The organism is Methylocapsa palsarum (assembly GCF_900114285.1).
Classification (GTDB): domain Bacteria; phylum Pseudomonadota; class Alphaproteobacteria; order Rhizobiales; family Beijerinckiaceae; genus Methylocapsa; species Methylocapsa palsarum.
Genome location: NZ_FOSN01000008.1, coordinates 1 through 114,131, shown reverse-complemented (window position 1 = coordinate 114,131; position 114,131 = coordinate 1). Strand labels below are relative to the sequence as shown.

106 protein-coding genes and 2 tRNA genes (1 of these 108 running past the window's edge) are annotated in these 114,131 nt (G+C 61.6%); 64 read left to right on the top strand and 44 right to left on the bottom strand.

Annotated features, from left to right (window positions below; genetic code table 11):
* Both BM177_RS10690 and BM177_RS10685 read left to right on the top strand, forming a co-directional pair.
* A protein-coding gene (locus tag BM177_RS10690) for a DODA-type extradiol aromatic ring-opening family dioxygenase (protein ID WP_091682040.1) crosses the window boundary here: on the top strand, positions 1–380 show its final stretch. 409 nt of this gene lie to the left of the window's left edge; 380 of the gene's 789 nt are visible here — the last part of the coding sequence; the start codon falls outside the window, past its left edge; its stop codon occupies positions 378–380.
* Entirely contained in the window at positions 377–2,146 is a 1,770-nt protein-coding gene (locus tag BM177_RS10685; protein WP_091682037.1) for an NAD+ synthase, read from the top strand. Before BM177_RS10690 ends, BM177_RS10685 begins: the two co-directional genes overlap by 4 nt.
* A 281-nt stretch (positions 2,147–2,427) precedes the next feature.
* Here BM177_RS10685 and chrA read toward each other — a convergent pair whose 3' ends face one another.
* Complete coding sequence (gene chrA / locus BM177_RS10680; protein WP_091682034.1) at positions 2,428–3,822, bottom strand: chromate efflux transporter; 1,395 nt, start codon at positions 3,820–3,822, stop codon at positions 2,428–2,430.
* Positions 3,823–4,200: 378 nt separating this feature from the next.
* Here chrA and BM177_RS10675 point away from each other — a divergent pair, with 378 nt between their 5' ends.
* Positions 4,201–5,571 carry a glutamate--tRNA ligase gene (locus BM177_RS10675; protein ID WP_091682240.1) on the top strand — a complete coding sequence of 457 codons (1,371 nt, stop codon included), beginning with the start codon at positions 4,201–4,203 and terminating at the stop codon, positions 5,569–5,571.
* On the opposite strand, the gene BM177_RS10670 is transcribed toward BM177_RS10675, so the two are convergent.
* On the bottom strand, positions 5,534–6,691 hold the full coding sequence (locus tag BM177_RS10670) for a DUF2865 domain-containing protein (protein WP_175492570.1): 1,158 nt from the start codon (positions 6,689–6,691) through the stop codon (positions 5,534–5,536). The genes BM177_RS10675 and BM177_RS10670 overlap by 38 nt on opposite strands.
* A gap of 184 nt (positions 6,692–6,875) precedes the next feature.
* On the opposite strand from BM177_RS10670, the gene BM177_RS10665 reads away from it, so the two are divergent.
* Positions 6,876–7,424, top strand: a complete 549-nt coding sequence (locus tag BM177_RS10665; protein ID WP_091682239.1) for a CreA family protein — start codon at positions 6,876–6,878, stop codon at positions 7,422–7,424.
* A gap of 149 nt (positions 7,425–7,573) precedes the next feature.
* Here BM177_RS10665 and BM177_RS10660 read toward each other — a convergent pair whose 3' ends face one another.
* Positions 7,574–7,969: a hypothetical protein gene (locus BM177_RS10660; RefSeq protein ID WP_091682029.1), complete on the bottom strand. Its 396-nt coding sequence runs from the start codon at positions 7,967–7,969 to the stop codon at positions 7,574–7,576.
* A 379-nt stretch (positions 7,970–8,348) separates the two neighbouring features.
* Here BM177_RS10660 and cysS point away from each other — a divergent pair, with 379 nt between their 5' ends.
* Genes cysS through cimA form a run of 3 tightly spaced genes read left to right on the top strand, consistent with a single transcriptional unit; the run spans position 8,349 to position 11,820 of the window.
* Positions 8,349–9,713, top strand: a complete 1,365-nt coding sequence (gene cysS, locus BM177_RS10655) for a cysteine--tRNA ligase (RefSeq protein ID WP_091682027.1) — start codon at positions 8,349–8,351, stop codon at positions 9,711–9,713.
* Positions 9,695–10,228 carry a GNAT family N-acetyltransferase gene (locus tag BM177_RS10650; protein ID WP_244532255.1) on the top strand — a complete coding sequence of 178 codons (534 nt, stop codon included), beginning with the start codon at positions 9,695–9,697 and terminating at the stop codon, positions 10,226–10,228. The genes cysS and BM177_RS10650 overlap by 19 nt, the downstream gene beginning before the upstream one ends.
* Entirely contained in the window at positions 10,225–11,820 is a 1,596-nt protein-coding gene (gene cimA, locus BM177_RS10645) for a citramalate synthase (protein ID WP_091682025.1), read from the top strand. Before BM177_RS10650 ends, cimA begins: the two co-directional genes overlap by 4 nt.
* A gap of 7 nt (positions 11,821–11,827) precedes the next feature.
* Here cimA and BM177_RS10640 read toward each other — a convergent pair whose 3' ends face one another.
* From BM177_RS10640 to BM177_RS10630, 3 genes are all read right to left on the bottom strand, one after another.
* A complete protein-coding gene (locus BM177_RS10640) occupies positions 11,828–12,844 on the bottom strand; it encodes an energy transducer TonB family protein (protein WP_175492569.1) in 1,017 nt (338 codons plus the stop codon).
* A 112-nt stretch (positions 12,845–12,956) separates the two neighbouring features.
* Positions 12,957–13,592, bottom strand: a complete 636-nt coding sequence (locus BM177_RS10635; protein ID WP_175492568.1) for an LOG family protein — start codon at positions 13,590–13,592, stop codon at positions 12,957–12,959.
* 135 nt (positions 13,593–13,727) lie between these two features.
* Positions 13,728–14,741: an Lnb N-terminal periplasmic domain-containing protein gene (locus tag BM177_RS10630; RefSeq protein WP_175492567.1), complete on the bottom strand. Its 1,014-nt coding sequence runs from the start codon at positions 14,739–14,741 to the stop codon at positions 13,728–13,730.
* Positions 14,742–15,022: 281 nt separating this feature from the next.
* Between BM177_RS10630 and BM177_RS10625 the strand changes: the two genes are divergently transcribed.
* The 7 genes from BM177_RS10625 to trpB all read left to right on the top strand — a co-directional run bounded on the left by BM177_RS10625 (position 15,023) and on the right by trpB (position 21,831).
* Positions 15,023–17,008: an ABCB family ABC transporter ATP-binding protein/permease gene (locus BM177_RS10625; RefSeq protein ID WP_091682019.1), complete on the top strand. Its 1,986-nt coding sequence runs from the start codon at positions 15,023–15,025 to the stop codon at positions 17,006–17,008.
* A gap of 165 nt (positions 17,009–17,173) precedes the next feature.
* Entirely contained in the window at positions 17,174–17,872 is a 699-nt protein-coding gene (locus BM177_RS10620) for a phosphatidylserine decarboxylase (RefSeq protein ID WP_091682235.1), read from the top strand.
* A 146-nt stretch (positions 17,873–18,018) separates the two neighbouring features.
* Positions 18,019–18,993 (top strand): signal peptide peptidase SppA, encoded by a 975-nt coding sequence (gene sppA, locus BM177_RS10615; protein ID WP_091682017.1) that lies wholly within the window; start codon positions 18,019–18,021, stop codon positions 18,991–18,993.
* A gap of 55 nt (positions 18,994–19,048) precedes the next feature.
* Positions 19,049–19,339 (top strand): integration host factor subunit beta, encoded by a 291-nt coding sequence (gene ihfB / locus BM177_RS10610; protein WP_091682015.1) that lies wholly within the window; start codon positions 19,049–19,051, stop codon positions 19,337–19,339.
* Between the two features lie 99 nt (positions 19,340–19,438).
* On the top strand, positions 19,439–19,747 hold the full coding sequence (locus tag BM177_RS10605) for a LapA family protein (RefSeq protein WP_091682013.1): 309 nt from the start codon (positions 19,439–19,441) through the stop codon (positions 19,745–19,747).
* Between the two features lie 57 nt (positions 19,748–19,804).
* Positions 19,805–20,509 (top strand): phosphoribosylanthranilate isomerase, encoded by a 705-nt coding sequence (locus BM177_RS10600; RefSeq protein WP_091682011.1) that lies wholly within the window; start codon positions 19,805–19,807, stop codon positions 20,507–20,509.
* A gap of 11 nt (positions 20,510–20,520) precedes the next feature.
* Positions 20,521–21,831, top strand: a complete 1,311-nt coding sequence (gene trpB, locus BM177_RS10595; RefSeq protein ID WP_091682009.1) for a tryptophan synthase subunit beta — start codon at positions 20,521–20,523, stop codon at positions 21,829–21,831.
* 154 nt (positions 21,832–21,985) lie between these two features.
* Here the strand turns inward: trpB and BM177_RS10590 are convergent, their stop codons facing one another.
* Positions 21,986–23,209 carry a PQQ-dependent sugar dehydrogenase gene (locus BM177_RS10590; protein WP_091682234.1) on the bottom strand — a complete coding sequence of 408 codons (1,224 nt, stop codon included), beginning with the start codon at positions 23,207–23,209 and terminating at the stop codon, positions 21,986–21,988.
* A gap of 171 nt (positions 23,210–23,380) precedes the next feature.
* Positions 23,381–24,391 carry a biotin synthase BioB gene (gene bioB, locus BM177_RS10585; protein WP_091682006.1) on the bottom strand — a complete coding sequence of 337 codons (1,011 nt, stop codon included), beginning with the start codon at positions 24,389–24,391 and terminating at the stop codon, positions 23,381–23,383.
* A gap of 194 nt (positions 24,392–24,585) precedes the next feature.
* On the opposite strand from bioB, the gene BM177_RS10580 reads away from it, so the two are divergent.
* The gene (locus tag BM177_RS10580) at positions 24,586–25,305 is read left to right on the top strand and encodes an EI24 domain-containing protein (protein ID WP_091682003.1); all 720 of its coding nucleotides are present in this window, start codon (positions 24,586–24,588) and stop codon (positions 25,303–25,305) included.
* Here BM177_RS10580 and BM177_RS10575 read toward each other — a convergent pair.
* Positions 25,285–26,292, bottom strand: coding sequence for a complex I NDUFA9 subunit family protein (locus BM177_RS10575; protein ID WP_091682000.1), 1,008 nt, complete (start codon positions 26,290–26,292; stop codon positions 25,285–25,287). The two genes, BM177_RS10580 and BM177_RS10575, sit on opposite strands and share 21 nt — an antisense overlap.
* Before the next feature lie 202 nt (positions 26,293–26,494).
* Between BM177_RS10575 and BM177_RS10570 the strand changes: the two genes are divergently transcribed.
* From BM177_RS10570 to BM177_RS10525, 10 genes are all read left to right on the top strand, one after another.
* A tRNA-Leu gene (locus BM177_RS10570) sits at positions 26,495–26,579 on the top strand.
* A gap of 111 nt (positions 26,580–26,690) precedes the next feature.
* On the top strand, positions 26,691–27,956 hold the full coding sequence (locus BM177_RS10565; protein WP_342028901.1) for a tyrosine-type recombinase/integrase: 1,266 nt from the start codon (positions 26,691–26,693) through the stop codon (positions 27,954–27,956).
* Positions 27,956–28,759 carry a P-loop NTPase family protein gene (locus tag BM177_RS10560; RefSeq protein WP_091681996.1) on the top strand — a complete coding sequence of 268 codons (804 nt, stop codon included), beginning with the start codon at positions 27,956–27,958 and terminating at the stop codon, positions 28,757–28,759. The genes BM177_RS10565 and BM177_RS10560 overlap by 1 nt, the downstream gene beginning before the upstream one ends.
* A gap of 100 nt (positions 28,760–28,859) precedes the next feature.
* Positions 28,860–29,036, top strand: a complete 177-nt coding sequence (locus BM177_RS21010) for a helix-turn-helix domain-containing protein (RefSeq protein WP_091682233.1) — start codon at positions 28,860–28,862, stop codon at positions 29,034–29,036.
* A 10-nt stretch (positions 29,037–29,046) separates the two neighbouring features.
* Positions 29,047–29,529 (top strand): helix-turn-helix domain-containing protein, encoded by a 483-nt coding sequence (locus BM177_RS21135; protein WP_091681994.1) that lies wholly within the window; start codon positions 29,047–29,049, stop codon positions 29,527–29,529.
* Positions 29,526–30,623 carry a tyrosine-type recombinase/integrase gene (locus tag BM177_RS10545; RefSeq protein WP_091681992.1) on the top strand — a complete coding sequence of 366 codons (1,098 nt, stop codon included), beginning with the start codon at positions 29,526–29,528 and terminating at the stop codon, positions 30,621–30,623. Before BM177_RS21135 ends, BM177_RS10545 begins: the two co-directional genes overlap by 4 nt.
* Before the next feature lie 271 nt (positions 30,624–30,894).
* Positions 30,895–33,906 carry a type I restriction endonuclease subunit R gene (locus tag BM177_RS10540; protein WP_091681990.1) on the top strand — a complete coding sequence of 1,004 codons (3,012 nt, stop codon included), beginning with the start codon at positions 30,895–30,897 and terminating at the stop codon, positions 33,904–33,906.
* Entirely contained in the window at positions 33,896–35,212 is a 1,317-nt protein-coding gene (locus tag BM177_RS10535) for a restriction endonuclease subunit S (RefSeq protein WP_091681988.1), read from the top strand. Before BM177_RS10540 ends, BM177_RS10535 begins: the two co-directional genes overlap by 11 nt.
* Positions 35,209–36,417 carry an AAA family ATPase gene (locus tag BM177_RS10530; protein ID WP_091681986.1) on the top strand — a complete coding sequence of 403 codons (1,209 nt, stop codon included), beginning with the start codon at positions 35,209–35,211 and terminating at the stop codon, positions 36,415–36,417. Before BM177_RS10535 ends, BM177_RS10530 begins: the two co-directional genes overlap by 4 nt.
* Positions 36,414–38,036, top strand: a complete 1,623-nt coding sequence (locus BM177_RS10525; RefSeq protein WP_091681984.1) for a type I restriction-modification system subunit M — start codon at positions 36,414–36,416, stop codon at positions 38,034–38,036. The genes BM177_RS10530 and BM177_RS10525 overlap by 4 nt, the downstream gene beginning before the upstream one ends.
* 287 nt (positions 38,037–38,323) lie before the next feature.
* Here the strand turns inward: BM177_RS10525 and BM177_RS10520 are convergent, their stop codons facing one another.
* A complete protein-coding gene (locus BM177_RS10520) occupies positions 38,324–38,932 on the bottom strand; it encodes a hypothetical protein (protein WP_210185903.1) in 609 nt (202 codons plus the stop codon).
* 177 nt (positions 38,933–39,109) lie between these two features.
* Complete coding sequence (locus BM177_RS10515; RefSeq protein WP_091682231.1) at positions 39,110–39,526, bottom strand: DUF1236 domain-containing protein; 417 nt, start codon at positions 39,524–39,526, stop codon at positions 39,110–39,112.
* Between the two features lie 237 nt (positions 39,527–39,763).
* Here BM177_RS10515 and BM177_RS10510 point away from each other — a divergent pair, with 237 nt between their 5' ends.
* The 7 genes from BM177_RS10510 to ptsN all read left to right on the top strand — a co-directional run bounded on the left by BM177_RS10510 (position 39,764) and on the right by ptsN (position 46,066).
* Positions 39,764–40,381, top strand: coding sequence for a ribonuclease D (locus tag BM177_RS10510; RefSeq protein ID WP_091681982.1), 618 nt, complete (start codon positions 39,764–39,766; stop codon positions 40,379–40,381).
* A 144-nt stretch (positions 40,382–40,525) separates the two neighbouring features.
* Entirely contained in the window at positions 40,526–41,305 is a 780-nt protein-coding gene (gene lptC, locus BM177_RS10505; protein ID WP_091681979.1) for an LPS export ABC transporter periplasmic protein LptC, read from the top strand.
* Complete coding sequence (locus tag BM177_RS10500; RefSeq protein ID WP_091681976.1) at positions 41,302–41,910, top strand: LptA/OstA family protein; 609 nt, start codon at positions 41,302–41,304, stop codon at positions 41,908–41,910. The genes lptC and BM177_RS10500 overlap by 4 nt, the downstream gene beginning before the upstream one ends.
* Positions 41,911–42,200: 290 nt before the next feature.
* Positions 42,201–42,983 (top strand): LPS export ABC transporter ATP-binding protein, encoded by a 783-nt coding sequence (lptB, locus tag BM177_RS10495; protein WP_091682229.1) that lies wholly within the window; start codon positions 42,201–42,203, stop codon positions 42,981–42,983.
* A gap of 171 nt (positions 42,984–43,154) precedes the next feature.
* Positions 43,155–44,714, top strand: a complete 1,560-nt coding sequence (gene rpoN, locus BM177_RS10490) for an RNA polymerase factor sigma-54 (RefSeq protein WP_091681974.1) — start codon at positions 43,155–43,157, stop codon at positions 44,712–44,714.
* A 173-nt stretch (positions 44,715–44,887) separates the two neighbouring features.
* Positions 44,888–45,517, top strand: coding sequence for a ribosome hibernation-promoting factor, HPF/YfiA family (gene hpf, locus BM177_RS10485; RefSeq protein WP_091681972.1), 630 nt, complete (start codon positions 44,888–44,890; stop codon positions 45,515–45,517).
* Positions 45,518–45,601: 84 nt separating this feature from the next.
* Entirely contained in the window at positions 45,602–46,066 is a 465-nt protein-coding gene (gene ptsN, locus BM177_RS10480; protein ID WP_091682227.1) for a PTS IIA-like nitrogen regulatory protein PtsN, read from the top strand.
* Between the two features lie 13 nt (positions 46,067–46,079).
* On the opposite strand, the gene BM177_RS10475 is transcribed toward ptsN, so the two are convergent.
* Positions 46,080–47,078, bottom strand: coding sequence for a glucokinase (locus BM177_RS10475; RefSeq protein WP_091681970.1), 999 nt, complete (start codon positions 47,076–47,078; stop codon positions 46,080–46,082).
* Positions 47,079–47,253: 175 nt separating this feature from the next.
* Here BM177_RS10475 and BM177_RS10470 point away from each other — a divergent pair, with 175 nt between their 5' ends.
* The gene (locus tag BM177_RS10470) at positions 47,254–48,870 is read left to right on the top strand and encodes a fumarate hydratase (RefSeq protein WP_091681968.1); all 1,617 of its coding nucleotides are present in this window, start codon (positions 47,254–47,256) and stop codon (positions 48,868–48,870) included.
* Positions 48,871–48,883: 13 nt separating this feature from the next.
* Here the strand turns inward: BM177_RS10470 and BM177_RS10465 are convergent, their stop codons facing one another.
* From BM177_RS10465 to cysE, 14 genes are all read right to left on the bottom strand, one after another.
* Positions 48,884–49,531 carry a class I SAM-dependent DNA methyltransferase gene (locus BM177_RS10465; RefSeq protein WP_091681966.1) on the bottom strand — a complete coding sequence of 216 codons (648 nt, stop codon included), beginning with the start codon at positions 49,529–49,531 and terminating at the stop codon, positions 48,884–48,886.
* Positions 49,532–49,547: 16 nt separating this feature from the next.
* Positions 49,548–50,099 carry a transcription elongation factor GreB gene (gene greB, locus BM177_RS10460; protein WP_091681963.1) on the bottom strand — a complete coding sequence of 184 codons (552 nt, stop codon included), beginning with the start codon at positions 50,097–50,099 and terminating at the stop codon, positions 49,548–49,550.
* A 108-nt stretch (positions 50,100–50,207) separates the two neighbouring features.
* Positions 50,208–51,662, bottom strand: a complete 1,455-nt coding sequence (locus tag BM177_RS10455; protein WP_139223590.1) for a L,D-transpeptidase family protein — start codon at positions 51,660–51,662, stop codon at positions 50,208–50,210.
* A gap of 216 nt (positions 51,663–51,878) precedes the next feature.
* Positions 51,879–52,832: an acetyl-CoA carboxylase carboxyltransferase subunit alpha gene (locus BM177_RS10450; protein WP_091681958.1), complete on the bottom strand. Its 954-nt coding sequence runs from the start codon at positions 52,830–52,832 to the stop codon at positions 51,879–51,881.
* 138 nt (positions 52,833–52,970) lie between these two features.
* Positions 52,971–56,279 carry an efflux RND transporter permease subunit gene (locus tag BM177_RS10445; protein WP_091681956.1) on the bottom strand — a complete coding sequence of 1,103 codons (3,309 nt, stop codon included), beginning with the start codon at positions 56,277–56,279 and terminating at the stop codon, positions 52,971–52,973.
* Positions 56,276–59,395 (bottom strand): MdtB/MuxB family multidrug efflux RND transporter permease subunit, encoded by a 3,120-nt coding sequence (locus BM177_RS10440; protein ID WP_091682224.1) that lies wholly within the window; start codon positions 59,393–59,395, stop codon positions 56,276–56,278. The genes BM177_RS10445 and BM177_RS10440 overlap by 4 nt, the downstream gene beginning before the upstream one ends.
* A gap of 37 nt (positions 59,396–59,432) precedes the next feature.
* The gene (locus BM177_RS10435) at positions 59,433–60,749 is read right to left on the bottom strand and encodes an efflux RND transporter periplasmic adaptor subunit (protein ID WP_091681953.1); all 1,317 of its coding nucleotides are present in this window, start codon (positions 60,747–60,749) and stop codon (positions 59,433–59,435) included.
* Positions 60,750–60,975: 226 nt separating this feature from the next.
* The gene (locus BM177_RS10430; protein ID WP_091681951.1) at positions 60,976–62,430 is read right to left on the bottom strand and encodes an efflux transporter outer membrane subunit; all 1,455 of its coding nucleotides are present in this window, start codon (positions 62,428–62,430) and stop codon (positions 60,976–60,978) included.
* A 256-nt stretch (positions 62,431–62,686) separates the two neighbouring features.
* Entirely contained in the window at positions 62,687–62,974 is a 288-nt protein-coding gene (locus tag BM177_RS10425) for a hypothetical protein (protein ID WP_091681949.1), read from the bottom strand.
* A gap of 397 nt (positions 62,975–63,371) precedes the next feature.
* Positions 63,372–64,304, bottom strand: a complete 933-nt coding sequence (locus BM177_RS10420; RefSeq protein WP_091681947.1) for a ribose-phosphate pyrophosphokinase — start codon at positions 64,302–64,304, stop codon at positions 63,372–63,374.
* Between the two features lie 404 nt (positions 64,305–64,708).
* Entirely contained in the window at positions 64,709–65,008 is a 300-nt protein-coding gene (locus BM177_RS10415; protein ID WP_139223589.1) for a hypothetical protein, read from the bottom strand.
* A gap of 711 nt (positions 65,009–65,719) precedes the next feature.
* Complete coding sequence (gene cysK, locus BM177_RS10410; protein ID WP_091681943.1) at positions 65,720–66,718, bottom strand: cysteine synthase A; 999 nt, start codon at positions 66,716–66,718, stop codon at positions 65,720–65,722.
* 141 nt (positions 66,719–66,859) lie between these two features.
* Entirely contained in the window at positions 66,860–67,495 is a 636-nt protein-coding gene (locus BM177_RS10405) for a peroxiredoxin (protein WP_091681941.1), read from the bottom strand.
* 204 nt (positions 67,496–67,699) lie between these two features.
* Positions 67,700–68,551: a serine O-acetyltransferase gene (cysE, locus tag BM177_RS10400; protein WP_091682222.1), complete on the bottom strand. Its 852-nt coding sequence runs from the start codon at positions 68,549–68,551 to the stop codon at positions 67,700–67,702.
* A gap of 316 nt (positions 68,552–68,867) precedes the next feature.
* Between cysE and BM177_RS10395 the strand changes: the two genes are divergently transcribed.
* From BM177_RS10395 to BM177_RS19495, 4 genes are all read left to right on the top strand, one after another.
* The gene (locus BM177_RS10395; protein WP_091682219.1) at positions 68,868–69,638 is read left to right on the top strand and encodes a sulfite exporter TauE/SafE family protein; all 771 of its coding nucleotides are present in this window, start codon (positions 68,868–68,870) and stop codon (positions 69,636–69,638) included.
* Positions 69,639–69,980: 342 nt separating this feature from the next.
* Entirely contained in the window at positions 69,981–70,970 is a 990-nt protein-coding gene (locus BM177_RS10390; RefSeq protein WP_091681939.1) for an OmpA family protein, read from the top strand.
* 131 nt (positions 70,971–71,101) lie between these two features.
* On the top strand, positions 71,102–71,278 hold the full coding sequence (locus tag BM177_RS20020) for a hypothetical protein (RefSeq protein ID WP_175492565.1): 177 nt from the start codon (positions 71,102–71,104) through the stop codon (positions 71,276–71,278).
* A 378-nt stretch (positions 71,279–71,656) separates the two neighbouring features.
* Positions 71,657–71,998 carry a hypothetical protein gene (locus BM177_RS19495; protein WP_139223588.1) on the top strand — a complete coding sequence of 114 codons (342 nt, stop codon included), beginning with the start codon at positions 71,657–71,659 and terminating at the stop codon, positions 71,996–71,998.
* Between the two features lie 121 nt (positions 71,999–72,119).
* On the opposite strand, the gene BM177_RS10380 is transcribed toward BM177_RS19495, so the two are convergent.
* Both BM177_RS10380 and BM177_RS10375 read right to left on the bottom strand, forming a co-directional pair.
* Positions 72,120–72,506, bottom strand: a complete 387-nt coding sequence (locus BM177_RS10380) for a hypothetical protein (RefSeq protein WP_091681934.1) — start codon at positions 72,504–72,506, stop codon at positions 72,120–72,122.
* A gap of 58 nt (positions 72,507–72,564) precedes the next feature.
* Positions 72,565–72,801: a hypothetical protein gene (locus BM177_RS10375; RefSeq protein WP_091681931.1), complete on the bottom strand. Its 237-nt coding sequence runs from the start codon at positions 72,799–72,801 to the stop codon at positions 72,565–72,567.
* A gap of 85 nt (positions 72,802–72,886) precedes the next feature.
* Between BM177_RS10375 and BM177_RS10370 the strand changes: the two genes are divergently transcribed.
* On the top strand, positions 72,887–73,591 hold the full coding sequence (locus tag BM177_RS10370; RefSeq protein ID WP_091681929.1) for a glutathione S-transferase family protein: 705 nt from the start codon (positions 72,887–72,889) through the stop codon (positions 73,589–73,591).
* A 13-nt stretch (positions 73,592–73,604) separates the two neighbouring features.
* Positions 73,605–74,045, top strand: a complete 441-nt coding sequence (locus BM177_RS10365; RefSeq protein WP_091681927.1) for a hypothetical protein — start codon at positions 73,605–73,607, stop codon at positions 74,043–74,045.
* A gap of 210 nt (positions 74,046–74,255) precedes the next feature.
* On the opposite strand, the gene BM177_RS10360 is transcribed toward BM177_RS10365, so the two are convergent.
* Together BM177_RS10360 and BM177_RS10355 are read right to left on the bottom strand one after the other, a co-directional pair.
* On the bottom strand, positions 74,256–74,489 hold the full coding sequence (locus BM177_RS10360; protein ID WP_091681924.1) for a methionyl-tRNA formyltransferase: 234 nt from the start codon (positions 74,487–74,489) through the stop codon (positions 74,256–74,258).
* A 36-nt stretch (positions 74,490–74,525) separates the two neighbouring features.
* On the bottom strand, positions 74,526–78,215 hold the full coding sequence (locus BM177_RS10355; RefSeq protein ID WP_091681922.1) for a vitamin B12-dependent ribonucleotide reductase: 3,690 nt from the start codon (positions 78,213–78,215) through the stop codon (positions 74,526–74,528).
* A gap of 317 nt (positions 78,216–78,532) precedes the next feature.
* Between BM177_RS10355 and BM177_RS10350 the strand changes: the two genes are divergently transcribed.
* The 11 genes from BM177_RS10350 to BM177_RS10300 all read left to right on the top strand — a co-directional run bounded on the left by BM177_RS10350 (position 78,533) and on the right by BM177_RS10300 (position 88,531).
* On the top strand, positions 78,533–78,934 hold the full coding sequence (locus BM177_RS10350; RefSeq protein ID WP_091681919.1) for an NADH:ubiquinone oxidoreductase subunit NDUFA12: 402 nt from the start codon (positions 78,533–78,535) through the stop codon (positions 78,932–78,934).
* Positions 78,935–79,145: 211 nt separating this feature from the next.
* Positions 79,146–79,790: a DUF2155 domain-containing protein gene (locus BM177_RS10345; protein ID WP_091681917.1), complete on the top strand. Its 645-nt coding sequence runs from the start codon at positions 79,146–79,148 to the stop codon at positions 79,788–79,790.
* A gap of 315 nt (positions 79,791–80,105) precedes the next feature.
* Positions 80,106–81,638, top strand: a complete 1,533-nt coding sequence (locus BM177_RS10340) for a Do family serine endopeptidase (RefSeq protein WP_091681915.1) — start codon at positions 80,106–80,108, stop codon at positions 81,636–81,638.
* Positions 81,639–81,766: 128 nt separating this feature from the next.
* Positions 81,767–82,450: a response regulator transcription factor gene (locus tag BM177_RS10335; RefSeq protein ID WP_091681913.1), complete on the top strand. Its 684-nt coding sequence runs from the start codon at positions 81,767–81,769 to the stop codon at positions 82,448–82,450.
* Positions 82,434–83,855, top strand: a complete 1,422-nt coding sequence (locus BM177_RS10330; protein ID WP_091681910.1) for a sensor histidine kinase — start codon at positions 82,434–82,436, stop codon at positions 83,853–83,855. Before BM177_RS10335 ends, BM177_RS10330 begins: the two co-directional genes overlap by 17 nt.
* A gap of 28 nt (positions 83,856–83,883) precedes the next feature.
* The gene (locus tag BM177_RS10325) at positions 83,884–86,859 is read left to right on the top strand and encodes a bifunctional [glutamine synthetase] adenylyltransferase/[glutamine synthetase]-adenylyl-L-tyrosine phosphorylase (protein WP_091681908.1); all 2,976 of its coding nucleotides are present in this window, start codon (positions 83,884–83,886) and stop codon (positions 86,857–86,859) included.
* Positions 86,860–86,960: 101 nt separating this feature from the next.
* On the top strand, positions 86,961–87,227 hold the full coding sequence (locus BM177_RS10320; RefSeq protein ID WP_091682217.1) for a type II toxin-antitoxin system ParD family antitoxin: 267 nt from the start codon (positions 86,961–86,963) through the stop codon (positions 87,225–87,227).
* Positions 87,220–87,525 (top strand): type II toxin-antitoxin system RelE/ParE family toxin, encoded by a 306-nt coding sequence (locus BM177_RS10315; RefSeq protein ID WP_091681906.1) that lies wholly within the window; start codon positions 87,220–87,222, stop codon positions 87,523–87,525. The genes BM177_RS10320 and BM177_RS10315 overlap by 8 nt, the downstream gene beginning before the upstream one ends.
* Positions 87,522–87,746, top strand: a complete 225-nt coding sequence (locus BM177_RS20355; RefSeq protein ID WP_210185902.1) for a hypothetical protein — start codon at positions 87,522–87,524, stop codon at positions 87,744–87,746. Before BM177_RS10315 ends, BM177_RS20355 begins: the two co-directional genes overlap by 4 nt.
* A 162-nt stretch (positions 87,747–87,908) precedes the next feature.
* A complete protein-coding gene (locus tag BM177_RS10305; RefSeq protein WP_091681904.1) occupies positions 87,909–88,193 on the top strand; it encodes a type II toxin-antitoxin system RelE/ParE family toxin in 285 nt (94 codons plus the stop codon).
* A 14-nt stretch (positions 88,194–88,207) separates the two neighbouring features.
* Complete coding sequence (locus BM177_RS10300) at positions 88,208–88,531, top strand: HigA family addiction module antitoxin (RefSeq protein WP_091681902.1); 324 nt, start codon at positions 88,208–88,210, stop codon at positions 88,529–88,531.
* A gap of 199 nt (positions 88,532–88,730) precedes the next feature.
* Here the strand turns inward: BM177_RS10300 and BM177_RS10295 are convergent, their stop codons facing one another.
* From BM177_RS10295 to pepN, 3 genes are all read right to left on the bottom strand, one after another.
* Positions 88,731–91,136: a PAS domain-containing sensor histidine kinase gene (locus BM177_RS10295; protein WP_091682215.1), complete on the bottom strand. Its 2,406-nt coding sequence runs from the start codon at positions 91,134–91,136 to the stop codon at positions 88,731–88,733.
* Positions 91,137–91,325: 189 nt separating this feature from the next.
* Complete coding sequence (locus BM177_RS10290; protein ID WP_091681900.1) at positions 91,326–92,000, bottom strand: O-methyltransferase; 675 nt, start codon at positions 91,998–92,000, stop codon at positions 91,326–91,328.
* A gap of 31 nt (positions 92,001–92,031) precedes the next feature.
* The gene (gene pepN, locus BM177_RS10285; RefSeq protein WP_091681898.1) at positions 92,032–94,689 is read right to left on the bottom strand and encodes an aminopeptidase N; all 2,658 of its coding nucleotides are present in this window, start codon (positions 94,687–94,689) and stop codon (positions 92,032–92,034) included.
* 178 nt (positions 94,690–94,867) lie between these two features.
* Here pepN and BM177_RS10280 point away from each other — a divergent pair, with 178 nt between their 5' ends.
* The 4 genes from BM177_RS10280 to BM177_RS10265 all read left to right on the top strand — a co-directional run bounded on the left by BM177_RS10280 (position 94,868) and on the right by BM177_RS10265 (position 98,455).
* The gene (locus tag BM177_RS10280) at positions 94,868–95,434 is read left to right on the top strand and encodes an SRPBCC family protein (protein ID WP_091681896.1); all 567 of its coding nucleotides are present in this window, start codon (positions 94,868–94,870) and stop codon (positions 95,432–95,434) included.
* Positions 95,431–96,402: a YVTN family beta-propeller repeat protein gene (locus BM177_RS10275; RefSeq protein ID WP_244532253.1), complete on the top strand. Its 972-nt coding sequence runs from the start codon at positions 95,431–95,433 to the stop codon at positions 96,400–96,402. Before BM177_RS10280 ends, BM177_RS10275 begins: the two co-directional genes overlap by 4 nt.
* Before the next feature lie 206 nt (positions 96,403–96,608).
* Positions 96,609–97,799 (top strand): alpha/beta hydrolase, encoded by a 1,191-nt coding sequence (locus BM177_RS10270; protein ID WP_244532252.1) that lies wholly within the window; start codon positions 96,609–96,611, stop codon positions 97,797–97,799.
* A 368-nt stretch (positions 97,800–98,167) separates the two neighbouring features.
* The gene (locus tag BM177_RS10265; RefSeq protein WP_091681893.1) at positions 98,168–98,455 is read left to right on the top strand and encodes a hypothetical protein; all 288 of its coding nucleotides are present in this window, start codon (positions 98,168–98,170) and stop codon (positions 98,453–98,455) included.
* A 183-nt stretch (positions 98,456–98,638) separates the two neighbouring features.
* Here BM177_RS10265 and BM177_RS10260 read toward each other — a convergent pair whose 3' ends face one another.
* From BM177_RS10260 to BM177_RS10240, 5 genes are all read right to left on the bottom strand, one after another.
* On the bottom strand, positions 98,639–99,214 hold the full coding sequence (locus BM177_RS10260) for a type 1 glutamine amidotransferase domain-containing protein (protein ID WP_091681891.1): 576 nt from the start codon (positions 99,212–99,214) through the stop codon (positions 98,639–98,641).
* Positions 99,215–99,308: 94 nt separating this feature from the next.
* A complete protein-coding gene (locus BM177_RS10255) occupies positions 99,309–99,827 on the bottom strand; it encodes a DUF934 domain-containing protein (RefSeq protein ID WP_175492564.1) in 519 nt (172 codons plus the stop codon).
* A 99-nt stretch (positions 99,828–99,926) separates the two neighbouring features.
* Positions 99,927–100,658 (bottom strand): phosphoadenylyl-sulfate reductase, encoded by a 732-nt coding sequence (locus BM177_RS10250; protein ID WP_091681885.1) that lies wholly within the window; start codon positions 100,656–100,658, stop codon positions 99,927–99,929.
* Positions 100,645–102,303 (bottom strand): nitrite/sulfite reductase, encoded by a 1,659-nt coding sequence (locus BM177_RS10245; RefSeq protein WP_091681882.1) that lies wholly within the window; start codon positions 102,301–102,303, stop codon positions 100,645–100,647. Before BM177_RS10245 ends, BM177_RS10250 begins: the two co-directional genes overlap by 14 nt.
* Position 102,304: 1 nt before the next feature.
* The gene (locus tag BM177_RS10240; RefSeq protein WP_091681880.1) at positions 102,305–102,616 is read right to left on the bottom strand and encodes a DUF2849 domain-containing protein; all 312 of its coding nucleotides are present in this window, start codon (positions 102,614–102,616) and stop codon (positions 102,305–102,307) included.
* 327 nt (positions 102,617–102,943) lie between these two features.
* Between BM177_RS10240 and cysT the strand changes: the two genes are divergently transcribed.
* The 5 genes from cysT to BM177_RS10215 all read left to right on the top strand — a co-directional run bounded on the left by cysT (position 102,944) and on the right by BM177_RS10215 (position 106,901).
* Positions 102,944–103,780 carry a sulfate ABC transporter permease subunit CysT gene (cysT, locus tag BM177_RS10235; RefSeq protein ID WP_244532251.1) on the top strand — a complete coding sequence of 279 codons (837 nt, stop codon included), beginning with the start codon at positions 102,944–102,946 and terminating at the stop codon, positions 103,778–103,780.
* Positions 103,773–104,693, top strand: a complete 921-nt coding sequence (gene cysW, locus BM177_RS10230) for a sulfate ABC transporter permease subunit CysW (RefSeq protein WP_091681876.1) — start codon at positions 103,773–103,775, stop codon at positions 104,691–104,693. The genes cysT and cysW overlap by 8 nt, the downstream gene beginning before the upstream one ends.
* A 16-nt stretch (positions 104,694–104,709) precedes the next feature.
* Positions 104,710–105,774, top strand: coding sequence for a sulfate/molybdate ABC transporter ATP-binding protein (locus BM177_RS10225; protein ID WP_091681874.1), 1,065 nt, complete (start codon positions 104,710–104,712; stop codon positions 105,772–105,774).
* 165 nt (positions 105,775–105,939) lie between these two features.
* A complete protein-coding gene (locus tag BM177_RS10220) occupies positions 105,940–106,611 on the top strand; it encodes a DedA family protein (protein ID WP_244532250.1) in 672 nt (223 codons plus the stop codon).
* 62 nt (positions 106,612–106,673) lie between these two features.
* On the top strand, positions 106,674–106,901 hold the full coding sequence (locus tag BM177_RS10215; RefSeq protein ID WP_091681871.1) for a hypothetical protein: 228 nt from the start codon (positions 106,674–106,676) through the stop codon (positions 106,899–106,901).
* 178 nt (positions 106,902–107,079) lie between these two features.
* Here the strand turns inward: BM177_RS10215 and BM177_RS10210 are convergent, their stop codons facing one another.
* The gene (locus tag BM177_RS10210; RefSeq protein ID WP_091682204.1) at positions 107,080–107,943 is read right to left on the bottom strand and encodes an ABC transporter substrate-binding protein; all 864 of its coding nucleotides are present in this window, start codon (positions 107,941–107,943) and stop codon (positions 107,080–107,082) included.
* A gap of 203 nt (positions 107,944–108,146) precedes the next feature.
* Between BM177_RS10210 and BM177_RS10205 the strand changes: the two genes are divergently transcribed.
* The gene (locus BM177_RS10205) at positions 108,147–109,226 is read left to right on the top strand and encodes an Mrp/NBP35 family ATP-binding protein (RefSeq protein ID WP_091681869.1); all 1,080 of its coding nucleotides are present in this window, start codon (positions 108,147–108,149) and stop codon (positions 109,224–109,226) included.
* A 19-nt stretch (positions 109,227–109,245) separates the two neighbouring features.
* Here BM177_RS10205 and moaA read toward each other — a convergent pair whose 3' ends face one another.
* Positions 109,246–110,325, bottom strand: coding sequence for a GTP 3',8-cyclase MoaA (gene moaA, locus BM177_RS10200; RefSeq protein WP_091681867.1), 1,080 nt, complete (start codon positions 110,323–110,325; stop codon positions 109,246–109,248).
* Positions 110,326–110,419: 94 nt separating this feature from the next.
* On the opposite strand from moaA, the gene BM177_RS10195 reads away from it, so the two are divergent.
* Positions 110,420–110,800 (top strand): gamma-butyrobetaine hydroxylase family protein, encoded by a 381-nt coding sequence (locus BM177_RS10195; protein ID WP_091682201.1) that lies wholly within the window; start codon positions 110,420–110,422, stop codon positions 110,798–110,800.
* 35 nt (positions 110,801–110,835) lie between these two features.
* On the opposite strand, the gene BM177_RS10190 is transcribed toward BM177_RS10195, so the two are convergent.
* A complete protein-coding gene (locus tag BM177_RS10190) occupies positions 110,836–111,441 on the bottom strand; it encodes a L,D-transpeptidase (RefSeq protein ID WP_425284389.1) in 606 nt (201 codons plus the stop codon).
* 303 nt (positions 111,442–111,744) lie between these two features.
* Between BM177_RS10190 and BM177_RS10185 the strand changes: the two genes are divergently transcribed.
* The 3 genes from BM177_RS10185 (at position 111,745) to BM177_RS10175 (ending at position 112,563) form a co-directional block, all read left to right on the top strand.
* Positions 111,745–111,981 (top strand): DUF1467 family protein, encoded by a 237-nt coding sequence (locus BM177_RS10185; protein WP_091682200.1) that lies wholly within the window; start codon positions 111,745–111,747, stop codon positions 111,979–111,981.
* 66 nt (positions 111,982–112,047) lie between these two features.
* Positions 112,048–112,123, top strand: a tRNA-Lys gene (locus BM177_RS10180).
* Positions 112,124–112,311: 188 nt separating this feature from the next.
* The gene (locus BM177_RS10175) at positions 112,312–112,563 is read left to right on the top strand and encodes a phospholipase D-like domain-containing protein (protein WP_091681861.1); all 252 of its coding nucleotides are present in this window, start codon (positions 112,312–112,314) and stop codon (positions 112,561–112,563) included.
* 181 nt (positions 112,564–112,744) lie between these two features.
* On the opposite strand, the gene BM177_RS10170 is transcribed toward BM177_RS10175, so the two are convergent.
* From BM177_RS10170 to BM177_RS10160, 3 genes are all read right to left on the bottom strand, one after another.
* Positions 112,745–112,942 (bottom strand): hypothetical protein, encoded by a 198-nt coding sequence (locus BM177_RS10170; RefSeq protein ID WP_091681858.1) that lies wholly within the window; start codon positions 112,940–112,942, stop codon positions 112,745–112,747.
* A gap of 468 nt (positions 112,943–113,410) precedes the next feature.
* Positions 113,411–113,617, bottom strand: a complete 207-nt coding sequence (locus BM177_RS10165) for a hypothetical protein (RefSeq protein WP_091681855.1) — start codon at positions 113,615–113,617, stop codon at positions 113,411–113,413.
* 26 nt (positions 113,618–113,643) lie between these two features.
* A complete protein-coding gene (locus BM177_RS10160; RefSeq protein WP_175492563.1) occupies positions 113,644–114,021 on the bottom strand; it encodes a hypothetical protein in 378 nt (125 codons plus the stop codon).
* Positions 114,022–114,131: the final 110 nt, after the last annotated feature.

Genomic DNA, 114,131 nt, shown 5'->3' with positions numbered 1-114,131 from the left:
TGGGCGCCGGCCATCACGTTGCGCTCGGCCGCGCTCTCGCGGCGCTGCGAAAGCAAAACGTCCTCGTCATCGGTTCCGGCAGTCTCACCCACAATCTGCATGAAGTTCTCAACGGCGGCTACGCCTTCGACGCTCCGGCGCCGTACTGGGTCCAGGATTTCGACGACTGGGTTCTGGCGAAAGCGCAGTCGGGCGAGATCGAAGCGATCGCCGAATATCGCAATCTCGCGCCGCACGCGCGCGACAACCATCCAAGCGAGGAGCATTTCCTCCCGCTGGCTTTCGCCTTCGGCGCGGCTGGAGAAGGCGCCAGGGGTCGGCGGATCCATCATTCAGTCCAGCGGGGGGTGATGGCGATGGACGCTTATCTCTTCGAATGAGCCCGCCTGTTCGACCGCTGGAGGAAAACGCCGGCGCGCCCGCCGCCCGCCTCGTCATCGGCGTCGCGCAGATCGATTGCGTCGTTGGCGACATCGCCGGCAATCTCGCGCGCGTTCGCGCCGCGCGGGCGGAAGCCAGGGCGTTCGGCGCGGACCTCGTGATGTTTTCCGAATTGTTCCTCGCGGGCTATCCGCCGGAAGATCTCGTCTTAAAACCTGCGTTTCTGGAAGCCTGCCGCGCCGCCTGCGAGGAACTGGCGCTCGAGACCGCCGATGGCGGACCTGCGGTTCTCGTCGGACTTCCGCTTGTCGAAGATGGTCTCTGCTACAACGCCTACGCGCTTCTCGACCGGGGTCGCGTGGAGGCTGTGCGGTTCAAGGCCGATTTGCCGAATTACGGCGTTTTCGACGAAAAGCGCGTGTTCGCCGCCGGTCCCATGCCAGGGCCGATCGTGTTTCGCGGCGTTCGCATCGGCGTTCCGATCTGCGAGGACATCTGGGGGCCGGACCCTGTCGAATGCATCGCCGAGACGGGCGGCGAAATTCTTCTCGTTCCCAACGGCTCGCCGTATTGGCGGGGCAAGACGGACGAGAGATTATCGGTCGCGGTCGCGCGGGTCGTCGAGAGCCGTTTGCCGCTCGTCTATCTGAATCAGTTCGGCGGCCAGGACGAACTCGTCTTCGACGGCGCCTCGTTCGCGCTCAACGCCGACGCGTCGCTGGCGTTTCAGCTTCCGGCCTTCGCGCCGATGGTCGCCCGCACGGTCTGGGAGCGCCGCGCCATGGGCTTCGTCTGCGTCGAGGGGCCGAAGGCCGAGCTTCCGGAGGGTGATCGAGCCGACTATGCAGCCTGCGTCCTTGGCCTGCGCGATTACGTCGCGAGGAACGGCTTCCCCGGCGTGGTCATGGGGCTTTCGGGCGGAGTCGATTCCGCCCTTTGCGCCGCGATGGCGGTGGACGCCCTCGGCGCCTCGCGCGTCCATTGCATCATGCTTCCCTATCGATTCACCTCGAACGAGTCCCTTATCGACGCCGAAGCCTGCGCGAAGGCGCTCGGCGTGCGCTATGACATCCTGCCCATCGCGCCCGCCGTGGACGGGTTCGAAAAGGTGCTGGAGCCGCTGTTCAAGGGGACGGCGCCGGGGCTGACCGAAGAAAACATCCAGAGCCGCGCGCGCGGCGCGCTTTTGATGTCGGTGTCGAACAAGTTCGGCCCCATGGTGGTCACGACGGGAAACAAATCGGAAATGTCGGTCGGCTACGCCACCCTTTACGGCGACATGAATGGCGGCTTCAATCCGATCAAGGATCTCTACAAACTCCAGGTTTTTCGGCTCGGCCAATTGCGCAATGTCTGGAAGCCGGAGGGCGCGCTGGGGCCGGACGGCGAGGTGATCCCGCAAAATATTCTGGTGAAGCCGCCGACCGCCGAATTGCGCGAGAACCAGAAGGATCAGGACTCGCTGCCGCCCTATGAGGCGCTGGACCCGATCCTTGAAGGGCTGGTCGAAAAGGAAATGCGGGTGTCCGATCTCGTCGCCCAAGGCCACGATCTTGAGACTGTGAGGCGCATCGAAAAACTGTTGTATCTCGCCGAATACAAGCGCCGCCAGTCGGCCCCGGGCGTCAAGGTGACGAAAAAGAACTTCGGCCGCGACCGGCGCTATCCGATCGTCAATAAATTCCGCGATCCGTTCGGGACCGTGGCCGCGCCCTCGGGGATCGTCTGGCCGCGCGGGGGCGGAGCCGGGGAGGGCGAGGCTTAGAGCGCTTTCCGATCGCATGAAGTCATGCGATCGATCAGAAATCGCTACAGATTCAAAGGCTTGAGCATATTCTTCTCGATTGGATTGATTCACTCCAATCGGAATATGCTCGAGCGCTTTCCGATCGCATGAAGTCATGCGATCGATCAGAAACCGCTCCAGAGTCAAAGACTTGAGCATAGTCTTGTCGATGGGATTGATTCATTCCGATCGGAATATGCTTGAGCGCTTTCCGATCGCATGAAGTCCTGCGATTGATCAGGATTGCCCGTCTCCGGCGGTTAAATCAGACCAATCACATAGAAGGCGGCGCCCGCCGCGGCGGAACCGGCAAGCGTTTGCAGCAGACCGGCTTTGTAGCGGAAAATGGCGATAATCGCGCTGATCGTGAGCAGCAGAGCCCATGGATTGAGGCTCGCCGCCACCGGCCAATCAAAGGACAAGCCAAACGCCCGTATGGGAACAGTCCGACGAAAAACGGTGTGGATCGAGAACCAGATGGCGAGATTGAGGATGACGCCGACGACGGCGGCCGTGATTGCGGAGAGCGCGCCCGTCAGCGCCACGTTGCCGCGCAATTGTTCGATGTAGGGAGCGCCGACGAAAATCCAAAGGAAGCAGGGCGTAAAGGTCACCCAAGTCGCCAGTAATCCGCCCAGCGCTCCGGCCAACAAAGGTGGCAGCGCGCTTGGCTCATGATAGGCCGCCATGAAGCCCACGAATTGCAACACCATGATGAGAGGGCCGGGCGTCGTCTCCGCCATGCCGAGTCCGTCGAGCATCTCGCCCGGTTTAAGCCAGTGAAAGCTCTGGACGGCTTGCTGCGCGACATAGGCGAGGACCGCATAGGCGCCGCCGAAGGTCACGACAGCCATTTTCGAGAAGAACATTGCTATCTGCGTGAAGACGTTGGCCTCGCCCATGATAAACAGGAGCGCGGCGACGGGCGCGAGCCAGATGGCCAGCCAGATCGCTGCAACCTTGAGGGATTGGCTGAAGCGAATGCTGGAGCGGTCAATTTCGTCACTGATGAGGATCCCTTTGTCCGCCGCCCCGCTGCCTGGTCCGTGTCCGCCGCCGCTTGCGAACGCCGGATGATTGGCCCGACCACCGAAATACCCGATCATGCCTGCTGTCAGGACGATGAGGGGGAACGGTGCGTCAAAGAAGAAAATCGCGACGAAGGCGGCGGCCGCGAACGCCTGCATGGTGCGGTTCCCGAGCGCCCTCTTTCCAAGCCGAGTCACCGCTTGCAGTACGATTGCAAGAACGGCCGCTTTCAGGCCAAAAAAGAGAGCCGCCACGATCTCGATATTGCCGAACGCGGCGTAAATCATGCTGAGCGCCATGATCGCGACGACGCCCGGGAGGATAAACAGCCCTCCGGCCATGATCCCGCCGGGCGTCTTGTGCACCAGCCAGCCGATATAGGTCGCGAGTTGCTGCGCCTCTGGGCCGGGCAGCAGCATGCAATAATTGAGGGCGTGGAGGAACCGGCCCTCGGAAACCCATTTCTTCTCTTCCACCAAGATACGATGCATCATCGAGATCTGGCCGGCCGGGCCGCCAAAGCTCAAAAGTGCGACACGCAGCCAGACACGAAACGCCTCGCTGAACGAGACTGCGCGGTCGGCCTGAAGTTTGGCGTTCGGAGATGTCGGAGAACAAGCGGACATGCGGCGCCCCTGGCCGAAATAAGCTGGACGCGATGCTTGGGCGAGCCGCCTGGAAGGGGAGATCGCAATCCCCGGGAAGGAGCTAGATACGCGCCGGTGAGAGCTGTCAATCGATATTGAGGAACCCTATCCGGCGGCTTCGCGGGGCGGCGCGCAGGCCGAATTTGGGGTGGCGACGACGCCGAGCGCGCCACGGTCTTGCTCCGATCATCCCAATACAGATACTGAGACAGTCCATGCTTCGTCAGAAATCACCCACGTATCGGCGACGTTGCGATGCGCCGGCGGAGCGGGGGCGTCACTGGCGACATTTAAATAATCTCCATGCTTGATGAACCCCCCGACGCTCCGTCCGCCGTTACAAGATCAGGAAAAGTGATGCCGCATCCCGTTCTTCGCTTCGCGCCTTCGCCGACCGGCCGCATTCACATCGGCAATGCGCGGACCGCTTTGCTGAACTATCTCTACGCGAAGAAGCATCATGGCGAATTCATCCTTCGCTTCGACGACACAGATCTCGAGCGCTCGAAGGAGGAATACGCCCAGGCCATCGAGGTCGATCTCGCCTGGCTCGGGATCAAGCCGGATCTCATCACGCGGCAATCGCAGCGGTTCGCGCTCTATCATCGCGCCGCGGAGCGCCTGCGCGATTGCGGGCGGCTCTACCCGTGCTACGAGAGCGCGGCCGAACTCGAGCGCAAGCGCAAGCGCCAGCAGGCGCGCGGCCTGCCGCCTGTGTATGATCGCGCCAGTCTCGATCTCACCGATGAGGACAAGGCCCGCTACGAGGCCGAGGGCCGCAAGCCGCATTGGCGGTTCAAGCTCGACTGGAAGGTCGTGCGCTGGAGCGACCTCGTCCGCGGCGAGAGCCATTACGACTGCAGTTCGCTCTCGGACCCCGTACTGCTGCGCGAGGACGGCACGTATCTGTACACGCTTCCCTCGGTCGTCGACGACATGGACATGAAGGTCAGCCTGATCATTCGCGGCGAGGACCATGTCACGAACACCGCCGTTCAGATCCAGCTTTTGGAGACCCTTGCGGGGGAAACCGGGCGCGACGCCGTTCCGGCTTTCGCGCACCACAACCTTCTGTCGTCGATCGACGGCGAAGGCCTGTCGAAACGCACCGGTGCCTTGTCGATTGGCGGTTTGAGGGATCAGGGCATCGAATCCCTGGCGGTTGCGGCCGCCGCCGTCCTGATCGGAACCTCTGTGGCGCTGCATCCAGTCGCCAGCCTCGATGATCTCGTGAGCTCGCTGGACCTCGGCCTGATTTCACGCACCCCTACGCGGTTCGATCCGGCCGAACTCGAAGGATTGTCGGCGCGCACGCTGCACGGGCTCGCTTTCGAGGCGGTGCGGGAGCGGCTCGCGGCGCATGATATCGCCGGGCGCAAGGCGAATCCTTTCTGGCTCGCGGTGCGCGGAAATCTCGTTGTATTTCTGGATGTTGTGGAGTGGTGGCGGGTCGTCGACGGCGACCTCGCCGTCGCGCCGCACGAGGATCTCGATCCGGATTTCCTGCGCGCGGCCCTCGAAAGTCTGCCGGACGAGCCCTGGGACGAGACGACCTGGGCGGCCTGGACGAAAAGCTTGAAGGAAACCACAGGCCGCAAGGGCAGGGCTTTGTTCCATCCCCTTCGCCTTGCCTTGACGGGAAAGGAAAAGGGCCCGGAACTGGCGGCGCTGCTGCCTCTCATCGGCAGGATCAAAGCGGCGGCCCGACTTTCCGGACATCGCGCCTGACGCCCTCGGTATCGGCGCTGTCTCCGCCGCCCTCCGGCGTCTCGTTGAGGCCCGGGGCGGAGGCGGTTTCGCTGGTCGAGCCCGGCTTGGCCTGAGGCACATTGCGGGTTTGCGGTTTGACGCCCCTGCCTGAGGCGGCTGGCGCAGAAGGGCCGCTTGACGAAGGTCTTGGGGCCGATAGCTCGTTCGCTTTCTGCTCGTTGACCAGAATGTCCCCTTTGCGCTCGCGTCCGAGCAGACGCTCAGCGCCGGCGAGGGCCTGGGCCCAGGACTGATCGGGCGGCTTGCAGGTGCAGGCGGCGTCGAAGCTGGTGCGGAACTTCAGCGCATTCGGCAGATCCGAATAGGCGGCGCCTTCCCCGAGCGAGGCGGCGGTTTCGATCGCCGCGTTCGGCGATTTGGTGTAGACGCTGACCGGCGTGTTGGGGCAGAGCGCCTGGCAGAGCTCCTTCAACTGGTCCTCGTCGGCCGAGCGGGCCGAGATGGTGAGCGGGAAAAAGCCGCCGTCGCAAGTGCGCACGCAGACCGCCTGCGAACCGCCGCGCGGTCTGCCTTCATCCTGCTGGTCGGCCTCAAGGCCTGAGTCAGGCCCAGGGACGGGCAGTTGCGATTGTGGAGTCTGGTTGAAGCCGCCGCCAAACAGCTGTTCGAAAAAATTGCGCGGGCGCGGCGCCGCCTGGACGGGCGCCCGGCAATAAGCGTTGAATCGTGCGATGAGGCCGGCACGGGCGGCGGAATGTTCGGATTGCGCCGCCGCCTGAAACCGCCCGAGATCGGACTGCATCTGCTGGATTTGCGCATTGAGGCCCGGACAGCGCGGGGACACCGGCGTTTCGAAGAATGGAATCTGCGGCCGGTCGCAGCCAAGCGAACGGGCATAGGCGACGGCGCGGTCGAATTCGGGACGGCGGCGCTGGATTTCGGCGGCGTAACGGTTCGGCTGCGCGCCGCGGTCGAGCGCCGCGATCTGCGACTGGAGTCCGGCGCAATCCTCCGCCTGCGCCAGGGCCGCCATCTTCGGACCCCCAAGCGCGAAAACCGCGACGCCAGCAAGGAACGCGGCGCCGGAAAGAGTCAAGGACCGGAAAAGGTCACCGCGAAATCCGGTCCGTGAACGCATGAAGTGCTCCGCCTCCGCCATAGTCCGCCGAGGCCCGGGTCCGCGACGCGCGCGACTCTGCGTCTCGGGAAGCCGCCGTTTGTCATCACTTGATGGTGTTATCATGGCCGCGTTTCGGGGTATTCAGGAGCGGCCGGACTTTTTGAAGGCGGCGGCTTCCGATAATCGAGAGAAATGTTCAGCCATGGCCTCTTTGCTTCCGCGCTTTGTCCTTCTTTGGGCCTTCACGCTTTGGGCCTTCACGCTCGCGGCTTCGGTTTTCGTCGCGGGACCAGCGGCGGCGGGTCCGGACGATCCGGACCTGATTTTCCGCAAATCGACGACGTTCAATCTTGTGACCCCGAACGACAAGCTCGCGACTTACGGCATCGACGATCCTGTCGTCGAAGGCGTCGCCTGTCATTACACGGTTCCGGAGGCCGGCGGAATATCAGGCGCGTTCGGCGTCGCCGAGCAGGTGTCCGACGTCTCGCTCGCCTGCCACGAATATGCGCCGATCCGGTTCAAGGAAAAATTCGCGCAGGGCGATGTCGTTTTCCGCGAGAAGCGCTCGCTGATCTTCAAGAAAATGCAGATCATTCGCGGCTGCGACACAAAGCGCAACGTTCTCGTCTACATGGTCTATAGCGACAAATTGATCGAAGGCTCGCCAAAGAACGCGACCGCCACCGTTCCCCTGCAGCCGTGGGGCGCGGAACGGGAGCCGCAAAAATGCGCCGACTGGCTCAAATAGACCGGTTTGGCTCTTTGGGCGCTAAGAGCATATTCCGATCGGATTGAATCAATCCAATCGACAAGAATATGCTCAAGTCTATGACTCTGGAGCGAGTTCCGATCGATCGCATGACTTCATGCGATCGGAAAGCGCTCCAGGCGCGTCCTTTAATTGACCGCGTCGCCGCAGGTGACGACGTAGGAGCCGGGCGAGATGTCGGCGGGACGGAGATCGGCGAGCGCGCCCGCCATTTCGTCCGCCCGCCCGAAGGCTTTGGAGGCCGCAAGCCCGTTCGCCTCGCACCAGGCGTCGGCGACGACGAAGCCGCAGGGCCGTTTCTTGCTCAGGCAGTCCTGGAAATCGTAGCCGTCCTCCAGCGGAATGACGAGGGTGCGCAGGCCCGCCGCCCTCGCCGGCAGGCCGAAGGCGCACAGGAGGAGGACGCCGCCGAGCGCGAACATCACGAGGCGGAACAGCTGACGGCGACGCTCGCGCGCGGCGCGCTTCGCCTTGAACGTGAGACGGGCGGGCGAGGGCGCGAAATACACATAAGTGAGGGACATGGCGGTCTCGGGCGCAGGGAGCGGGCGGCGCTGCGACTATGTTGAGACGACTTGAAAAAACCGTTAATCGCCTCAATCTTTCGCTAAAGTTTGCGGAGTTTTCTCCGTAAACTTGATTTTTTCCCGAAGAGTTGACTTTTATCAGACTTGACGAAAGCGGCTGTTGACGGGCGCCGTCCGCAGGCGATAGTGGAAAGATGGCGCATCTTACCGGCCTCAGGTTGACCATTTCCGCACCGAGCGTTTCCGCCGGGCCGCGTCCTGTCACCATTTGTATCGGCTAGCCGCGCCGCTGGCTGGAGCCGTCTTGTCCTCATAAGAGTTCAACTTCGACTTCCCAAGCCAGCGTGAAGACCAGCGCGAGCTTCAGGGGAAGTCAATGCCGCTTCGGCTTTACAATACGCTGACCCGCAACAAGACGGATTTCGTCCCGATCGACGAATCCAATGTGCGGCTCTACGCCTGCGGGCCGACGGTTTATGATCATCTCCACATCGGCAACGGACGGATGCTGATCGTCTTTGATCAATTGTTCCGGCTGCTCCGCCACGTCTATGGCGCGGACCACGTCAAATATGTCCGCAACATCACCGACGTCGACGACAAGATCAATCAGCGCGCGAAGGAGCGGGGAATCGACATCCGTGTGCTGACTGACGAGATGACAAAAATTTTCCACGAGGATGCGGCCGCGCTTGGCTGCCTGCCGCCGAATGTCGAGCCGCGAGCGACGAAACATATGGCGCAGATGACTGCGATCATCGAAAAGCTGATCGCCAAGGGCAACGCCTATGAAGCGCAAGGCCATGTGCTGTTCGATGTTCCGTCGATGCCGGACTATGGCCAGCTGTCGAGGCGCCCGCTCGACGACATGATCGCGGGCGCGCGAGTCGAGGTCGCGCCCTACAAGCGCGGGCCGATGGACTTCGTGTTGTGGAAACCCTCAAAAGCGGTCGAGCCGGGCTGGGAGAGCCCGTGGGGGCGCGGCCGGCCGGGCTGGCATATCGAATGTTCCGCGATGAGCTGGACGCATCTCGGCGAAACCTTCGACATTCACGGCGGCGGCATCGATCTCGTGTTTCCGCATCACGAGAACGAAGTGGCGCAGACCCGCTGCGCCTTCGGCCACGATGTGATGGCCAACATCTGGATGCACAATGGCCACCTTCAGGTCGAGGGCGAGAAGATGTCGAAGAGTCTGGGGAATTTTCGCACCATTCGGGACGTCGTCGCCGATTGGCCGGGTGAGGCCGTGCGTTTGACAATGCTCAAAACGCACTATCGTCAGCCGATCGATTTGACGATTTCCAGTCTGCGCGAAAGCCAAAAGGAGCTGGATCGCTGGTATCCGCTCGCCAAACAATTCGCCGCGTCGCCTGCGATGATCGCCGAGGACTTCCTGCAGGCGTTGAGTGACGACATGAACACGCCGGACGCCATCACGTCATTGCGGCGTTTGTACAAGGAAGCTTCGGACGAGGTCGCCTTTGCGGGAACACGCCTTGCCTCGTGCGGCCATCTGCTCGGGCTTTTCGAGAGCAGCATGGCTGAATGGACACATTGGAAACCTGCGGGGCTCGCCATCGACGAACTTCATGTCGCCCGCCTCATCAACGCGCGCCTCGCCGCGCGCAAAAATAAAAACTTCGCCGAATCCGACCGCATCCGCGATGAACTCGACGCGATGGGCGTTGCGCTGAAAGACAACAAGGACGGAACGACAACATGGGAGCCAAAGCGATGACCGCCAGCGCCAGCCTCCCCAAACCGACGCTGCGGCCCTACCTTCCGGCCGATCTGCCGCTGCTCGCCGAACTCCGCCTCGCCGCCATCGAGGAACTGACCGAGGATGATTACGACGAGGCGCAACGCCGCGCCTGGATTTTACGCGCCGACGACGAAGACACGCTTGGCGAAACTCTGAAAAGCGGTCTGAGCCTTGTGGCGCTGATCGGCGGCGCGCCTGTCGGGTTCATCGTCCTCGCGGACGGCGGCCTGATTGATCAGCTCTACGTTCATCCCGCCGCCGCCCGTCAGGGCGTTGCGAGCGCGCTCTGCGACGCGATCGAAAAGCTCGCCGCCGCGCGTGGTGTCGCCGCCCTCGTGACCGACGCCAGCGACACCGCGAAGCCCCTGTTCGAGAAGCGTGGCTTCACGGCCGAGCGGCGCAACACAATCGAGATCGACGGCGAATATCTCGGCAACACGCGGATGAAGAAAGTCCTGACGCCGCAGCCGTCCGGAAAAACCACATCATGACCCGCGAACGCCTCACCCTCTACGACACGACCCTGCGCGACGGCGCGCAGACGACGGGCGTCGATTTTTCGCTGACGGACAAGCGCCACATCGCCGCTCTCCTCGACGGGCTGGGAATCGATACGATCGAGGGCGGCTATCCCGGCGCCAATCCGCTCGACACCGAATTCTTCGCTAAAAAGCCGACGTTCAGGCATGCGCGTTTCGCCGCCTTCGGCATGACCAAGCGGGCAGGGCGCTCCGCCGCCAACGATCCGGGCCTCATGAGCCTGCTCGACGCCGATTCCGACGCGATCACCTTCGTCGCCAAGGCGTGGGACTACCATGTCCGCGTCGCGCTCGGCTGCTCGCTCGAGGAAAATCTCGCAAGCCTCACCGAATCCGTCGCCACCGCCGTCACTCGCGGCCGCGAGACGGCTGTCGATTGCGAACATTTCTTCGACGGTTTCAAGGCCAACCCGGACTACGCGCTCGCCTGCGCCAGGGCGGCCCATGCCGCGGGCGCGCGCTGGGTCGTTCTGTGCGACACCAATGGGGGAACCCTGCCGCACGAGATCGGGCGCATCGTCGCCGAGGCGGCGAAAGTTGTGCCGGGGACGCATCTTGGAATCCACGCCCACAACGACACCGACAACGCGGTCGCCAATTCTCTGGCCGCCGTTCTCGCCGGCGCGCGGCACATCCAGGGCACGCTGAACGGGCTTGGCGAACGCTGCGGCAACGCCAATCTCGTCTCGCTCATCCCGACGCTGCTGCTGAAGCCCGCCTTCGCGGAGCGCTTCGAGATCGGCGTGCCGCTCGAAAATCTCGCCTCGCTGACCAAGATCAGCCATACGCTGGACGAGTTGCTCAACCGCTCGCCCGACCGTCATGCGCCCTATGTCGGCGCTTCGGCTTTCGCCACCAAGGCCGGCATACACGCCTCCGCCGTCATGAAGGAGCCGCAGACCTACGAGCATGTCGCGCCCGAGAGCGTCGGCAACAAACGCCGCCTTTTGGTGTCGGATCAGGCCGGCAAATCCAACATTCTCGCCGAACTCGAACGCATCGGCGTGCGGCTGGAGAAAAGCGACGACAGGATTGTCCGCCTGCTCGATGAAGTGAAGCAGAAGGAATCGCTTGGCTACGCCTATGAGGGCGCCGACGCCTCCTTTGAACTGCTGGCGCGCAGAATTCTGGGGCAGGTGCCGGATTATTTCGAGGTCGAACGGTTCCGCGTCGATGTCGAGCGCCGCCACAATGCGCAGGGCGATCTCGTTTCAGTGTCGGAGGCGATCGTCAAGGTGCGGGTCGACGGCGAGGTTTTGATCTCGGCCGCCGAGGGCGAAGGCCCGGTCAACGCTCTCGACCTCGCGCTGCGCAAGGATCTCGGCAAATATCAGCGCTACATCGAGGATCTCGAACTCGTCGATTATCGCGTGCGCATCTTCCAGGGCGGCACGGACGCGGTGACGCGCGTTCTGATCGAGTTCCGCGACGCCAAGGGCGAAAGCTGGTCAACGGTCGGCGTCTCCGCCAACATCATCGACGCTTCGTTTCAGGCGCTGGCCGACGCGATCACCTACAAACTGTTGAAGTCCGGCGCGGCCTGACGCGCCCTCACGTCCCATCCGACGGATAGGTGAGGGTGAGCGCGTGCGGCACGCCGCGCGGCGGGGCGGGAAAGGGCGCCGCCCGGCGGATGGCGGCCATCCACGCATTGTCGACGCCCGGACGCCCGCTGGTGCGGTAGACCACCTGATGCGTGAGGTTGCCCATTTCGTCGATGTAGATACCGATCATGCCGGGGGTCACAATGGAATGGCCCGCCGGAATCGGCGGCGGCTGGTAGCGCCTCCGGATCAGGCCATAGAGCAGCGATTCATAGCTCGCTTTTTCGGTTCCGCCGCTGATCGGCGCGGATTTGGCGGAGGCGCCCAGCGAATAGCTCGGCGCCGGCGAGAGCGCCGCCAGCTGATCGGCGACGCTCTTCGCGCGCCCGGTCCCGGGCGGGGTTTTGGCCGCCGCTGGGGCCTGTTTCTCCTTGGGCTTCGGCGGAGGAGGCTTCGCTTTGTCGAGCGGTTCCGCGTCGGGTTTCTCCTCGACGGGTTTTTCGGCGGCGTCCGGCGCGGGAGCGGCTTCCGCTTCCTTTTCCGCCGGCGGCGGATCGTCCGGGGTCTTTTTTTCCGGCGGCTTCTGGGGATCCTGCTTGGCCGAGGGCGCAATCTTGGGCGCCGCCGACGGCTTGTCGGGTTCGCCGCGCTTGGTCGCATCGCTGTCGCCCGCCTTCGGCGCGTCATGCGCGACCTCGACGTCCTCAAGCTCGACTTTTGGCGGCGGCGGCTTCGGCTTCACCGGCGGCGGCTCCACCAGCTCCTTGACAGGCGGCGGCGCTTTTTCCTTTTTTTTCTGAGGCGGGGGCTCCGGTTTTTTCTCCGGCGGCATCTCGGCGACGAGTTCGACCGGGATTTCCTGCTCGGCGAGGATTACGGGATCGGATTCGTCGCGCGTCAGGAACATCGCGACGATCGCCAGATGCGCCAGCAGGCAAAAAACCAGGATCAGCGCGAACCGCGCCCTGGATTTGCGCGAGGGTTGACGGGGCGGGGCCAGCCGGTCGCCGGAATCCGCCTTCAAAGTCGTGTCGATAGCCGGAGGCGGCGTGTCCAAATCCATTGTTACAAAAAGTAAAATCCGCCGTTACGAAAACTGGGCCGCCGCTGCGGGAATGCTCGCGCTCGAGCGGGTGTCATAATCTTGGATCGACGGTTTCCTTGCGCAGGCCGCGAATCTCGGACCTCAACGCCGCAGTCTCGATCATGGGCAGAATATCTTCGATTTTCTCGGCGACAAGATAGCGCACTTCGAATGACGATTGAATAAAGCGATGCTGACGCATATGGGCGAGGAGGTGGAGCAGGGGCTGCCAGAAGCCGCCGACGTCGGCGATCACGACCGGCTTGGAATGACGCTCCAGCTGGACCCAGGTCAATTGCTCGACCAGCTCCTCGAGGGTGCCGATGCCGCCGGGAAGCGCGACGAACGCGTCCGCCCGCTCGAACATCATCCGCTTGCGGGTATGCATGTCGGGCACGACGATGCTGTCCTGAATGTCCGGCAGCAGTTTCTCGTTATTCAGCAAAAATTCCGGGATGACGCCGGTGACGTGGCCGCCGAATTCGAGGACCGATCTTGCGATCGTTCCCATCAGGCCGTTGCCGCCTCCGCCATAGACAAGACCGATCCCTGCCTGCGCCATGGCCCGTCCGAGGCTCGCCGCGGCGTTGACATAGATCGCGTCGGCCCCGGTGGCGGACCCGCAATAAACGCAAATCTGGCGGATGAGCCCGGAACTGGTCTGCCGGGCGATCGGCTGGGATGACATGGCCTGCTTGTGGCCCGGGCGCGGGGAGGGGTCAAGCCATCGGCGCGCTCGAGATCGAGAGGAAGGGCGGCGGCGCAGGTCTCTTCTTGGCAGGATTGGTTCACAAAAAAATGACTCAAAGCCTGATCGCAGGGCTCACTCCGGCCTCGGCAGGCCCTCGCGCAGCCTCGCCCCGAACGCCATTTCGCTCAGGCCCATCTTGATCCGGTCCGTCACGGCCGCCCGCGCGATCAGTTCGCTGAGCGGGATCGAGGTGTCGACGAGATTGTGCTCATAGGCGAACGACGGCAGAAAGCCGTTGAGCAAAACCCGCCAATCCAGCGGAAACGAGGGCGAAAGCGCGCGCAGCATCAAGAAGATGGTCGTCGTGCAATTAGCGGTCAGCGTGTTGTAGAATTGCGGATGGACCGCGAGTTCGTTGGCTTCGCGGACATATTGAAGTAGGAGCGCGCGCGCCGCGTCCTTCGAGATTCTGAGCCGGTACAGGCGGACGTCCTCGCGGTTCGCCTTGCGCAGAAAAAGATAGTCGCGCTCGTCGGCGGCGAGAAAGACAAGTTCGTGGCGTTTGAAAAATCCCGCGATCGCCGAAAACTCCTCATGGCGCTCCCGGCGGATTTCGATCGAGAACATTAGATGGCGCCCGTCCGAAAAGGAAAAACTCACCATCGAATGGGCGATCAGGGGACCCATGAAATAAACCAGATAGAAATCAGCGGATTCAAGCTTTGAGAGATCGTACCGGCGCTCTTCCCAGACTTCGTTGAAGGCCGTGGGCGAGGTCCAGGAGAAATTGCGCACGTTTTTCAAGATCAGATCGTCGCCGCGCGTGACGCCCGTGACGCCATGCGCGACCTCGGGCGCGAAATCGCGATCGTTGCTGGGCGAAATCCGCGCAAACCAGATGACAATTCCGGCGAAGGCGATTGCGTAGGCCAGCCCAAAAAGCCGGAAGCGGCGCGAGCCAAGGCCCGCCAGCGCGAGGGCGCCCAGAAAGGCGAAAAGCCCGGAGGCCGCCATTCGAAGGCCGTCCGGCGAGGGGAGCTGAAACCAGAGCGCGAAAGCGCCCCAGATCGCCGATCCGAGGCAGAGGACGCAGAGAAAAACGAAGAGCGCGCGGCGTGCGGCGCGGCGCAACCAGGGAGCGGTCATGGCGCGTTTCCAACGGGTCATGGCGAAGTTCTGAACATTTTCCGGGAACCGCCGCGAACCTTGAGCCGAGGCGCGCTCCGACCTTACCGGCGATCGCCTCCGATGTCGAGGAGGACAGGCGGCCGGCCGGGTCGAATGTGCGCGGGTCAAGGGGACGCTATGGTTTGACCGGCGCTGGTCCTATATGAACCTCGATCCACGGGCGCGATGGCGCTCCTGTTCGAATTGATTCCTCTGGATGACCGGGCGCGGACCTAAACCCACGCCGCCGAATGGGCTCGATGTCACGACCTCTCTCTTTTGATGCGCCGGCGAAAGACGCAAAGCCAGTCAAAAAGCCGGTCTTTGGCGCGATGATGCGCAAACTCTGGCCCTATATCTGGCCCGCCGACCGCAGGGACCTCCAGCTGCGCATCTATGCGTCGCTGGTCCTCCTGCTGGCCGGCAAGGTCACGACGATTGCGGTTCCCTACGCGTTCAAATGGGCGACCGACGCCTTGACCCTCTCCTTGAGCCATCCGGTCCCGGGCCTTCTCGCGGCGCCCGTGGCGCTGACCCTGCTCTATGGATCTTTACGGATCGTCATGGCGCTGTTCACCCAGCTTCGCGACGCGATCTTCGCCGCCGTCGCGATGCACGCCGTGCGGCGTCTCGCGCGCGACGTGTTCGAACATCTCCACATGCTGTCGCTGCGGTTCCACCTCGAGCGCAAGACCGGCGGCCTGACCCGCGTTCTTGAGCGCGGCCGCAATTCGATCGAGACGATCGTGCGCACGACGATGCTGACGGCGATTCCGACCAGCATCGAATTCGCTCTGATCCTTATCGTTCTGTTCGTCCAGTTCGACTGGCGTTTCGCCGCCGTCGTCGTCGCCATGATCATCGCCTACATGGTTTTCACGACGCTGGCGACGAACTGGCGCATCACCATCCGCCGGAAAATGAACGAGAGCGATTCCGACGCCAACACCAAGGCGATCGACAGCCTTCTCAACTTCGAGACGGTGAAATATTTCAACGCCGAGGTGCGCGAAATGCTGCGCTACGACAAGTCCATCGCGCGCTACGAGCGCATGAGCGTCGAGACCTATACGTCGCTCGCGTTTCTCAACGGCGGCCAGGCCATTATCTTCGCGTTGGGATTGACCTGCGTGATGGCGATGAGCGCCGCCGGGATCAAGAGCGGCGTCAACACCGTCGGCGACTTCGTGTTCGTCAACGCGATGATGATTCAGCTGTATCAGCCGTTGAGCTTCATGGGGCTGGTCTATCGCGAGATCAAGCAATCCGCGATCGACCTTGAAATGATGTTCGATATTCTGAACAAAAATCCGGAGATCGAGGATCGGCCCGGAGCCGCGCCGCTGGCTTTGACCGACACCGCGTTACGCTTCGAAAATGTGTTTTTTCATTACGACCCGCGCCGCGAGATCCTGCGCGGGGTGAGCTTCGAGGTGCCCGCCGGCAAGACGGTCGCGCTCGTCGGAGCGTCGGGGGCGGGGAAATCGACGATTTCCCGATTGATCTTCCGCTTTTACGAACCCTCCTCCGGACGCATCACGATCGGCGGTCAGGACATCGCCGGCGTGACGCAGGCGTCGCTGCGGGCGGCGATCGGCATCGTTCCGCAGGACACCGTGCTGTTCAACGATTCCATCGCCTATAATATTTTCTATGGAAGGGACGGCGCCAGCGAAGACGAGATGAAGGCGGCGGCGCGTCTGGCGCAGATCGATCATTTCATCGAATCCGCGCCGGGCGGCTACGAGGCCCAGGTCGGAGAGCGCGGACTGAAACTGTCCGGCGGGGAAAAGCAGCGGGTGGCGATCGCGCGGGCGATCCTGAAAGGACCGCCGATCCTGATCCTCGACGAGGCGACGTCGGCTCTGGATTCCCTCACCGAGCGCGAGATCCAGACGGCGCTCGACCGCGTCGCCCGGGGCCGGACCACTCTCGTGATCGCGCATCGGCTCTCGACGATCGTCAATGCGGATGAAATTCTGGTGCTCGACAAGGGCAGGATCATCGAGCGCGGTTCGCATGCGGCGCTGCTGGCGCAAGGCGGCGCCTATGCGGCGATGTGGAGCCGCCAGAACGAGATCATGCAGGCGGAAGAGACCCTGCGCCGCGCCGCGCTGGAGGAGGGCGGCCGTCTGAGCATTCGTTTGAGCGGAGAGCCGCCGGACCGCGACGACGCGACCTTCTGGCAGGACCGCGAGGCGCAGGGCGACCGGCGCGAAGAGGCGGCGAGGGCCGACGACATGTAAAAGTCTCGCGAATTCAGCCGGCGCGCCCCCGGGGATCCTTGACGCGCCCTTTTCAAGCCGTTTCTCCAAAAATGGTTCTGCTCCAACATGATTCGTCGCCGCAAACGGCGATGTTCGCCCGAGCCTCTCCCCATGCTAGAGGTCGGCCGAAAAGAGGTGATCTGGATGTCCATAATCGATTCCGTCCGCAAGCAAATCGCGCCCATCCACCCGGAAGGCTATGTCTTCATCGCCGGTTTCGGGCTCGCCACCCTGATCCTTGGGTCATTCTTTGGATCTCTTGGCTGGATCGGCGCGTTCGCAACGCTCTGGTGCATCTATTTTTTTCGCGACCCCGTGCGGTTTACGCCTCTTGACGATTCCTTCGTTGTGTCGCCCGCCGACGGCGTCGTTTCGTCAATCGGCTTTTTCATTCCGCCGCCCGAACTCGGGCTGGGAGCGGCTCCGCTCCAGCGGATCGCGATCTTCATGTCCGTCTTCGATTGCCACGTGAACCGCGCGCCCGTCAGCGGCAGGATCACGAAAATCGCCTACAAGCCGGGGCTGTTTCTGAACGCGGATCTCGATAAGGCGAGCGAAGACAACGAGCGCAACGGCCTCGTCATCGAATCGGCGGCCGGGCGCTTCGGAATCGTGCAGATCGCGGGGCTCATCGCGCGGCGCATCGTCTGTTTCGTGCATCAGGGCGAAACGCTGGGCGTCGGGGACCGCATCGGACTGATCCGGTTCGGGTCGCGCGTCGACGTTTATCTGCCCGCAAACGCCGTCGCCCAGGTCACGGTGGGATCGAAAGCTGTCGCGGGCGAGACGGTGATCGCGGAAACGCGGGCCAAAGCGCCGCGCCGGAGCTTCAAGACCGGGTGAGCAGCATCTGAGAGGGCCCTTGCGCCGCCATCGACCCGCCGGTAGAACCTTGAACCCAAAACTCTTGGCGAGGGGAAATCGGCGGAAGCGGCCGACGCCTTTTAGAGCCGCGAAATGGTTTGGGCGGCCGAACTTTGGGATGACCGATGCCCGCGCCACTTTTTTCTGATTACCTCGTCGAGCGCCGTCTGTTGCGGCGCAAACTGTCATTTTGGCGAGTCGCGGCCTTTGGCGTCGCGATCATCGGCGTTCTGGCGGCGGGACTTCGCCTGTTCGGGACCGACCAGACCTCGAGCTTCACGCCTCATATCGCAAAGCTCTCCATCTCCGGGTTGATCACGGGCAGTTCGCAGACCCTCAAGACGATCCAGGACATCGAGGAGTCCCAGGCCGCCGCGGTCCTGATCAGCATCAACAGCCCTGGGGGAACGACCTCCGGATCAGAGCGGTTGTTTGACGCCATCCGCCGTCTGTCCGCGAAGAAGCCGACCGTCGCCGTCGTTGGCGATCTCGCCGCCTCTGGCGGGTATGTCGCCGCGCTTGGCGCCGACCAGATCGTGGCGCAGGGCAATTCGCTCGTCGGGTCCATCGGGGTTCTGTTCCAGTTTCCCAATTTCACCAAACTTCTCGACACCGTCGGGGTCAATGTGGAGACCGTCAAATCATCTCCGTTGAAGGCGTCGCCGAATGGATTCGAACCTACGACGCCCGAAGCGCGGGCGGCGCTCGCCTCGCTCGTCGAGGACAGCTACGCGTGGTTCAAAACGCTTGTGAAGGAGCGCCGCGCCATGACCGACCAGCAGCTCGCCGCGGTCGTGGACGGCCGGGTCTTTACCGGACGCCAGGGCGTTGATCTGCACCTCGTCGACCGGCTGGGCGGCGAGCGCGAGGCGATCGCCTGGCTCGAGCAGGAAAAATCCGTGAAAAAAGGATTGCCCGTGCGCGACTGGAAGCCGAAAGGCGCCTGGAGCGGCCTTGGAATTCTCGGTTTTTCCGCCCATGTCGCCGATACGCTTGGTTTTGGCGGGCTGAGCCGCACTCTGGCGCACGGAGCCGAACTGGCGCAGGTCCGCATGCTTGACGGTCTGGTTTCGATTTGGCAAATTGAATCAACGAACTGAAGGAGCAGAATTCCGGATTTTCCGAATTCTGGAATTTTGTTCGTGAGCGGGGCACATGATCAAATCGGAACTCGTTCAACGTATTGCCGATCGCAATCCGCACCTTTATCTGCGCGACGTGGAAAAGATCGTGAACGCGATTTTCGACGAAATCACCGAAGCGCTGTCGCGGGGCGACCGGGTCGAGTTACGCGGTTTCGGCGCCTTTTCAGTCAAGCGCAGGGATGCGAGAGTAGGCCGCAATCCGCGCACCGGAGCCCAGGTCGCCGTCGACGAAAAAGCGGTGCCCTTCTTCAAGACCGGCAAGGAAATGCGCGAGCGTTTGAATGAAGGCTACGAAGGCTGACGCGCTATCGCGGAGCCGACGGCTATCCTCATCCCCAAACTTGACTTCGTGCGGCAAGTTCACCTTCGTGCGCCGAGCGCACATTCCCGGCAGGCGCAGATGAAAACATTTTTGAAACTGCTGCTTCTTCTTCCGGTGGCGCTTGCGGGCGTCGCCATCGATATCGCCAACCGTCATCCCGTCACCGTGTTCTTCGACCCTTTTACCGAGGGCGAGTCGTCGGGTTATTATATGACCGCGCGTCTGTCCGTCGTACTGCTCGTGGCCGTGATGATCGGCGTCCTGCTCGGCGGGATCGCGATGTGGTTCGAACAAGGCCGTCACCGTCAGGCCGCCCGCAAAGCCAGAGGCGAGGCGAAAACCCTGCGCAGCGAGCTTGCGCGGCGATCCGACACGCAGAAAGCGTAAGGGTCGAAGGGCGGGCGCGCGGCGTCTGCCGCCGGTCTTTCAACCGATTGCCAATCCATGAACCTGATCGTCAAAATCTGCGGCCTCTCAACGCCGGAAACTCTCGACGTCGCGCTTGCCTGCGGCGCCGATATGGTTGGCTTCGTTTATTTCGACAAAAGCCCCCGCCATGTCGGTCTCGAACGGGCGGCGGCTCTGGCCGCGCGCGTCGAGAAGCGCGCCCGAAAGGTGCTGCTGACGGTTGACGCCGACGACGTTTCCCTGGCCGCGGCGATCGCGGCGTTCGATCCGCAGGCGCTGCAACTTCACGGTCATGAATCGCCGGAGCGGATCGCCTCCATCCGGGCCCGCTTCGGGCTGCCTGTGATCAAGGCAATCGCCATCGCGGGCCGCGCCGACGCCGAACACGCGCTGCTGTTCGAGGCCGCAGATTATCTGCTGTTCGACGCGAAACCCGCGCCGGGGGCCTCGCGGCCGGGCGGCAACGGCTCCGCTTTCGACTGGAGCGTTCTCTCCGAGATTGAAACGAGGAAGCCGTGGCTTCTTGCTGGCGGCCTCGACGCGCAAAATGTCGCCGATGCGATCGTGCGGACATGCGCGCCCGGCGTCGACGTCTCCTCTGGGGTCGAAAGCGCCCCCGGGGTCAAGGATCCGGCGAGGATTGCGGCGTTCATCGCCGCGGTTCGGCGGGTCGGGGAGGGCGGGACGGGCTCGGCGCCAGGGCCGGAGCGGCGGGCGTGGAGTCTTTCGCGCCTTTTGTAACGCGCGTTCAAATGCCCTATATCAACATCCTTGAGCCGCATGAGTTCTCCGAGCGCGAGAACCTTCGACATGAGGGGCCAAAGGTGCTGCAGCAAGTCAATTCCTTCCGGACGGGGCCCGACGAACGCGGTCATTTCGGCCTGTTCGGCGGACGGTTCGTCGCCGAAACCCTGATGCCGCTGATCCTCGACCTCGAAAAGCATTACGAGGCGGCGAAGAAAGACCCGGCGTTCAAGGCCGAACTCGACAATCTCCTGACCTATTACGTCGGCCGGCCAAGCCCGCTCTATTACGCCGAACGGCTGACGGAGCATGTCCGGCGGATCGCCGCGCAATCGGGGACCGAAGGCGGCGCCAAGATTTATTTCAAGCGCGAGGAACTGAACCATACCGGCGCGCACAAGATCAACAACGTGCTCGGCCAGATCCTGCTCGCCCGCCGCATGGGAAAAAAGCGGATCATCGCCGAAACCGGCGCCGGACAGCATGGCGTCGCGACCGCCACGGCCTGCGCCAGATTTGGCCTTGAATGCATCGTCTACATGGGTTCGGTCGACGTCGAGCGGCAAAAACCCAACGTCTTCCGCATGAATATGCTCGGCGCCAAGGTGGTGCCGGTCGAGTGTGGCGCGAAGACCCTGAAGGATGCGATGAACGAGGCCCTGCGCGATTGGGTCACCAACGTCGCCGACACCTTCTACTGCATCGGCACGGCGGCCGGCCCGCATCCCTATCCCGCCATGGTGCGCGATTTTCAATGCGTGATCGGCGAGGAGACCCGGACGCAGATGCTTGCGGCTGAGGGCCGCATTCCCGACTCGCTGTTCGCCTGTATCGGCGGGGGTTCCAACGCCATCGGCCTATTTCATCCGTTCCTCGACGATTCCGGGGTCGAGATCTATGGCGTCGAGGCGGCGGGCTATGGCCTCGACAAGGCGCACGCCGCCTCGCTCGCGGGCGGGCGCCCCGGCGTTCTGCACGGCAACCGCACCTACCTTTTGATGAACGAAGACGGGCAGATCGAGGAAGGCCACTCGATCTCGGCCGGTCTCGACTATCCCGGCATCGGTCCCGAACACGCCTGGCTGAAGGAATCCGGGCGCGTCGTCTATCTCTCCGCAACGGACGACGAGGCGCTTGCCGCGTTTCAATTGTGCGCCCAGCTGGAGGGCATCATCCCCGCGCTCGAACCCGCGCACGCGCTGGCGCGGGTGGTCGAGATCGCGCCGAAAAAGCCGCGCGACCATCTGATGGTTGTGAATATTTCCGGCCGCGGCGACAAGGACATTTTCACCGTCGCCGATCACCTCGGCGGGATGTGAATTCGCGTCGCGCCGAGAGCGTCGAAAGCGCATTAGACCATATTCCGATCGGATTGAATCCATCCCACCGACAAGACTATGCTCAAGCTTTTGACTCTGGAGCGATTTCTGATTGATCGCATGACTTCATGCGATCGGAAAGCGCTCTAAGGGCTCACTTGCCTTCGTAGGCGATCCGATACAGCGCGCCGTTGTAGTCGTCCGACACCAGCAGCGATCCGTCCGGTAGTTCGGCGACGTCAACGGGGCGGCCCCAATAGGAGCCGTCGTCTTCTTTCCAGCCTTCCGCGAAGGGCTGGGTCTTGTCCGCGTGGCCGTTTTTCTTCAACGAGGTGAACATCACCCGCGCGCCGATGGGAATCGTGCGGTTCCACGAGCCGTGCTGGGCGGAAAAAATACCGCCCCTGTAGAGCTTTGGAAATTGCGACCCGCGATAAAAACTCATGCCGAGGTCGGCGGCGTGCGCAACCATCTCGACCTCCGGAAACACCAGATCTTTTGGCGGCGTTTCGTTCTTGTAGTCCTCGGTTCGGACGTGGCCTCCGCCATAATACGGAAAGCCGAAATTCTGGCCGGCTTTCGTCGCGCGGTTGAGTTCGCCAGGCGGAATGTCGTCGCCCATCCGGTCGACCTGATTGTCGGTGAACCACAAGGTGTTGTCCCTCGGATTGAAATCCAGACCGACGGAATTGCGGATGCCGGAGGCGAAAACCTGGCGGCCGGAACCATCGCGGTTCATACGGATGATTCCGCCAATTCCAAGGGGCGGGTACAGCGCCCATTTGTCGGACGGGGGCACATTGAAGGGCTGGCCGAGCGTGATGTACAGCTTGTTGTCCGGGCCGATCCGGCAGACCCGCCGGCTGTGGTTGTCGGCCTCGTGTTCCGGCGGGATCAGTTTCCCTTGTTCGACGACGGTTTTGCCCACGACATTGGCGTCACGGTAGACGGCTTCCGCGTTGGCGAATGATTGCACACGGTTCAATTCGGCGACGTACAGCGTTCCGTCCGGGGCGAAGCAAACTCCGTGGGGGACTTTCATCGTCGTTGACGCTGCGAACGGCCGAACCTCATGTTCGCCGTCGAGCGCGGCGCCAAGCGCATAAACATTGACGTCGCGTGTGCTGACGAAAACCGCCTTGCCTTGTGGGCCGACCGCAATGGCGCGGGCCTGCGGGACAATCGCAAAAAGGCTGATCTTGAAGCCGTCCGGGAGCCGGATCTTCCTGAGGTTTCGGATGAGGTCTTCGGCCTTGGCACCTGTTTGCGGGACGTTGATGGGCGCAGGCGGAGCCTTCGCTTCGGCCGCCCCCGCTTCCGCTTTATCCGGGGCTTGCTGGGCGGCCGCCGGAAAACCGGGGAGCCATGCGGCGCTCATCAGGACGGCGCCCGCGAGAAAGAGAGCGCGAAGGCGCGCCGCATGCGTGAACGCTGTTTCCTTCAACACGCCCTCCGGCCTTTCGAAATTTGGCAAAGGTTGTACCAAACGCGCGAAGGCCTCCGGAGCGATTTCTGATTGATCGCATCACGGCATGCGATCGGAAAGCCTCTAGGAGCGCATCGCATCGTCGTGCGCCGGGGTCCGCGAGCGAAGCGCGGCAAACAGCGCATCGTCCTCGGTTTCACCGACGTTTTGCGTCGTCAGCAGAGCCTCGCCGTAGAAGATCGAATTTGCTCCTGCGACCATGCAAAGGATTTGGGCCTCGCGGTTGAGGATGGATCTGCCCGCCGACAGCCGCACCCGCGACTTCGGCAAGACGATCCGGGTCGTCGCAATCATCCGCACGAAAACGAGGGGATCGATCACCTCGCAGGCGCCGAGCGGCGTGCCCTCGACCGGAACCAGCGCATTGACCGGCACGCTTTCGGGATGCGGGTCGAACGCGGCCAGCACCTGCAGCATGGCGGCGCGGTCGGCGACGCTTTCACCCATCCCGATGATCCCGCCGCAGCACATTTCGAGGCCCGCGCCGCGCACGGCCCGCAACGTCTCGAGCCGGTCGTCATAGGTGCGGGTGGTGATGATGTCGCCGTAAAAATCGGGACCGGTGTCGAGGTTGTGATTATACGCCGTCAGCCCGGCCTCTTTCAGCCGCTCGGCCTGGCTCCCGGTCAGCATGCCGAGCGTGACGCAGGCTTCCATGCCCAGAGCGCGCACGCCGCGCACCATATCGAGCACGGAGTCGAACTGGGCGCCGTCGCGCACGTTCCGCCACGCCGCGCCCATGCAGAAGCGGTCGGCGCCGGCGGCTTTCGCCCGGGCCGCGGCGGCCAGAACCTCGCCGCACGCCATCATCTCGACCTTGTCGAGACGCACGTCCCGATGATGCGCCGATTGCGGGCAATAGCCGCAATCTTCCGGGCAGCCGCCCGTCTTGATGCTGAGCAGGCTCGCCTTTTGAACATCATTGACGTCCTGATGGGCGCGGTGAACCGCGTTGGCGCGGGCGATCAGCTCAAGCAGAGGCGAATCGTGGATGGCGACGATTTCCGCCAGCGTCCAGTCGTGCCGCAAGGGCAGCTCGTCTCCCAAGGACGGAGCGGCGTTTTCATGTGTCATAAGCAAATCTTGCTGGCTCCTGATGCGGCTTGGCGTCCATCGAAAAGGCGTCCAACCGGCGCCGGATCGACGGTAGAGGAAGCCGGGGCCCGCTTCAACCCGGACGGAAGTTTCAGAACCTCGAAGCATTGGCAAGCAGGCGGGGGATTGCTTAGGTAAGCAGCGCCGGATCTGTCCGGCGTTCAAGAGGTCATATGTTCGAAGACGTGCTCGCCGCTGCGGATGACGTTTTGACGCCGCCGTTCCGGAATGCGCTTGTCAAGACGATCCTGTTCACGCTGGGTCTGCTTGCGCTGCTCTGGGCCGTGCTGGAAAAGCTTCTCGCTGGCGCGCTGGCGCTACCCTATCCGTGGCTGACTTCGGCGCTGACCTTGATCGGAGGCGCCGGGCTCATGATCGGCCTCGCGTTCCTCATTCCATCCGCCTCGTTTCTGATCGCCGGATTTTTCTTCGATGATCTGGCGGACGCGGTCGAACGGGAATTGCGTCCGGGCGCGACGGCGGGGCAGCGGCTCGCCCTTCACGACGCGCTGTGGCTGGCCGTCCGGTTTTCGGCCGTCGCGCTCGTCGTCAATCTGGCGGCGCTTTTGCTTTTGCTGGTTCCGGGCGTCAACGCCATCGCGTTTTTCGCTGCGAACGCCTATCTCTTCGGGCGCGGCTATTTCGAACTCGCGGCCAGCCGTCGCCTGCCGCCAGGCGAAGTGCGCCGCCTGCGCAAGCGGCACGAACCGCGCCTCTTCGCCGCGGGGCTGATTCTCGCCGCGATGCTCGCGGTTCCGGTTCTCAATCTGCTGACGCCGCTGTTCGGGACGGCGCTTTTCGTCCGGATCACAGCCGGGATCTTGCGCGAGCCGATGGTCAGCGCGCCGCGCGGAGGCGAATCGCCCGGCCGATCAGGACGCGCCAAGCCCTGAAAATTGCCCGGCCTTACGGTAGCGGTAGAGGTAGGTCGGAACGAAGGTCTCATAGGCTTCCGGCGCAATGCCGAGCCCGCGCAGCGTGCGTCCCTCGGCGATCGCCTGCTCCGACACCACATTATCGCTGCGCAGCAATTCGACCTGGTCCTCGGTGATCGCCAGGATTTTCGGGAAAAGGCCGAGCGACAGCCGCATCATCGTTTCGGTGAGGGCGCCGATTTGCTTCGCCCGTTCGAACGTGACCGGCACGAGTCTGCGCTGCTGACCCGTGATCTTCATGATGAATTCGATGATTTCCTTGAAGGTCGAGATTTGCGCGCCGCCAAGTTCGTAGATCGTTCCGGGCGTCGCCTTGCCCTCGACGGCGAGCGCGACCGATCTCGCCACATCGCCGACGAACACCGGCTGGAGCCGGGTCGCGCCGCCTCCGATCAGGGGCAGCGCGGGCAGGATCCGCGCCATCGCCGCGAAGCGGTTGAAGAACTCGTCCTCGGGGCCGAACACGACGGAGGGCCGCAGGACGACGGCGTCCGGCCGGATCCTCAGCACCGCCTCTTCGCCGAGGCCCTTGGTTTTCGCGTAAACCGCGGTCTGGTGCGGATCCGCGCCGATCGCCGACATCTGCACGAAGACCTTCGCGCCCGTTTGATTGGCGGCGTTGGCGATCGCCTGAGCCCCGAGATTATGGATCGCGTCGAAATTCTGCGCGCCGGATTCGCTCAGCAGTCCGACGAGGTTCACCACGGCGTCGGCGTCGCGCACCGCCCGCGCAATTGATTCGGGATAGCGCAAATTCGCCTGGACGGCGTTGATCTGGCCGACTTTTCCGGCCGGCTGGAGATGGAAGGCGAGATCGGGCCGGCGGGAGGCCACCCGCACGCGCCAGCCGCTCTGCGCCAGCGCCCGCACCGCGTGCCGGCCAATGAAGCCCGACCCGCCGAAAACCGTCACAAGATGACCCGTTTTCACCAACTCATCCGCCATTGTCGATCGCCCCGGTCAGGTTCAGTCCGCGCCTCGTTTCCCGGCTTCTCATAAAGGTCTTTTGCCGCGAATGGAAACGGGAAAGACTTCAAGCGCGGCGTTTCAGCAAAAGGGCTGAAAAACGTCCAATGATCTCGTTGCGCGGCTATTCTTCGCTTCGTCATTGACAAAGCAGAGAGGTGGACCGTATCAGAACGACGTTGCCCTGGTGGCGGAATTGGTAGACGCGCTGGTTTCAGGTACCAGTGGTGAAAGCCGTGGAGGTTCGAGTCCTCTCCTGGGCACCATTTCTTTGTTCATTCATGTTCGCCTACGTGGACGAATCCTTTAAAAAACTGTAAGTTAGCGGTCGCGAGGTTCGTGACCGTTCACCTTTGTGCGCTGACAGCCGAACCGAGATGGGGGCCTTTTTGGGGGCCTTTAGAATTTGGGGAAGGCTCCACATGGCGTTGACAGATATTGCAATTCGAAACGCCAAGCCCCGCGAAAAGGAATATAAACTCGCCGTTAGTGGCGGACTTTACCTCTTAGTGACGCCAGCAGGCGGGCGACTTTGGAGGTTGAAATACCGGGCAGACGGAGTCGAGCGAAAACTGGCCATCGGCAAGTACCCAGCCGTGACGCTTGCTGACGCCCGCAAGGCTCGCGACGCCGCCCGCGCCAACGCCAGCGCTGGCAACGATCCTGCCACGATCAAGCGGCGCGAACGGGTCGCTCGCAAGCTGGCCGCCGGAACGACCTTTGGCGCGGTCGCCCTCGAATACGTCGAGAAGGCCGAACGGGAGGGGCGGGCGCCTGCCACGATCCTCAAGCTTCGCTGGACGCGCGATTGGCTCTTGCCCGCTGTCGGCCATCGCCCGGTTGATCAAATCGAGCCCCACGAATTGCTGGCCGTTTTGAAGCGACAGGAGAGCAAAGGGAACCTGGAGACGGCAAGGCGTACGCGCGCCTTCGCCAGCCGCGTCTTCCGCTACGCCGTCGCGACCGCGCGGGCGAAAACCGATCCCGCTGGCCTTTTGCTGGGCGCGGTGGCAGCACCACAACCGAGGCATTTTGCGGCGATCGTCGACGCAAAGCGCGTCGGCGAGTTGCTGCGCGCCATCGACGTCTATAGTGGCGCGCCGTTGACGCGCCTCGCCCTGTCCTTGTCGCCGCATGTTTTCGTTCGCCCTGGCGAGCTTCGCAAAGCCAAATGGGCCGAAATCGACTTTGACGCGGCTGTCTGGCGAATCCCGGCGGAGAGGATGAAAAAGCGCCGCGAGCATGTCGTCCCGCTTTCGCGCCAGTCCCTTGCAACGCTCAAGCAAATCAAGGCTCTGTCTGGGGACGGCCAGCTTGTATTCCCGGCGCTCGGCAAACCTGGCAAGCCTTTGTCGGAAAACACCGCTAATCATGCTCTTCGTCGCATGGGATTCGCCGCCAACGAAATGACGGCCCATGGCTTTCGCGCATTGGCAAGCACGCTATTGAATGAATCAGGGAAGTGGTCGCCCGACGCTGTGGAGCGCGCGCTAGCCCACAAAGACGGTGATCAGATACGTGGAATTTACCATCGTGGCGCCCATTGGAACGAGCGCGTGACGATGGCGCAGTGGTGGAGCGACCACCTCGATGCTTTGCGAGATGGGGCTGAGATTGTGCTCCTTCGTGGGGTTAGGGGCTGATGGAGCTAATCACTTCAAGCGAAACCCTTGATTTCCTGTCAAAAAGTTGCCCTCGCGCCTGGGTCAAGCGAATGCTACTTTGGATGATTTTCAGGAATGAGATTGACGCATATTTCTTGGAAGCTCGCAGCATCGCAAGAACGCGGGTATTTGCGATCCTATTGGATGCTTTGAAGGTCGATGCCTTCGGCCCAAAGAAAGATGAATTGATCCGCGAGCAGTTCAGTACAGAGATGGCGGAGCGACTTATCGCAGCAAACGAAATAGATGAATTGGAAGACTTTGTGGAGGAGTGGGAGAAATGTGAGGAGCCTCAGCAAGTGTCCTGTGGATATTTTGTATATGCCACGCGTACGAGCTGGGAAGAAGGAACTGTGCAGGCAACGATACTCGCCGACGATGCCCGAGATGAACGCCTATTTTGGGACACAGACAGTTTGCTGCACAGTGAATTTGCACATGCGGATTTTGACGTCACATTAAAAGGCTTATGTTTCGAGCGTGAAAAAATCGAAATGTTACAACCGAATATCGAGCTTCCGCTGCCTACCGGGGAGCATCAAGCCGAGCGCCCACGACTAGGCCGGCCGAGGACGTGGGATTGGGAAAGTGCGACAACGCATTTGCTTACAGTCGCGCAGACGCCGGATGGGTTACCAACCGGGCCTGGCGCGCAAGCGCAGATTGAACGTCTTGTCGCCGATTGGTTCATGATTTCCACCGGCAATACCCCGGCGGCTAGCCAGGTGCGGCAACATGTGACGAAAATTTTGAGGGTGCTAAAAAAGCCTAAAAGTTCATAATGGTATTTTCGGCCTTGTCGGCATTTCCAGCCGACAGAATTTCCTGACATTCCCATTCTTTGTCGTGTTCGCTGGCGCTCGCCGGCGATTCGATGGAGCAATGAACGTGGAAGATTTGACAGTATCGATCAATGACGCGGCGAAGGCGCTCGGTCTTGGCCGTACCTCGATTTACGCAATGATTGCTGACAAGCGGCTGGAAGCGTTCAAACTAGGCCGGCGGCGCTTGGTGACCGTTGAGTCGATTCGCAAGCTTGTGGCAGCGAACAAGCCGTAGCGCGGTCGCCATGCCTGGCAAACGCATTAATCCCAATTTGATCAAGACGCATTACAGCTACACCGCCGACGAGTTGGCGAAACGCCTTGGCGTCCATAAGAACACGATCCGAAATTGGGCGCGCGTCGGCCTCTTCTTCCTTCCCGGCCGGCCTATTCTCTTCCATGGCGGAACCGTCCGGGCGTTCATCGCCACTCGCAACGCCGGCCGGCGCGCACCTTGCCCCCCGGGAACCTTCTACTGCTTTCGCTGTCGCGACCGTCGCAAGCCAGCGCTGGGAATGATCGACTTCATCGATCGCCTGCGCGGCGCCGGCAATCTGATGGCCATTTGCGAAACTTGTGGCGCGACCATGAATCGTCGCGCGCGGCGCGACGCGCTGGCTGCGATCATGCCGGGCCTTGATGTCCAAATCAGGCAGCGGCCTCCGACCCTAAGCGGGAGTCCCGTCCCCTCCCTAGATTGTACCTTGAAGGAGCGCGAGACGACGTGACCAAGCCCAACGCCGAAAACGAGCGCCAGAAGCGCGCCTATTTCGCCTATCTTCGTGAGGCCCACGGACGCGACAACGCGACGATTGATCGTGTCGCGGCATCGCTCGCTCGTTTTGAAGCGAGCACGAGGGCGCGCGGTTTCAGGCGCTTTCACAGGGAACAGGCGGTGGCCTTCAAGGCGAAACTCTCCGAGGCCATCAACAGCCGCACCGGGGAACGCCTGAGCAAAGCGACGCTTCTTTCAACGCTGCGCGACTTGCGCGCCTTCTTTCTGTGGTTGGCGCAGGAGCCCGGCTATCGGTCCAAGATCGCCTTTTCCGACGCCGATTATTTCAACCTGTCAGACAAGGATGTCGCCATCGCGCGCGCCTCCCGGAAGGCTAATCCGCCGACGCTGGAGCAAATGCGGCGTGTGCTGGAGGCAATGCCAATAGCAACCGTCTGGGAGCGCCGGGACCGGGCTCTGGTCGCTTTTGCCTGCTTGACCAGCGCGCGGGCGGCGGCGCTGGCGTCCTTTCGCCTGGGACACGTCAATGTCTCAGAAGGCGTCGTCGAACAGGATGCGCGCACTGTCCGAACGAAATTCGCCAAGACTTTCAGGACCGATTTCCACCGCCTAGTGCCGGGCGCGGCGGAAATTGTAGCGAACTGGTGCGCAGAATTGGTACGCGATCATGCTTGGGGGCCCGACGATCCTCTATTCCCGCAATCCCATATGGGTCTCGCAGCCGACGGCGGGTTCACTCCGATCGGCCTCGCCCGCAAGGGCTGGGCGTCGAGCCAACCAGTCCGCGACGCATTCAAACGGGCCTACGCAGCCGCTGACTTGCCCTACAAAAAGCCACACCTGATGCGCGACATGCTGGTGCATAGCTATATGTCGATGGACCTGACACCGGCACAGCTCAAGGCTGTCTCGCAAAGCCTTGGTCATTCGGACGTGCTGACGACGTTCACGAGCTATGGCCAGCTGCCGACCCACCGGCAGAGCGAACTGATTCGCTCAATTGCGGAGCGGCCGGCCGCCGGCGCGGCTGACCCGTGGAGCGACCTGGAGGCGGCCTTCGCCCGCGTGCGCGCTGGACGCGAATGAGTTTGCCGATCCGCCGGCCGGCGGTTAAGCATTCTTGGGAATGGGAGGCGCTGGACGTGACCGAGCTGCTATTCAGAGGCAAAGAATTCGACTTCGATCGTCCATTTGACTGTCCCATTCCCCATTCCGTCCCTTTTTTCGTATCCGGAAAAGTGCATCGGATGGGGCGCGCTGAACAAAAAATTATGATTTCCCTGTACCGAGGGGGCTTCGCATCGCACCCTGGGCGGTTTGAACCCATCAGGAGATTCCAAAAGAGGTGAGCCCCACGATGGCGGTGAATAAACCCGAACGCGATCTTGAAGCGGACTTAGTCACAAGGCTATGCGACCTCAAGTATGAATATCGTCCGGACATCCGCGACCGCGCCACGCTAGAGCAGAACTTCCGTGAGAAGTTCGAAGCGCTTAATCGCGTCCGCCTCACCGACTCCGAGTTCGCCCGCCTCATCGACGAGATCGTCACGCCCGATGTCTTCACTGCTGCCCGCACGCTTCGCGAGCGCAACAGCTTCATCCGCGATGACGGCACGCCCCTAAACTACACCCTCGTTAACATCAAGGACTGGTGCAAGAACGCCTTCGAGGTCGTCAATCAGCTCCGAATCAATACGGACAACAGCCATCACCGCTATGACGTCATACTCCTGATCAACGGCGTCCCCACCGTTCAAATCGAGCTGAAAACCCTTGGCATCAGCCCCCGCCGGGCCATGGAGCAGATCGTCGATTACAAGAACGACCCCGGCAACGGCTACACCAGGACGCTTCTCTGTTTCCTCCAGCTCTTCATCGTCAGCAACCGAACCGAGACCTGGTACTTCGCCAACAACAACGCCCGCCACTTCGCCTTTAATGCCGAAGAGCGCTTCCTGCCGATCTATCAGTTTGCCGGGGTGGACAACAAAAAGATCACCCACCTCGACTCCTTCACCGAGACATTCCTTATCAAATGCACGCTCGGGCAGACGATCAGCCGTTACATGGTGCTCATTGCCAGCGAGCAAAAGCTTTTGATGATGCGGCCGTATCAAATCTATGCGGTGAAGGCGATTGTAGACTGCATCACCCAGAACTGCGGCAATGGCTACATCTGGCACACCACCGGCAGCGGCAAGACGCTCACCTCCTTCAAGGCCTCAACCCTCCTCAAAGACAACCCCGACATCGAGAAATGCCTCTTCGTCGTGGACCGCAAGGACCTCGACCGGCAGACGCGCGAGGAGTTCAACAAATTCCAGGAAGGCTGCGTCGAGGAAAACACCAACACCGCCTCCCTCGTGCGCCGTCTCCTCTCGGACGACTACGCCGACAAGGTCATCGTCTGCACCATCCAGAAACTCGGCCTCGCCTTGGATGAGAACAGCAAGCACAACAAGCAGCAGAAAAGGGACGGCGGACAGACCTACAAGGAGCAGCTCGAACCGCTCCGCGACAAACGCATCGTCTTCATCTTCGACGAGTGCCACCGCTCGCAGTTCGGCGAGAATCATAAGGCTATCAAGGAGTTCTTCCCCCAAGCCCAACTCTTCGGCTTCACCGGCACGCCCATCTTTGAGGAAAACGCCGCCCAGCAGAAGATTGAAGACACGCAGGCCAGTATGAAGACCACGGAAGACCTCTTCCAAAAACGTCTTCACGCCTACACGATCACGCACGCCATCGAGGACGCCAACGTCCTGCGATTCCATATCGATTTCTTCAAGCCGGAGGGCAAAACGCTACCCAATCCGGGCGAACCGTTCGCGAAGAAAGCGGTGATCGAAGCCATCCTGGCCAAGCACGACGCCGCCACCGGCGGGCGCAGGTTCAACGCCCTGCTCGCCACCGCCTCAATCAATGACGCCATCGAATACCATCGCCTGTTCGCCGAGCTGCAAGCGAAAAAGCAAAAAGCCGACCCCGACTTCCAGCCGCTTCACATCGCTTGCGTCTTCTCCCCGCCCGCCGAGGGCGATCCCGATGTGAAGCAGATTCAGGAAGACCTGCCGCAGGAAAAAGAAGACAACGTCGTCGAGCCGGAGAAGAAGAAAGAAGCGCTCAAGGCCATCATCGCCGATTATAACGCCCGCTACGACGCCAACCAAAGTATCGGCCAGTTCGATCTCTATTATCAGGACGTGCAAAAGCGCATCAAGGACCAGCAGTGGCCGAATGCCGATTACCCGCATGCGCAGAAAATAGACATCACAATTGTGGTGGACATGCTGCTCACCGGCTTCGATTCCAAATATTTGAACACTCTTTATGTGGACAAGAATCTCAAGCACCACGGCTTAATTCAGGCCTTCTCGCGCACCAACCGCGTGCTCAACGCCGCCAAACCCTACGGCAACATTCTCGACTTCCGCCAGCAGCAGGACGCCGTCGATGACGCCATTAAACTTTTCTCTGGCGAAGCAGCCGGACAAAAAGCCCGCGAAATTTGGCTGGTGGAGAAGGCGCCCGTCGTCATCGAGAAACTAGACAGCGCTGTGCAGAAGCTTGACGCCTTCATGAAGTCCCAGGGCCTCGACACCTCCCCGGACGCCGTGCCCAGTCTCAAGGGCGACGCCGCCCGCGCCGTCTTCATCGAACGTTTCAAGGAAGTTCAGCGCCTCAAGACCCAACTCGACCAATATACTGACCTTACCGCCGAGAACGCCACCGCCATCGAGAACATACTGCCCAAGGAAAACCTGCTCGGCTTTCGCGGCGCCTATCTTGAAACCGCGCAGCGCCTCAAGGCCCAGCAGGGCAAGGGCGCGGACAGACCGAGCCAGATTGTGGACCAGCTCGATTTCGAATTTGTCCTCTTTGCCTCCGCTGTCATCGATTACGACTATATCATGGGCCTCATCGCCCGTTTTTCCCAGCAGACGCCGGGCAAGCAGAAGATGAGCCGCGAACAGCTCGTTGGCCTCATTCAGTCCGACGCCAAGTTTATCGACGAGCGCGAGGACATCGCCGCCTATATCGCGACCCTGAAAGCGGGCGAGGGTTTGAGCGAAAAAGCCATCCGCGACGGCTACACCCGCTTCAAGGCCGAAAAGGAGGCGGCGGAGCTGGCCGGCATCGCTGCCAAGCACGGACTGGCCACCGCGGCCCTGCAAGCCTTCGTGGACAGCATCTTGCAACGCATGATCTTCGATGGCGAGCAGCTCACCGACCTGATGGAGCCGCTCGGCCTGAACTGGAAAGCCCGCCGCGTGAAGGAACTCGACCTCATGGCCGACCTCCTGCCTTTGCTCACCAAACGCGCCGGGGGGCGCGATATTTCTGGATTGAGCGCCTATGAGCAGTAAGGCGGAACCTGCGGCCGTGGGGAACGCGTTGACGCCCAAGCTGCGCTTTCCGGAGTTTCGTGACGCGGCGGGGTGGGAAAGCAAAACATTGGCCGATGTATGCTCCAGGATTACCCAAGGAGGAACGCCCGATACCTCGAAGTCCGAATATTGGGGCGGCTCCATCAACTGGATGACGCCCGCAGAAATGGGGAAAACGGAAAGCCCGTTCATCAAGGCGACGAATCGGACAATTACCGAATCTGGATTGAGCAACTGCTCCTCTGACCTTCTACCAGTCAACTCAGTCATACTTTCTGTTCGAGCACCGATTGGATCTCTGGCGATCAACGCGGTGCCTATGGCCATGAACCAAGGATGCAAAGGCTTGATTGCGGGCAAATCGTTGGATTTCTATTTTCTTTATTGCGCATTGGCTGGCTCCAAGCCTCGTTTGATCGACTTAGGGGCTGGAAACACGTTCAAGGAACTTAGCGGGAGCGCATTAAAGGCATTTGAAATCCCCGTCCCATCGCCCGCTGAACAACAAAAAATCGCCGACTGCCTGACCTCCGTGGACGAGCTGATTGCCGCCCAAGCCCGGAAAGTGGATGCGCTCAAAACTCATAAAAAAGGGCTGATGCAGCAGCTTTTCCCCCGCGAAGGCGAAACCCAACCCCGCCTCCGCTTCCCCGAGTTCCAGAACGCCGGGGATTGGGAGGAAGTGCCCCTTTCTGAACTTGTGAGTTCGCTAGATGCTGGAGTGAGTGTCAATTCGGGGGATAGACCAGCGCTTGGTAACGAGATTGGCGTGTTGAAAACGAGCGCCGTTACAAATGGGATTTTTCAATCCCAAGAAAACAAGGTGGTATTTGATGCGATGGAAACTGGGCGTGTAAAAGAGCCAGTCCAAGGAGATACAATCATCATCAGCCGGATGAACACTCCAGCGCTCGTGGGAGCTAATGCCTATGTGAAGACTAGTCTGAAGAACCTCTTTCTTCCTGATCGGCTTTGGGCGGCCAAATCTAAATCCGGCACGTCCATGCCCTTTGTCGCCCTCATTTTGGGATCAGACAAAGGTCGTGTTGCCTTATCGAAGTTGGCCAAAGGAAGTTCTGGCTCCATGAAGAACATCACCAAACCGGATGTTCTCGCATTTTTGATCATGGCACCTTCACCCGATGAACAACAACACATCGCCAACTGCCTAACCAGCCTCGACGACCTCATCGACGCGCAAACCCAAAAGCTCGAAGCCCTCAAGACCCACAAGAAGGGATTGATGCAGCAGCTTTTCCCATCCCCGGAAGAGGCTGAAGCATGAGGGGCAAGCCAAAGATTCATCGCTTCACGAACATGCGGAAACTGGTTACCCACTTACGAGACGACCTGACCAGTGGCAATCAGGACTTCGTCTTGCTCTTCGCTTACAACGGCACGGGAAAAACCCGGCTGTCCATGGAGTTTAAAGAGACCGGGAAGCGCAAGAACGGCAAGAAACCTGACACGCTATACTTCAATGCGTTCACCGAAGATCTCTTCTCCTGGGACAACGATCTGGAGAATGACAACGAGCGCCGGTTTCACATCAACTCGGATTCCAAGTTCTTCAAGGGTCTCAAGGATTTGGCTCTTGAAGAACGTATTGGAGACTATCTTAGCCGTTACGCTGATTTCCACTTCGACATAGACTACGACAAGTGGACCATCAGTTTCCGAAAAAGCGACGCGATCCACATCAAAGTCTCCCGTGGTGAAGAGAACATCTTCATCTGGTGCCTCTTCATGGCCATCTGCGAGCTGATGATCGACGGCGCGGAATCTTACGCCTGGGTGAAATACGTTTACATTGATGACCCCATCTCCTCGCTAGACGACAACAACGCCATCGCGGTGGCAAGCGATCTGGCGAAGATGCTCCGTAGGGCAAAAAGCCGTACCAGAAAAGTCGTCGTCGGCGGCAATCAAGCCACGGTCCCCGATCCAATCAAGACTGTGCTCTCGACCCATCACGCGTTGTTCTTCAACGTGGTGTGCAACGAGCTGAAGAAGGAAGCTCACAAGAAGTATTTTCTTGACCGTCCAGATCGCGGCGCCGTCTACACCCTACGGGCGACGGATGACGTGCCCTTCTTCCATCATGTGGCGATGCTGGCGGAAATCCAGAAGGCGGCAGCTGGCGGGAAGCTCTACACTTACCACTTCAACATGTTGCGCAGCATCATGGAAAAAACGGCCACCTTTTTTGGCAATGATGATTTCTCTTCGTGCATTCATGGGATAAAAGATGAGGTGCTCTACTCACGAGCGCTCAATCTCCTGAGCCACGGGAAGTATGCCATTTATGAGCCCAAGGAAATGGTGGACGACACGAAAAAGCTTTTCCGCGAAATCCTCAATGCTTTCCTCACCAAATATCAATTTGCTCTGCCGGACATTGTGGCTGTGCCATCAGTCGCATCGGCTGCCACACCAGTTGTAGAGGCTCCCGCACCAATCCCAGTACCCGCACCGGTAGCCACCACATGAACGATCAAAACCAAAAACAACTCGGCAAGACCCTCTGGAACATCGCCGACCAATTGCGCGGAGCGATGAACGCGGACGATTTCCGCGATTACATGCTGTCATTCCTCTTCCTGCGATACCTTTCGGACAATTACGAAACGGCGGCCAAGAAGGAGTTGGGGACGGATTACCCTACGCTCGGCCTAGACGACCGCCGCGTGCCATTGGCTCTTTGGTACGCGAACAACCCGGACGACGTTCCGGAATTTGAAAAGCAGATGCGCCGCAAAGTGCATTACGTCATCCAGCCGGAGCACCTCTGGAACAGCATCGCCAACATGGCCCGCACCCAGAGCGATGAATTACTCAGGACCTTGCAAGACGGATTCAATTATATTGAAACAGAGTCCTTTCAGAGCGCCTTTCTCGGCCTGTTCTCAGAAATCAACCTTTACTCGGAAAAGCTCGGAAAAACTCAAGTCGACAAAAATAAGAAGCTCTGTTCCATCATCGCGGAGATCGCGAAAGGACTGGCGGAATTCTCCGCCGACATCGACGCCCTGGGCGACGCCTACGAATACCTGATCGGTCAATTTGCCGCCGGTTCCGGCAAGAAGGCAGGCGAATTCTACACCCCGCAGCAGATTTCCGACATCCTCTCCGCGATCGTGACCCTCGACAGCCAGGAACCCAAGACCGGCAAAAAAGATCGCCTGACCAGCGTCCTCGACTTCGCCTGCGGCTCGGGCTCGCTGCTGCTCAATGTGCGCAAGCGCATGGGCCCGCACGGGATCGGCAAGATTTACGGGCAGGAAAAGAACATCACCACCTACAACCTCGCCCGCATGAACATGCTGCTGCACGGGGTGAAGGATACTGAGTTCGAAATCTACCACGGCGACACGCTCACCAACGACTGGGACATTTTGCGGGAGCTGAACCCCGCCAAGAAACCGCAGTTCGACGCCATCGTCGCCAATCCCCCCTTCAGCTATCGCTGGGAGCCGACCGACGCGATGGCCGACGACGTGCGCTTCAAAAACTATGGTTTAGCGCCCAAATCCGCCGCCGATTTCGCCTTCCTGCTGCACGGCTTTCACTTTTTGAAAGACGAAGGCGTGATGGCCGTCATCCTGCCCCACGGCGTGCTCTTTCGAGGCGGCGCCGAAGAACGCATCCGCGCCAAGCTACTTAAAGACGGCCATATCGACACCGTAATTGGCCTTCCCGCCAACCTATTCTACTCCACTGGCATCCCCGTCTGCATCCTTGTGCTCAAGAAGTGCAAGAAGCCCGATGATGTGCTATTCATCAACGCGGCTGGGCCTGAACATTTTGATAAGGGCAAACGCCAGAACCAACTCGCGCCCAAGCACATAAAGAAGATCATCGACACCTACCAATTCCGGAATGAGGAGGCCCGCTACTCCAAGCGCATCGGCATGGAGCGGATCGCCGAGGAAGGCTATAACCTCAATATCTCCCGCTACATCAGCACGGCCGAACAGGAGACCAAGATCGATCTGGACTCCACGCACAAAGAGTTGGTCGAAATAGAAAAGCAGATTCGGGAGTCAACGGCGAAGCACAACGCGTTTCTGAAGGAGCTTGGAAAATCTCTATTGCCGGAGCCGGATTGATCAGATCTCGGCAGAGTTAAAAAGAAATTTGGGGGCCGTTTTGGGGGCCCTATCATGTGATTGACAGATAAAAGTATTTTATATCAATATATTAGGCAGAAGGTTCGAGTCCTCTCCTGGCACCAAGCACATCTCAGTGCTTGGTTTGTTTGATTTAGTTCTCGCCGAACGCAAATTTCTCGTCAGAAAATCAGGTTTTCGACAGAAATCGGGAGTGAGAGCCGCTCCCTCGGAGCGGCGGCGTTCGGCAGGACGCAGCCGGCTTGGCGGCCGGCGCTCCGCTGGACTCATTCCGCTGACGAAGGGTCAATCCTCTCCGCAGCCGAATGGCTGACCGACCCCGCCGGCTGAAGTCTCGCTCTTGGGATCGGTGGATTTTTCCGCTTGGGCCAACGTATGCGCGGAGGCCATGCCTCGCTGCCGGGAGGCCAGATGCGCTGAATGATCGCGAACATAAAAGCGGTCGTCAGGCCAAACAACATCATCCCGTTCAGAGCTTCGAGCGCGCCCATGAGACGCCAGTGGGGAGCGAGGAAAATCCCGGCGTGGCCATAGGTCGTCATCGCCCCAAGCGAATAAAGCACGGCGTCTCTCGTGTCGGGGAGCGCGCCGAGAAGCCGATAGGCGACGGCCCAGATGCTGGCTTCGATCCCGTGCAGAACGGTGACGAAGAGTGTGGTGATTCCCATCACCAGTCCAAAGAAGAACAGGAAATGGCGCCGGTTCTTGACGGCGGCTTCGATCTGGATGGCTCTTTCGTTGATGATGCCGAGACCGATGACGTGAAGAATGACGGTCAGGACAATCAGCGGTGCGCTCCAGGCCCAGTTCGAATTCCAAGCTAAAGCGTCCACTGCTGCGTCCTTCCAGGGCCAGATGGCCGAACGAAGCAGCATCCGAATGGCGCCATCAAGGCGGATCCAAGGCGAATCGCCCCCCGCCGGAAGATGAAACGGGCGCCGCGGAGGCTACGCGGCGCCCATCCCAACGCGTTCCTTGATGCTCGTTGATGGCCATAACGATGACTTCAACGATGACTCGGACGAGTCGATGACCTGAACGTGAGTTGGACGTCAGTCGAGGACTTGCACGATCCGGTGGGTGCGCGGATCGACCAGGACTGCTCGATCGTTGACGATGGCGTAACGATAGCTCGGACTAACCCCAAATTTCGGCGGAACCCGGTAATAGGCGACGCCCTGCCTCGGGAGGAGGGCACCGGGACGCAATTCCGAATCGTAACGATAGGAGGAGCGTCCCTCCCGCAAGGCGTAGGCGTTGAAGGGGCCGGACTGATCGGCCCCGAGAAGGCCGCCGACGCCTCCGACGACCCCGCCCGCCAGCCCGCCGATCGGTCCGGCTGCGGCGCCTCCTTGGGCGGAGCCCTGTTCCATTCCGTTCGTCATGCCGCCGACCATGCCTTGGGCGTGAACGGCGAGAGGAGACGCGGCGAGAGCAGCTACGACGGCGATTCCAAATCTTTTCTGCATCTTTAGCTCCATCCGACGTACAATTTACCGAGACTATTCGCGGGCTAACTCACCTTTTCCGGCTTGGTTCCCCGCCAGCCCGGCGCCCCTTTGCGGTCGCCGGGCGCTCACGGGGCGGTCCTCTTCCGCTTGCGCAAGCGCGACGAGAATGATAGCGGCCGCAAACGCCGCCGTTCGGGCCGCCGCTTTCCGTCAAGGGCGGAAGGTCTTCCGAAATGACACTTTGCGAGACCCGCGATGACGACGATCCGCCTCCACCAGAACGACCTGCCGGACGACGTGAGCTATGGCGACAGCGTCGCGATCGATACCGAGACCCTCGGCCTCCAGCCGCACCGCGACCGTCTTTGCGTGGTTCAGCTGTCAGGCGGCGACGGCACGGCCGATGTCGTGCAGATCGCCGCCGGCCAGCGCCATGCGCCCAATATCGAGCGGCTGCTGGCGGATACGAAAGTCACCAAACTGTTCCATTATGGACGATTCGACATCGCGGTTCTGTTCCATACGTTTTCGGTGATGGCGGCGCCGGTGTACTGCACCAAGATCGCCTCGAAACTGGTTCGGACCTACACCGACCGGCATGGACTCAAGGATCTCGCGCGCGAACTGCTCTCGGTCGACATGTCCAAACAGCAGCAGTCCTCGGATTGGGGCGCGGCGATTCTTTCGGAAGCGCAACTTGCCTACGCCGCGTCCGACGTCCTCCATTTGCACGCTCTGAAAAACCGCCTTGACGCCATGCTCGTCAGGGAGAATCGTCTTGAAATCGCGGAGGAATGCTTCCGGTTCCTGCCGACCCGCGCCCGTCTTGATCTCCTCGGATGGGCCGAGGCCGACATCTTCTCGCATCAATAATGACACCTTCTCTCATCAATAATCATGCGCCGGGCCGGCTTGCCTTGACTTCGCCTTGCTCGCTTGCTGTTTGTTCTGGCTGCGTCCAATTTTGTGCGCAGTGAGATCGTGCGGGCTTTTTTGTCTGAACCGGATGCTCCAAGAATGACGGACGTATCGGAAGCCGCCGCGCGTCCGGCGGAGGATGCGCGCGACCCTTCCAGCCAGGATCTCGCCTCCCGCGGAAACAGGGCCTCGCGGGCGGCTATCGACGCCAATTCCGGGCCGGCGGCGCGTTCTCGCGCCGGATTCAAGGCGGCCGGCCGCCATTCGGCTCGCGTCAGGACGGTTCGCAGGGTCTTCATCGCCGTTTCCGCGCTGGCCGCCGTTGCGATCTTCGGGGTCGGTTTCTTCGATCCGTTCGGGCGGTTGATCAAGAATGTCGCAAATGGCCGGGTCGGGATGGAGGGGACCCGAATCACCGTCAATTCTCCCAACATCTCCGGCTTTCAGAAGGATGGCCGGCCGTTCGAGGTCAAAGCAAAATCCGGCGTGCAGGACATCACCACTCCGTCCGTCGTTGAATTGTACGACATCGATTCGAAAATCGGCATGGGCGACGCGTCGACCCTCAGGGTGACGGCGGCCCGCGGCGTCTACGACAGTCTGCGCGACAAAATGGTGCTTGAGGGCGACGCCAGAATCTGGAGCGACGTCGGCTACGATGTTCGCATGAAAAAAGCGGAAATGGACTTCAAGACGGGCGGCCTCGTGACCGAGGATCCGGTGAACGTCATCTTGAAGGGCGGAACGGTCGCCGCAAACCAGATGGACATCAGCGATAACGGCCGCAAAATCTCCTTTGTGGGGGCGGTCAAGTCGATCATCGATTCCGTCGCCGACGGCTTGACCGACATGGACGCGGCGGCGGAACCGCAAAAATGATCGGGTCTGCGCGCGGACCGCAATCGCGGTCCTTTGTTCGCTATTTGATCCTGGCCGGGCTGGCGGCCGCCTGCGCCGTCCTTGATGGCCCCGGCGCCTCGCCGGCGTTCGCGCAAAAGGCGCGGACGGGCGCGATCCTGCCCGGCGGCAATTCCAAGGAGCCGGTCAATATCGACGCGGCGAAACTGGATTATTTCGACAAGGAGCAGAAGCTCGTCTATTCGGGAAATGTTGTCGCGACCCAGGGCGAAAGCAAATTGAAGGCGACGACGCTGGTGATCTTTCTCACGCCGAAGGAGGCCGGCGAGGCGAACGCCGCGCCTTCGTCGTCGAGCCAGGTGCGCCGCATGGAGGCCGCAGGACCGGTGACGGTCATTTCGAAAGACCAGATCGGAACCGGCGACAGCGGCGTTTATGAGAAATCGGAAAACAAGATTTATCTGACCGGCAATGTCACGCTGAGCCAGGGCCCCAACGTCACCAAGGGGGACAAGCTGATCTACGATCTGACCTCGAATCAGGCCGCCGTGACGGGACGCGTGAGAAGCATGTTCCTCCCGAACAGCGGCGCCGATGACGATCGGAAAAAGCCAAAGAGCCCCTGACGATCCCCCTCTCCGACGCCCGGCGGACCCGGATCCTGCTTGATCGCATTTGGCCCGCGCTTTAGCCAAGATCAGGCTGGCCTGCTCTTGACGGAGGACGCCGCCCTGCCGGAAAAGAATGCTCAACCGTCCGGGGAAGGCGCTGGCTTTAGTCAACGAAGGATTGATCCGCCTTGCTTCTTCGCCCGATCTTCCCCCCGGCCTCAAGAAGGTGGCTGCTCGCAACGTGGATTGACGGCCTCGTGCGCGCCACGGCGGGGCGGCGCGCAGAAGCAGGCGAGTCGGCGTCAATGAGCGCCCATCACCCGTCCGAGGGGCTCGCCGGCGAACAGGCGGCCGATGCGGCGAAACAGGGGCTGCTTGAAGTCCATCATTTGCGCAAAGCCTACAAGGCCCGGCTCATCGTCGAGGACGTCAGCATCTCGGTTCGACGCGGCGAGGCCGTGGGTCTTCTTGGCCCCAATGGAGCCGGCAAGACGACTCTGTTCTACATGATCACGGGCCTGATCCGTCCGGACGCCGGAACGATCGCGCTCGACGGCCATGACGTGACCAGATTGCCGATGTATCGCCGGGCGCGCCTCGGCGTTGGATATCTGCCCCAGGAAGCCTCCATTTTCAGGGGGCTCAGCGTCGAGGACAATATTCTCGCCGTTCTGGAAATGACCCAGCCCGACAAACGCAAGCGCGCCCATGAACTCGACGCCCTGCTCGATGAGTTCGACCTCAAACCCCTGCGCGCGGCGCCTGCAATCGCTCTCTCGGGCGGGGAACGGCGGCGTTGCGAAATCGCGCGGGCGCTCGCGAGCCGGCCCTCATTCATTCTTCTCGACGAACCATTCGCCGGCATCGATCCGATCTCAATCGGCGACATTCAGGCTCTGGTTCAGCATCTGAAGCGGCGCGGCATCGGCGTGCTCATCACCGATCACAATGTGCGCGAAACCCTACGTCTGACCGACAGAGCCTACATCCTTCATGCCGGCCGGGTTCTTACGGAAGGCGCTCCGGACGAAATCGTCGCGGATCAGAGAGTGCGCGAATTCTATCTCGGCGACGATTTCCGTCTCTGACGGCGGCCGGGCCGTGAGAGCCCTACGCTCAATGCGCGGCGCCGAATTTCAGTTTGGAAAAATTCAAGACTATTTTGCTTCGCATGGAGACAATCGAAATTTTCGTGATATGATGCAAGAAACGGGCCTAAATGGCGGGCACTTTCGCATCAACGGTTAGATGATTTAACCATGGCGTTCTCAACCAAGCTTATCATGCGTCAGGGGCAATCCCTGGTCATGACGCCTCAACTGCTGCAGGCCATCAAGCTTCTGCAATTTTCGAATGTTGAACTGACCCAATTCGTCCAGGAGGAGCTCGAACGAAATCCGCTTCTGGAAAGCGCCGAGGACGTGGCGCGCGCGCTTGACGCCGCCGATGGGGCAGGGGCGGCAGGCGGCGGCGACGCCGCCGAGGCGGGCGCAAGCGAGACGTTCAGCGACGCGGGCGAAGTCGATTGGAGTTCGGACTCGTTCGCGACCGATCGCGGTTCCCTGGAATCCAGCCTTGGCACCGAATTGTCGAACGCGTTCGATGACGATCGGGCCGCGACGCCGGGCGAACAAGCCGCGCCCATGGAGGGCGCGGGACTCTCGTCGACCTCCTGGTCCGGTCCTTCGGGCGGCCCCTCAGGTGATGGCGAAGCGTCCAACCTTGAGGCCTATCTCGCCGCTGAAATCGGTCTCAAGGACCATTTGGAGACTCAGTTGAACCTCGCCGTTTCGGATCCGACCGACCGGCTGATCGGCCAGGTCCTGATTGATTCGATTGACGACGCCGGATACTTTTCCGCGTCTCTGGATGAGGTCGCGGCGCGCCTTCAGGTGCGGAGCGAAAGGCTTGAGCGCATCCTCGCCGTGATCCAGACATTTGATCCTTCCGGCGTCGGCGCCCGGGACATCGCCGAATGCCTCGCCATTCAATTGCGCGAGCGCGACCGCTTCGATCCCGCGATGAAGGCCATGGTCGCCAACCTGCCGCTTCTCGCCAAGCGCGATTTCGCCGCCCTGCGGAAGATCTGCAACGTCGACGAAGACGACATCGTTGATATGCTGGCTGAAATCCGGCGGCTCGATCCCAAGCCCGGGCGGGCGTTTGGCGGCGGATCGATTCAGCCGCTCGTGCCCGACGTGATCGTGCGGCGCCAGCCCGACGGAGCTTGGCATGTCGAACTGAACACGGAAGTCCTTCCACGCGTTCTCGTGAACAATTCCTACGTGGCCCAGGTTTCCAAAGGCAAGGTCAACGACACCGAAAAAGCCTTCATGTCGTCTTGCATGCAAACCGCCAACTGGCTGACAAAAAGCCTCGAACAGCGGGCGCGCACCATCCTCAAGGTTTCGAGCGAGATCGTTCTCCAGCAGGACGCTTTCTTCGCGCATGGCGTCGAGCATCTGCGCCCGCTGAACCTGAAGATGATCGCAGACGCGATCGGCATGCATGAATCAACGGTGTCGCGGGTGACGTCGAACAAATACATGGCGACGCCGCGCGGCCTGTTCGAGCTCAAGTATTTCTTCACGGCGTCGATCGCCTCGCATCATGGCGGCGACGCCCATTCCGCGGAATCGGTGCGGCACCGGATCCGCCAGATGATCGACCGCGAGCGCGCCGACGACGTTCTTTCCGACGACGCGATCGTCGCGAAGCTCAAGGAGGCGAATATCGGCATCGCCCGGCGCACCGTCGCCAAATATCGCGAAAGCCTGAAAATCCCCTCGTCGGTCGAACGCCGCCGCGTCAAAGCATGAAAGGCCTCAGGCATCCCCGCTGCGCCCCGGATTTCGTCTTTCTTAAGCGCCTGCGGACCCCCCAATCGAGCCATTGACTTCGAAAGGAGACGCTCCTAACCCTTTAACAAGAACGTCACAAACAAGACGACGACAAGAAGCTAGCGCCGAAGCCGGCAAGCGGAGAATGGGCAATGACGTTGCGCGTCTCGGGCAAGAATTTGGACATTGGCGAAGCGCTTCGCTCGCACGTCGAGGCGCGGATCGATGCGGCGTTCACGAAATACGGTGCCGGGCCGATCATTGGCCATGTCACGATCGAGCCGGAAGGATCAGGCTTTCGCACTGATTGCACGTTGCATCTGAACTCGGGCGCGACGCTTCAGGCCGACGCCAAGGCGCGCGAGCCCTACGCCAGCTTCAATCGCGCCGCCGACAAGATCGAAAGGCGGGTCCGCCGCTACAGGAAGCGCCTGTCTGATCATCATGCGGCGGAGGATCTGTCCGCCCCTCCGGCCGCTTTGAAGCTGAATGGTGGAAAGGCGGCGTCGGGGCTCGCGGACGCCGAGGAGTCCGCAGACGAGCGGTTCGATGATTTTCCGCCTCTGAGGCCTTGGACCGGCGAGGACGGAAGTCTCAATCCAGCGGTCATCGCCGAGCCGTCTTCCGCGTTTAAGAGGATGACAGTCTCCAAGGCCGTGATGGAGTTGGACTTGACTAATGCCCCCGTTCTGGTCTTTCGTCATGACTCGGATGGCAGGACAAATATCGTTTATCGCCGCGCCGACGGCAATATCGGCTGGATAGATCCTGGGCGGCCATGATCCGCTCCCCGCGTTGACGAGTCTGCGCCGCGAACACCTCACTCCATCTGCCGAAGACGGGCTTCGAAGACATTGCTTCATCTCATGCTATCGTCCAATTTGATCACGCTTGATGCGATCCTTCCGTCGCTCAAGGCGAATACGAAGAAACTTGCGCTTCAGGAACTGAGCGAACGGGCCGCGCAATTGTCGAAATTGCCCGCGCGCGAGATTTTCGACGCCGTGCTCCAGCGCGAGCGGCTTGGTTCGACCGGAGTTGGCGAAGGGATCGCGATCCCTCACGCCAAACTGATCAAGGCGAAATCCATTTTCGGCATTTTCGCCCGTCTCGTGCGCCCCATTGATTTCGAGGCGCTGGACGGAGCGCCGGTGGATCTCATCTGCCTTCTGATCGCCCCTGAATCTGCAGGCGCGGATCATCTGAAGGCGCTGGCCCGGATCGCGCGTCTGCTGCGCGATCCCTCGGTCACGACGAAACTTCGGGCCGCTCGCGACGTCAGCGCGCTCTACGCGGTTCTGACCGAAGAAACGACGTCGCACGCGGCTTGATCCGAAACCCGGTTCAGCGCCAGGCGCGCCGCGCGTAATCGATCGCATAATTCTGCGGCGCCGCTGCGATCGCGGCCATGCCGGACAGGACCGAATCCTTGGCGACGATCAGCCTTGTAGCGATGCTTCGCAGGACGTCCTCAAGCGGAGCCTTGTTTTCGAATTCGGCGCGGAAGTCCTGCGCATTCAGAAACTTCACCAGCCTTGGCAGAATTCCGCCCGCGTAGGTCACGCCGCCCTTGGCGAGGAAAGCCAGCGCGAAATCGCCCGAAAATCGCGCGACGAGGCTCCACGCCAGCCGAAGCGTCGCGGCTTCGTCGCCGCCGGGATCCGCGTTCGCCCGTGCGACCAGCGCGATCTCGTCCAACGAAGGTTCGGCTTGTCCCTCCTCGAGGCGGCGCGCGCGGTGCAGGCGCGCAAGGCCGGACCCCGAGAGAAGCGTCTCGACGCTGATCCTGCCGTGCGGTCTCGTGTCGAGGCGAGACCAGATCGCCGCCTGTTTTGTCCCCTTCGGACCAAAATCCATATGCCCGGCTTCGGTCGGCAGGACGAGATGGCGGCCATCGGCTTCGATCAAAGCGGCCGCGCCGAGCCCGGTGCCGAGGCCGATAACGAGTTGAACTCCGGGGCGGGGCTTGAAATCGCGCCCGATCGGAATGGTCGCCTCGCGCCGGAGCACGGGGAGGGACAGCGCCTGCGCTTCGAAATCGTTCAGCAGCAGACCCTGACGGAGCGCGGCTCGCGCCGCCACTGTTTCGCCGTCGATCAGCCAGTTCGCATTTGTCAATTTCACCGTCCGGCCGGCCACAGGTCCCGCGGCGCAGGCGATGAGCGAAAGCGGGCGGGCTGAAAGGCGAGGAACGGCGGCCGCGACGGCGTCCTCAAAGCTAGGGAAGTCGGCGGTCCTGACATGCGGACCAGGCTCCAGCGGCGCGCCCGGGCCCGCGGCCAGGGCGAATCGCGCATTCGTGCCGCCGATGTCGCAGACGAGGACGGGAAACGGAAATTTCAAGGCCTTGGCTTTCCTGCTTGCGGGCGGCTTTGCCGGAACGGTCCTTTAAAACCCGGACCGGGTCGAATTGGCTCCAGCTTCCTGACATTGAGCGAGGCGCCCCAATCCGCAGATTTCATCTGATCCAGAAGCGCTCTAGAATAGGTCAGCGCAACGCCATGAGGCTGCTTCCACGATGACCTTCCACTATCACCCGCTGTTCAAATTCGGCAAGGATGAGACCGCCTACCGCAAGCTCTCCCCGCATGGGTCCCGTGTCGAAACCTTTGCCGGACGCGAGGTTCTGGTCGTGGAGCGGAAGGCGCTGCGCCTTCTCGCCGAACAGGCGATGATCGACATCAATCATTTGCTGCGGCCCGCGCATCTCGCCCAGCTCGCCCGGATCCTCGACGATCCCGAAGCGACGCCGAACGACAAATTCGTCGCCTATGATTTGTTGAAGAACGCCAACATCGCGGCCGGCGGCGTGCTGCCGATGTGCCAGGACACCGGCACGGCCATCGTCATGGGCAAGAAAGGGCGCTTCGTCATGACCGAAGGCGATGACGAATCGGCGATCGCCGAGGGCATCCGCGACGCCTACGAGAAGAGGAACCTGCGCTATTCGCAGCTGGCGCCCCTCTCAATGTTCGAGGAGAAGAACACAAGGGATAATCTCCCGGCGCAGATCGAAATCTACAGCGAGGGCGAGGACGCCTACAAATTTCTGTTCCTCGCGAAAGGCGGCGGCTCCGCCAACAAGACGTTCCTGTTTCAGGCGACGCCTTCGCTTCTGAGCCACGACCGCCTGGTCGAATTCCTGAAGGAAAAGATTCTGACGCTCGGCACCGCCGCCTGCCCGCCCTATCACCTCGCCATCGTCATTGGCGGCACGTCGGCTGAACTCAATCTCAAGACGGTTAAGCTCGCCTCGGCCCATTATCTCGATTCGCTGCCTTTATCGGGCGGCGAGGACGGTCACGCCTTCCGCGACCTCGGGCTCGAAGAGGAAATCTTGAGGCTCACGCAGGACCTCGGGGTCGGCGCGCAGTTCGGCGGCAAGTATTTCTGCCATGACGTGCGCGTCGTGCGACTGCCGCGCCATGGCGCCTCGCTGCCCATCGGCCTTGGCGTCTCCTGTTCGGCGGACCGACAGGCGCTTGGCAAGATCACCCGCGACGGGATCTTCCTCGAAGAACTGGAGCACGACCCGGCGAAATATCTTCCCGCCATCGACGAGGCCGCGCTCGGAGGCGAAGTCGTCAGGATCGATCTCACACGGCCGATGCCGGAGATTCTCGCCGAATTGTCGCGTCACCCGATCAAGACAAGGTTATCTCTCAGCGGCCCCATGATCGTCGCCCGCGATCTCGCTCACGCGAAGATTCAGGAGCGGCTCGAGGCCGGCGAGCCGCTGCCCGATTATTTCAAGAACCATCCGGTCTATTACGCCGGACCCGCCAAGACGCCTGAGGGGTTCGCCTCGGGCTCGTTCGGGCCGACGACGGCGGGGCGCATGGATTCCTACGTCCACCAGTTTCAGAGCGCCGGCGGTTCGCTGGTCATGGTCGCCAAGGGGAACCGGTCGCCGCAGGTGCGCAAGGCCTGCGCCAAGCACGGCGGATTTTACCTGGCGTCGATCGGCGGCGCGGCGGCGCGGCTGGCGCAGGACTGCATCAGGAAGGTCGAGGTTCTCGAATATCCGGAACTCGGCATGGAGGCGATCTGGAAGATCGAGGTGGAGGATTTTCCGGCCTTCATCGTCATCGACGACAAGGGCAATGACTTTTTCCACGAGTTGAATCTGGGGTAGGGCGGGCGCAAGATCAAACGTCGGGGCGAATCGGCGAAGTCATTTTCGCAAGCCAGATTGTATGACCGCCGCAATCCGGGTCTTCGAGGGCAAAGGACACGACCTGAAAGCCGTTTTGGTCGAGAAGCGCGTGATATTCGGCCACATCGAGACTGGCGTGGTAGAGCGGCTCGCCATGGTATTCGCCCATTGACACCCCATAGGCGGGGCCGCTTGTAAAGATAAGAGCGGCTCCCTTATCGGCGTGCTGACGAAAAACGCCGAACATCTTGCGCTGATCCGCCGGGGTCAGATGAAAAAAACTGTCCGAAGCGATAATGCCCGAGAAGCTGCGCGGGTACGATAAAGTGCGCATGTCCGCTTCAACAAAAGTGCCGCGTGGAAAGCGATTTTTGCATACGGCGATCATGGCGGGGGACGAATCGACGCCGACCACCTCGCGTCCCGACTCGATGAAATAGCGGCCGATCGGCTCGCCAACCCCGCATCCGAGGTCAAGAATTGATCCTCCGGCGGGGAGCAGGCGCAGGAAGCGATCAAGCCAGGGTCTTTCGAACAGACTGCGGTTTCGTTCCCGATCGAACGCCCGCGCATGCCGATCATAAAGGCCGATGATCTTTTGCGAATCAGGTTGCCCGTGAGCCGCCGAAATGTCCGGCATGCGAGTCTCCTTCGCCTCAATATTCGATCTTCACGATCTCGATTTTTTCGACGCCCTTTGGGGTTCGCACCTCCACTTCGTCGCCCTCCCGGCCCTTCAGAAGCGCCCTGGCGATGGGCGAGATCCAGCTGACTTCGCCGAGGTCCGAGCGCGCTTCGTCGACGCCGACGATTCGGATGGTTTTTTCCTCGTCGCGTGGATTGATGTAGCGAACCGTCGCGCCGAAAAAGACCTGGCGCCGGTTTGTCTGCCGCGCGGGATCGACGATTTCCGCGATCTCCATCCGTTTTCGAAGGAACCGCATGCGGCGGTCGATTTCGCGCAGCCGTCGCTTGCCGTAGATATAATCGCCGTTTTCGGAGCGGTCGCCGTTGCCCGCCGCCCAGGAGACGGTGGCGACGACTTCAGGACGCTCGACCTGGTGGAGGCGCGCGAACTCGGCCTGCAGCCGCGCCATTCCTTCGGGCGTGATGTAGTTTTTTGTTCCGGCGGGCAATGCGTCGATTTCATCGATCTCGTCGTCGAGATCGTCGTCCGTCCCGGTTTCCCTGGTGAAGGCCTTGCTCATCCGCTGTCTGATTCCGGAAACGACGCGCACTTCCCAAGAAGCATAGCCCGGACGTCATCAGACGTACAAAGACTCAGCAGGTCACGAATTTCGCGCCCGCGCGCGGGCTCAACGAGGCAGTTGATCGGCGACGGCGACAGTCGCCGCCGGCGTCGTCAGACCGGACGCCTTTGCGGGCGGCGGCGGAGCCGCGGTCGCTCCGGTGATCTCCTTGGCGGGTTTGGCCGCAGGCGTGGCCGCCTGGGTTTTCGCCTTGACGGTCGGGGAGGCGGGTTTCGCCGTCACTGCGGCCTGCTTGCTTTTGGCGGTTTGGGGCGCGGCGGGCGGCGGGGTGACAGCCGTTGCGACCGAAGCGCTCGCCGTTGCGGCCGCTGCGGGCGCGGCGTCGTCCGCGGACGCTTTTGGTCCGAACCAGCGGCCCAGAAGCGAGGCTGATTGCTTGACGGGCTCGGATATCGTCCCGGTCACGTCGGCCGGATTGCTGGGGGCGACGATCGTCGCGGAAGCGGGCGCGCTCGCCCTCAGCCCTGCGAGTTGCACGGCCGGAGACAGGCGGATTTTCTTGCTCGCCGCCGTTCCATCGTCGAGCGCGATATCGACAGGACCTTGCGCCAGCGCTTCGGGGCGGCTCACGCTCTGGAGCTTCGAGGCGAACGAGGGATGCTGGCCGCCGTCGGCGTAAACCGTTCGCACGGGACGAACGCCTTGAGCCGCGAGTTCAGCGATTTTTGTTGAGTCCTTTTGCTCCTTCTGGGCGACGAGGCGCTGGACTTCGTCGTCGCGCTTGAGCGGCGGGCAGGCCGCCGTCGCGTCGAATTGGGAGCCGTTCGCCGGAACAGCATTGAAGACGTAATGCTTGTCGCAAACGCCGATCCGGACATCCTGTCTGGTCACCTCGAAATTATCGGATCCTTCCTTCAGCTGTTTCCAGAAGCTGATGTTTGGATCGAGCCGGTATTTGGCGAGATTCTCGGCGGTCATGCGAAACGGGTAGGACTGCATCTGCACGGCGCGCTGGCCGCCGGCGAAGCCCTCGCGGGCGATGGCGTAAATCTCGCCGATCTGCGGGTCGGTCATCGAGAAGCAACCTGCGGACGAGCAAACGCCATGCACCATGATCGAGCCGCCGGCGCGACCCATCGCCCGGTCATAGGCGTTGGGGTAGCCGACGTTCATCGAGAGATAATAGGCCGAATTGGGGTTCATCTGGGCGGGCGTGATCGAATAGAAGCCTTCGGGCACCTGGCGGTCGCCCTCGCGGACCTTGGGGCCAAGCTGGCCGGACCAGCGGCACATCGGGTAGGTCTTCAGGAGCGCGTACCGCCCGTCCGCCTTCATTTTCCAGATTTCGAGCTCGGACTCTTTCTTGTACGTGCGGATGAGAACCGGCGCGCTTTTGGTGGTTCCCTTCTCTTCCATCAGGGCGAGGGTTTCGGGAGCGATCGGCGCGTAGGCGTGCGCGTTGGGCGTAAGGCCGCTGTCCTCGCAGCCGGCGAGCGGAACCGCCAACCCGGAAAGGAGAGCCAATGCGGCGGCGCGATGGACAAAAGGTTTGCGAATCATTTGTCTCTGGCCCTTTGAATATTCCATGGCCGCCAAAGCGGTCCACGGCCCTTCGAGCGGCTGGCTTGCGCCAAACGCCTAAGCTTACGAAGCGATTGCGGCGCTATTCTGCCAGCGCGCGCGGCTTCGCGCCGGCAATCTTCCAGTTTTGGTAAAGCAATGCTTATTTAATGGGTTTAAACCCGCGGCCTTGCGCGAGCTTCCCCTGCCGGCCGGTCAGATTTTCCGGCCAATATTCAAGAACTTGTCTGTTCTTGCCGTCTTTATTTCGTCGGGCGACATGTGCTCCAAACCCCTCAAGGCGTCGGCGATGGCGTCTCCCGTCGCCAGCGCCGCGGCTTCGGGATCGCGGTGGGCGCCTCCGACAGGCTCCGCGACAACCTTGTCAATAATCCCGAATTTAAGCAGATCTTGGGCAGTAATTTTCATATTTGTTGCCGCGTCTTCGGCCTTGGCCGAATCGCGCCAGAGGATCGAAGCCGAAGCTTCAGGGGACGCGACCGTATAGATCGCGTTCTCCAGCATCAGGACGCTGTTGCAGCTCGCGATCGCGATCGCGCCGCCGGAGCCGCCTTCGCCGACGATCACCGCGATATTGGGCACGAGGAGCGCAAGAGACGCGTCGGTCGCGCGGGCGATCGCCTCGGCCTGGCCGCGTTCCTCGGCGTCGACCCCGGGGAACGCGCCCGGCGTGTCGATCAGGGAAATGACCGGCAGCCCAAAGCGGTCGGCGAGCTGCATGAGCCGAGCGGCCTTGCGATAGCCTTCGGGCCGCGCCATGCCGAAATTATGTTTGATCCTTCCGGACGTGTCGAAGCCTTTTTCCTGCCCGATGACGCAAACGGATCGGCCGCGAAACCAGCCAAATCCGCCGACGATCGCGGCGTCCTCGCCAAATTGCCGGTCGCCGGACAGCGGCGTGAAGCCGGTAATGAGCGCCTTGATGTAATCGCCGAAATGCGGCCTTTGGGGATGCCGCGCCACCTGGGTCTTTTGCCAGGGCGTCAGATTGGCGTAGAGGTCGACGAGAGCCTTTTCGGCCTTGCCCTCGAGGCGCGCCAGCTCGTCGCCAATGACGACCGCGTCGCCCTGCGCCGCGAGCTGACGAAGTTCCTGGACCTTGGCCTCGAGTTCGGCGACCGGTTTTTCAAAATCAAGATAGCTTTGCATCGGCGCCGGGCGGGTTGAAGGTGCGCGGAAACTGGCCAGTTTAGGGTGCGAAGTCAAGAAATTGGGCGCGTGCGGGCAAGATAATTCGATTTCCAGGGCGCGCCGGGGATCATGGCGCCGATTTCCACGTCGATTCCTCTACGTCGATTCCTGCGTCGATTCTGGCGCGGGTCCAGGCAATTCCGGAAACAGACGGTTCCAGCGGCGCTTCGACCAAAGCCGGAAGCGGTCGAGATAGAGGTAGACGACCGGCGTCGTGTAAAGCGTCAGGATCTGGCTGACGATCAGGCCGCCAACGATGGCGATGCCCAGAGGACGGCGGATCTCGCCTCCGTCGCCAAAGCTCAGGACCAGCGGGATCGCGCCGAAAATCGCGGCGAAGGTCGTCATCATGATCGGCCGGAAGCGCAGGACGCAGGCCCTGAAGATCGCGTCGCGGGGCGAGAGCCCTTCCGACCGTTCGGCTTCGAGCGCGAAGTCGATCATGATGATCGCGTTTTTCTTGACGATGCCGATCAGCAGAATGACCCCGATCAGACCGATGATGCTGAATTCGGTGCGAAACAGCAAAAGCGCCAGAACCGCGCCAACTCCCGCTGACGGCAAGGTCGAAAGAATCGTGATCGGATGGATAAAGCTCTCATAGAGAACGCCGAGGACGATATACACCGTCGCGAAGGCCGCGAGGATCAGGAAAAGTTCGTTCGAGAGCGAGTCCTGGAACGCGCGGGCGTTGCCTTGCGGGCCGCCATGAATGGATGCGGGCGCGTTGAGCGTTCGCATGGCGCGTTCGATTTCGGCGACGGCCTGGCTCAGCGAAGCGCCAGGTTGCAGGTTGTAGGAGATCGTGCTGGCGACGAAAAGTCCCTGGTGGCTGACCGATAGCGGGGTGTTGCCGGCGGAAAAATGGCTGAAAGCGGCGAGCGGGGCCATCTTGGCCCGCACGGTGCTCACCGGCGCGCCGGCGGAGGCGACGCCCTTTCCCGAATTGGCCAGCGCGTTTGTGGAGGCGTTGCGCGCCGCGTCGTTCGTCGCGCCGCTCGCGGAAGCCGTCGTCGCGCCGGAGGGCGTCTCCGATTCCTCGCCGACGACAGTTCCAGACGGCAGGTTGGTTTGCGCCGTGGCGGCGGGATTTCCGCCCGACGTGTTGACATACAGATCCTTGAGGATCGCGGGATCGCGCCAGTAGCGCGGCGCCACGGACAGCACCACATGATATTGATTGATGGGCGTGTAGATGGTCGAAACCTGGCGTTGGCCGAAGGCGTCGTAAAGCGTGTTGTCGATCTCCGACATCTTGACGCCGAGACGGGAGGCGGTGTCGCGGTCCACCTTGACATCCGTTTCGAGACCGCGCTGCTGCTGATCCGAACTGACGTCCGCGAGGATCGGATTGTTCTGCAGCGCTTCCACCAGGCGCGGCGTGAAGTCGTAGATCTCTGCGGTGCTGTCGCCTTGCAATGTGTATTGATATTGGGCGTTGCTCGAGCGTCCGCCGACGCGGATGTCCTGCGCCGCCTGCAAATAAAGACGCGCGCCCGCGATCCGTGAGAGCTTGTGGCGGAGCCGGTCTATGATTTCGTTTGCGGTGACGGAGCGTTCGGAAGTCGGTTTCAGCACGACGTAGATCGATGCGGTGTTGGTTTCGCCCCCCGACCCGGTAAAGCCGACGACGCCGGCGACGGCCGGGTCTTTTTGCACAATCGACTGAAACTCCTCCAGCTTCTTTCGCATCGAGTCGAATGAGATGCTTTGGTCGGCGAGGATATTCCCGATAAGGCGGCCGGTGTCCTGCTGTGGAAAAAAGCCCTTTGGAACGATCCAGAACAGCGCGACGTTCAGCCCGATCGTGGCGAGCAAGATGATCATCACCAGGCGCGGCCGCCGCAGGGCGGAGGCAAGGCTTCGCTCGTAGCCCCGGAGCACGGCGGCGAACGGATCGAAGCGGCGCGGGACGGCGTCGTGCGTCCTTGGCCGCAGCAGCAGTGAGCACAGCATCGGCGTCAGGGTCAGCGACAGGATCAGCGAGATCAGAACGGCGACCGACAGCGTGACGGCGAATTCGCGGAAGAGGCGGCCAAGAATGCCGCCCATCAAAAGAATGGGGGTGAAAACGGCGATGAGCGAAATACTGATCGACACGACGGTGAAGCCGACTTCGCGCGCGCCTCGCAACGCCGCTTCCCGGCCGCTCAGTCCCGCCTCGAGGTATCGCGTGATGTTTTCGAGGACAACAATCGCGTCGTCGACGACGAACCCGGTGGCGATGGTCAACGCCATGAGAGAGAGAATGTTGAGGCTGTAGTTCAAGAGATACATCACGCCGAACGTGCCGACAATCGAAACCGCGACGGCGATGCTTGGAATGAGGGTCGCGCGCAGATCGCGCAGGAACGCGAAGACGATCAAAGTGACCAGTCCGATCGCGAGCGCCAAGGTCCATTCGGTGTCATGAAGCGACGCCCGGATCGTGTTGCTGCGGTCGGATCGAAGCTCGAGTTCGATCGCGGGCGGCATTGCGGCCTGAAGGTGGGGAAGCTCCGCCTTCACGCGGTCCACGGTTCCGATAATGTTCGCCCCCGGCTGACGGAAGAGCAAGACGATGATGGCCGGATCGCCATTCGCCAGACCGACGTTGCGGACATCCTCGACGGAATCGGAAATCGTCGCGACATCGGTCAGATAGACCGGAGCGCCGTTGCGGTAGGCGATGATCAGCGGAATGTAATCCGAGGCCTTCGTCGCCTGATCGTTCGTGTAGACCTGGTATCGCTTTCGTCCGTCCTCGATCGTGCCCTTTGGGCTGTTGGCGTTGGCGGAGGCGAGAGCGGCGCGAACGTCTTCAAGACCGACGCCGTAGTTGGCGAGGGCGTGCGGATTGACTTCGACGCGCACCGCCGGCAGCGCGGAGCCGCCGAGAACGACCTGACCGATGCCGTCGAGTTGAGACAGTCTTTGCTGCAGGATGTTGCTTGCGGCGTCGTAGACCTGCCCTTGCGTCAAGGTCTTGGAGCTAAGCGAGAGAATCAGGATCGGCGCATCCGCGGGATTGACCTTGCGGTAGGTCGGATTGCTGCGCAAATTCGTCGGCAGGTCCGCGCGCGCGGCGTTGATCGCGGCCTGAACGTCCCGCGCCGCGCCGTCGATGTCCCGATCGACGTCGAACTGAAGGATGATGCTGCTCTGGCCAAGACCGCTCTTCGAGGTCATATCGGTGACGTTCGCGATCTGCCCGAGATGGCGCTCCAGGGGACCGGCGACGCTCGTCGCCACGGTCTCGGGGTCGGCTCCCGGCAATTGCGCCTGCACGAAAATGGTTGGAAAATCCACCTGCGGGAGAGGCGAAACCGGTAGAATCATAAAAGCGAGAAGTCCGGCGAGCGCGATCCCGATCGTCAGCAGGATCGTCGCGACCGGACGATTGATGAACGGGGCGGAAAGGTTCATTCCGCGGCTCCGTCAGCCGGACGCGGATTAAGCGAATTGCGGGTTGAAAACCGGGCGGCGAGACGGTCGAAATAAAGGTAAATGACCGGCGTGGTGAACAGCGTCAGAACCTGACTGACGACAAGGCCGCCGACGATTGCGATTCCAAGCGGATTGCGCAGCTCGGACCCTGGCCCGGTTCCAAGCATCAGCGGCAGCGCGCCGAGGATCGCCGCCATTGTCGTCATCAGAATCGGACGAAACCGCAGCAGGCAGGCCTGATAGATCGCGTCGCGCGCCGAAAGGCCGGCGTTTCGCTCGGCGTCGAGGGCGAAGTCGATCATCATGATGGCGTTCTTTTTCACGATGCCGATCAAAAGGATGATCCCGATGACCGCGATGACGTCGAGTTCGCCTCCCGTCGCCATCAGCGCGAGCAAGGCGCCGACGCCGGCCGAGGGCAGGGTGGATAAGATCGTGACGGGATGGATGAAGCTTTCGTAAAGGACGCCAAGGACGATATACATCGTCGCCACTGCGGCGATGATCAGCAGCAACTGGCTTGTGCTTGATGCGCGAAAAGCGGCGGCCGCGCCCTGATAGGAGACGACGAAACTCGGGGGCAGGCCGATTTCGGCCTGCGCCTGTTCGATCGCCTGCAACGCCGATCCGAGGGAATAGCCGGGCGCCGGGTTGAACGAGATTGTGGTCGCCGGAAATTGACCGAGATGCGTGACCAGAAGCGGACCGCTGCGCTGCTCCACATGGACGATGGCCTTCAGCGGAACCTGTCCGTTCGAACCCGATGAGGAAGACGGCAAATAGATCGCATCGAGGTTGTGGAGAGCGGATTGAATCGCGGGATCAGCTTCGAGAATGACTCTGTATTGATTGGATTGCGTGTAGATCGTCGAGACGATTCTCTGACCGAAGGCGTCGTAGAGAGCGTTGTCGACGGTCGCGGGCGTGATTCCGAACCGCGCCGCAGTGGCGCGGTCGATGACGAGGTTCACGGCAAGGCCTTGTTGCTGCGTATCGCTGACGACGTCGGCGAGCTCCGGCGCCTGCGCGAGCCGGTGGATGAGCTTTGGCGTCCAGGCCTCGAATTCAGCGGAATTGGCGTTCTGCAGCACAAAACGATATTGCGCTCGGCTGATGCTGGAATCTATGGTCAGATCCTGCACCGGCTGGAGGTAGAGCGTCGCTCCGGGAACGCCCGCGACGCGCGTCTGCAGGCGCCGCGCGATCTCGGTGGCCGACTTGCGGCGGATCTCAATCGGCTTGAGATTGATCAGAAACCTGCCGCTGTTCAAAGTCGTGTTGTCGCCGTCGACGCCGATAAAGGAGCTCAGGCTTTCGACCGCGGGATCTTGTAAAATGACGTCGCCCAGCTGACGCTGGAGATCCGACATGGCGGCGAAGGAAATGCTCTGGGGACCTTCGGAGATGCCCTGAATCATGCCGGTGTCCTGAACCGGAAAGAAGCCCTTGGGGATGACGATGTAGAGCGCGATCGTCAGGGCGAGGGTCGCGATCGCGACAAAAAGCGTCAAGGGCTGATGGCGAAACACAACCTGCAACGCCTGGCCATATTTGGCCACGACGGCGTCGAACCAACGCTCCGCCTGGAGGTCGAGACGGCTGCGCGAGGCTTCGGGGCGATGATGGATCAGCCTTGCGCAAAGCATCGGCACGAGGGTGAGCGACACCACGGCCGAGATCACGATCGTAACCGCCAGGGTGATCGCGAATTCGTGAAACAGGCGGCCGGTCACGTCGCCCATGAACAACAGCGGGATGAGAACGGCGATCAACGAGACCGTGAGCGAAATGATGGTGAAGCCGATCTGCCGCGAGCCTTTGAGCGAGGCCTCGAGAGGCGGATCCCCGGCCTCGACATAACGGGTGATGTTCTCGATCATGACGATGGCGTCGTCCACGACGAACCCGGTCGAAATCGTCAGCGCCATCAGGGAGAGATTGTCGAGACTGAAGCCGAGGAGATACATGACGGCGAAGGTCCCGATCAGGGACAGCGGCACTGACAGACTCGGGATGATGGTCGAAGGCAGATTCCTCAAAAAAACGAAGATCACCAGAATCACGAGCGCGACGGCGAGCCCGAGTTCGAATTCGACGTCGGCGACCGAGGCGCGAATCGTGGTGGTGCGATCGCTGAGGATTTCGATGTCCACGGAGGAGGGAAGACTCGCCTTGAGCGCGGGGAGCAGCGCCTTGACGCCATTGACGACGGCGATCACGTTGGCGGCGGGCTGGCGCCGGACGTTGAGGATGATGGCCGGCTTTGAGTTCGCCCAGGCGCTCAACATCGTGTTTTCGGGACCGTTGACGACGGTCGCGACGTCCGAAAGGCGCACCGGGGCGCCGTCGCGGTAGGCGATGACAAGGGCGGCGTAGTCGGAGGCCTTGGCGATCTGATCGTTGGCGTTGATCGTCGAGCCCTGGGCTGGCCCGTCGAAACTCCCTTTGGGCGCGTTGACGTTGGCGTTGCCGATGGTCGAACGGAGATCGTCGATGTTGAGCCCGTAAGCCGCAAGCGCTCGAGGGTTGAACTGAACCCTTAAAGCGGGCCGTTGGCCGCCGCTGATGCTGACGAGTCCGACCCCTGGCTGCTGCGAAATCTTTTGCGCGAGCCGCGTCTCGCTGAAGTCTTCGAGTTCGGTCAGGTTCAGCGTTTTCGAGGAGATCGCCAGCGTCAGGATCGGGGCGTCGGCCGGATTGACCTTGGCGTAAATCGGCGGCGCCGGAAGGTCGCTGGGCAGCAGGTTGTTCGCGGCGTTGATGGAGGCCTGCACCTCCTGTTCAGCCACGTCGAGGCTGAGGTTCAAGTTGAACTGCAGCGTGATCACCGACGCGCCGGCCGAGCTTGCCGAGGTCATCTGGTTCAGCCCGGGCATCTGGCCCAGCTGCCGCTCAAGCGGCGCCGTCACCGAGGAGGTCATGACCTCCGGACTTGCGCCCGGGAGAAAGGTTCGAACCTGAATGGTCGGGTAATCCACTTCGGGCAACGCCGACAAGGGCAGGAACCGGTAGGCGAGACCGCCCGCGAGGATGATCGCAATCATCAAAAGGGACGTCGCGACGGGCCGCAGAATGAACAGTTGCGAGGGGTTCATGGTTTTGAATTCGCGTTCGCGCGCTCCCTCGTGCCCGTCATGGAGCGCTCCGTCGGGCGCGGTTTCCGCGCCCTCCGCCGCCGTTCGGTTGCGCCGCCTCGCTAGACCCATCCGCATCGGCTGGAATCGTCACAGAAGCGCCTTCGCGCAACCGGTCGGCGCCTTCGATGACAACCCTGTCGCCGGCGGACAATCCCGAGCGAACGGCCGCAACGGGTCCATCCGTCGGCCCGAGCTCGACCGGGCGAGCGGTCACTTTGCCGTCCGCGCCGATCAGATAGACATAGGCGCCGGGCGCGCCGTGCTGGATGGCGTTTGTCGGAACGGTGACGACGCCGCGCATCGTCCTGACCAACAGCCGAACGTTGACGAACTGATTGGGAAAAAGCTTGTTGTCGGGGTTTTGAAATTCGGCGCGCAGTTTGACCATGCCTGTTGACGTATCGATCTGATTGTCGAGCGTCGTCACTTTGCCGGCCGCCAGCCTTGTGATGTTGGCGCGATCGAAAGCGGTCGCGTCGAGCGTCGCGCCGGCCTGCAATTGTTCGACGATCTGCGGCAGGTCGTCCTCGGGAACGGTGAAGATGACGGAAATCGGGTTGAGCTGCGTGATCACCGCGATGCCGGAATCCGTCGTCTGGACATAATTGCCAGCGTCGACCAGACGCAAACCGACCCGGCCGTCGATGGGCGAGACGACATGCGCATAGGTGAGGTTCAGTTTTTCATTATCGATCTGAGCTTGATCGGATTTGACCGAGCCTTCGTATTGTTTGACCAGAAAGACTTGATCTTCGGCCTGCTGGCGCGCGATCGAGGCCTGTTTGACGAGCGTTTGATACCGGACGAGATTGGTTCGCGCTTGATCGAGCAAGCCCTGGTCGCGAAGCAACTGCCCCTCATATTGCTGTTCCGCCAGTTCGAACGGACGGGGGTCTATCTGTGCGAGGAACTCGCCTTTTTTGACGAGCTGGCCTTCCTTGTAGGCCACCTCCAGCAGGTGGCCGCTCACCCTCGGCTTGACCGTCACGGTGGAGATCGGCGTCACGGCGCCGAGCGCGTTCACGACGACTTTAACGTCTCCTGTCGCAATCGTGGCGGCGGCGACGGGCTGGGGCGGCGGCGAAGATGATTCGGCCTTATCAGGATCCGAGCCGGAGATATTCGCGATCCGGTAGACGGCGAGCCCCAGCAGAATGATAAGTCCGAGAAGCGCGACCGGCCGAAGCCTTGATCGCGGCTTCACCGCGGGCCCGAACGGTATTCTCTTTGCGTCGAGGCGGTCGACGTCCTCCTCCCGGAGAAAAGATTCGTCCGACGCGCCGGCGCCTCCGCTTCGGGTTCGATCATCCATGACCCGGAAATTCCATGCTCTGGATCCGCGCTCTCGTAGATTGCCGCCTGGCAGAGGTATCCGGCCTTGGCTTACCGCCGGTTTGCTGAAGCATGACCGATTTGTAATATGGGCGTTCCAGACCGCGAATGATACGCCGGCGCGCCAGATAACATTCGCGCCTCGACGGCGACTCGTGTGTTTGAAGCAGGCTTCGCCAGAACGCTCAAAACCCCGGCCAGAACTTTCATAGGGGCGGGATGAGGGGATTGTTTTTCTCGAGCGCCTGCAGGCTCGGAAGCTCGGAGGCGTCCCATCCGCCGCCAAGAGACCCGATCAGGTTGACGGTTGACAGAAATCTGTTTTGCCTGATCGTGAGATCGGTTTGCTGGTTCGATAGAAGCATCGCTTCCGCGACGACGACAGCCGTAAAAGCGACCGTGCCGGCCTTGTATTGATTGAGGAGAATATCGACCTCCTCCTGCGCTGATTTGACCGCTTGCGCCTGCACCTTTGCTTCCTTGGCGTAGATCTTGATGGCGGCCAGAGAATCCTCGACCTGCTGAAAGGCGGTGAGGACGGTTTGGCGGTAGTTGGCGACGCTCTGATCATATGTCGCTCGCGCCGCCTCGACCTGAGCGCCGCGAAAGCCGCCATCGAAGGCCACCTGGACGGCGGTCGCCCCAAGACTCCATATTTCGTGCGCCAGCGACGCCGCGAGAACGCCTGTGCCCATAACTCCATACTGGCCGTTTAGACTTATATCGGGGTAATAAGCGGCGACGGCGACGCCTATCAGGGCGTTTTCCTGCTGCATGAGTCTTTCCTGCGCGGCGATATCCGGGCGCCTTTCCAGGAGGCGCGAAGGCACGCTTGCCGGAATTTGCGGCAAATAGGTTCCCAGCCCGCCAACCGCGATGGTGAGGTCCGCCGGCGGCCTCCCGATCAGGGCGGCGATGGCGTGTTCGGACTGGGCCCGCGCGACGCCCACGTTGATCGCCTGGGCCTCGGTGTCGAACACTTGAGTCTGCGCGGTCGCCACGTCGGCCTTCGAGACGGTGCCGGCATCATACTGATGCTGGGTAATCTCCAGCGTCCGCCTGTATTGGGCGGCGGTCCGGTAAAGCAGCGCCTGAAGCGAGTCAGCCGCGCGCAGATTGAAATAATTAGTCGCGAGCGCCGACTGCGCTGACAGGGTCGCGCTGGCGAGGTCGGCCGCCGAAACCTGAGCCGCCGCCGTATTGCTTTCGATCGAACGCCGGATCCTGCCCCACACGTCCAGATCCCAGCTGGCGTTGGCGGCGAGCGTCGAGGTTACGATCGTCGTAGGCACTCCGGAGCCCGAAACTGCTGACCCGAGGTGCGAACCAAGGCCATTGTAACTGGTCGTGACGGTCGGAAACAGGCCTGATTGCGCTTCCTTGATCACGGCTTGCGCGGTGCGGTACGCCGCTTCCGCGGCGATCACGTTCTGATTGGTGATTTCGACCTGTTGGACGAGTGAATTCAGGATGGGATCCTTGAAAACGACCCACCACGCGCCGCGGATGACGCCGTCCATGGGCGTCGCAACCTTCCAGCCCTTCAGCTCCTTGTAGTGCGCTGATTCAGGGGCAGGGGGCCGCTCGTAATCCGGCCCGACGGTACAGCCGGCCGTGGCCAAGGCCGCGAGGGAAACCAAAAGTAAAATCAGCGGTTTCAATCAACGCTCGTCCATCGGCCCGATCAACGCGCGTTCGCCCAGGCTCGGGCAAATCGCTGTTTCGCCGCTTTCGGTTAAACTCTTCTTGTGGAGCGAACAAGGCAGGCGAGAAGGATGGCGGAAATTTTTCAACGCCGACAGGGAGAAACGCGCTGTTCTCAACGCGCTGTTTTCAACTCAATGTGAGAGAGACGGACGGGTTATGGAGCAGCCGCCCCGCCCCGGAACGACTCGATATGCCGGAGGCGGAACGATTCTATATCTTGACGCCCGCCGCGCCGGGGACAGCTCCAGACAGTGGGAATTTAAGCTTCGCAGGTTCTTCAGAGGAGCGCCCCGATTGTTCGCTGGCTCGCGGCAGGCTTCCGTGCTTGGCGAGATGGCGCGCGACTCGTTCGGCCGCGAGCGGATCGGAAAAACGCTGGCCCTCCATAGCGTTGAACGAATGCGTCGCCGCGAAAAAGTTGAAATTGAGGTCGCGTGGATCACGGGCGACAATTCCGGCGGTGCGGCCGCCGATTTCAATGACATAGGCGTCGGGCATAAGAATCCTCTTCGATCTGACCCGGAGATAATATACAAAAACTATAGACTATAACAAGTGTTATGTGCGGCTTCCGAAAAAGCAACGCCAATCGAAATTTTTGGTTCAGAGCGGGAAAGCATTTTTGCTCCTCCTGAGGTGAAACGGCTTATCGCCGTTAAAGGCGACAGAAAGCTGACCTGAAGCTGACGTCCCTGTGAATTTTTCGCGCAGGTAATCCTGGAACGAGGCGGAATAAGGCTTCGGTCTTCAACCGGAATGAGATTTAAGATTCAATTCGAGATTCGACCGGACGGGTCCAGTAGGCGCCCTTGGATCCCTCGGACGCTTGAGATTTGTTTAGCATTAAATATGCCAGTACCGGAGCGTTGAGGCTCCGGTGCGTCGGCGCAAGCGGTCAGTCAAACAGACTTGAAACGCTCTCTTCCTTGGCGATGCGCGCGATCGCCTCACCGATCAGCGGCGCGATCGTGACCACGCGTATGTTTTTCGAGACGCGGATGGCTTCGGTGGACTGAATCGTGTCCGTCAGAACCAGTTCTTTGAGCTTTGATCCGGCGATGCGGGCGACCGCGCCGCCCGACAATACGCCATGGGTAATATAGGCGTAGACCTCGCGCGCGCCCTCCTGCAGAAGTGCTTCGGCGGCGTTGCACAAGGTTCCTCCGGAATCGACGATGTCATCGATGAGGATGCAGGTTTTTCCGGCGACGTCGCCGATAATATGCATCACCTCGGATTCTCCGGCGCGCTCGCGGCGTTTGTCGACGATCGCCAGCGGCGCGTCGATTCGTTTGGCCAGCGCCCGTGCGCGGACGACGCCGCCGACATCGGGAGAGACGACGATCAGATTGCCAGGGCTCAGTCGCTCCTTGATGTCGCGCACCAGAACCGGCGCCGAAAACAGATTGTCCGTCGGGATATCGAAAAAGCCCTGAATCTGTCCTGCGTGAAGATCAACGGTGAGCACACGGTCGGCGCCGGCGCGCGTGATCAGGTTCGCGACGAGCTTGGCCGAAATCGGCGTGCGGGGACCTGGTTTGCGATCCTGACGCGCGTAGCCGAAATAAGGGAGCACCGCAGTGATTCTCCTCGCCGACGCCCTCCGCAGCGCATCGGTCATGATGAGAATTTCCATAAGGTGGTCATTTGCAGGATAAGAGGTGGATTGGACAATGAACGTGTCCTGGCCGCGCACGTTTTCGAGAATTTCGACAAAGATCTCCATATCGGCGAATCGACGCACCTGACATTTGGTCAAGGGAATGCTGAGATACGCCGCGATCGCTTCCGTCAGCGCGCGATTGGAATTGCCGGCCAGAATTTTCATGGTGTGCGACCCCTGTGACGCTCTCGAACGGCCATCGGGGTCGTATCGGGCGGCGGCGTAAATTGATCAGAGAAGGATTGACGTCAGACGCAGGCGCGTCTGAGTCATCCCTTTGGAAGTGAATGCGTATTCTCGGCGTAAGACCAAGGTCAAGCATAATCGCAGGAGCGCGCCCGCCGAGGAGCCAAGACGTGTTTTGGTCTGGCTTGCGGTTCGATTCGCTCCGAAGATCGGGGAGCGGCGGCGGCCGAGCCCAAAGAAAAGGGCTTTACGAAAGATCGTAAAGCCCGATCGCAAATCAACAATCCGTCAGCGCGTATCGATTGAGCCTATTATTCAGTCATCAAGCGCGCATCTTGATCTTCGTCGCCCAAAAGCGGCCCGTCGATTTCGATTTCAGTTGATTACGATTTCAGATGCATGGACCGCAATCCAGCCTGAAAACCGGGGGCCCAAACGCCGCGGGACCGCTGCATGAAAGGACGCAGTTTAGTCGAAAGCAACCCGACCGCATAGCCTATCTGCAAACTAAAGAGCAGCACGCCAATTTCGAGGAGCGGATACGTCAGCGAATGAACGGCTGGAACAGGCCTAGATAGAAGCAGTACGACAAGGATGCCGCACACCGGCACGAGAACCAGAACCTTGAGATATCTTCCGAGAACCATCCCGAGAAGGACTCCTCCAACGACCAGAATACCCATTTGATGCCTCCCGAACTTTCTTTATCTTGTCTTGCTTTTCTTTTTTTTTGACTGCGATTTTGCATAGATTTCGTCGTATTTTAAAAACAAGTAAAGCCTCATTTTTGGACACGACTATTATCGAAGGCTTTGCTTTCTTCGCAGAAGCGAGATCTTGCTGCGTCGCCAAAAAGGAAGTTGGACGTTAGTCAAGCGTTGGATGCTAATCCGAGTCTTTCAGACCCAGCCTAAGCAGTAAAGTAGAACTGTTGTTTGGATGTTGGCAAGATGAAATATGCGCGCACCTGTTGCAAAAAGCGCTCACCGTAGAGGAAAGATGCGCTTTGCATTGCGGTGGCTGCGTCGCAATATAAACATGCGCGTTGCGTGATAAGTCTACGCGCGCCAACAAATCGGACATTGAAATGAAATAGCCTCGCCCCGGGAGGACAGACGAGTACGTCCTGAATTTCTGGACGCTTATTCTAGAGCATATTCCGATCGGATTGAATCAATCCAATCGACAAGAATATGCTCAAGCTTTTGATTCTGAAGCGATTTCTGATCGATCGCATGACTTCATGCGATCGGAAAGCGCTCTATCGGGCGATGGCTGATTCTATCGGGCGTTGGCTGAACTTGCCGGCCTGAGCGAGGCGTCGCGCCTTATTGGCGCGACAGGGCTCAATCGGTCCCATGACAATCCATGGGCCCCACAATCAGGCGATCAACTCATTTGACGTCGTCGAACAAGGCGGTGGATAGATAACGCTCGGCGAAGGACGGAATAATCAGGACGATGTTCTTGCCTTCCGACTCGGGTCTTGATCCGATCTCCACCGCGGCCGCGATCGCCGCGCCAGAGGAGATGCCGACGGGAATGCCTTCGAGGCGGGCCGCAAGCCGCGCCGTATCGAACGAGGTCTGATTTCCGACTGTCACGACTTCGTCGATGAGGGAGCGGTCCAGGATGGCGGGAACAAATCCGGCGCCGATTCCCTGGATCTTGTGGGGTCCGGGGGCGCCCCCGGAAAGAACCGGCGAATCCTCAGGTTCCACGGCGACAATTTTCAGGCCGGGCCGGCGCGGCTTCAGAACTTGCGCGACGCCTGTGATCGTTCCTCCCGTGCCGACGCCTGACACGAAAACGTCGATCTGCCCCTCGGTGTCATTCCAGATTTCTTCGGCCGTCGTCAGCCGATGGATCTCCGGATTGGCCGGATTCTCGAATTGCCGGGGAATCACGGCGCCTGGCGTCGCCTCCGCGAGTTCCTGAGCTTTGGCGATGGCGCCCTTCATGCCCTGGGGGGCGGGGGTGAGCACGAGTTCCGCGCCGAGCAGAGCCAGCATTTTACGACGCTCGATCGACATCGATTCCGGCATGACGAGAATGAGCTTATAGCCCCGCGCGGCCGCGACAAAGGCGAGGGCGATGCCGGTGTTTCCGGACGTCGGCTCGATGAGGGTCGATTCTCCCGGTTTGATCTTGCCGGCGGCTTCCATCACCGTAATCATGTGAACGCCGATCCGATCCTTCACGCTCGAAATCGGATTGAAGAATTCGAGCTTGGCCAGAAGGTTCGCCTTGACGCCCTTCGCTTTTTCGATCTTGCGCAAGCGGACCAGGGGCGTGTTGCCGATGGTTTCGGTGATCGAATCGTAAATGCGTCCACGCCCCGGCGCCGTCGATTTATTGTTTATCTCTGCCAGACTCGCAGCGTTTTGCGCCATGAAAAGTGTGCTCCATTTGATAGCCTCGCGGAAGACGCAGGCTGAAGGACGGAAAGACCGCGAGACCGAAATCTTCGCGCGCGTAAATTCAATGCGGCATTGGTCCGGCTCCTCCGGCGAACCGGGCGTTAACCCGGGACGTCAGCCTTTAGGCTGAGGAACAATCCGAAGGTAGGGGCGCAGGGCCTTCCATCCCTCCGGGTATTTCTTCCTGGCGTCCTCGTCAGAGACAGCCGGAACGATAATCACGTCTTCACCGTGCTTCCAGTTGACCGGCGTGGCGACCTGATGCTTCGAGGTCAGCTGCAAGGAATCAATCACCCGCAGGATTTCATCGAAATTGCGTCCCGTGCTGGCGGGATAGGTCAGCGTCAGTTTGATCTTCTTGTCGGGGCCGATGACGAACACGGAACGCACCGTCAGCGTGTCGCTCGCGTTCGGGTGGATCATCCCGTAAAGGTCGGCGACTTTGCGGTCCGGGTCCGCGATCAGCGGAAAGTTGAGCGCATGGCCCTGGGTTTCCTTGATGTCGTCCGCCCATTTCTCATGACTCGCCAGGGGGTCGACGCTGATCCCGATCACCTTGACATTGCGCTTGTCGAATTCCGGCTTCAGCTTCGCCGTATATCCGAGTTCCGTCGTGCATACGGGCGTGAAATTCTTGGGATGCGAAAACAGGACGATCCACGAACCGGCGGCCCAGTCGTGGAACCTGATGCGCCCTTCTGTCGTATCCGCCTCGAAATCCGGCGCGATATCGCCAAGTTGCAGTGCCATGAGTGAACTCCCCTTCGCGCCGGACTTTGTGTCCCGCTTTTTAGTGTCCCGCCTTTAGACGCCGCAGACTTCACCCTCGGGCAAGGACCGAACCGATAAAGCCTACGCTTTCTGTCAACAAACGAATAGCGCTTTTTGCCTCCTGCCGGATAGCCAAGGAAAACCTCGTCAATCCGAGGGCGTCAGGCTCCAATCGCGTCGCCGTCAGATCGTGTAATTGAACGAATCGTACACGAGCTGGCTCAAAATCTGGTTCATGTTGCGCGAGGGCTCGGCGCATCCCGTCGTGCCCACTGCGCGGGCCGGAACGCCCGCCATCGTTGTGTTCGGCGGCACCGGGTTCAGGACGACGGATCCGGCCGCGATGAGCGAGCAGGAGCCGATCTCGATATTGCCGAGAATTTTGGCTCCCGCGCCGATCATGACGCCGCGTCGCACCTTTGGATGCCTGTCGCCGCGTTCCTTGCCCGTGCCGCCCAATGTCACGTCCTGAAGGATCGAAACATCGTCGTCGATCGTTGCGGTCGCGCCGACGACAAGGCCGGTCGCATGATCGAGGAAGATTCCCTTGCCGAAGCGGGCCGCCGGATTGATGTCCGTTTGAAACACTTCGGACGAGCGGCTTTGCAGATAAAGCGCGAGATCGTTGCGGCCGCTGACCCAGAGCCAATGCGCCAGCCGGTGCGTCTGGATGGCGTGAAAGCCTTTGAAAAAAAGCAAGGGCTCGATCAAGCGTTCGCACGCCGGATCGCGCTCGATCACCGCGGCGATATCCGCCTGAAACGCCGGGGCGATGGACGCGTCGCCGGCGAGCGCCTCTGCAAAGAGGTCCGCGATGAGATGCGCGGGAACAGTTTCGTTGCCGAGCCGCGCCGCCACGCGGTGGGCGACGGCGTCCTCGAACGATGAACGGTTCAGGACGGAATTCACGAACAAGGCGGCCAGCGCGCGGTCATTGACGAACGCGGCCTCGGCTTCCTGTTGCAGCCGCTCCCAAAGAATGCCGGACAGTTGAGTTTCGGCTTTCGTGACGCCGATCGGCGCAATGTCTGTCATGATTGTCATATGCGCGATCACCTCAAGATTGTCATTTGCGCGATCACCTGAAGCGCGACACCTCGAGCCGCCGGCTCCGTGGCCTGGCTGCGCCGGAGCGGGGCCTTCGTAAATCTTCCACCATAAGATAAGCCGCCGGCCTCGCTACGCTAGCATTTTGTCCGAAAACCGACGCCAGATGATCGCCGAGCGGGATTTCGTTCGACGGCAGCAAACATCGTACCGGCTTACAATTGTTGACTGAAGCCGATTTAGCTTTTAGCCCCCTATGAAAACCGATCAAACCCGCTGAAAGAAGGTCACAGTGGATTGGAGCCTGATCAATCCCCTGTACTCCGTTTCCGGTTTTTTTGTCGGAGCGCTCGTCGGCGCTACGGGAGTAGGCGGCGGGTCGATCATGACCCCTCTTCTCGTGCTCCTTTTTGGAATTGCGCCGGGAACGGCTGTCGGAACCGATCTTCTTTATGCGGCGCTGACAAAAGCCAGCGGCGCGCTGGTCCATGGATGGAATGGAACCATCGAATGGCGGGTGGTGCGCCGGCTTGCGGCGGGCAGCGCTCCGGCCACGGTGCTCACTTTGCTCGCCCTCAATTATCTCGGGGCGAGCCCGCACGGCGCGAACGGCGTCATCACAACCTCGCTTGGCGTCGCCCTTCTCCTGACGGCGACGATGCTGGTGTTCCGCAAGCGGCTGCTCTCGCATCTGAGCGTCAGGATGCAAGGCCTGAGCGACGGGAGACGGCGGCTTTTGACCAATCTGCTGGGCGTGTTTCTCGGCGTGCTCGTCTCGATTTCATCGGTCGGGGCCGGGGCCATCGGCGTCACTATACTGGTTCTGCTTTATCCTGATTTGCGGACCGCCAAGATCGTCGGGTCGGATATTGCGCACGCCGTACCGCTGACGCTGATCGCCGGCGTCGGCCATTGGTTTCTCGGGTCGATCGACTGGAACCTTCTTGTTTCGCTCCTCCTTGGCTCGTTGCCGGGGATCATGATCGGAAGCCAGCTCGCGGCCTATTTGCCGGATCGCATCTTGCGGCCCTTGCTCGCCGGCACGCTCGCCGTCGTCGGCGCCAAGCTAATCTGAGGGCGGCCTGCTTTTGTTGCGCTCCTCGGGTGGCTTCCGGCGGCGAATAGCTTCGCGTGGGAGACGAAGGCTGCTTGACGAAAAAAGCTCGGCCATATATTCGAAGATTACTTGGGCGGCTGCTGGTCTGAGAAGGTTTTATCGGTTTTTTCTGACTTCGCGTCCGCATTCCTCCGAAAACCTATCCCGCGCTCTATTTTCGGATTTATCCCCGCCGACCACCTCTGCAAGCAAACAGGAAACGTACGTGTCCGCATTGCTTAGCTTGCAAGGGGAAGCAAATCCGTAAAATCCTCAGGATGAGGTCAACCCGGCCGCCGGGCCCGTTTCTGGAGTAAAGTCATGGCGCTTTTCGACAATCTGATCGCTGACATCGGGTCGAGGTTCAACCTGGGCTCCAAGGCGGAGTCTTTATTGCGGGAACTGCTTCGCTTCATTTCGGACGACCCGAATGGCGTCGCCGGATATCTCGACAAATTCAAAGCCGCCGGTTTTGGCGATCAAATCGCGTCCTGGCTCGGCCGAGGCGCGGGACCGGCCCTGTCGTCCTCGGAAGTGGAAGAGGCTCTCGGGCTCAGCGCGATTTCCGCGATCGGACGAAAACTCAGCCTCGGAACGGATCTGGTGGGCGATGCGATCGGCTATGTGACGCCGAAACTGGTTGGGCTGCTCACGCCGGGCGGCGCGATTCCGACGCGGCTTCCCGCCTCCGTCGCCGGGTTTCTTGGCGGCGCCGAGCACAAGATCGCCCAGGTCCACGCTTCGCCGCACCCCGTCGGCCAGAAGTCGTTCGACTGGGTTTTTCCTCTCGCCCTGATCCTCGGTCTGACTGGTCTCGCCTATTTCTTCCATCAGCCCAAGGAGCCCGCGGCCGTGACCGAAGCGGCCAAGGAAACCCCCGCTGAGCCGGCGCCGGCGCCCGCGCCGGTCGAGACGGCCGACCCCGCGGCCCACGAGATCGCGGCGGCGTTGACCGCGCTCAAGCCAGGGTTCAGCGGATCGGAGCTGGTGGCGATCCTCAATAAATACAGGATCAATTTCGCCACGGGCAGCGCCGAAATTCCGGAAGGCAGCAAGCCGCTGCTCCTGCAGGCCGCGGGCCTGATCAAACAATTGCCCGCCTCGTCGCATGTACAGATCGACGGTTTCACGGATTCCACCGGCGACCCGGCGGCGAACGTTGTTCTTTCCCAGCATCGGGCCGACGCCGTGCGCGACCTGCTGATCGGCGCGGGGGTCAAGGATAAAATTCTGACCGCCAAGGGGCACGGCAACGCCGAAGACAAGGGCAGCAACCGCCACGACCGCCGGATCGAATTTTCGGTGCAATAAGGTCCGGGGCCAAGGACTCAGTGGGCTGAGGAAGCAGGCGGAAACGCGTCCTCGGCCTTTTTGAATTCGCCCTAATCCATGCGGGCGGATTGTAGTGACGTCAATCATAAGAAAACATAAAGGGACGGCGCGTGAACAGGAGAAATCACCACAACGGCGCGTCAAGGCCGCAGGCTCAACCCGACTGGCGGCGCATCCATCATTCGCCGTTGTTCTGGTTCGGCGCGGTCCTGTTCCTGGCCGCGATCGGGATCTACGTCTGGTCCGACGATCTTTCGTGGCGCCCGCGCATCCAGCAGCAGCGCTGAACGCCCGGCGCCCCTTCGCGTCGCGCCATTTCCTGACGATCGCTGGCGTCTTTTCGAAAGGCCTCCCGACAGGCTTTCCGGGAGGTCCGCCGCGGCGTGGCAGAGCACTTTCCGATCGCGTGACGTCATGCGGTCGGAATCTGCTCAAGACGCAAGCATCGGCGTCGCCGGATTGATGGCGGGCGACGCCAGCCACGGAGAGCAAGCTTGAAGAGCAAGCTTTCTGGAAACGCGGATATTTAAGACATTCATAAAGCCGTCTTCAAGACTTTCCCCTCTTGAACGGCAAATCTCGCGATCTCGAAAAGCCAGGGCGGCCGGCGTTCCCCAGATTATGGACCGGGCCGATGGCGTTCACCCAGATCGCGGAGAATCCCGATGCGCAGATCGATCCTTCATTTGGCCGCAAATTCTCCGGCCGCAAATTCTCCGGCCGCAAGTCTTCCAGCGGCAAGTCTTCCAGCGGCAAGTTTTCCGCTGAGGCGTCTCGCGCTGGCCGCCGCCATATTCGCCGCACTGGCGCCGCCCGACGCCTTTGCAAGCAACCGCCGCGCAGATAGCGTGAACCCTATGCGCGGCCTTTACGAACACAGGTCGGTCAGCGTCGAGGAGCCACGGCTTCATCGCGCCGCTGTCGTGGACCCCTCCGGCACGCTTGGCCGTCAGGGTCTTGGCGAGAATCCGTTCTATCCTGAAGGTCCAGGCAATTTCCAAGACTAGACTAAGCTTTCCAGGACTGTTCAGAGCCAACCTCGATTCGCCGGGCCGGACTCAAGACTTCCCTCCCGAAGCCGGGCGTTCGCATCGTGGCCCCTGCGAGCGCCCGGCGCCCTCGCTCTCGTCAGGCCTGGCGGTCGAGGAACAGCGCGCGGTGGGTCGTCCCGAGTGCTCCCGGCAGGCCGAACATGTAGACAAGGCCGATGGCGAGATCGCCGAGCCCGAGGGGGACGGCGATCAGGCCGAGATCTCCGAACAGGCCGGCGGGGACGAGCAGAAGCGCGGCGGCGTAACGCAGCAAGGCCTCAAAATAGACAAAAGACGCGCGGCGCGGCAGATCCCGCGACGAAAGGATCAGCGCGGCGCTGGTATAGGCCAGAAATCCGCCGACCAGCCAGCCCCAGAGCGGCGACGGAATGTTGAGGCCAAGGGCCCGATAGAGCGACGGGAAAGCCAGGACGAGCGCGAGCCCGGCATTATACGCCCCGGTCCAGAACACAAACCTCGCCATCGAACCCGCCTTTCTGACCCGCGCGGCGATCGCAGGGCGCGCCGCGCGCTACCTGTGATCAGCGCTTTTTCGGCGCGACGATCGAGCGGCAGGCGGGGCTGAGATAATCCTTGTACGCGACGAGGCAGGCGTGGATCTTGTCCTGATCTGGAATGTAGGGCCCGCAAAGCCGCATGGCGTCGCCCTGACAATCGGCTTTCTCGACCGCAAAACTCAGACCCTGCGCCCGGAGCGGCGCCGCCGTCGCCATGACGACCAGAGCCGCGGCGGCGGCCATCATTCTTCTGTTCCGCATATTTATGTCCCGCTATAGTGTGGCGAAGCTAAAGTTCTGTTGCAAGTCGTACGCTTCGTCAAGCCGTTCGGAGATCAGGAAACATATGATCGTTCTTTACACGTACGGCCCCTTTTTCGGCCTGCCCGAAGGCAGCCCGTTCGCCACCAAGGCGATGTTGCTGCTGAAAATGGCCGGCATCGAATTCAAGGAAAATCGCGACGGCCTCATGACGGCGCCGAAGGGCAAGCTGCCCTACATCGCCGATGAAGGCGAACTCATCGCCGATTCGACGTTCATCCGGTTCCACATCGAATCGAAATACGGCTTCGATTTCGACGCGGGCCTCACCGACGAGCAAAAGGCGGTCGGCTGGGCGCTCGAGCGCATGTGCGAAGAGCATCTCTATTGGCTGATGGTCGCCGATCGCTGGCTCGACGATTCCAATTACGAAAATGGCCCGGCCCGCTTCTTCGACAGCACGCCTTTCCCGCTGAAGACCCTGCTCAAGACCGTGGTCCGCCGCAAGATCAGGCGCGACGCCAAAGGGCAGGGCCTCTACCGCCATTCCGAGGCGGAGCGCGCCGAACTTGCAAAGCGCGACCTCGCCGCCGCCGCCGCGCTCCTTGGCGACAAACCCTACCTCTTCGGCGATTCCCCGCACGGCGCCGACGCGACTCTGGGCGCCTTCCTCATCGGCGCGCTTTGCCCTGAGTTCAACAGCGTCTGCCGCACGGCCGCCGAAGGCCATCCCGATCTCGTCGCCTACCGCGACCGCATTCTGGCGGCCTATTTTCCACAGGCGGATTGAACGGAACGACGCCATGGCGCGGACACGGGGCCCCGGCCTGATCGCGGCGAGCGCTCTGGCGTTGTGCGCCGCCGCCGCCCTGACGCCGGCGAAGGCCGATGTGGAATGGACCTGGAATTATGTCAACGTAGACGCCAACATCACGGCGTCCGGAACGCTCGCCACAAAGGACGAAGCGGGCGGCGCCTACCAGATCATCGCCATCAAGGGCGACTGGAACGGCGCGCCGATCAACGGGCTGGAGCCGGTGAAATCCTGCTGCTCGCCGCCGGGGTGGAACGACAATCTGTTGAGGGCCGGCGCGCCGAAGCTCGACAAGGCCGGATTGGCTTTCAGCGTGAGCGGCGGCGCGAGGATCAACCTCTTTTTCAAGGACGGCCATTACGCCTATGAGATCGAGCGCGGCCCGGAGGTTTTCGGCGGCGCGTTCACGGCGGGGCAGGTCGGACGGTGAGGGCGTGTGGCGTTGTAGGGCGCTGTTGCGCGGAAAAAGACATTCAGCGCATGGCGGCAGAAAAGCGCGTCCCGGCTTTGAACTCAAGGATCACGGACCGCCTGCGGCGGCGGCCCCTTGGGCCGTCCTTGACTTCAAAGATGAGACGCGCTCGGGTCGGCCGTGCGATGAATGGGGTGGTGTGGCCGGGGGCGGGCCAAATAACGTAAATTATTTGAAGTGAAACGTGTCATTTAGAATATCGAAAAGCAACCGACCCCCTTTTTTATCAAGCTGGAAAGTTTGGCTTTTCTTTCCGGGTATTTTTCTTTCTGGCCGGCCATAGCTATCGATTTGAATAAATTTTTGTCCATCGTGTTCGAAAACTGAATATGTACTTTCAATTTCTTCATGGATTGAATTTCTGCTCATTGTTATTTGTTCGAATTTGGAAAGCAAGGCCATGCCTGAATACTCCGGTAGGTTTGCGGATTTCTCCCCTCAACTACACCCCGTCGTCGCCCCGCAGGCATCGCACTTCAGGCACGTTCCATTCCGCACCAAAGTAAAATTTCCGCATTCGCCGCAGGCTTCGCCGGTGTAGCCTTTCATCCGCGCGAGGCTGCGCTTTTCGGCGATGGCGGCGCGCTCGTTCGGCGTCGTCCATTCTAACCCGCCAAGTTCCGCCTCGACGTCCTGTTCGAGATCGTTCTTCAACGCCGTCGCCGCCTGCTGGCCAGATTGTACGCCCGCTTGAACTCCTCCTTGCACCAGCATCAGCTTGTCGGCCTTGGAGCGCACGAAGCCGCGCGAGACGAATTTCTCGCTTGATCCCTGCGCGCCTTGCGCGACGCCTTGGGGCTGGCGGCCTTGAGTCTCGCCCTTGCCGAGAACGTCGTGGCCGATGTCGCTGGGATCGATGTGGGCGAGGTCGTTGCGGCCCAGATACGAGATCGCCAGCTCACGGAACATGTAGTCGAGGATCGAGGTGGCGTTCTTGATCGCGTCATTGCCCTGCACGAAGCCGGCCGGCTCGAACCGCGTGAAGGTGAAGGCGTCGACATATTCCTCGAGCGGTACGCCATATTGCAGGCCGACGGAGATGGCGATGGCGAAATTGTTCATCAGCGAGCGGAAGGCGGCGCCTTCCTTGTGCATGTCGATGAAGATCTCGCCGAGGCGCCCATCCACGTATTCACCTGTGCGCAGATAGACCTTGTGGCCGCCGACGACGGCCTTCTGGGTGTAGCCCTTGCGCCGGTCGGGCAGCTTCTCGCGCTCGCGGCGGCGTTCGATCCGTTCGATCACGCGCTCGACGATTTTTTCGGCGACGGCGCTGGCCCGCGCCGGGGCGTTGGAGGCGATCAGCGCCTCGACCGCGTCGTCCGCTTCGTCCTCGTCGTCCTCGATCAACTGGCTGTTCAGCGGCTGCGAGAGTTTCGAGCCGTCGCGGTAGAGCGCGTTGGCCTTGAGCCCGAGCCGCCACGACAACATGTAGGCTTCCTTGCAATCCTCCGTCGTCGCCTCATTCGGCATGTTGATGGTCTTCGAGATCGCGCCCGAGATGAACGGCTGCGCCGCCGCCATCATGCGGATGTGGCTCTCGACGGAGAGATAGCGCTTGCCGGTGCGCCCGCACGGGCTCGCGCAATCGTACACGGCGTAATGCGCGGGCTTCAGGTGAGGCGCGCCCTCGACCGTCATGGCGCCGCAGACATGGAGATTCGCGGCGTCGATTTCCGCGCGGGAAAATCCAAGGAAGCTCAGCAGGTCGAATTTCGGATCGTCGATTTCTGCGGCCGGAACCTTCAGGCTCTGGGTCAGGAATTCGGCGCCGAGCGTCCATCTGTTGAAGACGAATTTGATGTCGAAGGCGCCCGCGAGGGTCGCCTCAAGTTCGGTCAGCTTCGCCTCGGAGAAGCCGCGCGCCTTGAGGCTGGCGTGGTTGATGTGGGGCGCCTCGCGCAGCGAGGCGTGGCCGACGGCGTAGGCGATGATGTCGTTGGCCTCGGCCGGGGCGTAGCCGAGCGCGCGAAGGCCCTCCGGCACGGCGCGGTTGATGATCTTGAAATAGCCGCCGCCCGCGAGCTTCTTGAACTTGACGAGGGCGAAGTCCGGTTCGATGCCGGTCGTGTCGCAATCCATGACGAGGCCGATCGTGCCGGTCGGCGCGACGACGCTGACCTGCGCGTTGCGGTAGCCGTGCGCCTCGCCGAGCGCGACGGCGCGCTCCCAGGCGGCGCGGGCGCGCTCGCCAAGGCGCTTGTCGGTCAGCGACGCATGATCGAGCGGGACGGGGGCGGTGGCGAGCGCTTCGTAGCCGAAGGCCTCGCCCTGAGCCGCCCGGCGATGGTTGCGCATCACCCGCAGCATCGCGTCGGCATTGTCGTGATAGCCCTCGAAGGCGCCGAGTTCGCCCGCCATTTCGGCCGAGGCGGCGTAGGCCGCGCCGGTCATGATGGCCGAAAGCGCGCCGCAGATCGCGCGGCCTTCATCGCTGTCGTAGGGAATGCCCGACGACATCAGAAGGCCGCCGATGTTGGCGTAGCCGAGGCCGAGGGTGCGGTAGTCGTAGGAAAGGCGGGCGATCTCCTTGGCCGGAAACTGCGCCATCATCACCGAGATTTCGAGCACGATCGTCCACAGCCGGACCGCGTGTTCATAGGACTCGACCTCGAACGCGCCGGTTGAGGGATCGCGGAACTGGAGCAGGTTGAGCGAAGCCAGATTGCAGGCCGTGTCGTCGAGGAACATGTATTCGGAACAGGGGTTCGACGCGACGATCGGCCCGGCGGCGGGGCAGGTGTGCCAGTCGTTGATGGATGTGTGGTATTGGAGGCCAGGATCGGCGGAGGCCCAGGCGGCGTGGCCGATCTTGTCCCACAGGTCGCGGGCCTTCATGACTTTTTGGGCCTTGCCGTCGAGGCGGCGCGTCAAGGTCCAATCGCCGTCTTCCTGGACCGCGCGCAGAAAGGCGTCGGTGACGCGCACGGTGTTGTTCGAGTTCTGGCCCGAGACGGTGAGGTAGGCTTCTGAATCCCAGTCGGTGGTGAAGGTGGCGAAATCGATGTCGGTGCGGCCCTGCCGCGCGAGCTGGATCGTCTTCTTGATCGCCGAATCGGGGGCGAAGGCGCGACGCGCCAGCTTGATTTCCTTTTTGAGGGCGGGATTTTTTTCAGGGTTGAAGCAATCGTCCCCCATGCCCTCGCAATTGACGCAGGCGCGCAAAATCGCCTTGAGGGCCTTCTTCAGGACCTTGGAGCCGGTGACGAGGGCGGCGACCTTGTGCTCCTCCTTGACCTTCCATTCGATGAATTCCTCGATGTCGGGATGATCGGCGTCGACGACGACCATCTTCGCCGCGCGCCGGGTGGTGCCGCCCGATTTGATGGCTCCGGCGGCGCGGTCGCCGATCTTGAGGAAGGACATGAGGCCGGAGGATTTGCCGCCGCCGGAGAGTTTTTCGTTCTCGCCGCGCAGCTTCGAGAAATTCGAGCCGGTGCCGGAGCCGTATTTGAACAGGCGCGCCTCGCGCACCCAGAGGTCCATGATGCCGCCCTCGTTGACGAGATCGTCGGCGACGGACTGGATGAAACAGGCGTGCGGCTGCGGATGCTCGTAGGCCGATTTCGATTTGACGAGCTTTCGCGTCTCGTGATCGACGTAATAATGGCCCTGGCTCGGGCCGTTGACGCCATAGGCCCAATGCAGCCCGGTGTTGAACCATTGCGGCGAATTGGGCGCCGCCATCTGCCGCGCCAGCATGAAGCGCAGTTCGTCGTAAAAGGCGGCGGCGTCGGATTCCGTGTCGAAATATTTGCCCTTCCAGCCCCAATAGGTCCACGCCCCCGCGAGCCGGTCGAAGACCTGCCTCGCCGACGTCTCGGAGAGCGAGCGCTCCCCCTTGGGCAGAAGCGCGAGGGCGGCCTCGTCGGGCTCGGAGCGCCACAGGAACGAGGGGACCGCATTTTCCTCGACCCGCTTCAGGACGGCGGGAACTCCGGCCTTGCGGAAATATTTCTGCGCCAGCACGTCGGCCGCGACCTGGCTCCAGGCGGCCGGAACCTCGACGCCGTCGAGCGAAAACACCACCGAGCCGTCCGGATTGCGGATCTCGCTTTTGGTCAGGCGAAATTCGATCTCGGCGTAAGGGGACTGATCGGCTTTGGTGTAGCGGCGTTGGATGCGCATCGGTATCCCCTCATATAGTCGTTCCGATCAAGCGATCGTACAAGATGTTGAGAGAAATTGGTAACAAAACTATTGACGGCGGGGAAGGGTTCATGGCTCCGATTGACCTCTCGCCGCCTCCAATCCTGTGAATTGCCGATAATCTGGGGAAAACCAGCAAAGCATGGAGATTTGGATTGATCCTGGCGCATTTCAAACGCAGGGCGAAGCCAGGACCGGTCCGGTCTGGACAGAGCGGCCTCGCCCCGTCATAACCGGACCAAAGCGGCGCGATCTCGAGCAAGGCCGTCCCGAAACAGCCGAAGGCAAGTCAGCCCATGAAATGGCTTTACGAGATTTTCACCTGGTGGAACGGTCAGACGCTGAACACGAGGGTCTATACGGCGCTGTTTGGCAAATTCGTAGGGACCGATGAATTTGGCGGCCGCTATTATCGCGGCAGGAAAATCGATCCGGCGCTGGGCTTCGAGCGCCGCTGGGTGATCTATTCCGGGCAGAGCGAGGGGTCGCTGACGCCGCCCGGCTGGTACGGGTGGCTGCACCATACGGTTGACGTTCCGCCGACCGAGGAAACATACGCCGCGCGGGACTGGCAATTGCCCTATATCCCGAATCTGACCGGGACCCCGGAAGCCTGGCGCCCGCCGGGCTCGACCCTTCGCGCCAACGCGCGGCCGCGCGCGACGGGCGATTACGACGCCTGGACGCCGGAAGGCTAGAGCGCATATTTGATCAACATCTCGATACGACTTGCGTCTCGGTCAGCGACTCGGTCAAAGGAAATCTCTTGGATCTGATGCTCGCCTTGGCTTCCGCTCACGCCGCTAGGCGGCGCCAGCCGTTCATTGCGGCGCGGGGGCGCGCGTGAGGATCGCGGGTCGCTTCGTCCTCCCGCGACGGGCGCTTGTTCGTTGCGCGCTGTCCGGCCTTATGCTGGCGTCAGCGCCGCTCGCGAAAGCCGACAAGATCAAGCATCCGATCGCCGTCTTCACCGGCCTCGACAAGATCACCGGCCGGATCATCGCGTTCGAGGTCGCGACCGACGAAACCGTCCAGTTCGGTTCGTTGCAGATCACCCAGCGCGCGTGCCTGACGCGTCCCGCCACCGAAGCTCCACAAACGACGACCTTTGTCGAGGTGGATGAGGTCGACGCCAAGAACGAATACAAGCGCATCTTTTCGGGATGGATGTACGCCGCGAGTCCGGGCCTCCACGCCATCGAGCATCCCGTCTATGATATCTGGCTGACCGACTGCCAAGGCGGCGGCGAAGCCGTCGTCTCTCCGCCCGAGCCGGCGGCGGCGGATACGCCCGCGGCGCCTCTGGAAAACGCCCAGTCGCCGGACGGCGCCGGTTCTCCGGAAGACGCCGCCAAGACCCAGGCCGAGGAAGCCAAGGCGAAAGCGGCCGCGGATAGGGCGAGGCGCATCGCCGCAAAGAAGGCCGCCGCCGAGAAGGCGCGCCGTATGGCGCCTCCAAACGAAATCCCCGGCGGAGAGCCGCCGCGCGGGGCGCCGGCCCCGAGCCCGTTTCCGCCAATGCCGTGGGATCGGCCGGGCAACGGCGGTCGCTAGAGCGAAATTCTGGCTGCTCATGCAGCCACAATTCCGCCCCGCAGGGTATTTTTGATAGCGACGCTTCGCGGCCCCGACTGATCATTTGTCAAACCCATATTTTCCCCGGCGGCTGCAGGACTGATTCTGGAGGCGCCTCACTGACCAAACGCGCCGAATGTCCAGGTTCACCGGATCGTTCAAGCTTACTGAACTTTCATAGTGCCGAAATGGCGGCGTAAGGAGCGCTCGCCCATATACATTGTCAGGAACGCGGCGCGGGCGGCGTTTTTGAGTTTTGATTCGCAATGCTTTGCAAATGGAGAGACACTGAAAATGGCTAGTTCCTCGTACTCTCGCCCTGACGCCCACGGCGCGCCCCGGAAGCCCCGGAAGCCCCGGGCGCTGCGCGCTGCCCTGCTCGGCGCGGTCGCCACGATCGCCCTCACCGGCGCGGCCATGACTGAATTTGTTCCCACCAGCCCCGCGATGGCCGATACGGCCGCGCCCTCGGTTGGCCCGGCGACGTTCGCGGATGTCGTTGACCGCGTCCGCGGAGCCGTCGTCTCCGTCAAGGTAAAGGTCACCGAGACCGCCGACGCCGACGAAGACGGCGGCATGCCGCAGTTCGCGCCCGGCGATCCGCTCGAAAAGTTCTTCAAGCGCTTTGGCGAAAACGGCCCGCGCGGCGGCGCGCCGCATGGCAAGCCGCATACGGGTCAAGCTCAGGGCTCGGGATTCATCATCACCGAGGACGGCTATGTCGTGACCAACAATCACGTCGTCGAGAACGCCACCGACGTCACCGTGACGATGGACGACGGCAAGACCGTATTGCCGGCCAGCGTGATCGGAACCGACAAGAAGACCGACCTTGCGCTTCTCAAGATCAAGACCGGGGGTCCGTACCAGCATGTCAAATTCTCGACCGTCGTGCCTCGCGTCGGCGATTGGGTGTTCGCGGTCGGCAACCCGTTCGGCCTTGGCGGCACCGTGACGGCCGGAATCGTCTCGGCCCGCGGCCGCGATATCGGCGCCGGTCCCTATGACGATTTCCTTCAGATCGACGCGCCTGTGAACCGGGGCAATTCGGGCGGCCCGACCTTCAATGCGCAGGGCGACGTCGTCGGCGTGAACACCGCCATCTTCTCGCCTTCGGGTGGAAGCGTCGGCATTGGCTTCGCCATTCCGTCCGAGAGCGCGCAGACTGTCGTTGCGTCGCTGAAGGACAAGGGTTCGGTCGCTCGCGGCTGGATCGGCGTTCAGATTCAGCCGGTCACGACGGAAGTCGCCGACAGCCTCGGCCTGAAGGCGGCAAAAGGCGCGCTCGTCGCCGATGCGCAGGCGAATTCGCCCGCGGCCGAGGCCGGCCTGAAATCCGGCGACGTCATTCTTGGCATCGACGGCGAACGGATCGACGGCCCGCGCGAATTGGCCCGCAAGGTCGCGGCGCTCGGACCCGGCAAGAAGGCGGATCTGATCTATTGGCACAACGGATCGGAAAAAACCGTTCCGATCAAACTCGGCTCGCTGCCGGACGAAAAGGCGAGCCCCGCTAAGGCGGCGGTCAGCGAGGATTCGAGCTTCAAGGGTCTTGGCCTTTCTCTCGCGCCCGCATCCTCGATGCAGGGCGCAGGCGGTGAAGGCGTCGTCGTCGCCGACATCGACCCGGACGGAGCCGCGGCGCAGAAAGGCGTTCGCGTCGGCGATGTGATCGTCGAGGCGGGCGGAAAAAGCGTCAGCCGTCCGGCCGACGTGAGCGCGGTTTTGGCCGAAGCTAAAAAGGAAGGTCGCAAGGCCGTGCTCCTCAGAGTCAAGGGCAGCGAAGGCACGCGATTTGTCGCCATCGCGCTCACTCCGGCTTCCTAGGCCTCTCGCCCAGAGGTTGAGCGATCTGGCGCCGTGATTCCCCCGTCGCGCGCCGGATCCGGGATGCGACAGGCCGGGAGTTCTCTCCCGGCCTGCTGTTTTTGTCAGAGATCAGCTATATGTCGTCTATGCGAATCCTTATTGTGGAAGATGACGCCGAGGCCGCCAATTATCTGGCGAAGGCGTTCCGCGAGGCGGGTCATGTCGCCGATATCGTCGGCGATGGGCTTGAGGGTTATGCGCGCGCCCGGGACGAAACCTACGACGTGCTCGTCGTCGATCGTATGCTGCCGAAGCTGGACGGATTGTCGCTGATCGGCAGTCTGAGGGCGCAGAAAGTCGAAACTCCGACGTTGATCCTGTCGGCGCTGGGGCAGGTCGATGACCGGGTCAAGGGGCTGCGCGCTGGCGGCGACGATTATCTTCCAAAGCCCTACGCGTTTTCCGAGCTTCTCGCCCGCGTCGAGGTTCTGGCGCGACGCAAGCAGCCGGGATCCAGCGAGGAGACGACCTATCGCGTCAATGGTCTCGAACTGGATCGCCTGGCGCACAAGCTGACCCGCGACGGCAAGGAAATTCTGTTGCAGCCGCGCGAGTTCAGGCTGCTCGAATATCTGATGAAACACGCCGGGCAGGTGGTCACACGGACCATGCTCCTCGAAAATGTCTGGGATTACCATTTCGATCCGCAGACCAACGTGATCGACGTTCATATTTCAAGACTGCGGAGCAAGATCGACAAAGGGTTCGATCCGCCGCTTCTGCAGACCATTCGCGGCGCGGGGTATATGATCCGTGATACCTCTGGGTAAACTGTTCCGCACGACAGTCTTCAAGGTCTCGCTCGCCTATCTGGCGATTTCCGCCATCGGCGCCGGCCTCGTTCTCGGCAGCGTCGGCGGCAATATCAAGATCTTGATCGACGAACAGATCGCGCAGACGATCGACGCCGATATTTCAGGACTTTACGAACAATTCGCCCAGGGCGGCATGAGCCGCCTTCTCGTCAGCATCGAAAAGCGAAGCCGGCGGCCAGGCGCGCAGCTTTATCTTGTGACCAACCCCGAGGAAGAGCCCATCGCCGGCAACGTCACCGGCTTGCCCGTCGGCGTCATGAGCCGCACCGGGATCACCGAGACGATCTATCAGCCGACCGACGGGTCGACCGAGCGGCACTGGGCGCTCGCCCGCATTTTTCCCCTCCCGGGCGGATACCGTCTTCTCGTGGGCCATGACCTTCAGGAAGGCGAGACCCTTCGCAAAATCCTTGGCGGCGCCCTGCTGACGTCGCTGTTCTGGCTGGTGGTGATCGGAACCCTCGGCGGGCTCTGGGTGTCCCGCAGGGTTCTCAATCGCGTGGACGCCATCAACGCCAACGCCCGCACGATCGTCGCCGGCGATCTGTCCGGTCGGCTGCCGCTGGCTGGAACCGGCGACGAACTCGATCGGCTGGTGCAAAATCTCAACGCCATGCTGGAGCGGATCTCCGAGTTGATGGCGGGCCTCAAAGAGGTTTCCGACAATATCGCGCATGACCTCAAGACGCCGCTGACCCGGCTTCGCGTCGCCGCTGAACAGGCGCTCCGGCTCGGCAAGACTCCGGAAGACTACCGGTCGGCGCTCGAAAAGGTGCTCGACGAATCCGACAGGCTGATCCAGATCTTCGACGCGCTTCTGAAAATCGCGCGCGCGGAAGCCGGAGCCGGACGCGAAGGCATGGTCGATTTCAACGCATCGGCGGTGACTCTCGATGTTGGCGAACTCTACGAACCGCTGGCCGAGGAAAAGGGAATCGTGCTGAGAACGACCTCGGAGCCGAATCTCTGCCTGCGCGGCAGCCGGGAACTGGTCGGCCAGGCTGTCGCCAATCTTGTCGACAACGCGTTGAAATATGGCGCGGTCGACAATGTGGCGGACCGGACCGTCTATCTCCAAGCGGCGCGCCGTTGTGGAAACGTCGAAATCAGCGTTGCGGACAGGGGCCCCGGCATTGCGGAAAAGGATCGCACGCGGGTGCTCGATCGCTTTGTCCGACTGGAGAACGCCCGTTCGCGGCCCGGTTCGGGCCTTGGCCTGTCTCTGGTCGCCGCGGTGGCGCGCCTTCATAACGGAACGGTCCGGATCGAGGACAACAATCCGGGTCTGCGCGTCGTCCTCTCGATCCCCTTGGCCTCGATGCCGATGCCCGCGCCGGCGCCTCTGGCTCTGGCCGGGTAGCGCTGTCTGATTTCAAGCGCCGCTCCGGGTGCGGCCGAACGGGAAAGGCCTTCAAACGCAAGCGGTTCAGCGCAAATCTGACGGGGATCTTCCCCTCTGGCGGCGTCTTCGGGCCGCGCCCCGCCTCGCCGACGCCTCAAGGGCGCGGGAGCTGCTGGACGCGTTCCTTTCGACGGCTTCGGCGCAGCCCCTTCGCGAATTGACGGCCGAACCAGGCGTTCGCGCGCTTCTAGAGGCGCTCGCCGATCATTCGCCGTTCCTGTGGCGCCTCGCCCAGGCGGACCCGGCCCGGCTTGCGCGTTGTCTCACGAATGCGCCGTGGAAATCGCTTGCGGCTTGCCTTGGAGCCCTCGCCACTGTCTGCGCCGGCGCCGGAAATGAGGCGGAACTCATGCGCGCCCTGCGGCTTGGCAAGCAAGAGACCGCGCTCCTGATCGCCCTTGCCGATCTTGGCGCGGCGTTTAACGTTGTCGAGGCGACGCGGGCCTTGTCCCTCGCCGCGGACGCCTTTATCGCCGCGGCGCTCCGATTCCTGCTGAGGGAGGCGCATGGCGCGGGTTCGCTCAAGCTGCCGGATCCAGAGCAGCCGGAAACCGGCTGCGGCCTCGCCATTCTCGCTTTGGGCAAACTTGGAGGCGACGAACTCAACTATTCGAGCGATGTTGATCTGTCGGTCTTTTTCGACCCAGAGTGCGCCGCTCTGACGGAGGCTGCCGAGCCGTATCAGCTTTACGTCCGCATGACGAAACGCCTGGCGCGCCTGCTGCAGGAGCATACGGGCGACGGCTACGTTTTGCGGGTCGATCTGCGGCTGCGCCCTGATCCCGGCTCGACCTCGGTCGCCGTCGCGCTGCCGGCGGCCTACAATTACTATGAACTCGTCGGGCAGAACTGGGAGCGGGCCGCCATGATCAAGGCGCGCCCCTGCGCCGGGGACAAGGCGCTGGGGGCGAAGTTTCTCGAAGCGCTCGCGCCTTTCATCTGGCGCAAATATTTCGACTACGCGGCCATCGCCGATATTCACGCGATGAAACGGCAGATTCACGCTGTTCGGGGACACGGCGAGATCAGCGTCGAAGGACACGACGTGAAGCTCGGCCGCGGCGGCATTCGGGAGATCGAATTCTTCGTTCAGACGCAACAACTGATCTTCGGCGGCAAAAGGCCGGGTCTTCGCGGCTCGCGCACCCTCGACATGCTGACCGAACTCGGGCGCGAACGCTGGGTGACGCCAGAGGCGGTTCGCGACCTTCGCGCCGCCTATCTCTTCTTGCGAGAAATCGAACACCGTTTGCAAATGATCGGCGACGAACAGACGCAGCGGCTGCCCGCCGACGCCGAGGGCGTGCGCCGGTTCGCCCGTTTTTGCGGCTATGCGCGCGAAAAGCGCTTCCGCGAGGAGTTCCTGCGCCATCTGAGGCTGGTCTCAGAGCATTACGCACGGCTGTTCGAACATGCACCCTCGCTCGACGCGGCGGTCGGCAGTCTCGTTTTCACCGGAGCGGACGACGATCCCGAAACGCTCGAAACGCTGACGCGGCTTGGCTTCAAGACTCCGCGGCTCGCGGTCGAGACCATCCGGGGCTGGCACTTCGGCCGGCGTCCGGCGGTGCGGACACCCCGTGCGCGCGAAGTGCTGACAGATCTCGTGCCCGACCTCCTGCAGGCGTTCAGCGGTTCGGGCGACCCCGACACCGCTCTCGCCGGATTTGACGCCGCGCTTGCGCGGATGCCCGCGGCGGTTGAATTGTTTTCGAAGCTGAAAGCCAATCCCGGCATTCGCGAATTGTTCTCCGATATTCTTGGCGGGGCGCCCCGGCTCGCCCGGATGGTGACCCGTCATCCGCATGTGCTCGATATCGCGATGGACCCGAATGTTCTCGCCGCTTCGATGGACGAGACCGCATTCAGCGAACGCGCCGGACGGCTCTTGCATTATTCCGTCACGACCGAGGAATTTCTCGACGCCGTGCGCGATTTCGCGCAGGAGGAGCTGTTTCCGATCGGCCTCCGGTTGCTGTCGGGCGCGATCGACCCGCAACATGCGGCGCGCGCCTATTCCGCGCTCGCCGAAAGTATCGTCGCGGCGTGCCTCGCCTTCGTCGAGACGTCGTTCGCCGCCGACCATGGCCGCCCGCCGCGTGGCCGGGCCATTGTGCTCGCGCTCGGCAAGCTTGGGTCGCGCGAAATGACGGCGGCGTCCGATCTCGATCTCATTTTGATCTACGATTTTGATCCAGGCCGTCCCGAATCGGATGGACAGCGGCCCTTGCACGCCGCGCAATATTACACCCGCATCGCCCAGCGGCTGATCGCGGCGTTGACCGCCCCGACGCGGCGCGGCGCGTTGTACGAGGTGGATATGCGCCTTCGCCCCTCGGGCCGCCAGGGCCCGGTGGCGACGCAATTCGCCAGCTTCGTCGAATATCAGACCACCGGCGCCGAAATCTGGGAGCACATGGCCCTGACCCGCGCGCGCGTCATCGCGGGCGATGAGAAGCTCGCCGGGGAGGTCGAACGCGCGATCCGCGCCGTCCTCACCCGCCCGCGCGACGACACGCTGCGGCGGGAAGTTTACAAAATGCGAAGCCTCGTCGCCAGCGCAAAAGGCGACGGCGGTTTCTGGGACCTGAAGCTTGCGGCGGGAGGGCTGCTCGATATCGAATTCCTGGCGCAATACCTCCTCCTGCGCCATGCGCGCGAGGCGCCTGAACTTATCGGCGTGTCGACCTTCGCCACGCTCGAAACGGCGGGCCGGCTGGGGCTTCTGGCGCCCGAGGACTCAAGCGTCTTGCTGGGCGCTCATCGCCTGCTGACCAATGTCACCCAGATGCTGCGGCTGACCCTAGATCCGGGCGCCGATCCCAGAGAAGCGAGCGAAGCGGTCCAGCGTCGTCTCGTCCGCGCCGCTGAGCTGCCGAGCATGAGCGCTCTTGAGGCCGCGCTGGGCGACGCGCGGGGAAGGGTGCGCGGAGTGTTTAATGGGGTGTTGCATAAACCCTGACACGACTTTTGTGCGCTGAAGTTCAATTCGCAAGTTTACAATAAGAAAATTTGTGATTTTTTCCTATTTTGGTAGAATGGAAAGAAACTGGAGGCGCCGCTGTGGCGACAATGACCGTATCCTTGCCCGATCCCATGAAAGACTGGATCGAAGCTCAGATCAGGCGCGGCGATTACGCCAGCGTCAGCGACTATGTCCGCGATCTTGTTCGGCGTGACCGTGACCGCCGCGAACAGGAACTCACTCTGGACGAGTTGCGGAAGAAGCTGGCCGCTTCAAGAGCGAGCGGCGTGAGCAGCCGCACCGTCGATGAAATTTTCGCCGAGGCGCAGGAAATCGCCAAGGAGCGCGGCCTGACGCATGAGTGAATACCGGCTCACGCAAGACGCCGATGACGATCTTCTGAAGTTGTTCCTATACGGGTTCGAGACATTCGGTTTGGCGCAGGCCGAAGCGTACCGCCAAGACATGACACGGTGTTTTCAGCTTCTCGCCGACAATCCGCGCCTTGGCCGCAAGGCCGACGAGTTCGCCCCCGGGGCACGGCGCCATGAGCACGCGAACCACGTTATTTTCTACGATGAACAGCGGGACGGAGTGCTGATTATCGGCATCGTTCATGAGCGCAGCTTACGTAGATTAGGGGGCGCTAAGACCGATAGATGAGAAGCCGCTGTACCGGCGAGGGCCGGGAACGCGCCAGAGCGCGGGGCGTGAAGATGGGGCGCGAGCCGAAACTCACTCCCCACCAGCAGTGCGAAGCGGTCCAGCGTCGTCTCGTCCGCGCCGCTGAACTGCCAAGCATGAGCGCGCTTGAGGGCGCGCTCGGCGACGCGCGGGGAAGGGTGCGCGAGGTTTTTAATGGGGTGTTGTGTCGTCGTGACTAGCATGTCGCCGCTGTGTTTCCTCGCCCAAATCCGAGGCAGGATTTTGCAATCTCATCCGCGTCGCCGCCTTAGTCGTGTGGAGCGGCCGGATTAACATAAAGCCTTCCAATGATTTTACTTTTACTATTGACGTAAACCATAAAGATTCCCTATCCTGATTGCATGATCCTAGGATATCGTGACAAACGAACCGAAGCTTTTGCAAGTGGCGAATTTGTCCGGGAATTTCAGGGTTTCGACCGGCAAGCCTACAAGCGTCTCGAAATTCTGGACGCTGCGACGGGCCTTGAGGATTTGCGGGCTTTGCCGAGCAACCGCCTCGAAGGGCTGAAGGGCGACCGGGCAGGGCAATACAGCATCCGGATCAACATGCAGTGGCGGATTTGCTTCGATTGGCCAAAGGACGCAACCGGGCCGTCGAACGTCGAAATTGCGGACTACCATTGAAAGGAATTTGAGCCATGCCGCGCCCTGCCATCCACCCGGGAGAAATCCTCGTTGACGAGCTCACCGAGCTTGGCGTCACGCCGACCGAGCTTTCCCGTCAGATCAACGTCCCGCCCAATCGCGTGACGCAGATCATCCATGGACGCCGCGGCGTCACCGGCGACACTGCCCTTCGTCTCGGGCATTGGTTCGGCACGAGCGCCCAATTCTGGCTGAACCTGCAAAGCGCCTATGACATCCGCGTCGCTGAAGAAAAGGCGGGGCAGGAAATCGCGCAGCTTCCGACCCGGCCCGCAGGTCCAAATGGGGATCATCCCAAGCAGCCGACGCTGCTTTAATAGTCGGTCGGGGAGGGGCGACAACCAGATGATGGTGGAGCGCTTCCACGATCTTGCGCGGGGTATAAGCGTAGCTGTTGCTCCGCTGTGAACGTCTTGTAGGATTGAAAACTACGGATCCGCTGCAGCCCGTCTGAGCGAGTCGGATTCTGAGAAAACCAGCATCAGCGAGATTGCAGCATGAGCGGGGCAATGCCCCTCACCCCCGCGCGGCGGCCCGCAGTTTTGGCGGAGGGGTAGGGCGCCGGCTCGCCGCCGCCGTCAGCAGCAGCTTTTGGCGAGGCGCGTCCTGCGACTGCGGCAAGTGAACGAGCACGATGGTGCCGGCTCCGACCGAGGACCTGATCCGCATCGAGCCGCCGTGCAGGTCAATCAGCGAACGGGCGATGGCGAGGCCGAGCCCCGACCCCTTCATGCCGTTGTCCATTGAGCCGTCGAGCTGCTCGAACGGCCGGCCAAGGCGCGCGAGCGGCTCCGCCGCGATCCCCATGCCGTTGTCCTCGACATAGATGTTCAGCGCGCCCTGAACCATGCGCGTGCGGACGCTGATCCGGCCTTGCTGAGGCGTGAATTTGACCGCGTTGCGCAACAGGATGAGGAGGATTCTTTCAACCGCGGCCCGATCGGCGTGAACGCGTTTGCCGGGCAATGTTTCTGCGGTGATGCTGATGTCTTTTTCGTTCGCGATGGACTGTATGGCGCCGACCGCGCCGCCCACCGCGGAATCGATTTCAAAATCGTTCTTCTGCAGTCTGACTCGGCCCGCTTCGAGGCGGGACATGTCGAGGACGTCCGAAATGACGCCAAGGAGATACTGGCCGCTCTGCCTGATGTCGCAGCAATAATCTACATATTTCGGGGACCCGAGAGCGCCGAAGGTCTCCTGCTCCATGACTTCCGAAAAGCCGATGATCGCGTTGAGCGGCGTGCGCAATTCGTGGCTCATGTTGGCGAGGAATTCGGACTTCGCCCGGTTGGCGGTTTCGGCTTCGGCCTTCTGCTCGAGGTAGCGCTCGGCGAGATCGGCGAGCTGCTGCGCCTGGGTCTCGAGCGTCTGGCGCGACTTGCGCAGGTCCGCGACCGTCGCCATCAGGCGGCGCTCGCTGTCCATCAATTGCTCTTCGTGCCGCTTCAGCGTCGTAATGTCGGTTCCGACCGAGACGTAGCCGCCGTCCTTGGTGCGTCGTTCATTGATTTGCAGCCAGCGGCCGTCCGCGAGCCGCGCCTCGTACGTGCGGGCGTTGGCCTGGCGCCGCTCGCCCAGCGGAATTTGCGCCTGGATGAGCGGCGGGGCGCCCTTCGCCATGACCTGAGCATAGGCGGCGCCCGGCCGCAGCGCGTCGTTGCTGAGGCTGTGAAATTTCTGGAACTTTGAATTGCACATGACGAGGCGATTGTCGGCGTCCCAGAGCACGAAGGCCTCGGAGATCGTCTCGATGGCGTCCCGCAGCCGCATGTCGGCCGTCGCCGTGCGTTCCGCAAGCGCCTTTTGTTCCGTGATGTCGACCGCGATCCCGACGAGGTGCGGCGTCTCACCGGGCCGGTCCCGCACGAGTTCCGCGCGCGCGCGCAGCCAGATCCAGTCGCCCTTGGCGTTCCGCATCCGGAACGCGTGGTCGATCGTGTCGGTCTGGGAGGCGGTCAGCATCTCGGCCATCATGGCGAGATCGCCGTCGTGCGGATGAACCCGCGAATTGATGTCGCCGAACGACAGGAACTGTCCCATCGGCGCCATGCCGAGGATCTCGTACATGGAATCGGACCAGTAGATCCGTCCACGCGCGAGGTCCCAGTCCCAAAGTCCGCATCGGCCGCGGCTCAGCGCCGTGTCGATCCGGTCGCGGACGCGTTCGCAGATCTTGTCGGCTTCGCGGGCGCGGGAGGCCTGCCAGAAATAGGCGATCGCGAGCGCGCACAGCACCAGAACCGTGCAGGTCAGAAGAACAATGTTGCGAAAGGCGTTGGCGCGCCATTCCGCCAGGACGGCGCTCATGGGATAGACGAAGGCGACCTGTCCCAGCGGAGCGTCGAGGGTGCGTACGGCCGCCAGTGCGTCTGACCCATCCGGCAAGGTGATCCGGAGCACGCCGGCTTTTTCGGCGAAGATCGTGAGGGGTTGGGCCGGACCGAGATAATCGCTCAAAGACGCGCCGGGGCCGATGGATGCGGCGAGCCCCGCGGCAAGCGACGCGGGCGCGCTGGCGATGACGGCGCCATCGAGGTCGCTGACCATTCCCTGCTGCCCTCGAGCCAGCGCCCGGGACGGCATCGCCTGCGCCAGGACAGCGCCGACTTCGTTCTTGGATCTGTTCTTCATCTCCAGTCGAAGATCGTCCGCGACGACGGCGGCCACCATTTCGAGGTCGGAAAAGCCTTCCGCAATCGCGTGATTGTAGCCGTCGCGGGTCATGGCCCAGGTGACGGCGATCAAAGTGCCGACGAAAATCCCGAGCATGGCCGGGACCGCTCGGCGGACCCAGAGCTCAAGCCTATCAGCCCGGAAGAGAGCCGGCCGGAAATCTGACGGTTCGCTTTCTTGCGCGCAGGCGAAATCCTGCGTTGCCTCCGCGTAAGCGGAAGCATGCGCCGCGTTTGCACGCGTCATGACAGGCCCCTCGAAACTGATCGGAGCGATGTGCCGCATCTCCCCGATTCGATTTCATGAGACTCTGAGTTTACCTTTTTGTCCAGAATTTAATGAACCGTGAACGCAAAATTTGATCGGTCCCGGCCTGTTGAAAAGGCCGAAATCCGCGGCGTCCCGTGAGGCCGGGCGGGGGCGTTCGGAAATTCGTCAGGGGCCGTCGGTGACGAGCGCGATCGCGAGGCCGTCATGACCCTTGACGCCGACGGTCTGGATCGCCGTCGCGCTGACGCGTGGCTCCGCGGCGAGCATCGTGTTGAACTGACGGATTCCGCGGATCGCCGGATCCGGACTGTTCTCGTCGAGGACCGCTCCATCGCGGACCACATTATCGACGATAATCAGACCGCCCTGCCTCGAGAGCTGGAGGGCGAGGGAGAAATAGGCGGGGATGTTTTCCTTGTCCGCGTCGATAAAAATCAAATCGAAGGGTCCACGGCCTTCGCCGATGAGCTGCGCCAGCGAGTCGAGGGCGGCGCCGATCCTGAGCTCCACGACGTCCGCGAGACCAGCCCGGGCGATGTTCGAGCGGGCGACCTCGGCATGCTTCGGGTCGTATTCGAGCGTCACGAGGCGGCCATCCGGCGGAAGCGCCCGCGCGAGCCAGATGGCGCTGTAACCTCCGAGCGTCCCGATTTCGAGGATAGTCCGGGCTCCCAGGATTCGCGCAAGGAGATTCAGCAGCTTGCCTTGGTTCGGCGCGACGGCGATCGAAGGCAGGCCAGCCGCCGCGCTCGCCTCGATCGCCGCATCGAGCGCGGGATCGGCGGGAACGAGCAGGGCGTCGAAATAATGATCGATCTTAGACCATATCGGGTCGCTCATCGGCGATTCCTGTCTGCGGGCGGGGGAGGATTCAAGCCAGGGAGCGTTCGACAATGTCTCTCACGTCGGGCGACAGGCCGGGACTTCCGGCGACCCGGCGGAGCGCGGATTCGGCCTGGCCGCGCCGGACGCTTTCGAGCGAACGCCAGCTGCGGAACGCCGCGAGCAGTCTTGCCGCCACCTGCGGATTCTTGCGGTCGAGTTCGAGCACGGCGTCGGCCACGAAATCATAGCCGGAGCCGTCCGGCGCGTTGAACTGGGTCTGATTGCCGGCGGCGAACGCGCCGATCAAAGACCGCACCCGGTTCGGATTGGCGAGCGAGAAAGCGGGGTGAGCCGTCAGTTTTTTCACCCGGGCAAGCGCGCCGGGTTCCGCGATCATGGCCTGCAACGCGAACCATTTGTCGATGACGAGCGCGTCGCCGGCGTGGTTCTGGTAAAAGCTCTCCAGCGCCGTTTCGCGCTCGGCGCTGGCCGCTTGCGAAAGCGCGCCGAGCGCCGCGATCTCGTCGGTCATCGTGCTGGCGCTGGCGAATTGAGCGGCGGCGAGACGCACGCCTTCCGGGATTTCGCCCGAGACAAGAAGGTCGAGCGCGACGTTGCGCAAGGATCGCCGGCCGGCCGCGGCGGCGTCCGGAGAATAGGGCCCTTTATCCTCCAGCCGCGCATAGGCCGCGAGGAGAGGCTGGGAAAGGTCATGGCCGATCGCCGCGCGAAGCGCCTTGCGCGCGACGTGGATGGCGTCAGGATCCACATCCTGGCCGATCTCGCGCGCGATGTCGGCCTCGCCGGGCAAGGTCAGCACCTGAGCGGTGAAGGCCGGGTCGGCGCTCGTCTCGGTCACGATCCGGAGCGCATCGATAAAGTTTGGCTCGTAAGCGGGCGCGCCGCCGGCGCGAACAGCTTCGACCGAACGAAGCAGAAGCCTCGTCGCGAACGTCTGCGCGGCCTGCCAGCGGTTGAAACTGTCGCTGTCATGGGCGACGAGCGTCACGAGATCGCTCTCGCTCCAATCATATTCGACCCGAACCGGGGCGGAAAATCCGCGGAACAGGGAGGGCGACGGGCGCACTGGCACATCGCGAAAAACGATCCGCCTGCGCGGCGTCGTCAGCTCGATGATTCCGCGCCCCAGTTCGACGCCGCTCGCGCCGTCTTCTTCGCCGGCGCGCAGTTTCAGATCGCCGTGCTCGCCCGCGACAAGACCGAGCTCCACCGGAATGACGAACGGCTCCTTGGTCGGCTGTCCGGGAGTCGGCTTGCTGCTTTGCGAAAGGTCGAGCGTAAAGGTCCGCGCCGCCGGGTCATAGACGGCCGTGACGGACACGAGAGGCGTGCCGGACTGGTTGTACCAGCGTGAAAATTGCGTCAGATCGCGTTGCGCCGACTCGGCGAAACAGGAAATGAAATCTTCGATCGTGGCGGCGGTCCCGTCGAAACGCTCGAAGTAAAGATCCATGCCTTTGGCGAATGCCTCGTCGCCGATCAGCACTTTCAGCATCCTGATGATCTCGGCGCCTTTTTCGTAGATCGTCGCGGTGTAGAAATTGTTGATCTCGAGATAGGCGTCGGGACGAACATTATGGGCGAGCGGGCCGGCGTCCTCGGGAAATTGCTGCGCCCGCAAGGTGCGCACGTCGGCGATGCGATGCACCGCCCGCGAGCGCATGTCAGACGAAAATTCGTGGTCCCGGAAGACGGTCAGGCCTTCCTTGAGGCAGAGCTGGAACCAATCCCGGCAGGTGATCCGGTTGCCGGTCCAGTTGTGGAAATATTCATGCGCGATCACGGCCTCGATATGGGCGTAATCCGCGTCCGTCGCGGTCGCCGGCGAGGCGAGCACGTATTTGTCGTTGAAGACGTTGAGCCCCTTGTTCTCCATCGCGCCCATGTTGAAGTCGGACACGGCGACGATATTGAAGACGTCGAGATCGTATTCGCGGCCGAACGCGGTTTCGTCCCAGGCCATGGACCGCTTCAGCGCGTCCATCGCATAGGTTGCGAACGCCTCCTTGCCATGTTCGACATAAATTCCGAGCGCGACCCTGCGCCCGGATCTCGTGACGAACTCATCGTGAATCGAGCCAAGGTCGCCGCCGACCAGGGCGAAGAGATAGCAGGGCTTTGGAAACGGATCGCTCCACACCGCGAAATGGCGCGAGGTTCCATCGATCTTCCCTTCCGCGATCTTGTTGCCGTTGGACAAAAGCGCCGGCGCTTCGGAGACTTCCGCCTCGATCCGCGTCGTGTAGACGCTGAGCACGTCCGGCCGGTCGAGAAAATAAGTGATGCGGCGGAAACCCTCCGCCTCGCATTGCGTGCAATAGGCGTGGCCGGTCCGGTAGAGTCCCATGAGGCGCGTATTGGCCGTCGGGTCAAGTTCCGTCTCGATTTCGAGGATGAAGGGGCGCTGGGGCGGCGACGTCAGCGTCAACTGGCTCGGGGTGACGAATCCCGAGGCGAGGTCGAGGTCCACGCCGTCGAGCGTAATCCGCCTGGCGGCGAGTCCGTCGCCGTCGAGGACCAGCGGGGTGTCCGGCCGGCCTTTCGGATTGGGCTTTATGCTAAGACGCGCCGTCACCTGCGTCGCTGTCGCGCGAAGCTTGACATCGAGATCGACCTTGTCGATCAGATGATCGGGGACCCGGTAGTCCTTGAGGCGAACGGGTTCGGCGGTGTCGGTGCGCATTCAGTCCTCGATTGCCCATCATCGGGCGGCTCTCGGCCGGGGCTCGTCCGGGTGGAATTTATTCGCCCGTTATTATAGAGCTTCCGCCTCGAAGCCGCAAAAGACCGGCCCGGCTTCGGCGGCTGGCGTCGGCCTTGGTCCGACCGCACGTTACATATAGGCGCAAAGGGAGTGAAGTATGGCTGCGATCTTGAAGAAATTGTTTTGGACCGGAGCCGTGCTCCTTGCATTCGCGCTGCCGCAAGTCGTCCTGCCGCAAGTCGCCCTGGCGCATGGGCCGACCCGGCAGAAGACGACGGAAAAGATCGAAATCAACGCGCCCCCCGCCAAAGTCTGGGCGATCATCGCCGATTTTCATGACATGAGCTGGCTGCCTGGAATCGCCAAGACCACAGGTGAGGGCGGAAACACGCCGGACGCGGCGAAGCGCCAGCTGACGCTCGACAACGGGGCCACGATCGACGAGAGCCTCTATAAGTATGACCCCGCCGAAATGTCCTATGCGTACCGGATCGACAACGTCGACGTGAAGGTGCTTCCGGTCAATAATTATTCCGCGAGCATCATCGTTCTTCCGGCCGATGGCGGGAAAAGCGTCGTCGAATGGCGCGGCGCGTTCTATCGCGGCTATCCGAACAATGACCCGCCGCCGGAACTGAGCGACGAAGCCGCGCTGAAAGCGGTCAGCGGCCTTTTTCGCAAAGGATTGGAAAACCTCAAGAAGAAGGCCGAGTCCGCGCCGTGACGCGCAAGCTCCCGTCGGGGCTCGCCGCGACGGGTTTCGCGCTCGCCCTCGCCCTCGTCGTCCTGAACGCCGCGGCGTTGGCGGACGAAGCGTTTATCCCCGATCAGACCGGAGACGAATTGAGCATCCTCGATCTGGAGAAGGGAAGGATCGTGGCGCGCATTCCGATTCCGGGCAAGCCCGCGGGCGTCGCCATGTCGCGCGATGGACGCACCGCCTTTGTGACGAGCACCGAAGGTAAATATATCTCGGTCGTCGATACGGCGGAGCGTCGCGTCCTGCGCAGGATCGCCACGTCGGATACGCCTCTTGGAATCGCGCTCGACCACTCGGGGGCGTCGCTTTATCTTGCGGGCTTTTATCAGCCGCGCCTCTATAAGATCGACATCGCCAGCGGCGCGCTGGAGGCGACGCTCGACATCGGCGCGCTCCCGTCCGGCGTCGCCGTGACTTCCGACGGCGCGGTGATCGTCACCGCCGACCGTGGAGACGATCAGATTTCGATTATCGACGCGGCGAAATGGACCCGCCTTGCGACGGTGAAGGTCGGCGCCCATCCCTTCGGCGTCACCATCGATCCTGCGGGCGCCCGCGTCTACACAGCGAACGTCGAAAGCAACGACATTTCAGTCGTCGATCTCGCTTCGCGTAAGCTGATCGGAACCGTCAAGGTCGGCAAGCGTCCCTACGCCGTGGCGCTGGCGAACGGCCTTGGCTTTTCGACCGATCAATATGGCGGAACCGTCTCCGTGTTCGACCTTGCGACATTGCAGCCGATCAAGAGGATCAGCGTTGGCGAATACCCCGAAGGGATAGAGGCGAGCGCTGACGGCGAGCGGATCTATGTCACCAACTGGTTCTCGAACGAGGTCTCCGCGATCGACGCGCACACGCTTCAGGTGATAGCGCGGATCCCGGTCGGAGACGGCCCCCGGGCGTTCGGCAAATTTCTTCGGGTGACGCCCTAAGACGATAGACAAGGTTCAGAGGTCTGATTCCAAAGGTTTTTTTGAATCTGCAATATGGTCTCGGCTTGCGGCCGCATTGGCGACATTTTCGCCGCTCATGATCCTCGGTGGATGATTTTTACCGGATGGAAAGGTTCTGCGGCTTCAACAACGCGAACCCTTTTGCTTTTGCGCCCCGGTCACCTTGAAGAGGACGCCGCCTGGCCTTGACGCAGCCCCTAGCGACATTTTTCTCTCTCGGAGGGAAACGCCGGCCGCGAGGAGATCTGACCTCGCGCTTATGCGTTTTCGCGGCCTGCTGCGCTCTCCTGACCCTGACGGGCTGCGCCTCGACGGGTTTCGCCGATATCGGCGAAACCTCGCCGCAATCCGCCTCGGAGCCGATTTTTGTCGTTTCGACGCGAAAGAACGATAGGGAAGCGATCAATGAGGCCGTCGCCGACGGCGACGCAAAGGCCTCCCTGCAGCGGATCGGCGTGCCTTCAGGGCATCAGGCGGGTCAGATCGAACGTCCTGGCTTTGGCGCGGTGGACCCGCAGAAACATTTCGCCGTGCTGAGCCGGCGGACTCTGGACCAGGGCGCGCTTGTCTCCGAACTCGCCACGCATCTGTCCGGGCGGACGGGCTCCAACCGCGATATCCTCCTCTACGTCCATGGCTTCAATACGAGCTACGATGAAGCCCGCTTCAGACTGGCGCAGATCGCCTACGACGGGCGATTTGGAGGGGTTCCCGTTCTCTTCACCTGGCCGGCGGCGGGCAGTCTGCTCGACTATGGCGCAGCCAAGGAAAGCGCGACAATTTCGCGGGACGCGCTGGCCAAGCTCGTCCGCCAGCTGTCCCAGGTGCCGGGTGTTGGCCGCGTTCATATCCTCGCGCATTCGATGGGCGCCTGGATGACGATGGAGGCCTTGCGCGAGAACGCCATCGGCGGAAGTCCGGACCTTGACGGCAAGCTCGGCGACGTGATGCTGGCGGCGCCCGACATTGATCTCAATGTCTTCCGCCGACAGTTGGCGCGGATCGACGCCTCGCATGTGTTCGTCCTCGTCACGGCGAACGACCGCGCCCTGTCGCTTTCGCGCTCGCTCGCGGGAGACAGGCCGCGGCTTGGCGCGCTCGATCCGGCCAATCCGGTCGATCGGGCGGCGCTCGACGAACTTGGAGTCAAAGTCTACGATCTTTCACGCGAGCCAAGCGATTGGATAGGTCATGGCGTCTACGCCAACGCCCCCGCCGTTTTGAAAACGATCGGCGCGCAAATTGCTGAGCCAAGGCCTCAGGACGCCGAGGTTCAGGCCGTGCTCGGCGAAAAGCCGGTCGATACCTCGATCGTGGCCACTCCGCTCCCACCTGTCGGCGAACCCGCAAATCCTCCCGCGGCGCAAATTCATTAGCTCTTAACGCCAGCTTTAGAAAAAATTAACGGAACCTTTTCGGGGTGCCGAGAGTTAACTTTACCAATCTCGCGAGACAAGGCTTTGCTTTCGAGTATTGATTTGCGAGATGACAATATTTTGTGTGGTTGTCGCGCATAAAGCGCGACCATTTCAGTTGTAAGCGAGATTTAAGTTTCCAAGTATTTTCGCCGTGGCGTCACTTGCTGCAAGGCAACATAAAATATCTATATTGACGTCTTATTCGTTTCCGAATTAACTTTTAACATATCGTAGCATTGCGAATGTTTCGCTTCAGCTTGCGTTAAGCGGCTGCGTCTAAAGCTCCTTGCGTCCAGGGTTCCACATGAGCGTAAAGTGAGGGTGTCATGTGTTTGATCGCCGAAATCGTCCATACATGTTCGAACGAGAAAGTCGCTCAGGCGGCTGTGGCTTCGATGGGATCTGATTTCGCGGGCAGGGTTCAAGTGACGGCCAGCGCTTACGGCATGACGATCGGGGCCTTCACGGCGAAGACCGTGCGCCAGTTTGATCGGAGCGTTGGCGAAGAGCAGAAGAAAGATCTCCGGGCGATCATGCGCGGATCGGATCAGCCCATCTTGTCGGGTCTGCATCATATTCTTCAGCCGGCCATCGACACGGAGACTTCCGTTTAAATCCGGAAAACAAGTTCGAAAATCCGACCCGTCGAGCGGATCCGAGGCTTTTGTGAAATCGCAGAGCCTCGGACCTAGAGCATGTTCCGATCGGATTGAATCAATCCAATCGACAAGACTCAAATCTTTGACTCTGGAGCGGTTTCTGATCGATCGCATGACTTCATGCGATCGGAAAGCGCTCTAGGCTCTCACCCTGAACGGTTCGCCTTCAAGGTGTTCCCCCGTCTCGATTTCTTCGATGATCTTGGCGACGAATGCGTCGAGGTCGCCGGGACAGCGGCTGGTGATTATTCCATCGTCGACGACCACCTCGCGGTCGATCCATTGACCTCCGGCGTTTTCGATGTCGGTCTTGAGCGATTTCCACGACGTTAACTGCCGCCCCTCTACGACCCCCGCTTCGATCAGCAGCCAGGGCGCATGGCAGATCGCCGCGACAATCTTCCCCGAATGCAGAAAATCAAGCACGAGGTCGACCGCGTCATCGTTCATCCGCAGGACGTCGGGATTCATCTGGCCGCCGGGAAGAACGAGGCAATGATATTCGGAAGGGGCGACTGAACTGATTTCGAGATCGACCGGGACCGTCTCGCCCCAGTTCTTGTCTTTCCAGCCTTTGATGTCCGGACCCTTGGGCGCGCAGACATGGACGAGGGCCCCCGCCTCCTTCAGCTTTTCAAGAGGCTGCGTCAATTCGGACTGTTCGAAGCCGTCCGTGGCCATGATCAGGATCCGGGCGTCGCGGATGGTTGGCATCTGTTCGCTCCAAGTGGTGAGCAGCGAAAACAGCCCTGTGACCGCAAAGTTCCGGGGTGAAATTCACATCCTCGGGATGGTGGAGGCGTCGTGACTACAGCGCCATCGAGCGGCGCGTCCACGGTCTCGCCGCCACCGCCGCCGCCTCCGCGCCAAGGCCAGGCTGATAATAAAGCGGCATATCCGGCTTTCTCCCTCCTTCGAGGAGGCGGATCGTCGCGGCGTCGCTCAGTTCGAAAGCGTCAAAACCGCACCGCGACAGGAGTTGCAGCTGATCGAACAGGATGTCGCCGGTCGCGCGCAATTCTCCCGTAAAACCGCCGACGGTTCGGATCTGGCGCCCCATCGAATAGCCGCGACCGTCGGTGAACTTTGGAAAGCGAATGGCGATGAGAGCGAGTTGGCCGAGATCGTCCGCGATCGCATCGACCTTTTCGCCCGGATCGAGCCGCAGTCCAAGCGGGATGTTGGCGGAGCGCGAGCGCAGTTCGTCACGCCTCTGTCGCCATTGCGCGAGCGTCAGGCTCACTTTTCCGTCCAGCGGCAAAGTTTCGTCCTCGCCGAGCGCGCGCCACTCATCTTGTGCGAAGGCGTTGTTCTTGAACAGGGCCATGGTGTGAAATCCGCTCGAAGGCTTTCCAGTCCGATCCGCCGGAAAAGCAATCATCATTGTTCTGGTTGAGTCTGCGCGCCCCGTGCGGGACGGCTGTTGCTATTCGACCGCGGGCGCGACCAGCGTCGAACTATGCAGGCCGCATTCCAGTTTGCCGCGCCCACGCCAGCGTCCGGCCCGGCTGTCCTCCCCGGGCTTGACCGGCGACGTGCACGGGATGCAGCCGATGGAAGGAAAGTTTTTGGCCACCAGGGGATGTCGGGGCAGGCCGTTCACGTCGATATAGCTCAGTAGCGCGCTTGCGGTCCATCCGGCGAGCGGATTGATCTTGACGCGCCCCTCATCGTTTTCGAACAAGGGAAGGCTCGCTCGCGTCTGCGCCTGAAATCTTTTGCGGCCGGTGATCCAGGCGTCATATCCTTCGAGGGCTTTGGCGAGCGGCTCGACCTTTCTGATTTCGCAGCAGCGATCCGGATCGCTGGACCAGAGGAAGTCTTCGGGATCCTGCTCGGCGAGCCTGAGTTCATCCGGCCTGATGACCTTCACATTGCGAAGGTCGAGATGGGCGACGAGCCGGTCGCAATAATCGAGCGTTTCCGGAAATAGAACCTTTGTATCGATGAACAGCACCGGCGCGCTCTTGTCGATCTGGCTGACCATGTGCAGCAGAACCGACGATTCCGCGCCGAAGCTTGACACAAGGGCGATTTTGCCGGGGAAAAATTCCTCGATGGCGCGGCGGATGATCTCGCGCGGCTCGAGCGAACTCAACTCGGCCGAGCGGCGGGCGGCTTCCGCTTCGGTCCAGCGCGCGCCCTCATTCGCTGGCATAGAGCGCCTCCTTGAACGGCTTCATCCCGACGCGCCGGAACGCGTCAAGGAAGTCTTCATCGCGCCCGATGCGGATTTTCAGGTAGGTGTCCACGACCTTCTCGACGGCGTCGACGATCCCCTCGGACGAAAAGCCGCGGCCGGTGAGCGAACCGACGGCGCAGCTCTCGTCGGCCGAGCCGCCAAGAGTGATCTGATAGGCTTCGGCGCCGGTCTTTTCGAGCCCGAGAATCCCGATATGCGCGACATGATGATGCCCGCAGGCGTTGATGCAGCCGGAAATGTTGATCCTCAGTTCGCCGATTTCATCGGCGCGCGCGCCGTCTCCGAAACGCTCGGAAATCCGTTGCGCCACCGGGATCGAGCGAGCGGTGGCGAGCGCGCAGAAATCGAGGCCGGGGCAGGAGATGATATCGGTCACGAGGCCGACGTTCGCCGCGGCGAGGCCTTGCGCCGCCAGCTCATCGAAAACGGCGGGCAAATCGTCCAGCGCGACATGGGGCAGGACGAGGTTCTGCTCGTGCGCGACGCGAATCTCGTCGGCCGAAAAACGTTCGGCGAGGCTGGCGACGACCTCCATATCCGTTGCGCTGGCGTCGCCGGGAATGCCGCCGATCGGCTTCAACGAAATGGTGACGACCCCATAGCCCGGCGTTTTATGCGGCGCGACGTTTTGAGAAGCAAAGCGCGCGAAGGCCGGATCTTTCGCCTTGCGGGCCTCGGCGACGGCGGATCTGGCGTCGCGCGCGTGAAGATCTGGGGGAGCAAAATAGGCCTCGATGCGGGCGATGTCGCGCTCTGGCAGCGTCAGCGCCGCGTCGCGATGGTTCGCGAATTCGGCCTCGACCTCGGCGGCGATGACGTCTGGACCCTTCTCATGAACAAGGATCTTGATGCGCGCCTTGTACTTGTTGTCCCGCCGTCCTTCGAGATTGTAGACGCGCAAGATGGCGTCGGTGTAGGCGAGTAGGTCGGCCTTAGGGAGAAAGTCGCGGATCTTGTGGGCGATCAACGGCGTCCGGCCGAGACCGCCGCCCACATAAACCGCAAATCCTGTTTCGCCGTCGCTGTTCCGGACGATCTGATAGCCAATGTCATGGACTTGCAGCGCCGCGCGGTCCTTGGCCGCGCCGTTCACCGCGATTTTAAACTTGCGCGGCAGGAACGAATATTCGGGATGGAAGGACGACCATTGCCGGAGAATCTCCGCGTAGGGACGGGGATCCTCGATCTCGTCGGCGCTTGCGCCGGCGAACTGGTCCGACGTGACGTTGCGGATGCAATTGCCGGAGGTCTGGATGGCGTGCATTTCAACGCTGGCGAGTTCGTCAAGGATGTCGGGGCAGTCGACGAGAGCCGGCCAATTGTACTGGATATTCTGCCGCGTCGTGAAATGGCCATAGCCCTTGTCGTAGCGTCTGGCGATAAAGGCGAGCTTGCGCAATTGCCGGGACGACAGCGTGCCATAGGGAATTGCGACCCGCAGCATGTAGGCGTGCAATTGCAGGTAGACCCCGTTCATCAGCCTCAGCGGCCGGAATTGCTCTTCGGTCAATTCACCGGAGAGTCTTCGCGCGACCTGATCGCGGAATTGAGTCACGCGAGCGGCGACGAAGGTTTGGTCGAATTCGTCATAACGATACATATCAGCTCCGTTTCGCCGCGGATGCGCCGCTGATCGATGTCGGCGCATAGCCGACCGTCGGGCCCCGCGCCCGGATTTCATCGCGCAGCGACCCCGCTCGCAAAAGGCCTCCGCTAAACGCGACGCCGACGAGAAAAGGATCGATGATCAGATTGCGGGCGACGTCTTCCTGGGCCGCGGCGAGGCCGGCTTCGGTTTCATTCGCCGTCGCGAACAGCCGTGCGGCGTCAATGGCTTCGCCCCAGGAGCCGTCGGCCGAGAGATAGACGACGCGCCCGTCAACGAGGCGATTTGCAGAGATCACTTGCGTCATGAGTTCTCAATCTGGAGAGAGATCCCGATCTGGGGCGCCCGATCCGGAGCAGAGCGGGCGCGAGGGCGCGCGGCGCTCTTCCATCTCGCCTATATCCCAAAATACGCTATTTGACGAGGTATAAAATATTCTACGTAAAAAAAACGTATAATATTTTTCATTGGCTCATTCGATTTGCTCTGGCATATGGTCCATAAAGACGATAGAAATATAGTTCTATCTTCGCCGAACCGCTTGGTCGGAGCGCTCTAGTCGTCCGCGCGCCGCACGTTTCAGGCGTCCGGGCGAGGCGCCGCGAGCGGCTCGTATTAGGAAGGTTTGCCGCACTTGTCACTTGTTTCACAACGCAATTCCATCCTGCCGGGCTTCGGGCTGACGCTGGGTTACACCTTGCTTTATCTCGGCGCCATCGTGCTGTTGCCGCTCGCCGCGCTCGTGCTTCGCGCAAGCAGCCTCGGACTGTCCGGCATCTGGCAGATCGCAATGGAGCCCCGGACTTTCGCCGCCTTGCGAACGAGTTTCAGCCTCGCGCTCGCCGCCGCCGGAATCAATGTCGTGTTCGGCGGAATCGTCGCCTGGGTTCTGTCGCGCTACGAATTTCCGGGGCGCCGTCTGCTGGACGCCGCCGTCGATCTTCCCTTCGCCCTGCCGACCGCCGTCGCCGGCATCGCGCTCGCGGCGATTTACGCGCCCAATGGCTGGATTGGCGTATGGCTCGCGCCGCTTGGGTGGAAAATCGCCTATACGCCGCTTGGGATCGTGGTGGCGCTCGTCTTTATCGGCCTGCCGTTTATCGTGCGCACGGTTCAGCCGGTCATCGCGGAACTCAATCTCGATCTCGAGGAGGCGTCGGCGACTCTCGGCGCGACGCGATATCAGACGCTCTCGCGTGTGATTTTGCCGACCTTGACGCCCGCGCTTCTGACCGGGTTCGCCTTGGCCTTCGCCCGCGGCGTCGGCGAATACGGATCGGTCATCTTCGTCGCCGGCAATCTGCCATATGTTTCCGAAATCGCTCCGCTGCTGATCATCGTGAAGCTCGAGGAATTCAATTACGCGGGCGCGACGGCGATCGCGACGGTGATGCTTGGAGCTTCATTTTTCATCCTGCTGGCGATCAACCTGATCCAGGCCTGGAGCCGAAGGAGGCTTGGCTATGTCTGAGACTTTAGCCGACTGGGCGGAAGCGCGCCCCGTCACCATCGAAGGCCGCACGAAAGCGCACGTGAAAACGCGCAGCCCGGTGACCGGGGAGGGGCCGGTTCTGGCGGGCGTGCTGATCGCCATCGCCGTAATCTTTTTGCTGCTTTTCCTGGTGCTTCCGCTCGCCGTCGTTTTCTACGAGGCTTTCGCGAAGGGAGTCGGCGCCTATTTTTCCGCATTGAGCACGCCAGACGCGCGCTCGGCGATCTGGCTGACGCTCACGGTGGCGGCGATCGCCGTGCCGTTGAACATCTTGTTCGGTCTGGCGGCGGCGTGGGCGATCGCGAAATTCCGTTTTCCCGGCAAAAGCTTCCTGATCACCCTGATCGACTTGCCGTTTTCCGTTTCGCCGGTGGTCGCGGGTCTGATCTACGTCCTTCTGTTCGGGGCCCAGGGTCTTCTTGGCCCCTGGCTGAAGGCGCATGATATCGAAATCATTTTCGCTGTTCCCGGAATCGTGCTCGCCACCGTTTTCGTCACGTTTCCCTTTGTCGCGCGCGAACTCATCGCCTTGATGGAAGATCAGGGCACAGGCGACGAAGAGGTGGCGCTGTCCCTTGGCGCGACCGGCTTCACCGCGTTTCTTAGGGTGACGCTGCCCAATATCAAATGGGCGCTTCTTTATGGTGTGCTGTTGTGCAACGCCCGCGCCATGGGCGAGTTCGGCGCGGTGTCAGTCGTCTCCGGACATATTCGCGGCAAGACCAACACGATGCCGCTGCATGTCGAGATTCTCTACAACGAATACAATGTCGCCGCCGCCTTTGCCGTGGCGTCGCTTCTCGCCTTGCTGGCGCTCGTCACGCTTGTTCTGAAGACAGTTCTTGAATCCCGTTTCGGCGATGAACTTCCAGGAAAATCACGCCGTCACTGAAAAGGGTTAAGCTTCCATGCATGTCCGCGCGGTCGATATCGTCAAGACTTTTACAGCCTCTTCCTCCCGTCCGGCGCTGGACGGCGTCTCCCTCGACGTCAAGAGCGGCGAATTGATGGGACTGCTGGGTCCGTCCGGCTCCGGCAAGACGACTTTGTTGCGGATCATCGCGGGCCTCGACATTCCCGATTCGGGCTCGATCTTTTTCGGCGGGGAGGACGCATCGCAAAAGTCGGTGCAGGAACGGCGCGTCGGCTTCGTGTTTCAGAATTACGCCCTGTTCAAGCATCTGACGATCGCCGACAATATTGCGTTCGGACTTGAGGTCAGAAGCCGCGAATTGCGGCCGCCGAAGGCCGAGATCCGGCGCCGGGCTCTGGAACTGCTCGATCTCGTTCAGTTAACCGGTCTCGAAAAGCGTCGCCCCGCTCAACTCTCGGGCGGCCAACGCCAGCGCGTGGCCCTGGCCCGCGCGCTGGCGGTCGAACCGCGCGTCCTTTTACTCGACGAACCCTTCGGGGCTCTTGACGCCAAGGTTCGGCGCGACCTGCGCGGATGGCTGCGCGAAATTCACCAGCGCACCGGACATACGACGACATTCGTCACGCACGATCAGGACGAAGCGCTGGAGCTCTCTGACCGCGTCGCCGTGCTCAACGGCGGCCGGATCGAGCAGGTTGGCACTCCGGACGAGATTTACGACCAGCCGGCGACGCCCTTCGTCAACGGGTTCATCGGCGAGGCGACGCCGATAGAGGCTCATATCGAGGCGGGATACGTCTATATCGGCGCGCATCAGCTGCGGATCGAAAGCAAGGCTGGTACGTCCGGCAAGGGGAGATTGTTCGTGCGCCCGCAGGACATCGTGATCGGCGACAGCCAGCCGGACTCGCTTCAGGCGCAAATCGTCGCGGTTCGCCGGAACGGAGCCACGCGGCGGGCCGAGATCGAAATTCCCGCGCACGCGGGACGCGTCGAGATAGAAACCCATTCCTCGGTCAGCGTCCGCGCGGGCGATTCAGTTCCGATTCAATTCGTCCGCGGAACATTCTTCCTCGACGGCGAGGGCGCGCCCGCCTGAAGGGCGCGCGGGCGCTGGCGCGCTCGAAAATGAGGCGCTCGGAAATGAGGCGCTTGGAGCGGAGGCTTCACGGGCGGTCTTTGAGGAAACTGCGCCACGCCTTGCGAAATCCGGCGTGGGTCTATATCTCCGCAGTTCGGCCGCGTCCCGAAATCCGGAGCCTCTGTGTTTTCAATCGACCTTCATTCGATTATCGCGCAGCATGGCTATTGGGCTGTCTTCTTCATCGTGATGCTGGAGAGCGGCGGCCTTCCATTCCCGGGGGAAACAGCGCTGATTCTCGCCGCGGCCTATGCGGGGGCGACCGGCAATCTCGATCTCGCCTATGTCATGGCCGCCGCGGCGGCGGGCGCAATCATCGGGGACAATATAGGCTTCTGGATCGGCCGCACCTTCGGGGCGAACCTTCTGCAGCGCTACGGCCAGTTCATCCACCTGCCCGAAAGCCGGCTCAAGCTTGGCCAGTACCTTTTCAACAAACATGGGGCGAAAATCGTCTTTTTCGGCCGGTTTATCGCTTTGCTCAGGATTTTCGCGGCGCTGCTCGCAGGCGTCAACAATTACGCCTGGAGCCCGTTTCTCTTTTATAACGCCGCCGGCGGAATTCTCTGGGCGGTTTTAATGGGGACAGGCGGATATCTGTTCGGGGACGCCCTTCACCGCGTGAGCGGACCCCTCGGAATCGCCGCGCTCATCGCAATCGTGGCCGGCGTCTTCGCCAGTATGTATGTCATCCGCCGTGAAGAAAGAAAGATGGAGCGGCGCCTTGAGGCCGCTCCCGAGGGCGAGCTTCTGGGCGTCGGAGATTGCAAACAGAAGTCCCGGGACGCGGTCTGAGACAGCGGAACGAAAGGAAGGCGGACGGCGTTAAAAATCGGTGTTTATCATGGAGTTGATCGATGAGAGCCGATTTTGCGCTTGTTCTCGCCTCCGTTCTGGCTGGACCGGCGTTCGCACAGATGGCGTCTGGCGCGCCGGGCGGCAGCGAGACCATTCCCGAAAAAAAACCGCCTGCCGGGTTAGGGCAATTCGACGGACGAAGCAGCAGCCAGGGCGCTTTTAAGCCAGCGCCGGGAATTGATCCGGAAATCGTCAAACCGGCGCGAGAGCGCTTTCCGATCGCATGAAGTCATGCGATCGATCAGAAATCGCTCCAGAGTCAAAAGCTTGAGCATATTCTTATCGATCGGATTGATTCAATCCGATCGGAACATGCTCCAGTGCCGAACCCGAACTCGACCCCTGTCATTCCGCCAAATCAACCCGGAGAGTTCAAATAGGGGTTTGGACCGGGGCGCGGGCGTTTCAGTTGATGTCGAAGTTGAAATATTTCGCCCTGATTTTGGCGAAGGTTCCGTCCTCCATCACTGAATCGAGGGCCTTCTCGAACATCGCCTTGAGCGCCACGTCACTCTTTCTGAGGCCGACGCCATCGCCATCGCCGAAATAGACCGGGTCGCGCGGGACATCGCTGACGAATACGCAATTCTGCGCCTCGTGACGAGTCCGGATGAACTCGTCCAGAGCGTCCTTATCCCCAATGACCGCGTCAAGGCGGCTCTCGGCCAGATCCAGAACCGCTTCTTCGAGAGTGGCATAGGCGTGAATTTCAGATTGTTTGTAGAGATCCTCCAGAAAGGCTTGATGCGGCCCGCCCGACTCGACGCCAAGGCGTTTTCCGGCGAGTCCGGCCGGGCTGACGTCGGCTGGAACGTTATCCCTTGACGCCATGAAGGCCGAGGGCATCCGCACATAGGGCTTGGTGAATGCGATCTTTTCGCGTGCGGCGTCCGTGATCTCCATCGCGGCCATGATCGCGTCGTATTGATGCGCCAGCAGGCCGGGAATGAGGCCGTCCCAGTCCTGCGCGACAAAACGACAAGACACCTTCATTCGTGAACAGAGCTCGCGCCCCAGATCGATTTCAAAACCGGCAAGTTCGTTATTGTCGAAGTAATTATAAGGCGGGCGCGACCCTTCGCTTGCGATCGTGACCTCGGTCCAGACCTTTGGGGCGGTTTCCTCGGCGTTCACGGAAGACGCGGCGATCGATGACGCGAGAACGAAGGCGGCTCCTAGAATGAGGCGCCGGGCGCTGTCGACGAGAGGCCGGGAAACGCTTGCAAACAGGATTTCTCTCCAAGGTCTATCGAGGGGCGACGGCCGCATCGCTCCTCTGGCGGACAGGTTATATACGACGGGATAAGGCTGCACAAAGCGGAGTTGCGTCGTCGTCGGTTCAATGCGGGACAAAGTGAAACCCGCCGTTCGACGCGTTTTGCATTGCTTTCAAAAACAAGGCCCGGCATTTGAATATGCCGCAAACAGTTTTGCGCGGCGCGTGGCGCCGAAGGGATGGAGCTCACTCACAAATGGTCAACGATCAAGACGTGCTCAAGGCGCTTCAGGCCGTGCCTGGGCCAGACGGCAAGACGCCTCTGCCACAATCCGGAGCGATTGCGGGACTCACAGTCCGAGAAGGGAAGGTCTATCTTTCGATCGCGATCGACCCGAAGCTTTCGGCTGCGATGGAGCCGATGCGCGTCGCCGCCGACGCCGCTGCGAGGAAGGTCAGCGGGGTCGTCAGCGCCTTGGTCAGCCTCACCGCCGAGGCGCCGCCCGCCCCGTCGCCGAAGACGCCCGCGCCTCGCAACATCGCTATTCCGGGAATCGCCAACATCATCGCCGTGGCGTCCGGCAAAGGCGGCGTCGGCAAATCGACGACCTGCGTCAATCTTGCGCTGGCCCTCGCCTCCCTCGGCTGGCGCATCGGAATTCTCGACGCCGATATCTATGGGCCTTCGCTGCCGCGCCTGCTTGGGCTGAAATCCAAACCGACCTCGTCCGGCCGGACCATCCAGCCGCTGGAGGCCTACGGGATCAAGGCGATGTCCATCGGCTTCCTGGTCGACGAGGAGGATCCGATGATCTGGCGCGGGCCAATGGTGATGTCCGCGATCCAACAATTGCTCCGCGACGTCGCCTGGGGCGAGCTCGATTGTCTTGTTGTGGACATGCCGCCGGGCACCGGGGACGCGCAATTGACTCTGGCCCAGTCCGTTCCGCTGGCGGGCGCGGTGATTGTTTCGACGCCGCAGGATCTGGCGCTGATCGACGCCCGGCGCGGCATCGCCATGTTCAAGAAGGTCGATGTGCCGGTGCTCGGCATCGTCGAGAACATGAGCTATTTCCTTTGTCCCCATTGCGGCGGCCGGTCCGATATTTTCGCTCATGGCGGCGCCCGCCATGAAGCGGATCGATACGGGGTTCCGTTCCTTGGAGAAGTGCCGCTCCATATGGGAATTCGGGAGACTTCGGACGCCGGTCGTCCCGTCGCCGCGGTCGAGCCGGACGGCGCTCACGCGGCGGTGTACCGGGACATTGCCCGCCTCGTGAAAGACAAACTCGAGGCAGGCCGAGCTCGCGCCGCGCCGAGGATTGTTATTGAGTGAAGTTCAACGGGACGACGCGTCAGCCGCCGGTGACGCTCATATGCCGCGCCACCGCAGGCTTCGCGCCCGAGCGGTCGATGACGAAATCATGGCCCTTGGGCTTGCGGGCGATGGCGTCTTCGATGGCGTCCTTCAACAGATCGTCCGCCGCCGACGAGCGCAGCGGCCCGCGCAGGTCGGCCGCGTCTTCCTGGCCAAGACACATGTACAGCGTGCCGGTGCAGGTCACGCGCACCCGGTTGCAGCTTTCGCAGAAATTGTGCGTGTGCGGCGTTATGAATCCGAGTCTGCCGCCGGTTTCGGCGACGCGGACATAGCGGGCGGGGCCGCCGGTCTTGTAATCAAGGGCGCGCAACGTGTAGCGCTCGGCCAACTGGCTCTCGACAAGGCTGAGAGGAAGAAACTGGCCGACGCGATCCTGCGAGATGTCGCCGAGCGGCATGACTTCGATCAAGGTCAGGTCGATCCCGCGCCCGTGCGCCCATTCCAGCATCGGGACGATTTCGCCGTCGTTGACGCCCTTGAGCGCGACCATGTTGATTTTCACCGCGAGGCCGGCGCGTTGGGCCGCGTCGAGTCCCGCCAGAACCTGTTTAAGGTCGCCCCAACGCGTGATCGCCCGGAATTTTTGCGGATCGAGGGAATCGAGGGAAATATTCAGCCGCCGCACGCCGCAATCCGCGAGCGCCGCCGCATGAGGCGCAAGCTGGGAGCCGTTGGTCGTCAGGGTGAGTTCGGCAAGGGCCCCGGACTCGATATGGCGCGAAAGCGACCGGAAGAGGCTCATGATATTGCGGCGCACAAGAGGTTCGCCGCCGGTGATCCTGAGTTTTCGCACGCCGCGTCCGATGAAGGCGGCGCAGAGCCGGTCGAGTTCCTCGAGACTCAAAAGATCGCGCTTTGGCAGGAAATTCATGTCTTCCGACATGCAATAGACGCAGCGCATGTCGCACCGGTCGGTCACCGAGACGCGCACATAGGAAATTTCCCGCCCGAAAGGGTCGATCAGCGCCGGCGCGGCCGTCGTCAGTCCCGGCCGCAATGGTCTGGCGGGCGCGTCGGCCAAGGGAGTTTCGAGAGTTTCGTCGAAGAGCGTCATCGTTTTTCATTTAGCATTTGCCGAAGCGTTCGCGCCACGACAAAAAATGGCTAACAAGGTTGCAGGCGGCAAGGTTGCGGGACAGGTCAGATCGATGAACGAAAAAATTGGGCCATGGCCAAGCGAGCTTCGCATTCAAGACTCTGGCCGAGTCCTGCGGATCAGTTTCGAGGGCGGGCGCGCCTTCGATCTTCCCGCCGAATATCTGCGGGTGATGAGCCCAAGCGCGGAAGTCCAGGGCCATCGCGCGGAAGAGCGCCTGACGGTTGGGGGCAAGCGTCATTGCGCCATCGCCGGGATCGAGGAGGTCGGCACCTATGCGGTGCGGCTGATCTTCGATGATTCCCATTCAACCGGGATTTTCACCTGGGCGTATCTGCACGAACTGGGCTCGCGGCGGGAGCAAATGTGGGCGGCCTATGAGGCCGCGCTTGCCGCCAAGGGACTTAGCCGCGACCGCGCCGGACAAGCCTGATCGCAAAAGGGGCGTATCGCCGGGATTCGCCGGTTTCAGCGCTGAACAATGACCCTCGCGCCGATCTGGACGCGTTCATAAAGATCCGTGACGTCTTCGTTGGTCATCCTGATGCAGCCCGAGGACACCGCCCTGCCGATCGATTCGGGCTCGTTCGAGCCGTGAATGCGGTACAGCGTGCCGCCGAGGTACATCGCGCGGGCGCCGAGCGGATTGGCGGGACCGCCCGGCATAAAACGCGGCAGATCGGGACGCCGGCGGATCATCTGGGGCGGCGGCGACCACGAGGGCCATTCTCTTTTCATGACGATCGTTTGCGTTCCGCTCCATTCGAAACCCGGCCGCCCGACCCCGATTCCATATTTGACGGCCTGATTGCCGGGCAGGACATAATAAAGCCGGCGCTCTTCCGTCGAGACAACGATCGTTCCGGGAGCGTGGGGCCCGGAATAGGCGACGATCTCGCGCGGCGGCGCCGTCGCGCGGGGCCGGCCGGCCAGATCCACCGAGGGCGCGTCCGGTTGCTGCGATTCATGGGCGATCGCCTGCGCCGCGAAAGCTGCGAGCGCCAGTCCGGCCGAGGCGCAGGCCAGCCTGCGGCCCGACCCCCGAAAGCCTTGAGGCATTTCTAACCCTTTCATCCTCGAGCTTCTCAAGGAGTTGGCGCGAGCGCCATCAGAGAGCGGCGCGCCGAATCGCGAACAGTATCAGGCGCGCAGACAGAGCTGACAATGGCGAAAATGAGGCGAAATGTTAAGGCTTCGCTCAAAATTGCGTCGCCTCCGGCGCATCGACCTGATTCTTGGCCCGAGTCCATCCTTGGTGGAGTCCACCCTTGGCCAGAGTCCGGGCCGCTGGTTTGACGCCCCGCGTTTCCCTTCTATCCTGCGCCGCGGCCAGCCTTCCCGCGCTCGGTCGGCGCAGAAAACCTTCGGATGACGCGCATGCCTTTCTCGCTTCCTTTGTCGATGGCGATTTACTTCACGATCTGGTTCACCGTCCTTTTCGCTGTGCTGCCGTTCGGCGTGCGTTCTCAGCACGAGGCCGGGGAAATCGTCTCGGGGACCGAGCCGGGCGCTCCGGTTGCGCCCCGTCTGCTCGTCAAGGGCCTCTGGACCACGCTGATCTCGGCCGTCGTCTTCGCCGGCCTGATGATCTTCGCCCATTACGCGCAAGGCTGACGCTCGATCCCGCTTCGGGATTGACGCTGGCGGCCGTTGCGGCTACTTCACGCTGACCTCAAAAGAGAGCGCGTAGCTCAGTTGGTAGAGCATCTGACTTTTAATCAGAGGGTCATGGGTTCGAATCCCATCGCGCTCACCAAAGATATCAAAGACTTGGCTAAGTTTCTACTGTTGCCGTTGAGCTATTTTTTTGCGGGGGCAACGCATGGGGCAACGGACCGCAGCTTTCTTCCTCTCCCTCACGAGCTTCTAACCGCCCGTATGGGATAAAAAGAACTTCGCTCGCGTTTCCAGCGCTACTTGGCTCGTGCTCGCGATTGGGACGCCATGCGTGGTCGACCCGGCGCAGCGATCCACTACGCCCCGGCGGAGAACCTTGAGCGGATCGACGTCGCGCTCATCGATGTCGCCCGGCGCGGGATCGACATGGCCGCCTATGTGTTGACCGATTGGCCCGTAATCGAGGCATTGACACGCGCAGATAATCGCGACGGCGCGGCACGGATCATCCTCGACGTCGCGCGGCTCGCCCACTTTAAGCGGACTGGACCACTCCAAGCCGGCGAACAAATCTCCTAATTGTCACCTGCTAGGCGCGCTTCTTGCTTTGTTCTACACGCCCTCCTTGGGCGTTTCCTCCCATGACTTGGGCCGCTTGCAGCAATGCTGGCGGCTCTTTTATTGACGCCTGCATAGTTTCAGTTGATGGCAAATTTTTGTCGTCTCGTCGGACGCCATTCTCATGCGAGGGTGTCTGCGATCAATCGGTATCGCTGGCTTCTCGCCAGCCTGCAACAAACACCTCAAGCTCTTCTCCGGTGTGAGCATTCCACCACCGGTCGTCCTTAAAAAGAATCCGGAACGGAACGGGATATTGGCCAAAATCGTCCTCGGCGAGGACATGAACGATCGATCCTTCCTCAGGTGTCGTCGTACTGTTCCATTCCGGCTCTGACATTACTCTTGGCTCAAGTTGGAGGCTTCGGCAGACTTTCGCCGAAACCGACCGTTCCATTCGAGCATAGACGCATAAGTTGCAACGATTCGATATAAACTGAGGTCTTCCAGAAGGCGTGCGTCTCGCTTCGGCAGCTGGTCGACTTTAAGGGCGCGCATAGTGGCGGAGCGCGCCAAAAGGCGAAGTGCGAATTGATGCCGCCCGTCAAAATTTCCTCGCCTATGATTAATGCGATTTCATTACCAAACAATTTGGGACGGTCTGCGGGGCGGTACAGCCATTAAGGGTGCTCCCGCACGCCGTCCTGCGGCGCGACGGGCGCACGCCCATCAGCTCTTTTCAGCTCGCGCTGCCGTTTCAAAACGGTCAATCCGGACGACAGACGAGCGAGCCGCGCGTCTCAGCGGCGCCTGCCGCCGCGATATGATGGCAACGCCCGCGCTTTTGGGTGTTCGCCGCCGCGGCCGTCTAATTCAGCCTCAACCGGCGATCATCATGTTTCTTCGCCGCAGGGATCTTGGCGATCGAAACGTCCGGTAATTCTCGAAGAATTGAACGTGTCGCTTCCAAACTCTTCTGAACCCGATAACCCTCCGCCTCAGCAGCCTCAAGTTCGCGCAGACGCTCCCAAAGGACGTAGAAAATCTGACTCTTCAAATTTATCATGGCGTCCATCCAACGGAGTTCCCAGATTCGAGGATTCAGGACGCGAGAAGGTCGCGGATGATCGATTCGGTTATCGCGTCATCGACAAAGTAAAGCTCAACATATCGAGCCTTTAACTTCGCCTCTTCGAAATTCGTGGCAACCGATTTTGCTATCTCATGCTCCAGCCTAAGGACCTCTTGAAAAGCGGCGCCGGCAGCGCGATCCGCAGCGATCCGGTCGACCGCGCTGGAAACGAGCTTTTCGAGGTTTCGATAGTACGCTTTCGTCTTATCGAGTTCGGCCGCGAGCGCCCTTAATTCTGGGTTGATGCTGCTCCCTGATTTGCCGAGCTCCGCTGAGGGCGCGCTGCCGTGGCCGGTGGCGGCGGATCCGGATGCGAGGAAAAGGCGGCGAGTTTGGTTCTCGGTCACGGTCACGCCCTCCAAGCTAGTGTAGTGTCTCACGCAAAGCTTGACAATTCGCCTCATTCGGTTACGGTTGTTTCATGTGGTCGAGCAGTCAAGCTGTTGAGATAACGCCC

Bases quoted from the DNA above. Each gene is read 5' to 3' on its own strand.
- BM177_RS10685 (WP_091682037.1), top strand. From the start codon at position 377: ATGAGCCCGCCTGTTCGACCGCTGGAGGAAAACGCCGGCGCGCCCGCC.
- chrA (WP_091682034.1), bottom strand. From the start codon at position 3,822: ATGTCCGCTTGTTCTCCGACATCTCCGAACGCCAAACTTCAGGCCGAC.
- BM177_RS10675 (WP_091682240.1), top strand. From the start codon at position 4,201: ATGCCGCATCCCGTTCTTCGCTTCGCGCCTTCGCCGACCGGCCGCATT.
- BM177_RS10670 (WP_175492570.1), bottom strand. From the start codon at position 6,691: ATGCGTTCACGGACCGGATTTCGCGGTGACCTTTTCCGGTCCTTGACT.
- BM177_RS10665 (WP_091682239.1), top strand. From the start codon at position 6,876: ATGGCCTCTTTGCTTCCGCGCTTTGTCCTTCTTTGGGCCTTCACGCTT.
- BM177_RS10660 (WP_091682029.1), bottom strand. From the start codon at position 7,969: ATGTCCCTCACTTATGTGTATTTCGCGCCCTCGCCCGCCCGTCTCACG.
- cysS (WP_091682027.1), top strand. From the start codon at position 8,349: ATGCCGCTTCGGCTTTACAATACGCTGACCCGCAACAAGACGGATTTC.
- BM177_RS10650 (WP_244532255.1), top strand. From the start codon at position 9,695: ATGGGAGCCAAAGCGATGACCGCCAGCGCCAGCCTCCCCAAACCGACG.
- cimA (WP_091682025.1), top strand. From the start codon at position 10,225: ATGACCCGCGAACGCCTCACCCTCTACGACACGACCCTGCGCGACGGC.
- BM177_RS10635 (WP_175492568.1), bottom strand. From the start codon at position 13,592: ATGTCATCCCAGCCGATCGCCCGGCAGACCAGTTCCGGGCTCATCCGC.
- BM177_RS10630 (WP_175492567.1), bottom strand. From the start codon at position 14,741: ATGACCGCTCCCTGGTTGCGCCGCGCCGCACGCCGCGCGCTCTTCGTT.
- BM177_RS10625 (WP_091682019.1), top strand. From the start codon at position 15,023: ATGTCACGACCTCTCTCTTTTGATGCGCCGGCGAAAGACGCAAAGCCA.
- BM177_RS10620 (WP_091682235.1), top strand. From the start codon at position 17,174: ATGTCCATAATCGATTCCGTCCGCAAGCAAATCGCGCCCATCCACCCG.
- sppA (WP_091682017.1), top strand. From the start codon at position 18,019: ATGCCCGCGCCACTTTTTTCTGATTACCTCGTCGAGCGCCGTCTGTTG.
- ihfB (WP_091682015.1), top strand. From the start codon at position 19,049: ATGATCAAATCGGAACTCGTTCAACGTATTGCCGATCGCAATCCGCAC.
- BM177_RS10605 (WP_091682013.1), top strand. From the start codon at position 19,439: ATGAAAACATTTTTGAAACTGCTGCTTCTTCTTCCGGTGGCGCTTGCG.
- BM177_RS10600 (WP_091682011.1), top strand. From the start codon at position 19,805: ATGAACCTGATCGTCAAAATCTGCGGCCTCTCAACGCCGGAAACTCTC.
- trpB (WP_091682009.1), top strand. From the start codon at position 20,521: ATGCCCTATATCAACATCCTTGAGCCGCATGAGTTCTCCGAGCGCGAG.
- BM177_RS10590 (WP_091682234.1), bottom strand. From the start codon at position 23,209: ATGAGCGCCGCATGGCTCCCCGGTTTTCCGGCGGCCGCCCAGCAAGCC.
- bioB (WP_091682006.1), bottom strand. From the start codon at position 24,391: ATGACACATGAAAACGCCGCTCCGTCCTTGGGAGACGAGCTGCCCTTG.
- BM177_RS10580 (WP_091682003.1), top strand. From the start codon at position 24,586: ATGTTCGAAGACGTGCTCGCCGCTGCGGATGACGTTTTGACGCCGCCG.
- BM177_RS10575 (WP_091682000.1), bottom strand. From the start codon at position 26,292: ATGGCGGATGAGTTGGTGAAAACGGGTCATCTTGTGACGGTTTTCGGC.
- BM177_RS10565 (WP_342028901.1), top strand. From the start codon at position 26,691: ATGGGGGCCTTTTTGGGGGCCTTTAGAATTTGGGGAAGGCTCCACATG.
- BM177_RS10560 (WP_091681996.1), top strand. From the start codon at position 27,956: ATGGAGCTAATCACTTCAAGCGAAACCCTTGATTTCCTGTCAAAAAGT.
- BM177_RS21010 (WP_091682233.1), top strand. From the start codon at position 28,860: ATGAACGTGGAAGATTTGACAGTATCGATCAATGACGCGGCGAAGGCG.
- BM177_RS21135 (WP_091681994.1), top strand. From the start codon at position 29,047: ATGCCTGGCAAACGCATTAATCCCAATTTGATCAAGACGCATTACAGC.
- BM177_RS10540 (WP_091681990.1), top strand. From the start codon at position 30,895: ATGGCGGTGAATAAACCCGAACGCGATCTTGAAGCGGACTTAGTCACA.
- BM177_RS10535 (WP_091681988.1), top strand. From the start codon at position 33,896: ATGAGCAGTAAGGCGGAACCTGCGGCCGTGGGGAACGCGTTGACGCCC.
- BM177_RS10530 (WP_091681986.1), top strand. From the start codon at position 35,209: ATGAGGGGCAAGCCAAAGATTCATCGCTTCACGAACATGCGGAAACTG.
- BM177_RS10525 (WP_091681984.1), top strand. From the start codon at position 36,414: ATGAACGATCAAAACCAAAAACAACTCGGCAAGACCCTCTGGAACATC.
- BM177_RS10520 (WP_210185903.1), bottom strand. From the start codon at position 38,932: ATGCTGCTTCGTTCGGCCATCTGGCCCTGGAAGGACGCAGCAGTGGAC.
- BM177_RS10515 (WP_091682231.1), bottom strand. From the start codon at position 39,526: ATGCAGAAAAGATTTGGAATCGCCGTCGTAGCTGCTCTCGCCGCGTCT.
- BM177_RS10510 (WP_091681982.1), top strand. From the start codon at position 39,764: ATGACGACGATCCGCCTCCACCAGAACGACCTGCCGGACGACGTGAGC.
- lptC (WP_091681979.1), top strand. From the start codon at position 40,526: ATGACGGACGTATCGGAAGCCGCCGCGCGTCCGGCGGAGGATGCGCGC.
- BM177_RS10500 (WP_091681976.1), top strand. From the start codon at position 41,302: ATGATCGGGTCTGCGCGCGGACCGCAATCGCGGTCCTTTGTTCGCTAT.
- lptB (WP_091682229.1), top strand. From the start codon at position 42,201: ATGAGCGCCCATCACCCGTCCGAGGGGCTCGCCGGCGAACAGGCGGCC.
- rpoN (WP_091681974.1), top strand. From the start codon at position 43,155: ATGGCGTTCTCAACCAAGCTTATCATGCGTCAGGGGCAATCCCTGGTC.
- hpf (WP_091681972.1), top strand. From the start codon at position 44,888: ATGACGTTGCGCGTCTCGGGCAAGAATTTGGACATTGGCGAAGCGCTT.
- ptsN (WP_091682227.1), top strand. From the start codon at position 45,602: ATGCTATCGTCCAATTTGATCACGCTTGATGCGATCCTTCCGTCGCTC.
- BM177_RS10470 (WP_091681968.1), top strand. From the start codon at position 47,254: ATGACCTTCCACTATCACCCGCTGTTCAAATTCGGCAAGGATGAGACC.
- BM177_RS10465 (WP_091681966.1), bottom strand. From the start codon at position 49,531: ATGCCGGACATTTCGGCGGCTCACGGGCAACCTGATTCGCAAAAGATC.
- greB (WP_091681963.1), bottom strand. From the start codon at position 50,099: ATGAGCAAGGCCTTCACCAGGGAAACCGGGACGGACGACGATCTCGAC.
- BM177_RS10455 (WP_139223590.1), bottom strand. From the start codon at position 51,662: ATGATTCGCAAACCTTTTGTCCATCGCGCCGCCGCATTGGCTCTCCTT.
- BM177_RS10450 (WP_091681958.1), bottom strand. From the start codon at position 52,832: ATGCAAAGCTATCTTGATTTTGAAAAACCGGTCGCCGAACTCGAGGCC.
- BM177_RS10445 (WP_091681956.1), bottom strand. From the start codon at position 56,279: ATGAACCTTTCCGCCCCGTTCATCAATCGTCCGGTCGCGACGATCCTG.
- BM177_RS10440 (WP_091682224.1), bottom strand. From the start codon at position 59,395: ATGAACCCCTCGCAACTGTTCATTCTGCGGCCCGTCGCGACGTCCCTT.
- BM177_RS10435 (WP_091681953.1), bottom strand. From the start codon at position 60,749: ATGGATGATCGAACCCGAAGCGGAGGCGCCGGCGCGTCGGACGAATCT.
- BM177_RS10425 (WP_091681949.1), bottom strand. From the start codon at position 62,974: ATGCCCGACGCCTATGTCATTGAAATCGGCGGCCGCACCGCCGGAATT.
- BM177_RS10420 (WP_091681947.1), bottom strand. From the start codon at position 64,304: ATGAAAATTCTGGCCGGCAATTCCAATCGCGCGCTGACGGAAGCGATC.
- BM177_RS10415 (WP_139223589.1), bottom strand. From the start codon at position 65,008: ATGGGTATTCTGGTCGTTGGAGGAGTCCTTCTCGGGATGGTTCTCGGA.
- cysK (WP_091681943.1), bottom strand. From the start codon at position 66,718: ATGGCGCAAAACGCTGCGAGTCTGGCAGAGATAAACAATAAATCGACG.
- BM177_RS10405 (WP_091681941.1), bottom strand. From the start codon at position 67,495: ATGGCACTGCAACTTGGCGATATCGCGCCGGATTTCGAGGCGGATACG.
- cysE (WP_091682222.1), bottom strand. From the start codon at position 68,551: ATGACAGACATTGCGCCGATCGGCGTCACGAAAGCCGAAACTCAACTG.
- BM177_RS10390 (WP_091681939.1), top strand. From the start codon at position 69,981: ATGGCGCTTTTCGACAATCTGATCGCTGACATCGGGTCGAGGTTCAAC.
- BM177_RS19495 (WP_139223588.1), top strand. From the start codon at position 71,657: ATGCGCAGATCGATCCTTCATTTGGCCGCAAATTCTCCGGCCGCAAAT.
- BM177_RS10380 (WP_091681934.1), bottom strand. From the start codon at position 72,506: ATGGCGAGGTTTGTGTTCTGGACCGGGGCGTATAATGCCGGGCTCGCG.
- BM177_RS10375 (WP_091681931.1), bottom strand. From the start codon at position 72,801: ATGCGGAACAGAAGAATGATGGCCGCCGCCGCGGCTCTGGTCGTCATG.
- BM177_RS10370 (WP_091681929.1), top strand. From the start codon at position 72,887: ATGATCGTTCTTTACACGTACGGCCCCTTTTTCGGCCTGCCCGAAGGC.
- BM177_RS10365 (WP_091681927.1), top strand. From the start codon at position 73,605: ATGGCGCGGACACGGGGCCCCGGCCTGATCGCGGCGAGCGCTCTGGCG.
- BM177_RS10360 (WP_091681924.1), bottom strand. From the start codon at position 74,489: ATGGCCTTGCTTTCCAAATTCGAACAAATAACAATGAGCAGAAATTCA.
- BM177_RS10355 (WP_091681922.1), bottom strand. From the start codon at position 78,215: ATGCGCATCCAACGCCGCTACACCAAAGCCGATCAGTCCCCTTACGCC.
- BM177_RS10350 (WP_091681919.1), top strand. From the start codon at position 78,533: ATGAAATGGCTTTACGAGATTTTCACCTGGTGGAACGGTCAGACGCTG.
- BM177_RS10345 (WP_091681917.1), top strand. From the start codon at position 79,146: ATGCTGGCGTCAGCGCCGCTCGCGAAAGCCGACAAGATCAAGCATCCG.
- BM177_RS10340 (WP_091681915.1), top strand. From the start codon at position 80,106: ATGGCTAGTTCCTCGTACTCTCGCCCTGACGCCCACGGCGCGCCCCGG.
- BM177_RS10335 (WP_091681913.1), top strand. From the start codon at position 81,767: ATGCGAATCCTTATTGTGGAAGATGACGCCGAGGCCGCCAATTATCTG.
- BM177_RS10315 (WP_091681906.1), top strand. From the start codon at position 87,220: ATGAGTGAATACCGGCTCACGCAAGACGCCGATGACGATCTTCTGAAG.
- BM177_RS20355 (WP_210185902.1), top strand. From the start codon at position 87,522: ATGAGAAGCCGCTGTACCGGCGAGGGCCGGGAACGCGCCAGAGCGCGG.
- BM177_RS10305 (WP_091681904.1), top strand. From the start codon at position 87,909: ATGATCCTAGGATATCGTGACAAACGAACCGAAGCTTTTGCAAGTGGC.
- BM177_RS10300 (WP_091681902.1), top strand. From the start codon at position 88,208: ATGCCGCGCCCTGCCATCCACCCGGGAGAAATCCTCGTTGACGAGCTC.
- BM177_RS10295 (WP_091682215.1), bottom strand. From the start codon at position 91,136: ATGACGCGTGCAAACGCGGCGCATGCTTCCGCTTACGCGGAGGCAACG.
- BM177_RS10290 (WP_091681900.1), bottom strand. From the start codon at position 92,000: ATGAGCGACCCGATATGGTCTAAGATCGATCATTATTTCGACGCCCTG.
- pepN (WP_091681898.1), bottom strand. From the start codon at position 94,689: ATGCGCACCGACACCGCCGAACCCGTTCGCCTCAAGGACTACCGGGTC.
- BM177_RS10280 (WP_091681896.1), top strand. From the start codon at position 94,868: ATGGCTGCGATCTTGAAGAAATTGTTTTGGACCGGAGCCGTGCTCCTT.
- BM177_RS10265 (WP_091681893.1), top strand. From the start codon at position 98,168: ATGTGTTTGATCGCCGAAATCGTCCATACATGTTCGAACGAGAAAGTC.
- BM177_RS10260 (WP_091681891.1), bottom strand. From the start codon at position 99,214: ATGCCAACCATCCGCGACGCCCGGATCCTGATCATGGCCACGGACGGC.
- BM177_RS10255 (WP_175492564.1), bottom strand. From the start codon at position 99,827: ATGGCCCTGTTCAAGAACAACGCCTTCGCACAAGATGAGTGGCGCGCG.
- BM177_RS10250 (WP_091681885.1), bottom strand. From the start codon at position 100,658: ATGCCAGCGAATGAGGGCGCGCGCTGGACCGAAGCGGAAGCCGCCCGC.
- BM177_RS10245 (WP_091681882.1), bottom strand. From the start codon at position 102,303: ATGTATCGTTATGACGAATTCGACCAAACCTTCGTCGCCGCTCGCGTG.
- BM177_RS10240 (WP_091681880.1), bottom strand. From the start codon at position 102,616: ATGACGCAAGTGATCTCTGCAAATCGCCTCGTTGACGGGCGCGTCGTC.
- cysW (WP_091681876.1), top strand. From the start codon at position 103,773: ATGTCTGAGACTTTAGCCGACTGGGCGGAAGCGCGCCCCGTCACCATC.
- BM177_RS10225 (WP_091681874.1), top strand. From the start codon at position 104,710: ATGCATGTCCGCGCGGTCGATATCGTCAAGACTTTTACAGCCTCTTCC.
- BM177_RS10215 (WP_091681871.1), top strand. From the start codon at position 106,674: ATGAGAGCCGATTTTGCGCTTGTTCTCGCCTCCGTTCTGGCTGGACCG.
- BM177_RS10210 (WP_091682204.1), bottom strand. From the start codon at position 107,943: ATGCGGCCGTCGCCCCTCGATAGACCTTGGAGAGAAATCCTGTTTGCA.
- BM177_RS10205 (WP_091681869.1), top strand. From the start codon at position 108,147: ATGGTCAACGATCAAGACGTGCTCAAGGCGCTTCAGGCCGTGCCTGGG.
- moaA (WP_091681867.1), bottom strand. From the start codon at position 110,325: ATGACGCTCTTCGACGAAACTCTCGAAACTCCCTTGGCCGACGCGCCC.
- BM177_RS10195 (WP_091682201.1), top strand. From the start codon at position 110,420: ATGAACGAAAAAATTGGGCCATGGCCAAGCGAGCTTCGCATTCAAGAC.
- BM177_RS10190 (WP_425284389.1), bottom strand. From the start codon at position 111,441: ATGAAAGGGTTAGAAATGCCTCAAGGCTTTCGGGGGTCGGGCCGCAGG.
- BM177_RS10185 (WP_091682200.1), top strand. From the start codon at position 111,745: ATGCCTTTCTCGCTTCCTTTGTCGATGGCGATTTACTTCACGATCTGG.
- BM177_RS10175 (WP_091681861.1), top strand. From the start codon at position 112,312: ATGCGTGGTCGACCCGGCGCAGCGATCCACTACGCCCCGGCGGAGAAC.
- BM177_RS10170 (WP_091681858.1), bottom strand. From the start codon at position 112,942: ATGTCAGAGCCGGAATGGAACAGTACGACGACACCTGAGGAAGGATCG.
- BM177_RS10165 (WP_091681855.1), bottom strand. From the start codon at position 113,617: ATGGACGCCATGATAAATTTGAAGAGTCAGATTTTCTACGTCCTTTGG.